Source organism: Achromobacter sp. HNDS-1 (genome assembly GCF_040084795.1).
Lineage (GTDB): Bacteria > Pseudomonadota > Gammaproteobacteria > Burkholderiales > Burkholderiaceae_B > Achromobacter > Achromobacter ruhlandii.
In genome coordinates, this window is the sequence record NZ_CP157584.1 from 3,893,876 (window position 1) to 4,003,526 (window position 109,651).

Sequence of the window (109,651 nt, forward strand, 5' to 3'; positions counted from 1 at the left end):
GGCGAGCGCGGCCTGGCGGTGGCGGGCGGGCTGGTGCTGGGCGTGGCCTTCCTGTCGTACCTGCTGGGGCCGGTGTGGTTGTGGAGCCTGGTTGCCAGCGTGCTGGCGGGCTTCGGCTACTACCTGCTGCACGCGACCTTGCAGACCAACGCCACCCAGATGGTGCCGTCGGCGCGCGGCACGGCGGTGGCCTGGTTCGCCTCCTGCCTGTTCATGGGCCAGGCGGCGGGCGTGGCGCTGGCCGGCTCGGTGGTGGACGAGGCCGGCGCGGCGGTGCTGTTCGGCGGTTCGGCCGTGTTGCTGCCGCTGCTGGGCGCGTTCTTCTCGTGGGCCTTGAAGGCGCGGCCCAAGGCCGCCTAGGGATGCCTGCCGCCGCGCGGCGCCGGAACGGTAACCGGCCCGTGAGGCGAAAAAAAGCCCCGAACGGCCAGGCCGGTCGGGGCTTTTTCGTGGACGGAAGTCCGATCAGATGGCGGCCAGGCGCTTGATCACGACGTCCTTGCCCAGCAGGGCCAGCACCGCGTCCACCGCGGGCGTCTGGGTCTGGCCGGTGACGGCCACGCGCAGCGGGATCGCCAGTTGCGGCATCTTCAGGCCGCGGTCGGCCAGCACGGCCTTGATCAGCGCCGAGATGGCCTCGCGGGTCCAGTCGGCGCCCTGGGCGCGCTGGGCGAAGTCGGCCAGCGCCTCGCGGGCGGCGGCGGTCAGGTGCTGCTCGACCAGCTCCGGCGCGGCCGGCTTGAACTCGCCGCAGAACAGCATGGCGCCGTCGGCCAGTTGTTCCAGGGTCTCGGCGCGGTCCTTGAGCAGGCCCATCACGCCCGGCAGGTCGATCTTTTCCGGATAGCCGCCGCGATGGGCGACGCGCGGCGCCACGCGTTCGGCCAGTTCGGCGTTGTCCATCTGCTTGATGTAGTGGGCGTTGACCCAGTTCAGCTTCTTCGGGTCCCACTGCGAGGCCGACTTGGACAGGTGGCGGGTGTCGAACCATTCCACCAGCTGGTCGCGGCTGAAGAGTTCGTCGTCGCCGTGGCTCCAGCCCAGGCGCGCCAGGTAGTTGATCATGGCCTCGGGCAGGTAGCCCTCGTTGTCGTACTCCATGACGTTGACCGCGCCGTGGCGCTTGGACAGCTTTTCGCCGTCCGGGCCGAGGATCATGGGCACGTGGCCGTATTCGGGCAGGGTGGCGCCCAGCGCGCGCAGGATGTTGATCTGGCGCGGAGTGTTGTTGACGTGGTCATCGCCGCGCAGCACGTGGGTAATGCCCATGTCCCAGTCGTCCACCACCACGCAGAAGTTGTAGGTGGGGGTGCCGTCCGGGCGCGCGATGATCAGGTCGTCCAGCTCGGTGTTGTCGAAGCTGATGGGGCCCTTGACCATGTCGTTCCAGGCGGTGGCGCCGTCCTGGGGATTCTTGAAGCGCACCACCGGCTTGCGGCCTGCGGGCACCGGCGGCAGGGTCTTGCCGGGCTCGGGGCGCCAGGTACCGTCGTAGCGCGGCTTGTCGCCGCGGGCGCGGGCGGCCTCGCGCATGGCCTCGACTTCCTCGGGCGAGCTGTAGCAGTGGTAGGCGGTGCCGGCGGCCAGCATCTGCGCGACCACTTCACGGTAGCGGTCCATGCGCTGCATCTGGTAGAACGGGCCTTCGTCTGGCTGCATGCCGAGCCAGTCCATGCTGTCCAGGATGGCCTGCACTGCTTCCGGCGTGGAGCGTTCGACGTCCGTGTCTTCGATGCGCAGCACGAAGGTGCCCTTGTGGTGGCGCGCGAAGGCCCAGGAGAACAGCGCGGTGCGGGCGCCGCCCAGATGCAGGAAGCCGGTGGGCGAAGGCGCGAAGCGGGTGCGGATAGGGGAGGAGGCGTTGGAGGTCATAGGTGGCAATGATAGCGGCTGCGGCGCCACGAAGCGGCGGCGGACCGGGCCTGGATCAAGCGGACGTGGGGGTTGTCTTGTTACGATGAACGCTATTTTAGATTAGTGCCTGTTCCCGCCATGCTGCGACACGCTCTTGCCCCGATGTTCGAACCCGGTTCGCTGGTGATCGTCGCCGATCGGCCGCTGCCGGCGGCGACGTCGCTGCCACCCGCGCTCAAGGCGAAAACCACGGTGGTGGCCTGCGACCCTGGCGCCGCGCCCGACCTGCCGGAGACGCTTCTGGGGCTGGCCGCTGGCGAGCGGCCCGATCTGGCCCTGGTTTGCGTTTCGCCGGCCGTGCTGCCCGAGACCCTGCGCCGGCTGTCCCCGCTGGCCCCGCGCTCGGTCATCCTGTTGCCGCACGAGCTGCCCGACCCGTACCCGCGCGGCACGCTGGCGCTGTGCCGCGCCTGGGCCGAGGAAAACCGCTGCGAATTGCTGGGGCCGCGCTCGTTCGGCGCGCAGCGCCCGCATGCGGGCCTGAACCTGAGCCAGCACCCGGTGCTGGCGCGCGCCGGCCGCGTGGCGCTGCTGGCGCAGTCGCGCTCCATCATGGCGGCCGTCATGGACTGGGCCGAGGACGTGCATATCGGTTTTTCCACCGCCGTGTCGCTGGGCGACGAGGCGGTGGTGGGCCTGTCCAAGGTGCTGGACTACCTGGCCAGCGACCCGCGCACCGACAGCATCGTGCTGTACCTGGAAGACGTCGGCCCGGCGCGCGAATTCATGAGCACGCTGCGGGCCGCGGCCAGCGTCAAGCCGGTCATCGTGCTCAAGGCCGGCCGCGCCGACACCGACAGCGCCGACGCCATCTTCGACGCCGCCCTGCGGCGCGCCGGCGCGGTGCGGGTGCGCTACTTCGTGCAGCTGTTTTCGGCGGTCAAGGTGCTGGGCTACACGCGCCGTCCCAAGGGCCGGCGCGTGGCGCTGATCTCCAACGGCAGCGGGCCTCCCCAACTGGCCATGGACCTGATCGGCCCGGACGCCGCGGTGCTGCGGGCCGACCTGGCGCCGGCCACGCAGCGCGCGCTGGCGGCGATGCTGGAGCCGGACGCGGCCAGCGCCAATCCGGTCATCACCTACGTGCCGCTGACGCCGGAACGTATCCGCGCCATTCTCGACGTGGTGCTGGACGACACTGGCGTGGACGGCGTGCTGGTGCTGCTGGCGCCCGACGCGCTGGCCGACATGCCGGCGGTGGCGCGCGAGCTGGCGCAGATCGCGCCCAAGGCCAAGAAACCGGTGGTCACCTGCTTCATGGGCGATGCCGGCATGCGGCCGCTGCGGCGCATGCTGGACGACGCCGGCACCTCGGCGTTCCGCACGCCCGAGTCCGCCGCCGACGCGTTCGGCGTGCTGGCCACGCATCATTACAACCAGCAACTGCTGCTGCAGACCCAGCCGCCCGAGCCGGCCACCCATGTGCCCGACCTGGCCGCCGCGCGCGAAATCCTGGCGCGGGTGCGGGCCGATTGCCGGCGCGAGTTGAATACCGCGGAGATCCGCGCGCTGCTCGCGCTGTTCTACGTGCCGCTGCGCGACATGCCGCTGGACGTGGCGGCGGCCGAGCCCGAGTCGCGCCCCATGGCGATCCGGGTGCGGCGCGATCCGCAGTTCGGGCCGGTCATCCGCTTCGGCGCCGGCGGCCCGGACGCGGTGTTGTCGCAATCGGATCGCGGCATCGACCTGCCGCCGCTCAACGGCTTCCTGGCGCGCCAGATGATCGAGCGCAGCCGGCTGTGGCGCCGGGTGCTGGCGCCGCGCGTCGGCCACCTGGCCGCCGAGGCCTTGCAGCAGGCGCTGGTGCTGGTCTCGGAGATGGTGTCGGAGCTGCCGGACATCGAAACGCTCGACATCGATCCGCTGTATGCCGGCGAGACCCATCTGCGGGCCGGCGGCCTGCGCATGACCCTGGCTGAGAAGCCGGGCTGCGAGACGCCCCAGACCGCCGGCTATCCGCACATGGCGATCCACCCGTACCCGGCGCGCCTGGTGCAGGTGCGCCGTTTCGCCGACGGCATCCCGTGGGTGCTGCGGCCCATCCGCCCCGAGGACGGCCAGCCGCTGCAGGATTTCATCCGTGGCCTGTCGGAACGCTCGCGCTACATGCGATTCGTGTCGATGATGCGCGAGCTGACCCCGCGCATGGTGTCGCGCTACACCCAGGTGGACTACCACCGCGAGCTGGCGCTGGTGGCCGCCACCCAGGTGCCCAACCCGGCCAACCGCGGCCATCCGCACGAAGTGCTGGTGGGGTTTGCGCACTACCTGCGCAACCCTGACGGGCGCGGCGCGGAATACGCGCTGGTGATCGGCGACGACTGGCAGCGGCGCGGCCTGGGCCGCCAGCTGATGACCGCGCTGATCGACGCGGCGCGCGAGCAGGGGCTGGAATACATCGACGGCCTGGTGCTGTCGACCAACCGGCCGATGCTGTCGCTGATGACCAGCCTGGGCTTCACCAACGATCCGGATCCGGAAGACCCGACCATGCGGCGGGTCTGGCTCAACCTGCGCTGAGCGCCGCGGTCGGCGCGTGCCCGCGCCCGGCCGCGGCCATGCCGGCTTCAGGCCGTCTTGCGCGCGGCCTGCGCCGGCCGCAGCCGCGTCGCCACCTCGTCCACCGACAGCACGTCGCCGAAGAACAGCAGCCAGCCGTGCAGGGCGTTTTCGTGTTCGGCCGGCGTCACCGCGGCCAGCGCGTCGTCCACCATGATGGTGCGGAAGTCGCGCATCATGGCGTCGCGCGCCGTCGATTCGCAACAGACGTTGGTGACCGTGCCGGCGATCAGCAGCGTGTCCACGCCGCGTCCGCGCAGCAGCGGCTCCAGTTCCGACGAGCCCGTGGCCATGGCGCTGTAGAAGCGCTTGGTCACGCGCAGGTCGCTGTCGGCCGGCCGCAGGTCCGGATGCAGGGCGAAACCCGGCGCATCGCGGCGCAGGGTTTCCAGGCGCCGCGCGCTGCGCTCGGGCGTCAGCATCACGCCATGGTGGTGCGACCAGAAGGCGTCGGCGTTGTCGGAGGCGGTCTGCACCCAGACCACCGTGCCGCCGGCCGCGCGCACCGCGTCGCACAGGCGGTTGACCGGCGCGATGATGTCGCGCGCCGCCGCGCATTCGCCCTGGTAGCCGGGCAGCGTGAAGTACTGCTGCATGTCGATCACCACCACCGCGGTGCGGGCGCCGGGCAGGCTGTCGTAGGGATGCAGGCAGCCCTGGCGGGCGATGACGCGGTCCTGCACCCATTGCGGAATCTGCATGGCGGCTCCTTATCCGTAACGCCGCGCCACGGCGGCTTCGATGCGGTACACCACCAGGTACATGACGCTGGAGATCAGCGCCAGCATGGCGATGGCGGTCATGACGATGTTCAGCTTGAAGACCTGGCTGCCGTTCATGATGAGAAAGCCCAGGCCCGAGTCGGCCGACTGGAATTCGCCGACGATGACGCCCACCAGCGCCAGGCCGATGTTCATCTTCACCGCGGCGATCAGGGTCGGCACGCTGCCGGGCAGCACCACCTTGGTCAGCACCTGCCAGCGGCTGGCGCCGAAGGTGCGGGCCAGCTTGACCTTGTTCAGGTCGATGGCGCGAAAGCCGGCGTACACCACCATGATGGTCACGAACACCGCGATCGCCACGGCCATGCCGTAGACGGCGTAGTCCGACCCCAGCCACAGGTAGAAGATCGGCACGAAGGCGATCTTGGGCATGGCGTTGGCCACCACCAGGAACGGATCGAGCACCTTGTAGAGGAAGTCCGACCACCACAGCGCGGCGGCGACGATGATGCCGATCACCATGCTGAGCGTGAAGCCGACCAGCGTGGCCGACAGCGTGGTGGCGATGTGGTGGGCCAGGTTGCCCTGGTTCCACAGCTCCAGGAAGGTCGGCCACAGCGCGCTCGGATAGCTGGTCAGCAGCGGGTTCAGGATGTGCATGCGCGGCAGGATCTCCCAGGCGCACAGGAACACCACCAGCAGCAGCGCCTGGGCGATGCGGATGTTGCGGCGGCGGGCGCGGTCGCGCCGCAGGTAGTCCAGGTACTTCTGGCTGGGCGCGGGCACGGCGCGCAGCGGCACGGTGTTGGCAATCGGTGCGTTCACGGCTCAACCCTCCACATGGACGTCCAGCTCGTCCCAGAGCTGCTTGAAGTAGGCATTGAATTCCGGCCGCGAGCGGGCCTGGAACGGCGTGGGGCGCGCGCCGTCGCCATAATGGATGCGGTACTGGCTCTTGAGCCGGCCGGGCCGGCGCGACAGCACGATGACGCGATCGGTCATGGCGATGGCCTCGCCGATATCGTGGGTCACCAGCACCACCGTCTTGCCTTCGCGCCGCAGGATGTCGACGACCTCGTCGGAGATCGCCAGCCGGGTCTGCGAATCCAGCGCCGAGAACGGTTCATCCAGCAGGATCACGTCGGGCTCGGTGACCAGCGTGCGCGCCAGCGCCGCGCGCTGGCGCATGCCGCCCGACAACTGGCGCGGGGTGTGCGACAGGAACGCGCCCAGTCCGCACTTTTCCAGCAGGTGCACGGCCCGCGCCTCGCTGCGCGCATCGCGCCGGCCCTGGATCTCGGCGCCCAGCATGACATTGTCGAGAATGGTGCGCCACTCGAAAAGATAGTCCTGCTGCAGCATGTAGCCGATGCGCGGGTTGGGTTCGGTGACCGCCTGGCCGTCGATCATCACCGTGCCCGAGGTTGGCGCGTGCAGGCCGGCGATCAGCGACAGCAGCGTGCTCTTGCCGCAGCCGCTCTGGCCGATCAGGCTGACGAATTCGCCCGGCGCCAGCGCGAACGACACCTGGGACAGCGCTTCGGTCTCGCCCTCCGGCGTGAAATAGCTCAGGCAGACATCGCGCAGTTCGATCTTGGCGGTGGCCGGGTCCGGCTTGAGGTTGTGGACGACGGCGCTCATCACGGCACCTTCCTGGCGAAGTCCGCCACCACCACGTCTTCGTATTTGACGCGGGCGCTATCCTTCATGACCGCGCTGGCGATCAGCATGTCCTGCAGCTGGCTCATGGCCTCGGCCGTCACCAGCGGCGTGGTCTTCCAGATCTGGTACTGCTTGTAGCGCTCGATGGCGTCGGTCACCGCGGCCGCGTCCATGCCGGGGAAATAGGTCATGATCTGCGGCGCCAGCGTGGCCGCCGGCGTGTCCTTGACGTATTTCTCGGCGCGCGCCACCACGTTGGTCCAGGCCTGGATCACCTTGGGGTTGTCGCGGATGTACTTGTCGGTGGCGGTGAAGACCGTGTAGTCCACCTGGCCGACCTCATGGCCGACCGAGGCCACGATGTAGCCCTTGCCGTTGCGCACCAGTTCGCCGGCCTCGGGTTCCAGGAAGATGCCGTACTCGCCCTGGCCGGCCATCCAGGCGCCGGCGCGCGCGGGGATGCCGATGTTGTTGAGCAGCTTGACGTCCTTCTGCGGGTCCAGGCCGTGCTTGCGCAGCGCGGTCTCCAGGAACACGATGGGGTTCGACCCGGGCCGGAAGCCGATCACCTCCTTGCCCTTGAGCATGCTCCAGTCGAATTTCTCGACCGGCTTGCGCGCCAGCAGGAAGAAGCCGTCGGTGGCGGTCAGGCCGGCGAAGATCTTCGGCTTGACCGGCGATTCGCTGTTCTGCACGTAGATCGAGGCTTCGGGACCGATCAGCACGATGTCGGCGCTGCCCGAGAGCAGGGCGGTCATGCCCTTGTCGGTGCCCTGCGAGGTCTTCATGGACACGTCCAGCCCGGCGTCCTTGAAATAGCCCTGCGACAGGGCGACGTACTTGGGCACGTAGAGGATGGAGCGGACCACCTCTTCGTAGCGTACCTTTACCGGGGGATTGAGGGCTTCGCCGTGGCTGGCGAAAGGGGCGAGGACGGCGGCAAGCAGCGCCGCCGCCGCCAGGCGAGGCAATGGCAAGGGCTTCACGGGACTTTCTCCTGCGTCTATATGCCTCGCCGAAACCCGGCGCGGCACGGCCAATGGGATGGATCGACTGCAACAACAGGGAAGCCCGAGGCGATTGCGATCGGGCCAATACGGCTTGGATTGAATACTATATTCAACAATCGCGAGCGACAAGCGTTTTGGTATTGGCGTTTTTCTCTATGGACGAGCGAAGTGGTGCCCCGGAAAATTCGGGGCTGGAATACCACTTGGTATACAAAGCAGGGAATCCCCGTGCGAACGGCCCGGCGAATCCGGGCCTCGGGGGAAGGCGGCGGCGCGGCGCGCGCCGCCCGCGTTACACCAGCACCTGGTTCAGAAAGCGCGAGATGTCCGCCACTTCCTCGGCGCAGACCGAGTGCGGCATGGGGTAGGTGTGCCAGCGCACGTCGTAGCCCAGGCGCTCCAGCTCGGCCCGCGAGGCCTCGGCGCGCGGCAGCGATACCACCGGGTCATACAGGCCGTGGGCCAGGAAGATCGGGGTGCGCTGGTTGGCCGGGGCGCGCTCGGCCTCGGCGCTGTCCAGCAGCGGCAGGTAGCCCGACAGGCCCATCATGCCGGCCAGCTTGTCCTGCAGCCGCAGGCCCGTGTGCAGCGTCATGGCGCAGCCCTGCGAGAAGCCCGCCAGCACGATGTTCGAGGTCGGGACGCCGCGGGCGTTCTCGCGCGCGATCAGCTTGTGGATCGCGGCTTCCGAGGCGCGGATGCCCTTGGCGTCTTCCACCCGCACCAGGTCCATCACCAGGATGTCGTACCAGGAGCGCATCGCCATGCCATTGTTGATGGTGACGCGCTGCACCGGCGCATTGGGGAAGACGAAGCGCACGCCCAGGCCGGCCGGCAGGTCCAGCTCCGGCACGAGGGGCGCGAAGTCGTTGCCGTCGGCGCCCAGGCCGTGCAGCCAGATCACGGCGTGCGTGGGATTGGAGGCGGTTTCGATCTCGATGCAATCGAGCAGGTCGGTGGGGGCGTTCATGGACGGCGGGCGCAATCAGTGGGTGAGGGTCTTGAGGGCCTGGAACAGGGCGCGATAGTGCTTCTTCTGCGGTTCCTGGCCTTGCAGCAGCACGGCGTTGGCTGCCTTTTCCTTGCGGGCGGCGCGGATCACCGCGCGTAGCTGCTGCACATCCGCCTGCGGATTGTCGTTCAGCAGCTTGGTCAGGGCGTCGTCGTCGTCGAGCAGCCGGTCGCGCAGGGTTTCCAGGCGGTGCATGGCCGCGGTTTCCTCGCGCGAGCCGTTTTCCCACACGTCGAGCTGGGCGCGGATCTCGTCGGCGGGGGCGTCGCGCATCAGCTTGCCCACGAAGTGGGTCTGGCGGCGCCGGCCTTCGCGGCTGGTGGTGCGCTGCGCCTCGCGGATCGCTTCGTAGAGGCGTTCGGCCAGGGGCAACTGCTTGAGGCGTTCGGGGGACAGTTCGATCAGCTGCTTGCCCAGATCCAGCAGCGCGTGCATGTCGCGCTTGACCTGGGACTTGCTGGGACGATCGTAGCCGTTCTCGTCGTAGCCGTCGGTGGATTCTTCTTCGATGTGGGAATTCATGGAAAACTGCGCAATGACAGACTTGGCTATGATAACCGTCTCTGCAAATTGGACAGCAATGGTCAAATCCTCCTCCTCCTTGCCGCTGGCGGCCAATCACGCGCGTTTTTCCGAACTCGTCGAGCAAACCCTGGCCTACGCGCGCCAGATCGGCGCCTCGGACGCCGCGGCCGAAGTCTCCGAAAGCCTGGGCCTGTCGGTGTCGGTGCGCAAGAACGACATCGAGACCGTCGAACAGACCCGTGACCGCTCGCTCGACCTGACGGTCTACGCCGGCCAGAGCCGCGGCTCCGCCTCGACTTCCGACTTCTCCGAAGCCGCGCTGCGCCAGACGGTCGAAGCCGCCTGGCACATCGCCCGCCACACCGCCGCCGATCCGGCCGCCGGCCTGCCCGACGCCGACCAGCTGGCCACCGAATTCCCCGACCTCGACCTGCATCGCGCCTGGACGGTTTCCACCGAGGAGGCCGCCGAGCTGGCCCTGCGCGCCGAGCGCGCCGCGCGCGAGGTCGATGCCCGCATCACCAACACCGATGGCGCCACGGTCGGCACTTACGAAGGCCAGTTCGTCATGGGCAACACCCGTGGCTTCCTGGGCGGCTACCCGTATTCGCGCCACAGCCTGTCGGTGGCGCCCATCGCCGGGCGCGGCAACGGCATGCAGCGCGATTACTGGTACACCTCCGAGCGCGATCCGGCCAAGCTGGCCACGCCCGAGGCCGTCGGCCGCTATGCCGCCGAGCGCACGCTGTCGCGCCTGTCGGCGCGCCGCATCCGCACCGGCAAGTTCCCGGTCCTGTTCGAGGCGCCGCTGGCGCTCGGCCTGGTCGGCGCCCTGACGCAGGCGGCCAATGGCGGCGCGCTGTACCGCAAGGCCAGCTTCCTGCTCGACGCCCTGGGCAAGCCGATCTTCCCGGAACACATCAACCTGACCGAAGACCCGCACATCCGCGGCGCCATGGGCAGCTCGCCGTTCGACGACGAAGGCGTGCGCACCCGCAAGCGCAACGTGGTGTCGGCCGGCGTGCTGGAAGGCTACTTCCTGTCCTCCTACACCGCGCGCAAGCTCGGCATGCAGACCACCGGCAACGCGGGCGGCTCGCACAACTTGGTCTTCAGCTCCACGCTGACGCGCCGCGGCGACGATTTCGAGGCGATGCTCAAGAAGATGGGCACGGGCTTCCTGGTCACCGAGCTGATCGGCCAGGGCGTGAACTACGTCACCGGCGACTACTCGCGCGGCGCGTTCGGCTATTGGGTCGAGAACGGCCAGATCCAGCACGCGGTGCAGGAAGTCACCATCGCCGGCAACCTGTCGGACATGTTCCGCCAGATCGTCGCGGTGGGCGCGGACACCATCTCGCGCGGCACCAAGACCACCGGCTCGATCCTGATCGAGCAGATGGCGATCGCGGGCACCTGATCCCGGGTGCGAGCGCGACCTGCGCCCGCCTGCGCGGGGCCTGCGGGCCTCGACAGGCGGGCGTTGTCGTTTTCGCCTCGCGGCCACGCCGCCGCCGTGGTGCGGACATGGCCGGGCCGCCCTTTGCAATCCTTGACCGCTCGGGAATTCCTCTAGCCGTCAGCGGCGATGGCAACGTGTAATATCCGGCGGGTATTGCTCAAACTGGTATCGCTGTAGAGGAGCAAAGAGATGCAACGACGTTCATTCTTGAAGCAGGCCGGCCTGGGCGCCATGGCGGCGGGGGCGGCGGTCAGCGCTCCCGCCCTGGCGCAGGATTCCCCTTCGATCAGTTGGCGCCTGGCGTCGGGCTTCCCGGCCGCGCTGGACCTGCGTGTCGGCGCTGGCGAGATTTTCCGCAAGTTCGTCTCCGAGGCCACTGGCGGCAAGTTCAGCATCAAGCAGGTGGACGGCGGCGAGGTCGCGCCCGCGCTGGAACTGATGGACGCGGTCGGCGCCGCCAAGGTCGAATGCGCCCACGTGTCATCGGCCATCTACTTCGCCAGGAATCCCGCCTTCTGCTTCGACGCGGCCGTGCCGTTCGGCCTGGACGCCGCGCTGATGGACGCCTGGATGCTCGAGGGTGATGGCCTGCGCCTGACCCGCGAACTGTTCAAGGCGCAGAAGATCGTCAATTTCCCGCTGGGCAATACCGGCCCGCAGATGGGGCTGTGGTCCAACCGCGAAATCAAGCGCGCCACTGACTTGAAAGACCTGAAGATGCGCGTCGACGGCCTCGCGGCGCAGGTGCTGGCGCGTCTTGGCGTCGTGCCGCAGGATGTCGCGGCGGCCAAGGACGCCAAGAATGCCGGGGCTGCCAAGGATGCCGGGGCCGCCAAGGACGCCGGAACCTCCAAGGATGCCGCGGCCGCGAATGATGCCAAACCCGGCGAGGGCGCGGCAAAGTCCGGTCCGGACGCGGTGGCCGGCGCGGGCGCCTACGACGACGGCAAGCTGGGCCTGAACAAGACCGCGAAGTTCTATTACGGTCCGAGCTGGTGGGCCGCCAGTGAGCAGTTGTCCCTCTATATCAATGAGGAAGCCTGGGCCAAGCTGCCCAAGCATTACCAGGCTGTGCTCGAGGCCGCCGCCCTGGCCGCGCATACGCGCACCACGGCGGCCTATGCGGCCCGCAATCCGGCCGCGCTGGCCCAGTTGGTCGCGGCCGGCGCCCAGGTGCGCGCCTTGCCGCGCTCGGTCATGGACGCCGCCTTCGAAGCCACCCAGCAGGTCTATAAGGAATTGGGCGAGAAGGACCCGAAATTCAAGGCGATCCACGACAACTACATGGGTTTTCGCGACAACGCGATGCCCTGGTTCCGCTTGACCGAGGGTGCCTACGACCAGTACCTGGGCGTGGCGCTGTCCGCCCGCAGTTGAGCAGGCTCCGGATGCCGAATGGCATTCGGCAGGAGGTGGGGTTTTCGCTGATAACCCCGTGTTTTTTACAAAAAAATGGGCGGTTTTGCTCCTTTTGTTGAACGGCATTCGAGTTTCGGCCTGATACAAAGGAGTAATATCCCGGGTCTTGACGCGCAAACGTGACGCCTTCAGGCGCCATTGGACGTCAATCCGGCGGGAACATCCCGGCCTGGATAACCAACATTCCGAGACAGACTTTAAGGTGGTATCAACCATGCAATCCAAGACCAAGAAGCTGCTGGCCGCGCTGATCGCCGCCGGCATCGTCCCGGCTGCCCATGCGGCCGACCTCAAGCTGGGCGTGGCTGAAGCCCTGTCCGGCGGCGCCGCCCAGTACGGCGCGTCGATCCGCAACGGCTTCCAGCTGGCGGCCGACGAGATCAACGCCGCGGGCGGGATCAATGGCAACAAGATCGTGCTGGTGGTCGAGGACGAGCAAGGCAAGAAAGAAGAAGCCATCAACGTCTTCAAGAAGCTGATCTTCAAGGACAACGTCCTGATGGTGTTCGGCCCGACGCTGTCGAACTCGGCCCAGGCCGCCGACCCGATCGCCCAGGCCGCCAAGACGGTCGCCTTCGGCACCTCCAACACCGCCGACGGCATCACCTCCATCGGCAACTACGTGTTCCGCAACTCGGTCACCGAAGCCGACGTGCTGCCCGCCACCATCTCCACCGTCAAGGCCAAGACCGGCCTGAAGAACGTGGCCGTGCTGTACGGCAACGACGACGTCTTCACCAAGAGCGGCTACGACAACTTCAAGAAGGCCCTGGAAGACCAGAAGATCCCGGTCACCACGACCGAAACGTTCGCCAAGGGCGACGTCGACTTCAAGGCCCAGCTGACCAAGATCAAGGGCACCAACCCCGACGCCATCGTGCTGTCGGCGCTGCTGGCCGAAGGCGCCCCGATCATGGTGCAGGCCCGCCAGCTGGGCATCAACGTGCCCGTCATCGGCGGCAACGGCATGAACTCGGTCAAGATCTTCGACCTGGCCCCCGGCGGCGCGTCGAACAACCTGTGGATCGGCAGCCCGTGGTCGATCGAGAACAAGGCCCCCGAGAACGTCAAGTTCATCGACGCCTACAAGGCCAAGTTCAACGGCGCGCCCGACCAGTTCGCCGCGCAGTCGTACGACGCCATGTACATCGTCGCCCAGGCCCTGAAGAACACCAAGATCACCGGCGAACTGGCCAAGGATCGCGCCGCCCTGCGTGACGCGCTGCCCTCGGTGCAATGGACCGGCGCCACCGGCGCCTTCAAGTTCCGCCAGGCCACCGACCGCGCCGGCAAGCCCGCCGGCTACGACGCCGACCAGGCGCCGATCGTCAGCGTGACCAAGGACGGCAAGTACGTCATCGAGAAGTAAGCAATCCGCATCCCCGCGCGGGGGGATGCGCCTTGCGGACCGCGGCTGGCCGCGGTCCGCAAGGCGCTTTTTATCGTAGGACTCCCCAGGAATAGAACGGCTCTCTCAGGGCGGCAGGTCCACGCAATGCGCGGCGTGGAAGGCCTTACACAGGCCTGCCCCGGGTCCCGAAGCCGAGCCTGGCGAGCGGCAAGTCCACGCAGGGGGCGCGGCGTGGGGGCTCTTTTTTGATTTGGAATATGTCCCATCATGTTGGAACAACAATTCGTTAACGCCTTGTCGCTGGGCTGTGTGTACGCACTGTTCGCGCTGGGCTTCACGCTGGTATTCGGCGTGCTCGGGGTGATCAACCTCGCGCATGGCGCCGTCTTCATGGTGGGGGCCTACGCGGCGCTCTCCGTGGTGCAGCATTTCGGGCTGCCCCTGTGGGCGGCGCTGATGGTGGCATTTTTCGTCGCCGGGTTCACCGGGGTCATCATCGACTACCTGGTGCTCAAGCCGCTGCGCAAGCGCAATGCGCCCCACCTGATCCCCATGATCGCCACGATCGGCGTGGGCATCATCCTGAACAACGGCGCGCAAGGCATCTTCGGCGCCAGCAACCTGCGCTTCCCGCACGGCACCGTGCCCGAGGAAGTCATCGAGATCGCCGGCCTGCACCTGACCGTGATCGAACTGGGCATCATCTTCCTGTCGTTCGCGCTGATGGCCCTGCTGATGTTCGTGATGCGTCGCACGCAGTTCGGCCGCGCCCTGCGCGCCATTGCCGAATCGCCCAAGGCCGCCTGGCTGCTGGGCATCAACGTCGAAAAGCTCTTCATCACCACCTCGTTCGCCGCCGCCGCTTTGGGCGGTGTCGCGGGCGTGCTGATCGGCCTGTACTCGAACGCGCTGTTCCCGCTGATGGGCCAGCCGATGCTGCACAAGGGCATCGCGGTCATCATCCTGGGCGGCATGGGCGACATTCGTGGCGCCATGCTGGGCGGGCTGTTCCTGGGCTTCGCGGAAGTGCTGTCGGTGGCCTACATCGGCTCCACCATGCGCGACGCGGTGGCATTCGGCCTGCTGTTCCTGATCCTGCTGGTGCGCCCGCAAGGTCTGTTCGGCAAAGTGGTTCAACGCAAGGCTTGAGTATGAGCGGATTCGAAAACTTCTGGGCCATCTATGGCAACCTGGTGCTGACGCTCGGCACCAACGCCCTGCTGGCCCTCTCCATTTGGCTGACGCTTGCCTGCGGCATGCTGGCCATGGCCAATGCGGCCTTCATGGGCATCGGCGCCTACGCGGCGGCGTTGCTCACCATGAACTACGACGTCTCGTTCCCGGTCGCGCTGGCCGGCGGCATGGCGGCGCCGGCCCTGGTGGCGGCGCTGATCGGCTTGCCGACCTTGCGGCTGTCAGGGGTCTACCTCGCCATGGCCACGCTGGGCTTTGGCGAAGTGGTGCGGGTGACGGTGCTGAACACCGAGTCGATCACCGGCGGCGCGCTGGGCCTTAACGGCATTCCGCAGCTGACGCAGTGGTGGCACGTCATCCTGGCGGTCGTCATCGTGCTGTTCGTGCTGTGGCGCGTGCGCGCCTCCAAGATCGGACGCGCCTTCGAGGCCATCCGCGGCGACGAGACCGCGGCCGGCCTGATGGGCATCGACGTGCGCGCCAACAAGATGCTGGCCTTCGTGGCGGGCGCCATGATCGCCGGCCTGGCCGGCGCGCTGAATGCGCACCTGACCTTCTTCATCGGCCCCAACGAATACGGCTTCGACCGTGGCGTGGAAATCCTGACGATGGCCATCCTGGGCGGTATCGGCGGCCTGGCCGGCCCCGTGCTGGGCAGCTTCATCATCACCGTGCTGCCCGAGCTGCTGCGCGGGTTCGCGGATTTCCGCCTGGTCATCAACGGAGTGATCCTGGTGGTGATTGTGCTGTTCCTGCCGCAAGGCATCTGGGATCCGGCGCGCTTCAAGCGCTGGATGCGTCAAGGAGGCAAGCGCCATGCTTGAGCTGACCTCCGTTTCCAAGAGCTTCGGCGGCCTGCACGTGCTGCATGACGTCAGCCTGTCGGTGCCCGAAGGCGCGATCTTTGGCCTGATCGGTCCCAACGGCGCCGGCAAGACCACGGTGTTCAACCTGATCACCGGCCTGCTGCCGCCCAGCGGCGGCGGCATCGCCTTCAATGGCGAGAGCCTGCTGCGTCGCAAGCCGCACGCCATCACCCGCATGGGCATCGCCCGCACCTTCCAGAACATCCGTCTCTTCAAGGAGATGACGCTGCTGGAAAACGTGGTGGTGGGCGCCTACCGCCACATGAACTACGGCTTTCCCAGCCTCTTGCTGGGCCTGCCGGGCTACCGCGAGCACGAAAAGCGCGCCCGCGAGCGCGCCCACGAGCTGCTGACGTGGATGCGCCTGGATCACAAGGCCAACGACCTGGCCGACAACCTGTCGTACGGCGAGCAGCGCCGCCTGGAGCTGGCGCGCGCGCTGGCCACCGAGCCCAAGCTGCTGCTGCTGGACGAGCCGGTCGCCGGCATGAACACCGGCGAGCGCGCCGAGCTGATGCGCGAGATCCTGGCGATCCGCGACCGCGGCTACACCATCCTCATGATCGAGCACGACATGCGCTTCGTGATGGGGCTGTGCGAACGCATCGCGGTGCTGAACTTCGGCAAGATCATCGCTTGCGGCGGGCCTGAAGAGATCCGCAACAACGAGCAGGTCATCGAGGCCTACCTGGGCCGCGAGGACGACGACGACACCGACAACGCGGAGGCCGCACAATGAGCAGCGCAATGCTGGAAGTCCGCGGACTCGAGGTCAACTACGGCCACATCGAAGCCGTCCGCGGCATCGACCTGGACCTGGAAGCCAAGGAAATCACCGCCCTGGTCGGCGCCAACGGCGCCGGCAAGTCGACCACGCTGCTGGCGCTGTCGGGCCTGCTGCCCAAGGCGCGCGGCAAGATCCTGTTCGAAGGCGAGGACGTCACCAACCTGGCGCCGCACCAGCTGGTGGCGCGCGGCATCGTCCAGGTGCCCGAAGGCCGGGCCATCCTCACCACCATGACCGTGCTGGAGAACCTCGAGCTGGGCGCCTACCGCCGCGGCCTGAAGAACATCGACTCGGACCTGGAATACGTCTTCAACCTGTTCCCGCGCCTGAAAGAGCGGATCACCGGCATCGCCGGCAACCTCTCCGGCGGCGAACAGCAGATGCTGGCGATCGGCCGCGCCCTGATGGCCAAGCCGCGCTTGCTGCTGCTGGACGAGCCGTCGATGGGCCTGGCGCCGATCGTGGTGCAGGAGATCTTCCGCTCGCTGCGCGCGATCAACGCCGACGGCCTGACCCTGTTCCTGGTGGAGCAGAACGTGCGCCAGGCGCTCAAGATCGCCCAGCACGGCTACGTGCTGGAGAACGGCGCCATGGCGCTGTCGGGCACCGGCCGCGGCCTGCTCGGCCATCCGCGGGTGCTGGAAGCCTACCTGGGCGCCTGATCCGCGCCGCGCGGCACGGACGGGAGCAGGAGCGCGCGGGCAGGGTCACTGGCAGCGCGCAATTGCGTCCCTTTTAAAAATGCGACAGTCGTTCCCCCGGGAACGCCTGTCCATCCACCTGGATTCGACCGCGGCTGCCCATTTTTTGAGCATCCGTGGTAGAATTTCAGGCTTTCCCTCATTTTGACCATTGCACGGGCGGGTAATAACGCTTAGGCGGGACGTCGATAGGGACAACGGATGGGCTAAAACCCGATCGGCTGAAACCCGGCACTGAACCCCAGTTGCTGGAAAGATGCCGGCTCCATTGTCTAGTTGAGGGGAAAAGCCTGGCTGGATCGTCCAGTCAGAGACCATTTTTCATATCTAGGAACCATCATGAAGACCTTTGTGGCCAAGCCGCATGAAGTCCAACGTGACTGGTTTGTGATCGACGCCAAGGGCAAAGTCCTCGGTCGTGTGGCCAGCGAAGTCGCACGTCGTCTGCGTGGCAAGCACAAACCTGAATTCACGCCGCACGTTGATACCGGCGATTACATCGTCATCATCAACGCTTCCGATATCGTCGTTACCGGTACCAAGGCGAAGGACAAGAAGTACTTCCGCCACACCACGTACCCGGGCGGTATCCGCGAAACGAACTTCGAGAAGATGCAAGAGCGTTTTCCCGGTCGCGCCATTCAGAAGGCCGTCAAGGGCATGCTGCCCAAGGGTCCTCTGGGCTACGCCATGATCAAGAAGCTGAAGGTCTATGCCGGTGCCGAGCACCCGCACACCGCCCAGCAGCCCAAGACGCTGGATATCTAAGGAAACGCCATGATCGGTAACTGGAACTACGGAACCGGCCGTCGCAAAACTTCGGTGGCTCGCGTTTTCATCAAGAAGGGCACCGGCAAGATCGTCGTCAACGGCAAGCCCGTCGACGAGTTCTTCGCTCGTGAAACCGGCCGCATGGTCGTGCGCCAGCCGCTGGAACTGACCGGCCACCTGGAATCGTTCGACATCAAGGTCAACGTGCACGGCGGCGGTGAAACCGGCCAGGCCGGCGCAGTCCGTCACGGCATCACGCGTGCCCTGATCGACTACGACGCGACCCTGAAGCCCGCGCTGTCGCAAGCTGGTTTCGTGACCCGCGATGCCCGCGAAGTCGAACGCAAGAAGGTCGGCTTCCGCAAGGCGCGCCGTCGCAAGCAGTTCAGCAAGCGTTAATCGCTGCGAAAAAAGCCCGCCTCGTGCGGGCTTTTTTTTACATCCCGGGGCCCAGGCCCCCATGCCGGCCCGCGGAACTCCGCGGGCTTCGTCCGGTCGGACACCGGCCGCCACGCGGATTGCGCAGGGCGGCAAGGCCGGTTGTCCGAGCGATACAATCGAGCCTCGTTCTACGAAGAGCACACATCATGGCCCAAGCATCGAACTCCCGTATCAAGGTTGGTATCGTCGGCGGCACCGGTTACACCGGCGTCGAACTGCTGCGCTTGCTGTCGCAGCATCCCCATGTGGAATTGACCTCCATCACGTCCCGCAAGGAAGACGGGCTGCCGGTGGCCGACATGTACCCGAACCTGCGCGGCCGCGTGCGGATCGCCTTTTCCTCGCCGGAAAAGGCCACGCTGACCGACTGCGACGTGGTGTTCTTCGCCACGCCCCACGGCGTGGCCATGGCCCAGGCCCAGGAACTGATCGCCGCCGGCACCAAGGTCATCGACCTGGCCGCCGACTTCCGCCTGCAGGACGTGCCCACCTTCGAACGCTGGTACAAGATTCCCCACACCTGCCCGGACATCCTGGCCGAATCGCAGTACGGCCTGGTCGAGCTGAACCGCGAAGCCATCGCCAAGGCGCGCGTCATCGGCAACCCGGGTTGCTACCCGACCACCGTGCTGCTGGGCCTGGCCCCGCTGCTCGAAGGCGGCAAGCAGCTGGTCGATGCGCAGACCCTGATCGCCGACTGCAAGTCGGGCGTGTCCGGCGCCGGCCGCAAGGCCGAGGTCGGCTCGCTGTTCTCCGAAGCCTCGGACAACTTCAAGGCCTACGGCGTGGCCGGCCACCGCCACCATCCCGAAATCGTCGCCCAGCTCGAGAAGATCGCCGGCGGCAAGGTCGGCCTGACCTTCGTGCCGCACCTGGTGCCGATGATCCGGGGCATGTACTCGACCCTCTACGCCCGCATCAAGCCCGAGGCGCGCGACACCGACTTCCAGGCCCTGTTCGAGCAGCGCTACGCCGACGAGCCGTTCGTCGACGTCATGCCGGCCGGCAGCCTGCCCGAGACGCGCTCGGTGCGCGCTTCCAACAACCTGCGCATCGCGCTGTCGCGTCCGGGTGGCGGCGACCAGCTCATCATCATGGTGGTGCAGGACAATCTGGTGAAGGGCGCGGCCGGCCAGGCCGTGCAGAACATGAACCTGATGTTCGGCTTGCCCGAGACCATCGGTCTGGACCAGGTCGCGATCCTGCCCTGACGTCGCGCCGGGCCGACGGCAAGCCCGCCGGCCCGCTTTTCATGTCCAACGATTCCTCCGCCACCCCTCGAACCTCCCGCCCCGGCCCCGGCCTGCGGGTCGCCGCCGGCGTGCTGGTGGGGCTCCTGGCGGGCGGGGCGGCAGGGTATTACTACGCGCGCGGCGTCTACCAGCCGGTCGATGCGGTCGTGCTCAGCGCGGCGCAGGTCGAGACGCGTGACGAAGCCATGCGCCAGCAGGCGGTCCAGTTGCGCTACCTGCGCGGCCAGCTCGATACCGCCGACGGCGAACTGGTGATCGAGCGCTCGGCGCGCCAGGAACTCGAAACGCAGTTGCATGCCGCGCAGGCCGAAGTCGGCCGGGTGCGCGACCAGTTGGCGTTTTACGAGCAATTGCTGCCGCCGGGGCCGGAAGGCACCGTGGACATCCGTGGCGCCCAGATCGACCGCGAAGGCGGCGGGCTGCGCTACAAGGTGCTGCTGATGCGCAGCGGCCGCAACGGTGGCGCCCAGTTCACCGGTACGCTGCGGTTCCAGGCCACCGGCACGCTCAAGGGCGAAACCGTCACCGTCGACCTTGCGCCGATGCAGGTCAAGGCGGAAAGCGGGCCGGTGCCCGCCACTGGTGAAACCACGACAGCGGCGTCGCTGGCCTTGCAGTTCGACCAGTACCAGCGCAGCCAGGGCGTCCTGGCCCTGCCCGAGGGATTTGTCCCCGAAAGCGTCACCATCAGCATCCTGGAGGGCGATGTGGTCCGTGCCTCCCGCAGTGTCAAGCTCGAACTTTGAGTCCGGGCGGCGCCTGCGCTATAGTGACTACATGCGAGTGGCGCAGCCGCTCATCGGAATACGGCCCCAGCGGCCAGGAGTGAATCATGAATGCAGTGACCGAAACCGTCGACCTGCAGGCCGCCCCGCCTGCTCCCCTGGTGTTCACCGACTCGGCGGCCGCCAAGGTCAAGGACCTGCTGGCCGAGGAAGGCAATCCCGAGCTGAAGCTGCGCGTGTTCGTGCAGGGCGGCGGCTGTTCGGGTTTCCAGTACGGTTTCACCTTCGATGAAGTCGTCAACGAAGACGACACCGTGCTCGACAAGGCCGGCGTGCAACTGCTGGTCGACCCCATGAGCTTCCAGTACCTGGTCGGCGCCGAGATCGACTACAAGGAAGACCTCGAAGGCGCCCAGTTCGTCATCCGCAATCCCAACGCCAGCACCACCTGCGGCTGCGGTTCGTCGTTCTCGGTGTAAGCCGCGCTCGGCTTGATGCCGAGATGACGGCGCGGACCAAGCGTCCGGCCGATAAAAAAGCCCTTCGGTTTTCCGAAGGGCTTTTTGCTGGGCGCGGGCCGCGTGTCAGGCGGGATATAGCGCGCCCAGGATACGCGGGCCGCGGGCGCCGGTGACGCTGGGCAGGCCGGCGGGTTGGCGCGCCAGGAAGGCCTGCGCCAGCCAGGCGAAGGCCAGCGCCTCGACCTGCTGCGCCGGGACGCCCAGGGCGTCGGTGGCATGCACCGGGCGCTGCAGGCAGTAAGCCAATTCGCGCATCAGACCCGGGTTGCAGGCGCCGCCGCCGCACACGTAGAGTTCGCGCACGTCCGCGCCGGCGGCGTCGATGGCGTTGGCGACGGTGCGCGCCGTCAGGCGCTGCAATGTCGCCTGCACATCCTGCGGCGTCGGCTTGGGGCCGTCATAGGCCGCCAGCCGGTCGTCCAGCCAGCGCATGTTGAAGAGGTCGCGGCCGGTCGATTTGGGTGGCGGCAGCGCGAACCAGGGTTCGCTCGCGATCAGTTGTTCCAGCAGCGGCGCCAGCACCTGACCGCTCGCGGCCCAGCGGCCGTCGGCATCGTAGGGCAGGCCCAGGTGCCGCTGGCACCAGCCGTCCAGGAACACGTTGGCCGGACCGGTGTCGAAGCCGCGCGGCGCCTGGCCGGGCGCCAGCAGCGTGACGTTGGCGATGCCGCCCAGGTTGAGCACCGCGCGGCCTTGCGGCGCGCCGAACACGGCCGCGTGAAAGGGCGGCACCAGCGGCGCGCCCTGGCCGCCAGCGGCCACATCTCGGCTGCGGAAGTCGGCCACCACATCGATGCCGGTCAGCTCGGCCAGCAGGGCGGGCGCGTTCAATTGCAAGGTATAGCCGCTATCGGGGCGGTGGCGCACCGTCTGGCCATGGGCGCCGATGGCGGCAATGTCCTGTGCCCGCAGGCCGGCGGCGGCCAGCAGGTCGGCGCTCACCTGCGCATACAGGCGGGCCAGTTCGTTGGCGGCGAGCGCGGCGCGGGCCAGCTCGTCGTCGCCGGCCTGGTTCAGCGCCAGGAATTCGGTGCGCAGCGCCGCTGGCATCGGCAGGCTGGCGCTGGCCAGCACCTGCGGCGGCTGGCCGTCGCGCAGGCGCGCCAGGACGCCGTCGACGCCGTCCACGCTGGTGCCGGACATCAGGCCGATGAAGTGCTGGGGTACGGTCATGTCGGGGCTGCCTGGAAAAAAAAGCGGCCCGGCATCGAGATGCGCGGGCCGCCTTGCGGGTGCGTCATGCAGGTCCGCCTCAGCGGCTGGCCACGTTGGTCAGCGCGTCGGGCAGGGTCTGCTGGAATTCGGTGAGCAGCTGGATCTGCTGCTTGTACGGCGCCACAGCCTGGTTGAAAGCGCGGATCTCGGCGGGTTCCAGGGCGCGGGCGACGGGCAGGTCGACCGACAGCGGGTCGATCGGCTGGTTGTCGACGCGGAACTCGTAGTGCAGGTGCGGACCGGTGGCCCAGCCGGTGGCGCCGACGTAGCCGATCAGTTGGCCCTGCGAGATCTTGCTGCCCTTGGTGATGCCTTCGGCGATGCGGCTCTGGTGCGCGTACAGCGTCGAGTACTTGCCGTGGTGCTTGATGATGACCACGTTGCCGTAGCCGTTTTGCCAGCCCGAGAACTCCACCGTGCCGTCGGCCGTGGAGTGGATCGGCGTGCCCGAGGGCGCGGCGTAGTCCACGCCCTTGTGGCCGGTCCAGGTCTTGTGGATCGGATGCATGCGCATGCCGAACGTCGAGCTGATGCGGCTGAACTTCAGGGCGGTGCGCAGGAAGGCGCCGCGCAGGCTGGTGCCGTCGAAGTCGTAGTACGAGCCGGTCTTGTTGTTGTCGGCGCTGAACCAGACGGCGGAGTAGGTCTTGCCGCCGTTGATGAACTCCAGGGCCAGCACGCGGCCGGCGCCGGCGTAGCGGCCGTCGTGCGAGCGCACTTCGTAGACCACGCGGAACTGGTCGCCCTGGCGCAGGTCGCGCAGGAAGTCGATCTTGGCGCTGAGGATGTCGGCCATCTGCATGGTGACCGAATCCGGGATGCCGGCGGCATCGGTGGCGCCGAACAGCGAGGAGCGGATGGTGCCCACGGCGACGCGGGTCTGGCGATCGGTGCTCTCGGTGATTTCCTCGGCCTTGTAGCCGTTGTCGGTGCGCGCCACGTGCAGCATGCGGGTGACGACCTGGCCGTCAGCCTCGTTGCCGGGGGTGTGGATGTAGCGCAGCCAGATCAGGTTGCCTTCCGCGTCGGTCGCGGCCTGCACCGAACGACCCGGGTACAGCTTGTAGATGCTGCGCGCGCTGGCGTCGTGGGTGAGGAAGGTCTGCAGATCCGGGGAATCCAGTTCCAGGCGCTGCAGCACGGCGGCCAGCGTGTCGCCCGCGCGGATGCGGGTTTCGCTGATGTAGGGCGCGGCGCTGGGCGTGCTGACTTCGACCTGTTCGGTGGTCAGCGGCAGGATGCTCTGGATGACGCGGGTGGGGGGGATTTCGCTGCGGTCGGGTTGCTGCACCATGCCCAAGGCGGCGGCGCCGGCAAACAGACCCATGGCGGTGACGAGGAGAGTGCGACGGAGAAGTCCCGAGCGATGGGGCTTGGGTTCGACGGGCGCAAACACGGCAGCAACTTTGCGCTTGATGCTACTCGCCAGGTCGTGGAGGCCACGATTCATCGTGAAGATACCCTCTCAGGTGGCATGAGCTCGCAGGGTGCGTGACACGAACGGCCCCCGCGCGCCACGTTTTCCGGGGCAAGGGCTGGCGCGGGGCGCATCTTGTGAACAACGGGTGGTAACCGGACGCGCAACTGCGTATATATGACAGTTGCGTATGATTAGGGCGGTATCCTAGCTGATTCGGCTAGAATTTTCGATAGTTTTCGTCACTTTTTACACCTTTTTATCGGCTGAAGCCGTCGCGGCCCCCCTAAAAATGTCACCTTCAGAAGCCCCCATCACCCCCGAAGTCGAAGCCGATCTGCGTATTGCCAAGCGCGGATGCGATGAGCTGCTGGTCGAGTCCGAATTCGCCCGCAAGCTGGCCCGCAGCCGCGCCACCGGCGTGCCGCTGCGGATCAAGCTGGGGCTGGACCCGACCGCGCCGGACATCCATCTGGGGCACACCGTGGTGCTCAACAAGATGCGCCAGTTGCAGGACCTGGGCCACGAGGTCATCTTCCTGATCGGCGACTTCACCTCGACCATCGGCGACCCCAGCGGCCGCAACAGCACCCGCCCGCCGCTGACGCGCGAGCAGATCGAGGCCAACGCCAAGACCTACTATGCGCAGGCCAGCCTGGTGCTGGATCCGGCCCGCACCGAGATCCGTTACAACTCCGAGTGGTGCGACCCGCTGGGCGCGCGCGGCATGATCCAGCTGGCGTCGCGCTATACCGTGGCGCGCATGATGGAGCGCGAGGATTTCACCAAGCGCTTCAAGGGCGGCATCCCGATTTCGGTGCATGAATTCCTGTACCCGCTGATGCAGGGGTACGACTCGGTGGCGCTGAAGTCCGATCTGGAGCTGGGGGGCACCGATCAGAAGTTCAACCTGCTGGTTGGCCGCGAACTGCAGAAGGAGTATGGACAGGAGCCGCAGTGCATCCTGACGATGCCGCTGCTGGTCGGCACCGATGGCGTCGAGAAGATGTCCAAGTCCAAGGGCAACTACATCGGCATTTCGGAGTCGCCCGATTCGATGTTCGGCAAGCTGATGTCGATTTCCGACACGCTGATGTGGCGCTACTTCGAGCTGCTGTCGTTCCGCTCGCTGGAAGACATCGCCGCGCTGCGCCAGGAGATCGACGGCGGCCGCAATCCGCGCGACGCCAAGGTCATGCTGGCCCAGGAAATCATCGCCCGTTTCCACTCGGCCAAGGCGGCCGACGACGCGCTGGCCGCGTTCGAGGCGCGTTTCCGCGACGGCGCGATTCCGGAGGACATGCCCGAGGTCAGCATCGGCGGCGCGCCGGTCGGCATCCTCAAGCTGCTGCGCGAGGCCGGGCTGGTGGCATCGGGTTCCGAGGCCCAGCGCAACGTCGAGCAGGGCGGGGTGCGCGTCAATGGCGACCGGGTCGAAGACAAATCGTTGCAACTGCCTGCCGGGACTTACGTCGTCCAGGTGGGCAAGCGCAAGTTCGCGCGTGTTAAGTTGAACCCATAATCGCGAAGATTTTGATACGCTGGAGGGACGTTCAAGGCTGGAATGCCTTCGCAGCACTTCAAGGAGCACGACATGAAACTTTCGAGTTTGTCTTTTTCCGATCACGAGTCGATTCCGGAGCGCTACGCCTTCGGCAAGATCGATGCGCAATCGCACGTCGCGCTGGCTGACAACTACAACCCGCAGTTTTCCTGGGACGACGTCCCGGCGGGCACGCAGTCGTTCGCCTTGATCTGCCACGATCCGGACGTTCCCTCCAAGCCCGACGACGTCAACCAGGAGGGACGCGAAGTCCCCGCCGACCTGCCGCGCGTGGATTTCTTCCACTGGGTGCTGGTCGACCTGGCGGCCGACATGCGCGAAATCGACGAAGGCGCCTTTTCCAGCGGCATCACGCCGCGCGGCAAGGGCGGCCCGCTGGCGCCGCTGGATGCCCGCCAGGGCATCAACTCGTACTCGTCCTGGTTCGCCAACGACCACGACATGAGCGGCGACTATTTCGGCTATGACGGCCCGTGCCCGCCCTGGAACGACGCGCTGGTGCACCGTTACGTGTTCACCTTGTACGCGCTGGACGTGCGCACGTTGAACTTGCAAGGGGCATTCACGGGCGAGGACGCGTTGCGGGCCATCCAGAAGCACGTGCTGGCGCAGGCGTCGCTGACGGGCACCTATACGCTCAACCCGAAGCTGGCGCCCAAGCAGATCGGGGCGACCTCGGCGTCCTGATTGCCGCGATCAGCAAAAAGGGCCGCATTCGATGCGGCCCTTTTTTATTTCCGACATATCCGTCGGACGCGCCGCGCCCTCAGGCGCCTGCGCGCTTCAGGCGCAACAGCGCCACGCCGAAGGCCACGAATACCGAACCCACGGCCCGGTTGATCCAGCGCACCGCGCGCGGCTGCTGGAACAGTCGGCGGGCGCGGCGCGCCAGCAGGCCGTAGGCCAGCAGTGACGGCAGCGACAGGCCCATGAAGATGCCGGTCAGGATGAAGAACTGCGGCAGCAGCGGTTCGGCCGCGTTCAGGAACTGCGGGAACAGCGCGGTGAAGAACAGGATGGGCTTGGGATTCAGGCCGGCCACGAAGGTCGCTTCGAGATACAGCGCCAGCGCGCCGCGCGGCGGGCGGCCGGCGCTGTCGGGCGGCGGCGCGGCCACGCTGCTGCGGCCCAGCAGATGGCGCAGGCCCAGGTAAATCAGGTAGGCGGCGCCGGCGATCTTGAGCGCGGCGAACAGCAGGGCGGACGATTGCAGCACCACGCCCAGGCCCAGCATGGCGGCGGCGGACAGCAGGAACAGGCCGGTGACATTGCCCAGCGACGAGGGCAGCACCGCGCGCAGGCCGCCGGCGGCGCCATTGCGCATGGCCAGGATGCTGGCGGGGCCGGGGGTGACGACGCTGACGGCGGCGACCAGGGTGTACGCGATCAAAGTCTGGGTTTGCATGAAAGTTTCTCAAGTCGGGTTGAGCGCGTTTTCCAGCCATGGACGGATGCCCGAATTTTCGCGCCCTTGGCGGGAATTTTGCCGCCATTCGGGGCATTTTGGCGACAGGGGAAGCGGCGCGACGCGGTAAACTATCCGTCATTATCCGGGTTTACCCACCCGGGCGCAGTTTCCTCCTCTCTTACCGCCTCAGGAACCCCCCGTCATGTTTGACCGCAACCTCACCCTCTCCAAGGCTGACCCGGATGTCTGGGCCGCCATCCAGAAGGAAGACGTTCGCCAGGAACAGCACATCGAGCTGATCGCTTCGGAGAACTACGCCAGCCCGGCCGTCATGGAAGCCCAGGGCACGCAGCTCACGAACAAGTACGCCGAAGGCTACCCGGGCAAGCGCTACTACGGCGGTTGCGAATACGTCGACGTGGTCGAGCAGTTGGCCATCGACCGCCTGAAGCAGATCTTCGGCGCCGAAGCCGCCAACGTGCAGCCCAACTCGGGTTCGCAGGCCAACCAGGGCGTGTACATGGCCGTCCTGAAGCCGGGCGACACCGTGCTGGGCATGAGCCTGGCCGAAGGCGGCCACCTGACGCACGGCGCCTCGGTCAACGCCTCGGGCAAGCTGTACAACTTCATCTCGTACGGCCTGGACGAAAACGAAGTCCTGAACTACGCCCAGGTCGAGCAGCTGGCCAAGGAACACAAGCCCAAGCTGATCGTCGCCGGCGCCTCGGCCTACGCCCTGCACATCGACTTCGAGCGCATGGCCCGCATCGCCCACGACAACGGCGCGCTGTTCATGGTCGACATCGCCCACTACGCCGGCCTGGTGGCCGGTGGCGCCTACCCCAACCCGGTGCCGCACGCCGACTTCGTCACCTCGACCACGCACAAGTCGCTGCGCGGCCCGCGCGGCGGCGTCATCATGATGAAGGCCGAGTTCGAAAAGGCCGTCAATTCGGCCATCTTCCCCGGCATCCAGGGCGGTCCGCTGATGCACGTCATCGCCGGCAAGGCGGTGGCTTTCAAGGAAGCGCTGGAACCCGAATTCAAGACCTACGCGCAGCAAGTGGTCAAGAACGCCAAGGTGCTGGCCGATACGCTGGTCAAGCGTGGCCTGCGCATCGTTTCGGGCCGCACCGAAAGCCACGTCATGCTGGTGGACCTGCGCTCCAAGGGCATCACGGGCAAGGAAGCCGAAGCCGTGCTGGGCCAGGCCCACATCACGGTCAACAAGAACGCCATCCCGAACGATCCGGAAAAGCCTTTCGTGACCAGCGGCATCCGCCTGGGCACCCCGGCCATGACGACCCGCGGCTTCACCGAAGCCGAGGCCGAGCTGACCGCCAACCTGATCGCCGACGTGCTGGACAACCCGCGCGACGAAGCCAACATCGCCGCCGTGCGCGCCAAGGTCAACGAACTGACCTCGCGCCTGCCGGTGTACGGCAAGAAGTAATGCGACGGCGGATTTTTTCCGCCCGTGGCTGACAAGGACGGCTCCGCAAGGGGCCGTCCTTTTGTTTTCAGGCCAATGGCGCTTGCGCGCCGGCGGTCATCGTGGCAAAAATAATAGGGACGAATTTGTCATAGTCGACGCGGACAGACTGTCGCATCGTTACAATATCGGCGAATTATTGCTTTCCGTGTTTTCAGGGATCACACATGCGGTGTCCATTTTGCGGCAACTCCGAAACGCAGGTCGTCGACAGCCGTGTCTCGGAAGAGGGCGACGCGATCCGCCGCCGGCGCCGTTGCCAGTCCTGTGACAAGCGCTTCACCACCTACGAGCGGGTGGAGCTGGCGCTGCCCTCCGTGGTCAAGCGCAATGGCAGCCGCAGCGACTACGATCCCGCCAAGCTGCGCGCCAGCCTTAGCCTGGCGCTGCGCAAGCGCCCGGTCAGCACCGAGGACGTGGACGCGGCCGTGGCCCGCATCGAGGAACAACTGCTGGCCAGCGGCCTGCGCGAAGTGGCTTCCGGGCACATCGGCGAGCTGGTCATGAACGAGCTGCGCAAGCTCGACAAGGTGGCCTACGTGCGCTTCGCCTCGGTCTACAAGAGCTTCGAGGACATCGGCGAGTTCGTCGAGGCGATCCGCGAGATGCAGGGGCCGGTGTTGCCCGGCAAGCTGCGCAAGGAGTGATGCCGTCGCGCGGGTCGGCCTATCGCAGCCCGGCTTGTCGTGGCCCGGCTTGCCGCAGCCCGGCTTGTCGCGGCCCGACGCGGCCCGGCCCGGCCTGACGCGGCCGGCCCTGGCGCGGCCTGATCCGCAGGCGGCCGCGGTGGCGCTACCGGCGGTTTGCCGCCCGGCGCGCTACGGCGCCACCGTTCGCGCCATGCTGGGCGTCTGCGGCTGGAACCGGCGCCACACGCGGCGCAGGTGCTGGGCCGAGCCGAAGCCCGATTTCTCCGCCACCAACTCCAGGTTCAAGCGCGTTTCGCGCAGCATGTCGCGCGCCAGCGCCACGCGTATCTGATACAGGTAGTCCATCGGCGTGCAGCCGGCGTGCTCGCGGAACAGCCGCGTCAGGTGGCGCGGGCTGGTGTGGGCCTGTTCGGCCAGCGACTGGGCCGACCACGGCGCCGCCGGGTTGCGCACCACCGCGTCCTGCACGCGGTGCACGCCCGGATGCATGTGGTTGCGGTGTTCCAGCCAGGGCGACAGCGCCGAGTCGGTGCCGGCGCGGCGCTGGTACACCACCATGTCGCGCGCCACTTCGCTGGCCACGCGCGGGCCGCAATGGCGCGACACCATGTGCAGCGCCAGGTCGATGCCGGCGGTGATGCCGGCGCTGCTGACCAGATTGCCGTCTTCCACGAAGATGCGGTTGTCGTGCAGCCGGGCGCTGGGATCCAGGTCGGCCAGTTGCGCCAGGCAGCTATGGTGGGTGGTGCATTCGCGTTGGCGCGTCAGGCCTGCCGCCGCGGCGAACAGGGCGCCGGCGCAGACCGTCATCAGCGTGAAGCCGTCGGCCGGATGGCGGGCCGCCAGCCAGTCGATGATGAGGCGGGCCTCGGGCTCATCCAGGCGGATGTGCTTGCCGACCACGCCGGACACGATCACCAGCGCCTCGGGCGGCAGTTTCTCGGGCAGCGGCTGGATCCGGGCCAGGTGCAGCCCGGGAATGCCGCTTTCGATTTCGGTGGACGGACCGCAGAAATGCTGGGCGAAGGCGTCCGGGCACAGCTTGTTGGCGACCCGGAACGCCTCGGCCGGCCCGGCCACGTCGAGCAGCACGATTCCCCGGGGCAGGACGAAGTGCACGGGAATCATGGCCATGCCGTCCTATTGCGCGTCGGCGAAGACGTCGGCGGCGCGGGCGATGCGGGCGAAGCGGCCCTGCAGCACCAGTTCGGTGGCGTCGCGGATCTCGGCCGGCGTGTAGTGCTTGCCGGAGGGGCTCTGCATCGCGAAGGTCAGCGTGGCGTCGGTCGGGAACACCACCTTGAAGCCGTCGTCGCTGGCGTGGCGGGTGGTGGTCTCGCAGCACTGCTCGGTGCGGATGCCGCTGACGATGACGCCTTCGATGCCGTGCTCGCGCAGCCAGTCCCGCAGCGTGGCGCCGTCGGCGTCCTTGGCGTAGAGCGAGGAATGCACGGTCTTGTGGAACACGGCGTCGGGGGCGATGCGCAGTTCCTTGAGCGTCTTGACGTGGCCGGAGGCCAGCGAGAACGGGTTGGCCGGATCGTTGGCGGCGCTGATGTGGAACACCTGCAGCACCGGGATGTCGCGGGCGCGGGCGGCGTCGATCAGGCCCTGCAGTTGCGAGACGAATGCCGGGTATTCCGATTCGTCCCAAAACGGACGCTGGCGGAAGGAATCCTGGACGTCGATGACGATCAATGCTTGTTTCATGGCGGCGGGCTCCGTGCCTTGAGATTTCAGGGGTGTGTGGCGTATTGTGGTCCCGCTCCGGCACCCGGGCGAGACCGTCCCGAGACCAGCATCGGCCCAAAACGGACATGGCTTCAGCGCCGCTGGCATGATCATAGCGCGCCGGCTTGTGAGGGCAAGCGCGGCGTGCCGGCGATCCGCCGCGGACATACAATCCCTGCATGATGAAGAACCCCAGCGAATCCGACGACCTGTCCTGGATGCGGCGCGCCCTGGCCCTGGCGCAGACCGTCATGTACTCGACCGCGCCCAACCCCCGGGTGGGCTGCGTCATCGTGCGCGACGGCCGGGTGCTGGGCGAAGGCGCGACCCAGCCGCCCGGCGGCCCGCACGCGGAAGTCTGCGCCCTGCGCGATGCCCAGGCGCGCGGCGAATCGGTGGCGGGGGCCACCGTCTATGTCACGCTGGAGCCGTGCAGCCATTTCGGCCGCACGCCGCCGTGCGTGGATGCGCTGCTGGCGGCCGCGCCGGCGCGCGTGGTGGTGGCGATCGGCGATCCCAATCCGCTGGTCAACGGCAAGGGGCTGGCGCGGCTGCGCGAGGCCGGCATCGCTGTCACCACCGGCATTTGCCGCGAAGAGGCGCTGGCCCTGAATGCCGGTTTCATCTCGCGCATGAGTCGCGGGTTGCCCTGGACCTGGCTCAAGATGGCGACGTCGCTGGACGGCCGCAGCGCGTTGCGCAACGGCCTGTCGCAATGGATCACCGGGCCCGAGGCGCGCGCCGACGGCCATCACTGGCGCGCCCGCAGCTGCGTGGTGCTGACTGGCATCGGCACTGTGCTCAAGGATGATCCGCAACTGACCGTACGCAGCGTCCAGACGCCGCGCCAGCCGCGCCGGGCGGTGGTCGACGGCCGCTTCGAGATTCCCGAGGACGCGCGGCTGTTCGACGGCGGCGAGGTCATCGTGTTCACGGCCCGCGCCGACGCCGCCAAGCAGGCGCGTCTGGAGGCCAGGAACGTGCGGGTGGTGGCGCTGCCCGCCGAGACGCCCGACCGGGTCGACCTGCCGGCCATGATGCGCTGGCTGGCCGCGCAGCAGTTCAACGAAGTCCACGTCGAAGCCGGCGCCGGCCTGAGCGGCGCGCTGGTCGCGGCCGGCTGCATCGACGAGCTGCTTATCTATATGGCGCCGATGCTGCTGGGCGACGCCGCGGGCCTGGTCAAGCTGCCTTTGCTGGAACGGCTGGACGCGGCTCCGCGCTACGAGTTCATCGAAGCCGAGCGGGTGGCGGCCGACCTGCGTGTGCGGGCGCGGGTGCCCGAGCATTGGCGCGGGCTGCTGCGCAGGGTCGAACTGCCCGCCGCCGGGTAGCCGCGGGGGCGTCGATATTCAAAGACCGTCCTGGCGCCGCTTGCCGCCGCCCGTCGGCGTGCCATTGCGCCAGGCCCACAGCCCGGCGCCGAGCGCCGCCAGCGCCAGCAGGCCGCCGGCGAGCAGGATGCCCGGATGCTGCTGGCGCGCGCGCTCCCAGGCCTTCCACGCCTGGATGTAGTGAAAGCGCGCGGCCGACTGGAAGTCCGGCTCCGGACATTCGCGGCCGAAGGTGGCGCTGAAGGGCACCTGGGCGCCCTGGTCGACATAGCGCAGGTACAGGGCGGTGGCCCTTTCCGGCGTGTCGTCGATGACGTAACGGGCGCCTCGGCACAGCACCGCCGCGAACGCCTGCGAGCGGGTCGGCAGTTCGTCGGCGGCTTTCATCGCGTAGTCGGCCGCGATCTGGCGGTAGTGGTAGCGCACGTTGGGCCGGGCCTCGCTGGCCGCATAGCGCGCGCGTTCCTCCTGGGTGACGAAGGGGCCGGGCAGGTCGGCCTCGGCCCGCTGTTGCGGCGTTTCCATCGGCATGCCGGCATCGGCGCGGGGCTCGCGCCACCAGGGGTTGGCATCGCGGCCGGCGCCGGCGGAATAGTTGCCTTCATAGACGGCGTAGTCCGGTCCCTGCTCATAGCCCATGATGCGCATGCCGTCGCGGCGTGCCAGCGTGGCGGCGTTGTACCAGGCTTCGGCGCGAGCGGTGCGGCCCCAGGCGTTGCCGGCGGCCTGCAGCGCGTCGCCGTATTGCGCGGCGCGCTGGCGGACATTGGATTCCTGGATCTTCCAGTTGCCGTTGTCGTAGTCGAGCGAGGCGAAGCGCGGGTCGGAATCCGCGGGGAAGTAGGGCAGGGCCTCGGCCACCCGGTTCTCCCGCACCAGCCGCCGCGCCAGCAGCTGGCGCAGGCGGTCATGCACGGGCGGCTGGTTCAGCCGGCTCCATTCGTAGAACTGGTCGGTCGTGTAGCGGCTGAAACCCGGCGGCCGCGATGGCGCGGGCGGGGGCGCCGGCAGCCGGTCGACATAGGCCTTGAGCTCATCGGTCGTCAGCACGCGTTCGGCCACGTAGGCCGCGTCGTTCCAATAGGGCGAGAGCGGCCAGCCTTCTTCCGGCGGCGGGGCGCCATCGCCGGCCGCCGCGGCCCGGTACAACTGGTCCAGGGCTTCGACGTATTGGCCGCGCGACAGCGACAGCACGCCCTGTTCGCCTTTGAGCAGGGCGCCCGCTTCCGCCTCGACGCTGCCGTCGCCGCGCGGGAACGCGGCCACCGCGCGGGCGTAGGCTTGGGCGGCGAGCGCGTTGTCACCGCGACGGATCGCCAGCTTGGCGCGTACCCACCAGGCCAGCGCCGTGTCGAGCCGGTCGGCCAGACCTTGCGCCAGGTCGTAGCGACCGACACGGTAGGCCAGCGCCGCGACCCGGTCGGCGTCGGCGATGCGTTGCGGATCCCGGGCCTGCAGCGCGGCCACCAGCGATTGCAGCGCGGGGTTGGGCGTGACATTGGGCGTGCCGTCGGCGGCATCGGCCAGGCTCAGGCGGCCGGTGGCCTCGAAGTTGGCGAAGGGATCGCGCGCGCTGTCGGGCTTGCCGTCGACGATGTCGCCGATGCGGGCCAGGCCGTACGCCACCAGCAGGCGCTGGCTGACCGGATCGTCGATCAGGCGGAGGGCGCGCGCCGGCGCGGCCAGCGCCCAGTCGGCCATCAGGCGCAACGATTCGCGGCCGCTGACCGACTCGCGCGCGGCCTGGGCGGCGTACAGGCGCACGGCCCGCTGCAGGTCGGCCGGCGCGATCGCATCCATGCAGGGCGAGGCGTTGAACAGGTCTTCGTAGGCGCATTGGCCCAGGCTGCCGGACAACGACAGGCGCGCTTCCTGGCCGTAGCTGGCGACGGCCAGGCCCAGGGGGTCGGGCGCGCCTTGCCGCGCCAGTTCGCGCACCCGGGCATAGGCCTGCGCCGGGTGATCCGTCGCCGGCGTGGTTCCGATGTCCCCGATTTCGGCCAGCAGATAGGCCGCCCAGACGCTGCGGGTCGCGGCCTGCTCCGCCGGCAGCGCCAGGATGGCCAGCAGGCGCTGGCGCGCGCGTTCCAGGCGCGGTTCGTCCGGCGCCTGGGCGGCGCTGCGGTAGTCCACCGCGGCGGCGGCATAGAGGCGCGCGGCTTCCGGCAGGCCGTCGCCGGCGGCATAGGCCTGGTCGCCGTCGGGACGGGCGCGCATCGCCCGCGCCTGTTCCCGTTGCGCCGGCGTCAACGCCGTGTCGAACGCTTCAGGAATGGCGTTGGAGCGGTAGCTGCCGTCGGGCAGCAAGGGTGATTCGTTGGCCCGCAGTGTGTCCGTGGCCGGCAGCAGCCGCGCCGCCTCGTACGCAAACGAGTTGGCGGGCGTGCCCTGCAGCGTGCCGGCGCGGTCGTCCAGCAACTGCGGCGGGAAGTCCGGGCCGCAGGCGATGACGATGCCGGCGCCGGCGGCGCAGGCCAGCACCAGCGCGGCGACAAGCGATTTACGGTTGTACATGGAAGCTCGGGGTTGTGGCGTCACAGCGGATCCATCCAATGGCGCGTTCGGCGCCGGCGCGCAGCAGGCCGTCCCGCGCGCGGCGAAGATACCTGCCGTCGCGGTCGTATTCAAGGGTGTAGCCGTTGATGCCGTCGGCGGCGTCGCAGGCGGCGTCCAGCCTGACGATGAAGGGCAGCGGCGTGTCGGCGTTGCCACGATTGGCCAGCATCACGTTGCGCGCGCCGTCCGCCCCGGCCGGATCGGCCGCGACCGCCAGCGCCGGCGCCAGGGGCTGGCGCGCCAGCACCGCGCGCCAGGTCGACAGGCTCCAGGCGCGGGCGTCGGTCTGGGTTGGCAGGCGGAACCAGACAATGCCCGCCAGCCCCGCGGGCGGTTCGCGGTCCAGCGCGCGGACGAAGGCCGCGAGGGTTTCGGGCGCGGCGAGCAGCTCGGCTGAACGGCCGCCGGGCAGCAAGGCGGGCCGTTCGCTTTCAACCGCGGCGATCCGGCCGTTTTCGTCCCAGGAGACGCGGCTGCCGTATGCCGGCAGCGCTACCCGCCACGGTTTGCCGGTGCGGCGGGCATAGGCATCGATCCAGGCGCGAGCGCGCGTGGCGTCGAACAACAACCCTTGCGCGGGGTTCAGCACGGCGTGGACCTGCAGCACGGTTTCGTCCGGCACCGCCAGCAGGTCGGCCAGCGCGGGGCTGTCTAGCCAGGTGGGCAGCGCGGTGATCGACAGCGGCAGGTCCGCGGGCAGCCATGTCTTCAGTTTGGCAAGCAGCGCGGCATAGGCCGGTAATCGCGCGGTGGCGCAGTCGTAGTCGATTTCCAGGCCGGCCACGTGGATGCCGGCGCCGCGCCACGCGGCAAGCGTGGCGGCGATACGCGCGGCGATGTCGGCCTCGCGCAGATCGTCGACGCGACCGTCCAGCCGCAGCACCGGCACGACCGGGCGCGCGGTCGCGGCCAGCGCGGCCAGATCGGGCGCCGCGTCGACCCAGGCGCCGTCGGCGCGCAGTTCCGCCGCCAGCACCCGCCACGAGCGCAGCACGTCCGCGCTGTCGCGCAGCGCATGCGCCAAGGCCGGCGTCCAGCGTCGTTGCCAGACATAGGCATCGTTGGGCAAAGGAGGCGTGGCGCGTTCGCAGGCCGCCAGCAGCAGGGCGCAGAGCGGCAGCGCGCAAAGTGCCGCGAGGCGCCGGCCGCGCCTGGCCACGCGAGTGATGCGCGACCCCTGCATGATCAGGCGCGGGCGTGGCGACATGGGTAGGCGGGACAGCGTTTGAATAAAGGCGTGGGACGCGGGTTCGACGAATGCGTGATTCTATCCTTGACGGCGCAATGGGTATTAGCACTCGACCTGCCCGGCTGCCAATTGATCGCGCGATAGCGCATGGCGATCGCGGGGATAGCGTTTGCCGGCGCGGCTTGCGGCGGGATCGCAGCAAGTTTGGGAACGATTTTCGCGACACGGGCTGAGGGTTGTCGATGGTGTTTTTTTACCCTGTAGCCCCAAATGAATTGCCACAAAACCGTCAATTGGGCTTAAGCTAGGCCATGACTTGGCGCTACGCGCGCATGGCTTGCACCACGACCCGCCACGCGCCCTCGTCACCACGGATTCCAGTATCGCGTACCGGCGCTTTCACACACCGGATCGATACTTGCTGAACGCAGTCGCTGTCGCGCCGTTCAGACCGTTCGCTGCCATCGCATAGCGAACGCACCGGACTTGCGTCCGGATCATAAGAATCCACCGGGATATCGCTCATCCCTTCAAATAATTGCTGACCATTTCATGCATGGACGCATCCCGTGCGCGTTCTACAGCAATATGCTGAAGGCGAACGAGTGAACTTATTCACGTTGGTTGCAATCCCTGACGGAACTTGTGTCCGAAGGGCGCAGCCTAAACGGAAAGGGCCCGATCGTGCTCATGGTTGATGTGTGGCGAAAGCAACATACGACCGTGCCGAAATTGCTAATAGCGAGATTGACTAGTCACGCTGAAGCACTGAGGCACACAATGGGGACACGTAGGGACGTCATGGCTTTTTCGCGTGTTGTAGGAGGTTTCCGTGCAAAACATCGTCGAAGGCTTCAAGTCGCAGTATGCAAGAGAACAGGAGTCAGAGCTCTCTCTCGAGGAGTATCTGGATCTCGCCCGACGCGACCCGATGGCATACGCCAGCCCCGCTGAGCGCATGCTGGCGGCGATTGGCGAACCTGAAATCGTGGATACGCGCAACGACCCACGTCTTTCCCGTTTGTTTTCCAACCGGACCATCCGGCGCTATCCAGCGTTTCAGGAGTTCTACGGCATGGAGGACGTCATCGGGCAGATCGTGGCGTTCTTCAAGCACGCCGCGCAGGGACTGGAAGAGCGCAAGCAAATCCTCTATCTGCTGGGGCCCGTCGGCGGCGGCAAGTCGTCCATCGCCGAACGCCTCAAGGTGCTGATGGAGCGCTTCCCCATCTACGCGCTCAAGGGCTCGCCGGTGAACGAGTCGCCGCTGGGCCTGTTCCACCCAGAACGCTTCGGCGACACGCTCGAAAAGGAATACGGCATTCCGCGCCGCTACCTCACGGGCATCATGTCGCCGTGGGCGGTCAAGCGGCTGAAGGAGTTCGACGGCGACATCTCGCAGTTCCGCGTGGTGCGCCTGAACCCGTCGGTGCTGCGCCAGGTGGCGATCGCCAAGACCGAACCGGGCGACGAGAACAACCAGGACATCTCGTCGCTGGTCGGCAAGGTCGACATCCGCAAGCTCGATCGCCATTCGCAGGACGACCCGGACGCCTACAGCTATTCCGGCGGCCTGTGCCTGGCCAACCAGGGGCTGCTCGAGTTCGTGGAAATGTTCAAGGCGCCGATCAAGATGCTGCATCCGCTCTTGACGGCGACCCAGGAAGGCAACTTCAAGGGCACCGAGGGTTTCTCGGCGATCCCGTTCAACGGTTGCATCCTGGCGCACTCGAACGAGTCGGAATGGCAGACCTTCCGCAACAACAAGCACAACGAGGCGTTCCTCGACCGTATCTATATCGTCAAGGTGCCTTACTGCCTGCAGGTCTCGGAAGAAGTCCGCATCTACGAGAAGCTGCTGCATCACAGCTCGCTGTCGACGGCGCCGTGCGCGCCGGGAACGCTGGACATGATGGCGCAGTTCTCGGTGCTGACCCGGCTGAAGGAGCCGGAGAATTCCAGCATCTACTCGAAGCTGCGCGTCTATGACGGCGAAAGCCTGAAGGACGTCGATCCGAAGGCCAAGGCGTTGCAGGAGTACAAGGACTACGCCGGCACCGACGAGGGCATGAACGGGGTCTCGACGCGCTTCGCGTACAAGATCCTGTCCAGCGTCTTCAACTACGACCAGACCGAGGTGGCGGCCAATCCGGTGCACCTGATGTACGTGCTGGAGCAGCGCATCGGGCGCGAGGACTATCCGGAGGAAATCCGCCGGCGCTACCTGGAGTTCATCAAGGGCTTCCTGGCGCCGCGCTACGCCGAATTCATCGGCAAGGAGATCCAGACCGCGTATCTGGAATCGTATTCGGAGTATGGCCAGAACATTTTCGACCGCTACGTCACGTTCGCCGACTGCTGGATCCAGGACGAGGAATTCCGCGACCCGGAAACCGGCGAGAGCTTCGACCGCAGCGCCCTGAACGACGAACTGGAGAAGATCGAGAAGCCGGCCGGCATCGCCAATCCGAAGGACTTCCGCAACGAGATCGTGAACTTCGTGCTGCGGGCGCGCGCCAACAACAACGGCCGCAACCCGACCTGGACCAGCTATGAAAAGCTGCGCGAAGTGATCGAGAAGAAGATGTTCTCGAACACGGAAGACCTGCTGCCGGTGATCTCGTTCAACGCCAAGGCGTCGGCCGAGGACAAGTCCAAGCACCAGAGCTTCGTGGATCGGATGGTGGAGAAGGGCTACACGGAAAAGCAGGTCAGGCTGCTGTGCGAGTGGTATCTCCGTGTGAGGAAGTCTTCCTGAGCGAGGTGAATCATGAATTCACTGATCGATCGCCGTCTTAACGGGCGCAACAAGAGCGCCGTTAACCGGGAGCGCTTTCTGCGGCGTTACAAGGACCAGATCCGCAAGGCGGTCCACGGGATGATCCGCGACCGCTCGATCCAGGACATGGATCAGGGCGGCGAGATCAACCTGCCCGCCCGCGATATTTCCGAGCCGACCTTCCGGCACGGCGCGGGCGGCGACCGGGAAATGGTGCATCCGGGCAATCGCGAGTTCGCCAAGGGCGACACGTTCGACCGGCCTCAGGGGGGAGAAGGCCAGGGCGGCTCCGAGCCCGGCGAGGGCGAGGCGGTCGATCAGTTCACCTTCAGCCTGTCGCGGGCCGAATTCCTCAACCTGTTCTTCGAAGACCTGGAACTGCCTCACCTGGCGCGCACCCAGCTGGGCGAGGTCAGCCAGAAGAAATGGCAACGCGCCGGCTATACCACTACCGGCTCGCCCAGCATGCTCAGCATCAGCCGCACGCTGAAGTCGTCGCTGGCGCGGCGGGTGGCGCTGAGCGTGAAGGCGCGCGCCGACCTGGAAGACGCGGAAGAACGCCTGGCCAAGGCCAAGGCGGCGGGCGCGCCCGCCGACCAGATCAAGGCCCTGGAGCAGGACGTCGAGGACTGCCGCGAGCGCCTGGCGCGCGTGCCGTTCCTGGACGATCTGGACCTGCGCTACCGCAACCGCGTGTCGGTCGCGATCCCGATGGCGCGCGCGGTCATGTTCTGCCTGATGGACGTGTCCGGCTCGATGGACGAGGGCAAGAAGGACCTGGCCAAGCGCTTCTTCACGCTGCTGTACCTGTTCCTGTCGCGCAAGTACGAGCACGTCGACCTGGTCTTCATCCGCCATACCGACAATGCCGAGGAAGTGGACGAGCAGACCTTCTTCTACGATCCCAAGAGCGGCGGCACCATCGTGCTGTCGGCGCTGGAGCTGATGCGCGAGATCGTCGAGAAGCGCTATCCGCCCACGGCCTGGAACGTGTATGCGGCGCAGGCCAGCGACGGCGACTCGTTCGGCGCCGACGCGGGCAAGAGCGCGCGCTTTTTGGCCGAGCACCTGCTGCCGGCCACGCGCTACTTCGCCTATATCGAGGTGCCCGACTCGCAGGAGGCGCGCAAGAGCAGCCTGTGGGCGGAATATGAACAGAAGCTGGCGCCGCATTTCGTGATGCGGCGGATTTGCGATCGCGGGGAAATCTATCCCGTGTTCCATGACCTGTTCAAGAAGGAAACCGCATGAATGCCATCCTGGGCGCACTGGTGGAGCCGGAATCGGCCGACAGCCCCCGGCCGTTGTCGCAAGGTTCCGAATGGACGTTCGAACTGATCCAGTCCTATGACGACGCGATCTCGCAGGTCGCGCGCGAGTACGGGCTGGACACCTATCCGAACCAGATCGAGGTCATCACCTCGGAGCAGATGCTGGACGCGTACGCGTCGGCGGGCCTGCCCATCGGCTATCCGCACTGGTCGTACGGCAAGGAGTTCATCCGCAACGAGCAGTACTACCGGCGCGGCATGCAGGGCCTGGCCTACGAGATCGTGATCAACTCCAACCCCTGCATCGCATATCTCATGGAAGAGAACTCCATGACGATGCAGGCGCTGGTGATCGCGCACGCCTGCTACGGCCATAACTCGTTCTTCAAGGGCAACTACCTGTTCCGCCAGTGGACCGACGCCGACGGCGTGCTGGACTACCTGGTGTTCGCCCGCAAGTACGTGATGGACTGCGAGGACCGCTACGGCATCGACGCGGTGGAGGCGCTGCTGGATTCCTGCCACGCGCTGTCGCACCATGGCGTGGACCGCTACAAGCGGCCGACGCCGATCTCGTACAAGGAAGAGGCCGCGCGCCAGGCGGAGCGCCAGGAGCACGCGCGGCTGCAATACAACGACCTGTGGCGCACGCTGCCGCGGCTGGAGGCCGACAAGGACGAGCGGGTCGCCGCGTCGGTGTTCCCGCCCGAGCCGGAAGAGAACCTGCTGTACTTCATCGAGAAGTATTCGCCCAAGCTGGCGCCGTGGCAGAAAGAACTGGTGCGCATTGTGCGCAAGGTGGCCCAGTACTTCTATCCGCAGACGCAGACCAAGGTGATGAACGAAGGCTGGGCCACGTTCTGGCACTACACCATCCTGAACCGGCTGCACGAGAAGGGACTGGTCAACGACGGCTTCATGATGGAGTTCCTGCAGAGCCACACCAACGTCGTCAGCCAGCGCGGCTTCGACGAACGCGGCTACGGTGGCATCAACCCGTACGCGCTGGGCTTCGCGATGATGTCGGATATCCGCCGCATCTGCGAAAAGCCCACCGACGAGGATCGCCGCTGGTTCCCGGACATCGCGGGAGGCGATTGGCTGAAGACGCTGGACTTCGCCATGCGCAACTTCAAGGACGAGTCCTTCATCTCGCAGTACCTGTCGCCGCGCCTGATCCGCGAGTTCCGCTTCTTCGCGATCTCGGACCACCAGGCCAATCCCAAGCTGGAGGTCGCCGCGATCCACGACGACGAGGGTTACCGCGACATCCGCCGCCTGCTGGCCGCGCAGCACAACCGCGACAATCTGGTGCCGGACATCCAGGTGGTCCGCTTCAACCGCGACACCGACCGTTCGCTGGTGCTGCGGCACCTGAAGAGCCGCGGCCGGCCGCTCGCGGCCGAGGACGCGGAGCAGGTGATGAAGCATCTGGCGCGGCTGTGGGGCTTCCGGGTGCGGCTGGAGGAGACCGAACCCGACGGCACCGTCAGTTCGTACCGCGAGCAGGATCCGCCCAACGCTTGAGCGGCCAAGGGCTGCCCCGGGCAACTGCGTCCGGGGCGGTCGCCACCGGGTGCGCACGGGCGCCCGTGGCAAAAAGGGGACGCAATCGCGTCCCCTTTTTTCTGGGGCCGCCGCGCCGCTGCAGCTTTCTTGCCGATCTGCTAGAATCGCGGATTCGCATTTTCAGCAATGCGTACCGGATCAGGACAGGTGGCCGAGTGGTTGAAGGCGCACGCCTGGAAAGCGTGTATACGTCAAAAGCGTATCGGGGGTTCGAATCCCCCTCTGTCCGCCAAGAATCTAGCAAGAGCCGTCCCGGCGCAGCCCGTTGGCGCTTTGCCCCGAAAACCCGCATGAACATTGGTTCTGCGGGTTTTTTGTTGTCCGGAGGATCGCCGGCGGCGACGTTCTCCTTTGTCGGGGGCCCGAAGGGGGGCGTGGCATCGCTTGCAGATCCTAGCTTCGCGCCACGCCGCGAAAGGCTGCCGAGAGCGCGGCCAGCGCATCCCGCGCGCGGCTGTCCCGGACCCGGGTGTGCAGAAGGATGGGCAGCCGCGGCAGGTCCGGCAGCCCCAGCCTGGGGCCGACGTCGACCGCGCCGAACGGCACCATGCGCGGGGCGAGCGCGGCAACCCCCAGCCCGGCCATGACGGCGGCGGCGACCGTCATCACGCCGCCGCCGACGAAAACCTCGGTCCAGGGCATGCCGGCCTCGTCGAGCAGTTGTCCGGCCAGGGCGCGCACGCCGCAGGGTTCCGCCATCGTGGCCAGCGGCAGCGGCTCGCCCGCGCGATGCTGCCAACCCGGCATCGCGAACCAACCGAATTTTTCTTCGGCCAGGATTTCCCCATCGCCGCGCCCCGCCTGGAAGCGCACGATCACTGTATCGAGTTCGCGGCGGTCGAAACGTTGAAGCAGTTCCGCCGACGATCCGATCCGGATCTCGATCAGCAGGTGAGGATCCTGGGCATTCATGCGCGCGATCAGCGCGGGCAGTTCCGGACCCGCGACGTGGTCGCTGATGCCGATGGCAAGGCGCTGCCGCGTTCCTCCAACGACCGAGATCGCCCGGTCATGGGCTTCGATCAGCTTGCGCGCATGTTCAAGAAAGGTCGCGCCCTGGGCCGAAAGCTCCACGTAGCGCGGCGTTCGCTCGACCAGTCTGAAGCCCAGCCTTTCTTCCAGCCGTTTCAGCTTCAAGCTGACCGCGGCCTGCGTGGTCCGTGACGCTTCGGCGGCGCGGGTGAAGCTGCCCAGCTCGGCGATGCGGATGAAGGCTCTGACGGCTTCCAGGTCAAGGGCACGCTTTGTCATTTCAAAATTTTATCGTTGAAATAAAAATGGATAAGTTATCAGAATAGATAATAGGCCACGGGACCACAAAGGAGGAATTTCCCATGCCATTCGCTCAAATCTCGTTGCGTTCCGGAAAGACGGAGGCCTACCGGCAGGCCATCTTCGACGGCGTTTACCGCGCGCTGCATGAAACGTTCGACGTGCCCGAAGATGACCAGTTCATGGTCATGACCGAGCACGAGGCCGCCAACTTCCGCTACGGCGCGACCTATTTTGATATCGCTCGCAGCGACGATCTCGTGTTCATCCAGATCACCGCGAACAATACGCGCACGCTGGAACAGAAGAAGGCGCTGTTCCGGCGGATTGCGCAGCTGCTCGGTGAAAATCCCGGCCTGCGGTCGGAGGACGTGTTCGTGAATCTCGTCGAGGTCTTGAAGGAAAACTGGTCGCTGGGAGGCGGCCTCGCGCAGTACGCCTGATCCGGCCGACGACAGGATTCTCGTGTAGGCGGCCAGGCCGGCCGCCGCGAGCAGGTTGGCCTTGGACGGGTCGCGCTTGCCGCGACCCGCGGCGCGAGCGGCATTCGAGAAAGCCGGTTGAAAGTTCTGTTGGGCCTGGAAAGGCGCTTCAGAGGGAAGCCGCGCGAAGAATGTTTCAGCGTGACGATTTGGATTTCGACTGATTGCAATAGCATCGACGCTTATCGCGTCGATCCATAAACTCCGCCTGCGCTTCGACCCCGTGCCCGTCTCGCCCGCCCTCTGTGCGTCGCATGACGGCGGGAGGAGCGTTGTGCGAGCCTGCCGCCGCGCTGTCGCCATGACGTTGCCGGTACGCCCGCTTTACCTGATCTCGAAAAGCGTGGCGCATCATGTTCGATTGGTTTCGACGCAAGTGGTTCGGCTGGTCCGCGGAGCAGACGCGGGTGGTTCCGAGCTTTCCGGGGCCCGACAAGGCGGCGCCGGCCGGGCGGGGAGGCAGCGCGACGGGCATGGTGGTGGCATTCTTCACCCGCGACAGTATTTACGAGACGGAAAAGAACCGCCTGCTGCGCTCGGCGCAACGGCTGGGGCTTGCCGTCGATGCCGAACCGATCGAGTCCACCGGGTCCTGGGTGCGCAACGCGTCCATGAAGCCGTCGGTGCTGGTCGCCATGCGCAGGAAACACACGGGGCCGTTGTTGTATGTCGACGTGGACGCGGTGTTCCACCGCGATCCGTGGCCGACGCTGGCGGCGCTGGACTGTGACATCGCCGCCTACCATGAGCCCGAAGGCCATTTGCTGAGCAGCACGCTGTTCATCAACCATACGCCGGCCGCCGCCGAGCTGTTGCAGGCCTGGGCCCAGGCCTGCGCGGAGAATCCCGAGGAGTGGGATCAGCGGGTGCTGGAGCGCCTGCTTGCCAGCGATGCCGCATCGGCCGCGCCGCGCTATCGGCAGGCGCGTCTGCCCGTCGCCTACTGCTGGATCTTCGACAAGACTGACAACGCGCCGTGCGCCGAGGTGTTCATCGAGCACCTGCAGGCCAGCCGGGAAGCCACGCAGCGCAAGCGTTTTTTCGGCAGGCCGGTGCGCGCGGTCAGGCGCCGCCGGGATAGGGTGCGCGCGATCGAGCGGATCCTGTTCGATCGGGACGCGGCGCGATAGCGGGCGCTGCCGCCCCGGCATGTCAGCGCCGCCAGGCGGCCGTTCGATCTACGGTCGGGCAACTTCAAAGACAGGCGGATTCGTGCGTGTCCAGCGCTGTAATGCGGTGGAGCTGAAAAGTCTGCCGCGTCCGGAAGCCCAGGCGCTGGTAGAGCGCGATGGCCGCCGCGTTGTTGTCGCGGACATGCAGGAACGGTGTGTCGCCGCGCAGACGGATATCGCGCCGTAGTCGATCCATCAGACGGCCGGCAAGGCCCTGGCCACGGCAACTGGCGTCCACGCACACCGCGCTGATCTCCACGTAGCCGTCCAGCCGCATGCGTTCACCGGCCATGGCGACCAGGCGGCCCCGGCGCCGCATGCCGACGTATTGGCCGGTCTCGATGGTGCGCGGACCGAACGGGCCCGGCCGCGTGGCGGCGGCCAGCGCCATCATGTCGGCGACGTCGCTCGCGCCCAGCGTCAGTAAATCCTGCTCGTCGTCGGCGGCGGGGGCGGGGCCTTGGTCGATCATCTGGAAGAAGGAGAACAGCGGCTCCGAGTGCAGGCCGTCGAGCGGGGGCGGCAGATACAAGGCCTGCAGCATGGCGGGCGTGTCCGGGGCAATGAGTCGCCGCAGCGCGTCGAAGGCGTCACGCGTGGTGTTGCGCACGGCGGCGAAGGGCGCGACGTCGGGCATGTAACGCGCGGCCAGGCCATCGCCTTGGCGCAGGTGCGCCTGGCGGCCGGCCAGGGCGAACCAGGCCGGATTGTCGAGCTGGGTCTGATCGGGGTGTTCCATGATGGGGGTCTCGTTTGTGGGACTCCGTGGGACCGGACGGATGCCGGGACCGTTGAATCCGAGAGAATTCTAGACAGCGCGAGAGGCGCCGATCTATAGTCGTAAATGACAATATTCGGGTTATTTACGACATGCGCATCTGCCTGCTCGCGCTGGATGGGGTGTTCGACACCGGCCTGACGGCGCTGCTGGACACCTTCGACACCGCCAACGAACTGGCATCCATGCAGTCGGATGCGCCGGCGCCGTTCGAGGTGACCGTGGCAGGCGTGGGCCGGCGCATCCGCACCGCGCTGGGACTGTCCATGGCGGTGCGGCCGGCCGGCGAGGTGGCGCGGCCGGATTGGGTCGTGGTGCCAGCGCTGAACGCCAAGACGCCGCCCAAGCTGCTGGCCGCGCTGGCGCGGCCCGACGTGGTGCGCGCCAAGGCGCAGTTGCGCGCATGGCGCGGGCAGGGCATCGGGGTGGCGGCGGCGTGCATTGGCACTTTCGTGGTGGCCGACAGTGGTCTTCTGGATGGACGCGAGGCCACCACCACCTGGTCGCTGGCGCCGCTTTTCCGCGAGCGCTACCCGACGGTGCGCCTGGATGACACGCGCATGATTGTTGCCGGTGACGGCTTGGTGACAGCGGGCGCGGCCATGGGGCACCTGGATCTGGCGCTGTGGTTGATGCGGCAGGCCAGCCCCGGGCTGGCGGAGGTGGTGGCGCGATTCCTGTTGATCGACAACCGTTCGTCGCAGGCGCAATACATCATCCCCGACTTCCTGGCGCATGCCGATCCGCTGGTGGCGCGCTTCGAGCGCTGGGCGCGCGAGAATCTGTCCAGGGGCTTTGCCTTGCAGGAGGCGGCCGCGGCCCTGCGCGTGCATGCCAGAACGCTGCAGCGGCGCACCGAGCTGGTCCTGGGCAAGTCGCCGCTGGCGTTTGTGCAGGACCTGCGGGTGCAGCGCGCGCGGCAGCTGGTGGCCAATGGTTGCGACCTGGACACCGTTGCGGCGCAGGTCGGCTATGCCGACACCTCGACGCTGCGCAGCCTGTTGCGCAGGAAGCTCGGGCGCGGGGTGCGGGAATTGCGGCGCGACGCCGGGGCCTGAGGCGGCCCGGCATGGGCTGCGCGCGGGACGCGCGGCGGGGCATGAGGATACGGCGCGAACATAGCGGCGCCCTGGCCCTGGCGCATCCAGGGTTTCTTGATCGACGCGCGCCGGTTTGGTCTACGCTTGAGGACTGTTCCCGGAGATTGCCATGTCCAAGATCACTATCGATTTCGTGTCCGATGTTGCCTGCCCGTGGTGCGCGGTCGGCCTGGGAGGCCTGCTGGCCGCCATTGAGCGTGTGCGGGATGAGGCCGAGGTCGAATTGCATTTCCGGCCGTTCGAACTCAACCCCGACATGCCCAAGGGCGGGCAGAACACCATCGAACGACTCATGGCGAAGTACGGCTACAGCCGCGAACAGGTGCAGGCCAATCGCAAGGTCATCAGCGAACGCGCGGCGGCCGTCGGCATGCGCATGCGCATGGCCGATGACAACCGCTCGTTCAATACCTTCGATGCCCATCGCCTGCTGTACTGGGCGGGCCTGGAAGGGCAGGGCAGCCAGACGGCGCTGAAGAAGCGCCTGCTGGAGACCTATCACTACGACAACCAGGACACCAGCGACGTCGAGGTGCTGGTGCAGGCGGCGGCCGACGCCGGCCTGGACGCGGCCGAGGCGCGCGCGGTGCTGGCCTCGGGCCGCTACACCGAAGAGGTGCGCAAGGAAGAGGCCGAGTGGCGCGATCGCGGCATCACGTCGGTGCCGTCGGTGATCCTGAACGGCAAGTACCTGGTGTCCGGCGGACAGCCGCCGGACGTGTTCGAGCAGGCGCTGCGCCAGGTGGCGCGCGAAGGTTGAGGGGCCGGCGCCACCGCCGGGTTCAAGTCCGCACGATCGGCGCGACGTCCAGCACGTACATCTGCCGCTCGCCTTCGTGCACCGAGTCGATGCAGACCTGGGTGCCATCACGGCTCCAGCGGGGATGCAGGTCGCAGCGGTTTTCCTTGGACAGCTTGGGGTCGGCGTAGAAGCTGCCGAGGTCATGGCGCTGCCCGGTTTCCATGTCGTACAGGAACAGGACGCGTTCGTGAGTGACGGGATCGGGATAGGTGTCGCTCAGCAGCCAGCGAGTGTCCACGGGCGAGAAGGTCATGTGGCCGTTTTCGGTGAGGATGCCGTCGCCCACCACCTGCACCGGGCCGCCGTCGGCGTCTTCGTATAAGTGGTAGTGGATGCTGCCGGCGTGCGGGCCCCAGACGATGATCGAACGGTCGTCGCGCCACAGCGGATGCGAGATCTGGTATTCCGACTTCTCGTAGTCGAAGGTGCCGACCGCGGCCGGGTCGAAGTCGGCGGCCAGTTGCGGCAGGGGGTGGTCGGAACATTCCAGCAGGCGCATGTCGCTGCCGTCCGGGTTCATGGTGATGAGGCGGTGCAGGAAGCAGGTCTCGTCCTCGACCCGCTCGGTCCAGCGGTGCAGGAACAGGATGCGCGTGGACGAGGGGTTGACCTCGATGTGGCTGACCCAGTGGATGGCGCGTTCCATCGACGCGCGCGGATGGAAATTGCGCAGGTCGGCGTAGCTGACCAGCAGGCGGTGGTCGCCGCTGTCCAGGTCGAGCGCATGGATGCCGTCGTCGGCCGGGGCGTTGGCCACGGGGCCGGGCGCGTGCTCGCTGTAGCCGATGGTCTGGTGCGTGATGTAGAGCCTGCGGTAATCCACGCACAGCGCGTAGCGGCTGTTGGGCGCGGCGACATAGATGGGCAATGGCAGGTAGCGGGTTTCGCCGCTGGCGAGGTTGTGCACGGCCGAGCGAAAGCCGGGATAGAAGCCGCTGCCGTCATCGCGGCGGCAGTTGTAGATCAGCTGCGGTTCGGCCTTGCCGTCCAGCCATTGCAGCTGGCAGCCCATCTGCCAGTTCCATGCCGTGGTGGCGCCGACGGCGTGGTAGCGGCCGCCTTCATGCAGGTCGAAGTAGCCGACCTCGGCATGCAGGCCGGGCGTGAGCACCGCATCCTTGAAGGCGGTCCGATTGGCAAGCAGATAGCGGCCGCTCTGGTGCCAGACGGTCTTGTTGTAGTAGCCGAAGAAGTGGTGGCCCGGCGGGCCACCCAGGCGCCGGCAGGCGATGGCGGGAGTGGTCATGCGATTCATCAATGAAGGAAGGGGAAGGGCGTTCAGCCGGCGCTGATGTGTTCGGTTTCGATGACCTTGTTCCAGCGGGCGCGCTCGCGCTCGACGAAGGCGCGCGCCTCGGCCGGGCTGTTGCCCACCGGCGTCATGCCCAGGTGCTCGAGGCCGGCGCGGAATTCCGGATCGGCGTAGACGCGGCGCAGGTCGGCGCTGAGCTTGTCGATCAGCGCGTCGGGCACGTCCTTGCCGGCGGCCAGGGTGGTCCAGGAGGTCACGGTCAGGCCAGGCAGGCCGGCCTCGGCGGCGGTGGGCACGTCGGGCAGTGCGGCCGAGCGCGTGGCGCCGGTGATGGCCAGCGCCTTGAGCTTGCCGGTCTGGATGTAGCCGATGGTGGTGGGCACGTTTTCGAACAGCAGCTGGATCTGGCCGCCGATCAGGTCGTTGATGGCGGCCGAGCTGCCGCGATAGGGAATGTGCGCGATCGGGGCCTGCGCGGCCATTTTGTAGAGTTCGCCTACCATATGCACCGAGGAGCCGACGCCGGCCGAGCCGAAATGCAGGCTGTCGGGGCTGGCCTTGGCCTGGGCGGTGAGTTCGGCCAGGGTGTTGGCCTGGAGCGTCGGACTGGCCACGACCACGTGCGGCATCTCGGCGACGATGGTGATGACCTTGAGGGCGTCGGCAGGGCGGTAGTTCAGGTGCTTGTAGACGCCGTAGGTGGCATGCAGGCCGATGGAGCCGAGCAGCAGGGTGTAGCCGTCGGGGTCGGATTCGGCGACGAATTTGCCGCCGATGTGGCCGCCGGCGCCGGGCCGGTTCTCGACCACGACTGGCTGGTTGTAGAGCTTGCCCAGGTACTTGGCCAGCAGCCGGCCCTGGATGTCGGAGCTACCGCCGGCGGTGAACGGCACGATGATTCGTAACGGGCGGTCCGGATAATTGGACTGGGCCTGGGCGGCGAACGGCAGGGCCGCGCTCGCCAGGGTCAGGCAGAAGGCTTGCAGGACGCGGCGGCGCCAGGGACGGCTTGAACGCATGGTATTTCCCCTACAGCGGTTGGTTTTCGTTGGGGTGCGGGAGCAAGAGCACCTGAGGAGCCACGAGTGTAGGAGTCGATAAGTATTTGAAAAAATTCTTTTTTCGGCATAGTCTATGCAAGTTTGCTATACCCTGTGACCCCATGAGCCGACCGCTGAATTTCCGTCAGATCGAAGCCTTCCACGCGGTAATGCTGGCCGGCACCACCACCGGCGCGGCGCAAATGCTGCGCACCACGCAACCCTCGATCAGCCGCCTGCTGGCGCAGGCGCAGCAGGCCAGCGGCCTCAAGCTGTTCGACATGGAGCGTGGCCGCCTGCGGCCGACGCGCGAGGCCAAGGACCTGTTCGATACGGTCAAACGCCACTTCGTCGGCCTGGAGCGCATCGAGGACCGCGTGGCCGCCATGCGCCGCAGCGGCAGCGGCGTGCTGCGGCTGGCCTGCACGCCGGCGCTGGGCCTGGGCATGTTGCCCGGCGCGGTCGAGGAATTCGCGCAGCGCTATCCCGATGTGCACATCAACATGCAGACGGTGGGCAGCCAGTACCTGCGCGAAGGCCTGCTGCATGGCACCTATGACGTGGTGGTGACGACGGTGCCGCTGGACGGCGCGCACCTGGCGCTGCAAACCCTGCACGAGAGCGCCGCGGTCTGCGTGATGCGGCCGGATCATCCGCTGGCCGCGCTGCCGGCCATCGGCATCGCGGACCTGAACGAGCGCCGGCTGCTGGTGCTGAACGCGGACGACGACGTGTACCTGCAGTTGCGCGGCGCGATGCTGGCGCACCAGGTGCAGCCGGTGTCCGAAATCGAGACCACTTATTCTTCGACGATCTGCGCGCTGGCCGCGGCCGGCACCGGGCTGGGCATCGTCAATCCCTACATTGCCGACGTGTTCGCGCAACAGCTGTCGATACGGCCGTTCACGCCCAAGCTGCCCGTGCGGGTCTGCATGGCGTATCCCGCGCAGACGGCGCCGTCGGTGGTGACCGAGGCCTTCGTCGATATTCTGACGCGGCGCTTCCAGGACATGGCCGAGCCCGCCTGAGGCGATCGCGCCGGCCGCCGGGGAACGCCGGCGCCATCGGTGTTACTCAGCTTGCGGCGCGCCCCGCGCCAGAAGAACAAGGAGACAGTCTTGATGCACGCCGCCACCGCTTCCGTTCCGCCTGTGCGGACCCGTCCGCGCGCCGCCGGAGCGGCGCGATGACGGCGCGCGCGGGACGCACGCTGGGACTGGAGATGGAAATGGCGGTGGCGCGGCGCGATACCGGCGCCAGCCATCCGGTGGACGGCTACTTCGAGGCCCTGGCCGCGATCAAGGCGGCGCGCGGCGAGGCGCCGGACCTGGCGCGCATCGACGGGCGCATTGTGGGTGTGTCGGTGGCGGCCGGCGAGAGCGGCCTGGACAATGGCTTCAATCTGCTCGAGACCGCGTTCGCCCCGGTGTCCGAAGACGAGGGCGGACTGGATGAACTGGCGCGGCGCGCCACGCGTGAATTGCACGACGCCTGCCGCGCGCTGGAAGCGGAAGGCGCGGTGCTGCTGAACGCGTCGGAACACCCGGATTGCACGCTGGACGCGTCGTGGTACGCGGCGGTGCACGTGCCGCGTCCGATCTACCGCGAGCTGGTGGACCATCGCGAATGGCTGCATCGCGTGGGGATCGACGCCAAGGCCCAGAACAGTCCGTGCACCTCGGTGGACGTGACGCAGGCGGCGCGCGCGCTCAATGTGGTGCTGGCACTGGCGCCCGCCAGTATTGCGCTGTTTGCCAACAGTCCGCTGGAGAGCGGTCGCGTCACCGGCCTGAAGGAGAACCGGCTGACGGTGTGGGACCGCATGTTCCGCCATTCGCGCTATGCCGGCGACCACCACCTGCAACGCCTGCCCGAGCGGCCGTTCGTGGATCTGGGCGATTACTTCCGCTGGATGTTCGCGCCCGGCACCGCCAGCCGCTGCCTGCCGCTGGCGACGGACGATGGCTATAAGTCGGCCACCGGGGTGTACCTGCGCGGATCGCCCTGCCTGTCGGCGTTCCTGGCGTCGGATGGATGGCCGGGCCGCCGTTCGGACACCGGCGAAAACCTTTGCATCGCGCCGCGGGGCGCGCACTTCGAGTACTCGCAGTTTGCGCACTTCCTCGATGCGCGCTGGCGCTACCGGCTGGCGACGCCGCCGTCGCTGGAGGCGTTGCGCGAGGCCTGGCGGCGGCCGGGCGGCATCGAGGAGCTGTATGCGCAGCTTGGCGCCGACGGCTATATCGAAGGCCGTGCGCCCGGGGCCGGTTTTGCCGACGCGCAACTGCTGCGGGAGGCGGGGCGCGAGATCGCGGCCACGCTGGTGATGGCGCCGTCGGCGCTGCAATTGGGCCTGATGCGCAATCTGTCGCAAGCCGAAGACCTGCTGCGCGCATGGGGCTGGCTGCGGCTGCGGGCCATGCGCGCCGACGCCATGCGCAACGCGCTGCACGATCCCGCGGTGCACGCGCTGGCCGGCGAGGTGCTGGCAGTGGCCGAAGGCGGGCTGGCGCCGGGAGAACGCCATTGGCTCGGCTACGCGCGCTACGCGCTGGCCGCGCGCAGCAGCGGCGCGGACCGCCTGCTGCGCCTGTGGCACGAACTGGACGGCGATCCGAGGCGCCTGGCCAAGGTGTGCGAGGCCCGGGCGGTGGTGCCGCTCTGAATCGCGCGGCCGGTCCCGGGAGGGGGGCGGCCGTCGCTCAGGCCAGTTGCGGCATCAGTCCCGGTCCGGGCGCGACGTTGCCGTCCACCAGCGCCAGTAGCTGGCGTTGCGGGCCATCCAGCGCGGCATGAGCGCGCAGCGCCTGCTTTTCGCCGTCGGTCAGCAAGCCCGCCAGGTCGGCCAGGTTGTCGCATTCCATCGAATAGGCCTGATTGATGCGCACCGCGATCTGCTCCAGCGACTTCCAAGCCGACAGCATGTGCGCCTGGTGCTGGACTTCGTCGCTGATGCCCGAGGTCAGCGTGCTGATGCCGCCGTGGAACACCGGCAAGGCGTTCGGGCCGGACGCGTGGAGCTTGACCTTGTCGGCGAAGTCGGCGCCGGCCTGATCGGGATGGCTGGTGATCAGGTTGACGAAGAACGACTTGATCTTGCCCAGCACGCCCGGCGTCGGGGCCTGAGGCGGGCCGCCATGCATGATCTGGTAGGCCTTGCCGTTTTCGTCGAAGGTCAGCAGCAGGGTGCGGGCCTGCGTCTGGCCGAGCGCGTCGCCCGTCAATGCGGTGGGCACGCCTTGCGCGTCCTTCGGGTGGGTGAAGACCTCGGACGGCATGTTGCTGCCGATGCCGCCGTCGGCGTAGACCTTCTTGCCGCCGTCGGCCGTCTCCACCGACACCGCCTTGAACGCGATCGGGAACGACATCGACATGCGCGCGGCATAGGCGATGGGCATGTCCGGCGCGCTGTCGGCGTCGAAGTATTCCTCGACCTGGTCGGTCTTGTTCCAGCCGGTGAGCGTCAGCTGCTTGAACTTGTCGGGCGCCAGCGTGTTCAGCAGCTTCAGGTCGCCGAACGTGATCATGCTGTCCTTGTGTTCCTTGTCGAAATCCGGCAACTGCTGCAATCGGCTCAGGCGTTCGAGTTGGCGGTCGCTCAGCTGGCCCTGGCCGGCGAGCGCGACCAGCTTGTCCTGGAACGCATGCGTGTTCCAGTGCGTCGTGAGGTAGTCGTGCACGCTGCGCGCGGTGGTCTGGTCGACCACCTTCAAGGAAGCGACGGCGGGCGCCAGGCCGCCTTCCATTTTCAGGTCGGGATAGATGCGCGCCAGGTCGCCGCCGCCCTTGAGCGCATCGAGCATGCCCGGGCGGAACAACGCGTCGGCCGGCCCCTGCTCGAATTGCGCGGCGCTCAGGCCCGCCGCCAGGCAGGTGGCGGTGAGGGCGCCGGCGGACGAGCCCGACAGGTGCTTGAGTCCGGCCAGCATGCCGCTCTTTTCCATCTGGTCCAGGTGGGCGCTGTAACCAATGCCCTTGGCGCCGCCGCCGCGCAGCGCCATGTTTTCGAGCTGCGGCGCAGGGCGGATGACGATGTACTTGTCGCCACGCGGAATGATCTGCGGCCGGATGTCGGCCTGTGGCTGGTTGGCCATCAGCTCGGATCGCGCCGCGTCCACTTTCAACCGGTCCAGGGCCATGGAGGCGGCCTTGCCGGCCGACTTCATGGCGCTGGCGAAGTCCTTGCCATCGACCGAGCCGTCCTGCTTGCGCGGCAGCGCGTCGAAGGCGCGCTGGACGATGGCGTCGAAACGCGCCTGCACGTCGCCGGCGAAGTTCTCGATGCCCTTGGGGCCCATCATGTCAGCGAGCGCGCTGGTCTCGCGCATGAAGTACTGTTCGAACGAGCGCTTGGCCGCGTCAACGTGGGCGGCGTCGCGGTCGGGCGTGACGAATAGGCCTTTGAGCTGGCCGAGCAGCGAGGTGGGCGTCTGCGCTGGCGGTTGCCAGACGGAGGTGGCGGCGCTGTTCTGGATGGCGCTGGAGATGCCGTTCATACCAGCGCTCCCGGCGCGGCGGCGTTCGTGGCGCCAGCCGACATGCCAAAGGAAATCTGCGCGCCTTCGAGCGCCAGGTCGCGCACCAGCGCGCGCGTGTCCCGCGCCTGCGCCAGCTGGTATTGCAGCCAGCGCGGCCAGGTGTCGTCGTCCAGCCTGTCGAGCGCGATGCGGCCGGTGCCAGTCATGAACTGGCGGCTGTCCAGACCCACCACATAGGCGTGGCCGCGCAGCGCGTTCTGGTTGACCAGCAGCGCGCTCTTGATGACGGCGCGGCGCAGGCTGCCATGCAGCACGGCGGCGTCGTGCAGGAAGAAATCGGTCAGCAGCCGGCGGTTGTCGGGATGCAGCGTGACGCGGCCGGGCAGGTCGTCGAACAGCAGGTCGAACTGCCGCGCGCCGGCGGGCAGCGCATCTCGTCCGCAGGCCCGCGCCAGCCGCGCCAGGTCGCGTTCGGCCTGCCGCGCATCGCCTTGCGGACCGCGCGGCAGCGGCGCGGGCGGCGCGTCGTCGGGGGCGGGGCCGGCCAGGCGGTCGAGTTCGCGCAACAGAGCCTCGGCGATGTCGTGCAGCGCCTGCGCGTCGCAGGCCGCGTACAGCGGCAGGCTGAGGCTCGGACCCAGCTCGGGCGAGATGCCGCCGATCAGGCCGGCGCCCAGGCGCGTATCGAAGCTGCGGCGCAGCAACGCTTCGCCCTGCGGGTCGTCGAAGCCGGGCGCGTCGTTGAAGGCGAGGCGCCAGGCGGTCAGCACCACGCTGCCGTCGTGCGCGTTGCGCGCCATGCCCAGTTGATGATGGTCGTCCAGCGGGACGGCCCATTGCGCGGGCTGTTCGGTGTCGCCGGCCTGGAAATGCGCCTGTGCGTATTCGGCGGCGGCCCGCGCGATGTCGGTGAGGGAGTTGTGCGCCATGGATAACTCGCGGAGTGGAAATCACCCCATGAGTAACGGCAGCATGCCTTCCGGTTCCGTGGGACTTGGGATTCGCGCGGCGCGAGTGCCATAATGTCGCCTCGTCCATCTCGCGCTCCGGCGCGGCCGCGCCAGTCCGCGCCCGCCTCGCCACTCGTCACCGTGTCAGACCCTCATTTCGCCCAGGTGCTTTCCGAACTCGGCCAGGCGCTGGGCATTCCCGCGCTGGCGCCCGCCGACGGCGGCCTGTGCCAGCTGGCCTTCGATGGCCGCCACCTGGTGCAACTGATGGCGCACGGCGCGCGCGGCCAGATCCTGCTGTCGTGCGTGGTGGGCGGGGGCAAGATGGATGGCGCGCTGGCCCTGCTGGCCGCGCAGGGCAATTTCCTGCAGGCGGGCGGCGGCGTGGTGGCGTGCGCGGCCCCCGACGGCCGCATGCATCTGCAGCTGGCCGTGGCGCGCGAACAATGCGGCGCGGACGCGCTGCTGGCCGCGATCGACGCGTTGCTCAACCAGGTCGAGGCCTGGGAAAAACGCGCCGCGCGCGCGGAGCCGGGCGCGGATGCGCCGTGGCGCAATCCCGCCTTCATGATGCAGTCGGTCTGAACCCGCGCGGCCGAAGCCGGGCAGGGCTTAGCTGGCCTTCTGGATCACGCCCTTGAGCGAGTCCGCGATCTGCTTGGTGATGGTGCTCTGGATTTCGATCAGCATGGTCCATTGCTGCACCTGCTGCTGCATCTTCAGCATGTCGGCCTGCGATACGCTGCCGTCGGCGTTGGTGCGCATGTTCGACAGCGTTGTCTGCAGATTGCTTTCCTGCGAGCGGATGCTGTCGTAGATGGTGTTGTTCACGCTGTTGAAATTCAGGCCGGACGAGCCGGTCAATCCGTTCAGGGCCATGGTGCGTCTCCTAGCGGTTCAGGGGAGAAAAGGGCGTGCGCGGCGCGGGGGCGCCGGTGTCGGAATCGAGGGCGAGCCCGGCCAGCACTTCGCGCGCGGCGGCGGCGGCCTGCGCCACCGCCTGGCATTGCTGGAACGCGACGGGCACCAGGCCGGAGTCCAGGCGCTGGCGGGCCTGCTGCTCGAGCGTGGCAAGGCGTTGCGCCAGCGCGGCGCGCAGCGTGGCGCCGTCGGGGCCGGCGAGGCGTTGTTCCAGTTCAGTGAGGGCGGTCGGGTCGTTCATGTGTGCGGGCGGGCGGTTGACATGTCAGCGCGTCACGATGGCGGTGCGCGGGCCTTCGAAAATGATGCGGGTGTTTTCCACGGCGACCAGGCGGTACTTGCGATAGACCCCGCCCACGAGCAGCTTACTGCCGTCTTCGAGCACCACAAAGGGCTGCGGGCCGCCGACGACGCTGCGGATCACGAAAGGCACGCTGTCGGCGGCGGGCGCGGCACTGGCGGCCGCCAATCTGGCCACGCCCAGGTGGCGTTTGTTGAAGTCGTCCAGCACGTCCGCCAGGCGCGCCTGCTGGTCGTCGTCCAGCGCGCCGGCGGCGATTTCGAGATGGTCGGGTTTCCAGGTCAGCGTGACGCCGGAGAGGCCGGCGTCCACCAGTTGGCTCGACAGCGTGTCGCTGAGCTGCTGGGTCAGCGCGATGTCGTTGCCCAGCACCGTCATGCCCGGCAGTTGCGCCCGCAGCGCGTCCAGCGCCGAGGCCCGTTCGCGCGCGCTGCTGGCGACGCCAGCCACCGCCAGCCGGCCGTCGCCTTCGTAGCGCGGTTCGTAGCGCACGTTGAAGGCGCGCAGCGCGCCACGGGCCGTGCGCACCACCTCGTCTTCGTTGCTGATGCGCATCGCCGGCATCGGCCAGATCTGCGATAGCGCCGCCGCCACCGCGTCCTGTTCGGCGGCATTGCGCACCCAGCCCGACACCGTGACCATGCCGTCGCGCGCCATGGAGACATGCAGCCGCGAGGTCAGGCCCATGCGTTCGAACACGGCGGAGATCTGGCCCACCGACTGCTCGGCGGCGGCCAGGCGCGGGTCGATCCGCGGCGCGCGGCTGGCGGTCGAGGGCGGCATCAAGGCCAGGAAGATGGCGACGCAGATGGTCAGCACCACCGCGCCCAGGCCCAGCAGCACCGGCCAGGAGTCGCGTTTTCGGCGCCTGCCGGGCGCCGGTGGCAGGGGCAGCCGCCGTTCCAGCTGGCGTTCCTCGTCAGCGTTGTCGGCAGTGGCCGTGGGCGTGGGCGGCGCCGCGGGCTCGGACACGGGCGCCTCGGCATCGTTGGCGGCATCCGGCGCGTGGGTCCAGGGATCGCCGCGCCGCGCCACCGTGATCCAGACCGGGCCCAGCGGCACCGGGCGGTTGAACGGCGTGCCAGGCTGCCGGGCGGGCGTGGCATCGTCCAGCGTCAGGTCCCAGCCGGCTTCGCCGATGCGGATGCGCGCGGCGCGCGGGCCCATGCCATCGTCGGCCAGCACAATGTCGCAGGCCGGATCGGCGCCCAGCACCGAGCCATCCGCGACCTGGCAGCGGGCATCGCGGTGCAGCCCGGACAGCACGCGCAATTCCAGCGCTTCGCTCATGAGGGGGCTCCGGTTGCGGGGGCGTTCACAGGTCCACCCTGGCCAGCGGCTGTACGTTGATCTCCTGCGTCAGCTCCTGGTAGGACAGCACCGGCAATTCGTACAGGTCCTGCTCGATCATCTTGCGCAGGTAGCGGCGGATATCCATCGAGGTCAGCAGCACGGGCTTTTGCGCGGCGGCGGCCAGGTCGCCGGTGGCGCGCTTGATGTTGTCCACCAGCTTGCGCGAGGCATTGGGATCGAGCGCCAGGTAGCTGCCGGCCGAGGTCTGGCGAATGGCGCCGCGCACGGTCTCTTCGACGTTGGGCGCCAGCAGGTAGGCGGGCAGGATGTTCTGGCCGCTCGAATATTTGTAGCTGATATGGCGCTTGAGCGAGACGCGCACGTATTCGGTCAGCAGCACCGAGTCCTTCTCTTTCTGGCCCCATTCGATCAGCGCTTCCAGCACCGCGCGCAGGTTGCGCACCGAGATATCCTCGGACACCAGCCGCTGCAGGATCTCGGCGATTTTCTGCACCGGCATCACGCGCAGCGCTTCCTTGACCAGATCGGGGAAGCGGTCTTCCATCGCCGTCAGCAGGAAGCGCGTCTCCTGGATGCCGATGAAGTCCGACGAGTATTTCTTCAGCACGAAGGCCAGATGCCAGGTCAGTACCTGGTGCGGGTCCAGGAACGGAATGCCGGCGGCCGACAGCGTCGGCGCCAGGCCGGCGTCGACCCACAGCGTGGGGATGTTGGGCAGGAAGCGCTTGTCGGTTTCGTAGGGCACCTGCAGCGCCTGCAGGTTCTGTTCCGTGTCGCGCACCAGCACCGCGCCCGGCCGCAGCTTGCCTTGCGATACCGGCACTTCGGACAGCAGGATGTTGTAGGTGTCGGCGGGCAGCGCATCGTTGAAGCGCAGCTGGATGCCGGGGAACGGCACGCCCAGGTCGAAGTAGAGCGCGCGGCGGATCTTCAGCAGTTCCTCGTTCAGTTCATCGGCGTCGAAGCTGCGCTGCAGCGCGGCGGCCACGTCGATCATCAGCGGCAGCGTGGGCGCGAATTCGGCGCTGCCGTCGGCGCGCGGCTTGGCCTGCGGCTTCTGGCCGTCGGCCGCCAGCGCCGGGATCTCGGTGATTTCGCCGGTCTTTTCGTCCACCACCTTGCGCGTGCCGCGCAGCAGCACGAAGCCGATGGTGCCGACCACCGCGGCGAGCGCCAGGAAGGTCAGGGTGGGCATGCCGGGGATCAGGCCCATGCCGACGGCGATGGCGGCGGCAATCAACAGCGCGCGCGGTTGCGCCAGCACCTGGGCGCCGATGTCCTTGCCGACGTTGGAAGGGCCGTCGCCGGTCTGCACCCGGGTCACGATGATGCCGGCGCAGATGGCAATGAAGAGCGCGGGGATCTGCGCGATCAGGCCGTCGCCGATGGTCAGGATGGAATACACCTGCACCGCTTCGCCGGCGGACAGGCCGCGCTGCATGGTGCCGATGAGAATGCCGCCGAGCAGGTTGACCGCGACGATGATGAGACCGGCGATGGCGTCGCCCTTGACGAACTTCATGGCGCCGTCCATGGCGCCGTACAGCTGGCTTTCCTTTTCCACCACCGAGCGGCGCTTGCGCGCCTCGTCCATGTCGATGGTGCCGGCGCGCAGGTCGGCGTCGATCGACATCTGCTTGCCGGGCATGGCGTCCAGCGAGAAGCGCGCCGCCACTTCGGCCACCCGCTCGGCGCCCTTGGTGATCACGACGAACTGCACGATGGTGAGGATCAGGAACACCACCAGGCCGACGATCAGGTTGCCGCCGACCACGAAGTTGCCGAAGGTCTCGATGATGTGGCCGGCGTCGCCCTGCAGCAGGATCAGGCGGGTGGTGGCGATCGAGATGCCCAGGCGGAACAGCGTGGTGACCAGCAGCACCGACGGGAATGACGAGAACGCCAGCGGCGACGGCAGGTACATGGCCACCATCAGCAGGATGGCCGATAGCGTCATGTTGGCGCCGATCAGCACGTCGACCAGCGTCGTCGGCAGCGGCAGGATCATCATGAAGATGATCGAGACGATCAGGACCGCCAGGACGATATCGTTGCGGCTGGTGGCGGCGGCGACGACGCGGTTCAGGGCTTGCATGGGGCGGCTCACGGCGTTTCCGCTTCGGTGGGCGCGGCCGCGGGGGCGGGGCGCAGGGCAACGTAGGCGCGCATGGCCGCGGCGGCCTCGTCGCGCCGCTCCAGGGCCAGCAGGGCCTGCGAGCGGATCAGGTGGAAGGGCGCGTCGACGCCGCCCTGCATGGCCAGCTGGTCCAGGGTCGACAGGGCGGCGTCGGGCTTGCCGGCGCGCAATTGCGCCAGCGCCAGCGTGGCGAGCTGGCGGGGGTCCGCCAGCCCCAGCGTGCGCAGCGCGTTCAGCACCACGGCGGTCTTTTCGGGCCGGTTGTTTTCCAGGTAGACATAGGCCAGCAGGCTGAGCAGCTCGCGGGCGTCGGGCGTCAAGGGCATGGCGGCGGTCATCCCTGGTACAGCGCGCTGCGGTACATGGCGACCAGGTCGCGCAGGCCGGCCTCGTCCTTGAGCAGCCGCACGGCGCGGTTGAGCGCGCGGGCGTCCTCGGGGTTGCGGTCCTGGCTCTGCTCGGCCGCGGCGGACAGGCCATCCAGCGTCGCCTGCAGGGCCTGGGCGAACTTGCCGGGCAGCAGCAGGTCGCGGTTGGCCAGCGTGGGACGCAACTGGTTGTCCAGGTAGCGGTCGGTGTTGGGCGTGTCCAGCAATTGGGCCAGTTGCGCCTTGACCCCGTCGGCGGGCGGGGTCAGTTCCTGGCGCTCCGGCAAATGCTGGCCCGCCGCTTCGCGGCCGGCATAGGAAATGCCGTCCAGGCCGCGGTCGAAGGCGAAACCGCTGATGCGCATATCGGACATGGTGTGAGGGTCTCCGTCGCGGGGTCAATCGGCGCGGGTGTCGTCGAGCCAGCGCGCCAGCCGCTCCACCGCCTGGCGCAAGGCGGGGGCGTCGCTGTGGGCTGCCGGCAGCCGCGTCAGCGCCAGCAGGCGCGGGATGCCGTCCTGTTCGCGCAGGGCGGCCTGCACCGGCGAGCCGTCCAGGTGGGCATGGTGGGCCCGCCGCCAGGCCCGCAGCAGGCGCTGCGCGGCGTCGTAGGGCACCGGTTCGGACACGTAGACCAGCACCTCGTCGCCGGCCGCCTCGATGGCAACCCGGCGGCCCGAGTCCAGTTGCAGCGCCACATTGCCGCGGGGGCCCAGGGCCAGCCGCTCCAGGCCGATGGTTTCGCCGAAGGCGCCCAGGGCGCGATCCAGGCCGTTCATTCGTATTCCTCGTCGATGGCCGCGTCCAGGGCCAGTTGCGCCGCGCTCAGGGCCGACTGGCGCGCGTCCACGTCGGGAAACATCGGCAGCGGCAGGTCCTTGAGCACCGCCCGTACGCCGCCCAGGAATGTGATGCGCGCCGCCACCGAGTCCGCGCCATGCGAGGCCGCGAGCGCGGCGAAGCGCGATTCCGACAGCCATTTCTCGTTGCTGATGTTGACCAGGTCCTGCATCAGCCGGTCGGCCGCCAGCGGCTTGCCGTGGTCACGGGCCATCTTTTCGCCGAGTTCACCGCAGCCGTCGAGCACCGTGACCGCCACGCCCAGCTGATACAGATCCTGCATCAGCGCCTGCAGCCGGTCCGGGCTGGTGGACGGGCGCGCCGCCGCCAGGTCCTGGCCGAGCGCCTGGATCAGCTGCTGCAGGCCGCGGCCGACGTCCTTGCCGCCGAAGCGTTCCAGCGCCAGCGTCAGGGTCTTGGCCAGCGACGCTTCGCCCAGCACCACGTCCTGATAGGTGCGCTGGAAGTCGGCCACGCCGCGCGCGTCGCCGGCATAGCCGGCGGCCGCGCCGATAGTGTTCAGGCTGGCGCGGATCTGCGGGCCGCTTTCCAGTTCCAGGTCGGCCAGCGCCTCGCGCAGGCCGTCGAGCACGTCCTCGGGCGCGCCGTCGCGTTCGCCCTGGCGCAGCGCGTATTGCAGCCCAAGGTACTGGCGGGCGGCATCGCCGAAGGCCCGGGCGGCGGCCTGGCGCGGGTCGGCGCCGCCGGCCAGCAGGTGGCGCGCCAGTTCGATCAGTTTTTCCTGGGCGTCGGCATCGTGCGACTCGGCCAGGTAGGCCACGATGGCCTCGGCGCTGAGCAGCTGCAGCGGGGCGTCGCGGCCGATCTTGCGTTCGGCGTGGTGCTTGTCCTCGGTCTTCTCGGCCATGTGCAGGCTGAGTTCCTCGGCGGAATCGGCCAGCGAGACCTCGCCGTCGACCGCCACGGCGGCCTGGCCCAGCATCGTGCCAACCTGCTGCTGGCCGTGCTGGATGTCGGCGTGCGAGGTCGTGGACGAGAAAGCGGAAGGAGGCAGGCCGGCGTCGATACGGTTCATGAAGGCGCGAGGAACGGCGGACGAATGCCGCGCACAGTCAGGGGTAGTAACGGATGGGCGGGGAAAGTTCCATCTTCTTTGCATGGAACCCTGGCACGGCGGCGGTTACGTACACGGGCAGGCCGCGGATTCCACGGAGTTCGGACAGGCCGCAAGGCGTTTCAGGGTTAACCCGTGCCGTCCGGCTGTCGTGTGTCGACGAGGACGGTCGATCAAGGAGAAAGGAATGGCTACGGTTTCCGGAGTGGGAGTGGGGGGCGTTGCGGGCATGGACCTGTCCAGCATGGATCTGGAGACCGCATTGATGGCGGTGCAGACCCAGCGCTCGCAGATGCTGGAGGACGCCTTGCGCCAACAGCTGGATTCGGTCAATGGCCGCAATGCGCAGATGGCCGGCCTGAACGAGGCCATGAACGCCAAGAACGCCGATAGCCTGAAGCTGGAGTCGTCCAACGTGGCGCTGCAGGGGCAGATTGACCAGCTCAAGGACCTGCAGGGCCGCCTGTCGGCGAGCAAGTGTCCCAACCCCGAGGGCTGGTATGGGCTGTCCTGGGGGCAAGGCGATGATAAGGCGCTTTCGCACGCCACGCTGGACCAGATCAAGGCGGCCGGGCTGACGATTCCCAGCGGCGACGATGCGCCCCGCGACGTCGATCGCAACGGCACCATGGATGCAAAGGGGCGCGTGGTGCAGGGGTTCGTCGACCAGCTCGGCGCCAAGATCTCGGCGCTCGAGGCCCAGGTGGCCAGCAACGGCAAGGCCATCGATGCCAACAAGCAGGCGGTCAACGAGATCAAGAGCTCGCTCGATAACCTGAGCAATACCCAGCAGATGGAAATGCTGCGGCTGCAAGGGCTGACGGGCAAGCGCAATGAGGCCTTCGATGTCATGACCAACTTCATCAAGAAGATGCAGGAGAGCCGTTCTTCGATTCTCGGCAACATGCGGTGATGAAATAAAAGGGGGCGGATTATGGTCGGAGCAGCCAATGCCAGTCAGCCCAGCCTGGGAGGCGTAGGCCTGGAGAGTTCCAGCGGCGTGCGCGGCGCTGACCTGGTGGGCGCCGACCAGGAGACCGCGATGCTCAGCGTGCAGGGCGAGCGCGCCCGTCTGCTGGACAAGCAGGTCGAGACGCAGATCCAGGAATTACGCGCGCTGAACCGGCGCCTGGAGTTGCTCAACATCGTGCAGGCCGGCCTGAAAGCGGTGCAGGCGCAGTTCAATGCGGGCGCCAAGTACGACAAGGAATGGGATGACGCCAGCGGCGGCTGGAGCTATCGCCAGGCCGACCGCATAAACCGGGCGGCGGCGGAGGCCGGCATCAACCTGGGATTCGCCTCCGACAGCAATACCTGGCGCCTGTTCGGCCACATGGGCGACATGAAAGACTTTGCCCGCGCCTATTTGCCTTCGGAGCAGGCCCACCTGCTGGAGCAATGGCGCGACAAGGCAGACCTGCGCGGCCACTTGCTGGCCGCGCAACTTGTCGACCGGATGGCGGGCCACGACGGTTTCATGACGCCCGACTACCCCGGGCAAACCCTTAATCGTTGCCCGGGCGGCATCCGCTACGACTCGGAATATGGCGAATTGCGCAAAGCGGTGACCCGGGTCCAGGGCGCCATCGACGAGGCTTCGAATCTGCAACAGGACCAGCTGCTGCGGCTGCAGGCGCTGATGAACCGCCGCAATGAGTCCGCCGACATGCTGACCAACTACATCAGGAAGATGCAGGACAGCCGGATGGCGATTTCCGAAAAGATTCGTGGAACCTGACGCCCGGTTCCGTTACTTACGCAGCATAGTCGGCCAACCGCAACATCGAAACCAGGCGATTCGCCCGGACCAGGAGCCTCTCCCATGAGCGTGAACATGAACCCCGCCGGCGTCGGCGCCATCAACATGACCGATATCTCCGGCATGGATATCGAGACCGCCCTGATGATGGTGCAGACCGAGCGTACCAAGCTGCTGGACAGCCAGCTCAAGAGCCAGATCGAGGAAGTGCAGAAGCGCAACGAGCTTACCGGCGCGCTGAACGATATGCAGGCCAAGCTGAACGGCATGAAGGGCACGCTGGACTCCAAGGACGCCAAGCCGGGCGACAAGGTCAGCGAAGGCGCGGGCACGCCCACCAACAAGACGCTGGCCACCGAATATGCCACCCAGGCGTTCAAGCTGGGCATGGACCCGGCGCCGGTGACGGCCACGCCGATCAAGGACGCCGCCGGCAATGTCGTCGGCGCGAACGTGACCGGCATGCCGACCCGCGAAGGCCTGGAGAAGGCGATCCCGGACCTCAAGAGCAAGCTCGACTCGGCCAGCAACAGCCAGCAGATGGACATGCTGCGCCTGCAGAGCCTGTCGAACAAGCGCAATGAAGCCTTCGACACCATGACCAACTTCATCAAGAAGATGCAGGACAGCCGTTCGTCGATCATCGGCAATATGCGCTGACTCTCCTTTCCACCCGCTCGCAATCCGGAGAACGGCAATGGCCGACACCCAAGACCAGAACATCCAGGACCTCATCGAACGCGCAGAAGCCGCCGTGCGCGAGGCCCAGCGGTCAATCGAAGCATCGGACGACAACCTGCGCAAGCTCGGGCTGGATCCCGACAAGGTGCGCGCCACGCTGCAGGCGCAACCGATGGACGAGCGCCAGCGCCAGGAGGCCGAGGCGTTGTTCCGCCAGGACATGGAGGCTGTCGACCGCGAAGTCGAGCAGGAAGCCGCCTACGCCCGCCAGCGCAGCACGCCGCGCGCGCCAGGCGCGCCGGTCAAGCGTCCGCGCACGATGGTCTGACGCCTGACGTCTCCGGGAGCCCGTGATGAATACCGCCGCCCAGGCGCCGATGACCGGCGAGGAATATGCAGCGCTGCAAGACCAGATCGTCGACCAGATGGCCCGCGGGGGCAGCCTGCGCCAGCTCAAGGGCATGACCGCCGATGAATGCGAGGCGCTCTATGCGCTGGGCTACGGCCTGTATGAGAAGGGGCGCTATGCCGATGCCCTCAAGGTGCTGGCCTACCTGGTGACTCTGGACCACACCGAGCATCGCTATCTCGTGGCCCTGGGGGCCGCGGCCCAGGCCATGGGCAAGCATGCCGACGCGTTGCAGCAATACATGGCCGCGACACTGCTCGATCCGCTGGAGCCGGCGCCCGTGTTCCATGCCGCGCAATGCCTGCTGGAAATGGGCCAGCCCGCGGCCGCCCTGCAATCCTGCGATCTGGCGCTGGCCATGTGCAAACCGGATCGCCATGCCGCGCTGGCCGAGCGTGCGCGAGGCTTGCGCGATCTGTTGGCGGCGCGCGGCGCCAAGGAGAATTGAGATGATCAACGTCAATAATTCGGCCGGCATCAATCCGGCGTTGCTCGACCCGCTGGCCGGCGCGGAAGCCGCCAAGGCGACGGCTCCCGGTTACACCGCGCTGGACCCCGCGCAGTTCATTGGCAAGGGGGGCGCGGCCGACAAGCTGGCCGCGCTGGGTCTGCCGCCGCCGGCGAGCGGCGCCTTTGCCGGCGCCGCCGACGCGCTGAACAAACTGATGGCCAATGCCGACACCGATATGTATGCGGTGATGGCGTTGCTGCAGAAGATATCGCAGGAACAGCGCAACGCGGCCCGGGCCGATCGCGCCGCATCGCTGGATGCGCAGACACAGTCGCTGCTGGCCGCGGCCGACAAGATCAAGGAAGCGGCGGAGGAGCGCTTCAAGGGCGCGCTGGCGCAAGGCATCAGTCAGATCGTGGGAGGCGCGTTGCAGGCGGGCGTCGGCGCCGCTGGCGTGGCGGCCATGGGCGCCTCGGCCCGCATGACCACCACCTCCAGTCCGTTGACCGCGCAGCAGACCGTCACGCAGGCCAGGCTGGATGGCTTTGCCAGCAATTCCTCCGGCATTGGCCAAGGCTTGAGCGGCATGGCCGGAGGTGTCGGCGGCATTGTCCAGGCTGCCTATGACCGCAAGGCGGGCGAGGCCGATGCCGCCAGGGCCCAGCTGGAGGCCCAGGCCAAGGTGGCCGAGTCCGGCGCGCAGCATGCCAACGACATGATGCAGCAGATGATGGACGTCATCCGCGACATCCGCGACAAGCTCGGCGCGATCGAGCAGAGCCGTGGCGAGACCAATCGCGGCATCGCCCGCAATCTCTGAGTCCGTCAGAAGAGGAACCGACACCATGGACATCCGCCCATCGACCGTCAATGCCGGATTGACACCGACGCTGGAGCCGTCCGGCGCTGGAGCCGCCGCCGGCGCGGCGGCCGAGGCCGCCCTGCGCGCCGCCAGCGGCCTTGACCTGGCCGCGTTGGCATCGCAGTGGGCCTCCAGCGTGGCGCAGGCCCGCAGCGGCGGCGGAGATGGCGTGACCAACGCCAACGGCAAGCCGGCCATCGCGCCGCCGGCCCGTGAATTCTCTGCCGCCGAAATGGTCGATCTGCTGCGGGCCCTGCAAGGCAAGACGCAGGATGCGCAGTTGCGCAGCGCCAAGGAAAACATCGAAAACAACCGCATCGAGCAGGCCAAGAACAACGAGGAGCAGGCGCGCAAGGTCGACGAATGGATCCAGAAGAGCAAGGAGGCAGAGAAGGGCGGCATCCTGGGAAAGATCTTCGGCTGGATTGGCGCCATCGTGGCCGCTATCGCGGCGGCGCTGATGGTGGTGGCGGCGGTGGCGGCCACGGCCGTCACGGGCGGCGCGGCCGGCCCGGTCATGGTGACGCTCGCGGCCATCGCGGTGGCGGGGGCGGTCAGTCTGCTGGCCAATCAGATATCGGCCGAGTGCGGCGGCCCTGAAATCAGCATCAGCAATCTGGTCACCCAGGTGGTGAGCAAGCTGTTGCAGGCGTTTGGCGTGGAGCCGGAGCTGGCCGAGAAGATTGGCAACATCGTTGCCGGCGCCGCGATGCTGATGACCGGCGCCATCCTGATCGAGCCGGGTGCCTTGGGCAAGATGGCTGGCGCCATCGCGGTCGTCGCGGGAGCCGATCCGCAGACCGCGGGCTATATCGCGATGGCGGTCGGCCTGGCCGCGACGATTACGGTCGGGGTGGTGATGGCGGTGGCTTCGTTCGGCGCGGGGGCGGTGTCCGCTGGCGCCAACGCGGCCGCCAATGTCGGTTCGCAGACGGCGCGCACCGTGGCCGACAGCGTCAAGACCGCGGGCCAGGTGGCGTCGGGCGCGGCGGCGGTGGCAAAGGGGGCGGGGCAGGTCATCACGGGCGCCGAGACCATCAAGTCGGCGCAGGCGCAGGAGGCTGCCGACAAGGTGCTGGCCGACAAGAAAGCGCTCGAGGCGCTGCTGGTCAAGCTGCAGGCTTCGATGGAGGAGGACCGCGAGAAGATCAAGAGCGTGATGCAGGCCATGGACGAATCGATGCAGATGGTCAGCAAGATGATCAATGCGGCGGCCGACAGCATGAGCCAGGTCACCGCCAATATCGGCAAGCGCGCCATGGTCTGACTGGCGTCAATATCGGAGCAAACCACGTGTCCCAAACCTCATCCGCGACTTCGCGCAGCGCCTTCGGGCAGCAGCTGTATGACGGCCTGGCGGCCTTGCCGGCCAGCCAGCGGCTCACGGCCGACCAGCTCGAGGTGATCTACGCCATGGCCTATGCGCATGTGGCGCAGGCCCAATACGCCCAGGCGCTGCCGTTGTTCGCCTTTCTGTCGCAGTACGGTCCCACCCGCAAGCACTACCTGGCGGGACTGGCCCTGTGCCTGCAGATGCAGGCACGCTACGAAGAAGCGATCCGGATCCATTCATTGGTCGGCGTGCTGTTTCCGCTGGCGCCCGAAGCGACGCTGCGCGTGGCGGAATGCCAACTGGCATTGGGGCAGGCCGAGGCCGCGCGCGAATCGTTGCAATTGGTGGCGGCCGCCGCCCAGGACGACGACGCCTACGCCCAATTGGGCGCGCGCGCGGCGAGTCTGCTGGTTTTGACGGGAAAAGGAGCCTCCTCGTGAGACGGGAATGCAATGATCGATAGGGCGGGCGCAGGCGCGGCAACAGCCGTCTCGGGTGAGACGGCTTTTGTGCTTGATGCGGATGACGCGCGCATCCTGGCCGAAGTGGGATTCCTGGCCGCCGGTCGCGGCGACGTGCCTCATGCCGACGCCATCTTCCAGGCGTTGCGCGCCCTTCGGCCGGGGCGTGCCTATCCGTGGCTGGGGCTGGCAGTGGCGCGCCTGAACGCGGGTAGCGCGGACGAGGCGGTGCGACTGCTGGAACAGGGAGAGGCCAGCGCGGCGGGCGAGCGCGCGCTGTTGGCGGCCTGGCGCGGCCTGGCCCTGCAACTGGCTGGCCGCAAGGCCGAGAGCACGCGCGTGCTGCAGGCTTGCGCGCAGGGCGCGGCCGGTGACGAAGGCGCCGCGCTGGCGCGTTCGTTGCTGGGGTTGCGGAACGAGATGAACAACGACACGTTTTAGCTAGGAAAATCATGGAGATCACCGCGCTTTCCGCCGCAATGGCGCCCGTGCTGGACACGATAAAGACCGCGCCGTCCGAGCTGGTCACGCAACGCTTCGCGCAATTGATGGCCGCGCCCGAAGCCGGCGCGCCCGCGCTGACCGGCCTGCAGGCCGCGCTGCAGACTGCCTTCACGCCCGCGGTCGACGCCGCGCCGGCCACGCTCGGCAACCAGATCCTGGCCAGCCTGCGCAGCACCACCACCGAGTATTCGGAAAAGTGGCAGAACATCGCGGGCCGCCTGGACGCCATGTCGTCGGCGCCGGCCATCGCCGACATGCTGCGGTTGCAGGCCGACCTGGTGCAGGTGTCGGTGCAGTACGAGCTGGTCGGCAAGGCCGTCTCGCGCACCACGCAGAACATCGATTCGCTCGTCAGGATGTCCTAATGCACGCCGCTACAACCCTGCCTCTCGCGGCGCCGCGCGGCCCTGGCCCGGCCGGGGCGCTGCCGCGCCTGCGCTGGCTGCTGCTGTGCCTGGCGCTGCTGCTGGCCGCCTGCGGCTCGCGCGTGGAATTGTTCTCGGCCGCCAACGAAAGCGAGGCCAACGAGGTGCTGTCGGTGCTGCTGGACGCGGGCATCGCCGCGCAGAAGGCCACCACCAAGACCGGCGTGGCGGTGTCGGTGGATGGCCAGCAGGTGGCGCGCGCGCTCGATATCCTGCGGGCCCGCGGCCTGCCGCGCGAGCGTTTCGACGGCATGGGACAGATCTTCCGCAAGGAAGGGCTGGTGTCGTCGCCCCTGGAAGAGCGCGCCCGCTATATCTATGCCCTGTCGCAGGAACTGACCAACACGCTGTCGCAGATGGATGGCGTGCTGGCCGCGCGGGTGCACGTGGTGCTGCCCGAGCGCGGCGGCGTGGGCGAGAACACCACGCCGTCGACCGCCGCCGTGTTCATCAAGCACCAGACGGGCTACAACCTCGACGCCTTGCAACCGCAGATCCGCAAGCTGGTGACGCACGCGATTCCGGGGCTGACGGAAGACCGGGTTTCGATCGCGCTGGTGTCGGCGCAACCGGCCGCTTCGGCGTCGGCCGCCGGCGCCGCCACGCGCCAGGTGCTGGGCCTGGAGGTCGGGGAAGGATCGTCCGCCACGCTGCTGGCGTGGCTGGCGCTGCTGGTTCTGCTGGTGCTGGCGCTGGCCGGCGCCCTGGGCTATGTGCTGTGGCGCTATGGCGTGCCCGGCCGCGGCCGGCCCGAACGCCGCGAACCCGTGGCCGAGGCGCGCTAGCGATGGCGTCCGCATCGGCGCTGCTGGAGCGGGGACTGGTGGCTTTCAACCAGCTGCCCAGCCGTACCCTGCATCCGAGCCGCCACGCGACCTATGCGCCGCCCGCGGCGCTTGCGGTGATCGCCGCGGCGCCGGCGTTGGCGCCGGCCTGGCATCGGCATTGGTCGCGCGAGATCCTCGACGCGCTCGGGCTGCGCCAGCGCCCGGTGGTCGATGCGGCGCGGCCCGAGCTGGCGCTGGCGTTGCTGGCGCCGGATGCGCTGGCGCAGTGCGCCCGACGCCTGGGCGCGGTGCTGTGCGGTCCGCGCTTGCGCCGCGCCATTGCCGGTGACGAGGTGCGGACGCTGATCGCGCATTTCGGCGCGGAGCTGCTCGACTTCACGCGCCGCGCCGCCGCCGGCCTGCACGGCGGCCTGCCCGATAGCGCCGGCTGGACCCTGGCCGAAACCACCGCCGCGGTGGACACGCTGGGCCTGGGCGCCTTGCGCGCCGCCCTGAGCGGCGCCGGCCCCGAACTGGCGTTGCGGGCCGAATTGAAGCTGCCCGACCAGCCCACGCCGCCGGCGCCGCTGCCCGCGCCGCAGGCGCTGGCGCTGGGCCTGTCCCTGCTCAAGCAAACGGATTCCTCATGGCTTTCCTCATTCCCCGCGATCCGCTGACCCCGCGCCAGGCGGACGAGGGCGGCGCGGGCCGCGTCGATCCCGCCGCGCGCGTGCTGCGCGCCGCCGAACATCTGGCCTGGGCCGACGCCGGGCAGTTGCTGGCGCAGGCGCGGGCGCGCGCCGATGAGATCATCGGCGGCGCCCAGGCGGCATTCGAGGCCGAGCGCCAGCGCGGCTATGACGAGGGCCACGAAACGGCGCTGCTGGACCAGGCCGAGAAGATGATCGAAACCGTCGGCCGCACGGTCGAGTATTTCGCCGGCGTCGAGAACGAGATGGTGGAACTGGTGATGTCGGCCGTGCGCAAGGTGGTCGATGGCTTCGACGATCGTGAGAAGGTCATGGTGGTGGTGCGCAACGCCCTGGCGGTGGTGCGCAACCAGAAGCAGATGACCCTGCGCCTGAATCCGGCCGAGGTCGATACGGTGCGCGAGCAGATCAACGACCTGCTGGCCGCTTATCCGGGTGTCGGCTACCTTGACATCCTGGCCGACGGCCGGCTGGCGCGCGGCGCCTGCATCCTGGAAAGCGAGATCGGCATGGTCGAGGCCAGCCTGGAAGGGCAGATCCAGGCGCTGCGCCAGGCCTTCCAGCGCACCTTGGGAAGCCGGGTCTAGCGATGCGCCAGTTCGACTACATCTCCGAAATGATGGAGCTGGCGCTGCAGGACACGCCGACGCTGCGCATCAAGGGCCGCGTGACCCAGGTGATCGGCACCATCATCAAGGCGGTGGTGCCGTCGGTGAAGGTGGGCGAGGTCTGCATCCTGCGCAATCCCGGCGAGAACTTCGAGATGAAGGGCGAGGTGGTGGGATTCGCCCGCGACGCCGCGCTGCTGACGCCGATCGGCGACATGTACGGCATTTCCACCGCCACCGAGGTCATCCCCACCGGCCGCGCCCACATGGTGCCCGTGGGGCCGGGCCTGCTGGGCCGCGTGCTGGATGGACTGGGCCGGCCGCTGGACGAGGCCGAGCTGGGGCCGCTGGAGGCCAGCAAGTTCTACCCCGTGTTCGCCGAAGCGCCCGATCCGCTCAAGCGCCGCATCATTTCGCAACCGCTGGAACTGGGCGTGCGTGCGCTGGACAGCGTGCTGACCTGCGGCGAAGGCCAGCGCATGGGCATCTTCGCCGCCGCCGGCGGCGGCAAATCGACGCTGATGGGCATGCTGGTCAAGGGCGCGGCGGTGGATGTGACCGTGGTGGCGCTGATCGGCGAACGTGGCCGCGAAGTGCGTGAATTCCTGGAGCACGAGCTGGGCCGCGAAGGCCGGCGCAAGAGCGTGATCGTCTGCGCCACCAGCGACAAGTCGTCGATGGAGCGGGCCAAGGCCGCCTACGTGGCCACGGCCATCGCCGAATACTTCCGCGACCAGGGCAAGCGCGTGCTGTTCCTGATGGACTCGGTGACGCGTTTTGCGCGCGCCCAGCGCGAGATCGGCCTGGCCGCCGGTGAACCGCCGACCCGCCGCGGTTATCCGCCATCGGTATTCGCCACGCTGCCCAAGCTGATGGAGCGCGCCGGCATGAACGAACACGGCTCGATCACCGCGCTGTACACCGTGCTGGTGGAGGGCGACGACATGACCGAGCCCATCGCCGACGAGACCCGCTCCATCCTCGACGGCCACATCGTGCTGTCGCGCAAGCTGGGCGCGGCCAACCACTATCCGGCGATCGACGTGCTGGCCTCCGCCAGTCGCGTCATGAACGCGGTCATCACGCCCGAGCACAAACGCGCCGCCGGCCGGCTGCGCGAGTTGATGGCCAAGTACCAGGAAGTCGAGCTGCTGGTGAAGATTGGCGAATACAAGCGCGGCGGCGACGCCGTGACGGACGAGGCCATCGACAAGATCGGCGCGATCAACCAGTTCCTGCGGCAGCGCACCGATGAACGCGCCACGCTGCCCGAGGCGCTGGCGCAGATGTCCGGCATCGTGGGGACGGCATGAGCGTGTTCGACGAATTGCTCGCCATCAAGCGCTTTCGCGAAGGCCAGGCCGAGATCGCGGTGTCGCGCCAGCGCCTGCGGCACGCCGAGGCCGAGGCCGCGCGCCAGGCGTCCGAGCAAGCGCTGGCGGATTTCCGCGATGAGTCGGAGCGGCGTGAGCGCGCCATGTACCGCGACCTGTGCAGCCGGGTGGTGCGGGTGCGCGAGATCGAGAGCGTGCTGCAGGGCGTGGCTGGCCTGCGTGAAGGCGAGCGCCAGCGCGAGCAGGCGCTGGACCAGGCCGCGCAACGCCTGCGCGACGAAGCCCAGGCGCTGGCCGAGCGCCGCGACCAGCATCAGCAGGCGGTGCGCCTGACGGGCAAGTTCGTGGAACTGGCCAGCATTCACCTGGCCGAGCACCTGAAGGCACTGGAGCACAAGGAAGACATGGAGATGGAAGAGGCCGCATCGCTATCGCGCGACCGCGAGGACTGGGAGCAGCACGAGGAGTTCGAGCCGGTATGAGCATCGACCGACGCATCGGCCTGGACACCGCGATTGCCCAGGGTTCGGGGTTGACCCAGTCGGACGGGCAGGCGGCTGGCCGCCAGGCCAGCGATGCCGATCGCCGCGCATTCGAGCAGGCCTTGGCGCGAGACGGCGACGACCCGCGTCCGGCCCCGCCCGCGGCGCCCACGCCGTTTTCGCTGTTCGGCGCTGTGCGCGGCGATGCCGTCCCGCCCGCCGACGGGCCGTCCCGGGCGCTGGCCGAGGCCCTGCTGGGCAGCGCCGAGCAGCTGCTGGTGGCCGATGGCAGCCAGGGCCGGCGCCAGGTGCGGGTGGAATTGAAGGAAGAGGTGTTGCCGGGGGTGAGCGTGTCGGTCTACCAGGCCGAAGGACGCGTGATCGCCGATTTCATCTGCGCCCTCGAAACCTCGCGCGAGCGCCTCACCGCCCTGGCCCGGCCGCTGGCCGAACAACTGGCCGAGAGCCTGGGCCGGCCGACACGCGTGCGCGTCGCCACCGACGACCCGGAAGACCCCTGCCTGGCGGAGACCGACGCCGACGCGCCGCTCCGTTGATTGCTGGAACCCATGACCGAAAGCACGCTTCTCTCTCCGTCCCCGCTGCCCTTGCCGCGCCTGTCCGGCAACGAGGCCCGCGCGCGTTCGCTGGTGGCCCGCCACGGCGCCGATCTGGCGGTCACCCTGGCGCCGCTGGCCGGCGGCGATGCCGAGCCCACACGCTGGCGCCTGGGCTTTACGCCCGGGGTGCCCGACGCCTTGCGGCAGTCGGCCACGCTGTCGGCGGACCTGGAATGGGCCGGCGCGCGGTTGCGCCTGGGCCTGCCAGCGGGGGCCGCCGCGGCCTGGCTGGCGGCGCGGTTGCCGGACCTGGACGCGGGCGAACTGCCGCCGGCCCTGGCATCGGCCGCCATTGAGACGCTGTTGGCCGAAGTGGTCGCGGGGCTGGGCGAGGCATCGCCCGGCGGTCCGCTGCGGGTGGTGGGCCGCGATACCCCCGCGCCGGCGCTGGCGCATGACTGGACGCTGGCCGCGCGCCATCCCGCCAGCGGCGAGACGATCTACGCCACGCTGGCGGCGGATGGGCTGGGTCTGATGCTGCTGGCCGGCCTGGTCGGCCGCGCCGCGCCGACGGCCAATGAGATCGATACCGATGCCGTGCCGGTGCGCATCGCCGCCTGCCTGGGCTGGACCGACCTGGGCGCCGCTGAACTGCGCGGGCTGGCGCCGCGCGACACCCTTTTTCTCGACCACTATCTGGTGTCGCCCGACGGCGAACTGTGGCTGGGCGCCGGCGGCCAGGGGCTGCGCGTGCGCCGCCAGGATTCCTCATACCTCGTTACCCAAGGCTGGACTTCCCTCATGACCGAGACGCCGCAACCGCCGCAGGACGCCGAAGCGGGCGCCCAGACACCGCTCGATATCGACGCCATCCCCGTCCGACTGACGTTCGAGCTGGGCGAACGCCAGATTACGTTGGGCGAGCTGCGGCAACTGCAACCCGGCGAGACCTTCGACCTGGCGCGGCCGCTGGCCGATGGCCCGGTGCTGGTGCGCGCCAACGGCGCGCTGGTGGGCAGCGGCGAGCTGGTCGAGATCGACGGCCGCATCGGCGTCACGCTGCATCGGCTGGGCAAGGCGGGCGCATGAGCGGCGCGGATCCGATCAGCCTGGCGGTCGTCCTGGCGCTGCTGGCGCTGGTGCCGCTGGCCGCGGTCATGACCACCTCGTTCCTGAAGATCGCGGTGGTGCTGACGCTGGTGCGCAATGCCCTGGGCGTGCAGCAGGTGCCGCCCAACATGGCGCTGTACGGGCTGGCGCTGATCCTGTCCGCCTACGTCATGGGGCCGGTGGTGATGCAGATCGGCGACGAACTGCGCGCCCCGCCGGCGGCGGTGGCGCCGGGCACGCCGGAGCCGGACCGGCTCGAAGGCATCCTGGACGCGGTGGCGCGCGGCGCCGAGCCCATGCGCGCCTTCATGCTCAAGAACAGCCGCGCGGAGCAGCGCGATTTCTTCCTGCGCACCGCGCGCGGCCTGTGGGGCGAGCAGCAGGCCCGTAACCTCAAGGAAGACGACCTGCTGGTGCTGATCCCGTCGTTCCTGCTGTCGGAGCTGACCGCCGCGTTCCAGATCGGCTTCCTGCTGTATCTGCCGTTCGTCATCATCGACCTGATCGTCTCCAACATCCTGCTGGCGATGGGCATGATGATGGTGTCGCCGGTCACGATTTCCATGCCCCTGAAGCTGTTCCTGTTCGTCATGGTCGACGGTTGGACGCGGCTGATCCAGGGCCTGGTGCTGTCCTATACCTGAGGCCGCCATGGGCACCGTCGACCTCGTCTCTTACATGACCCAGGCGCTCTACCTGGTGCTGTGGCTGTCGCTGCCGCCGATCGCCGTGGCGGCGATCGTGGGCACGCTGTTTTCGCTGTTCCAGGCGTTGACGCAGATCCAGGAACAGACGCTGTCGTTCGCCATCAAGCTGATCGCGGTGTTCGCCACGATCCTGCTGACGGCGCGCTGGCTCAGCGCCGAGCTTTACAACTTCACGATCTCCGTGTTCGACCTCTTCTACAAGATCCACTAGGAGCGGCGCGCCACCATGATCTCGGGCATCACCTACGCCGAAGCGAAAGTCTTCCTGGGTACGCTGGCGCTGACGCAGCCGCGCATCCTGGCGCTGTGCGCGATGCTGCCGCTGTTCAACCGCCAGCTGCTGCCCGGCATGCTGCGCTACGCCTTGTGCGCCGCCATCGGCCTCGTGCTGGTTCCCGCGCTGGCGCCGCGCTATGCCGTGATCGAGCTGGGCGCGGTGGAATTGGTGCTGCTGGTGGCCAAGGAAGTCTTCATCGGCCTGGTGATGGGTTTCCTGGTGGCGATTCCGTTCTGGATTTTCGAGGCGGTGGGCTTCGTGGTCGACAATCAGCGCGGCGCCAGCCTGGGCGCCACCATCAACCCGGCCACCGGCAACGATTCCTCGCCGCTGGGCATCCTGTTCAACCAGGCCTTCATGGTGTTCTTCCTGGTGGGCGGCGGCTTCATGCTGATGCTGACCATGCTGTACGACAGTTTTCGCCTGTGGGACCTGTGGGACTGGGCGCCGACCCTGCGGCGCGAGAGCGTGCCCCTGATGCTGGACCAGCTGGGTCGCTTCCTGCGGCTGACGCTGCTGTTCGCCGCGCCCGCCATCATCTCGATGTTCCTGGCCGAAGTCGGGCTCGCGTTGGTCAGCCGCTTCGCGCCGCAGTTGCAGGTGTTCTTTCTGGCGATGCCGATCAAGAGCGCGCTGGCGCTGCTGGTGATGGTGCTCTACATGAGCACACTGTTCGAGTATGCCGCCGAGGCCACGGGGCAGATCGGTTCGGCGTTGCCGTTCCTGGACAACCAATGGCGGGCTCCATGAGCGGCGAAAAGACCGAACAGCCCACCCACAAGAAGCTGCGCGAAGCGCGCCAGAAGGGCGACGTCGCGCACAGCAAGGACTTCACGCAGACGTTGCTGGTGCTGGCGCTGTTCGGCTACCTGCTGGGCAATGCCCACGGCATCGTCGAGGCGCTGGGCCGGCTGATCCTGATCCCGTCCACGCTGGTGGGGCAGCCGTTCGAACAGGCGCTGCCCGTGGCGCTGGAGGCCGCCCTGCGCGAAGCCGTCTACCTGGTGCTGCCGTTCGTGCTGATCGTGCTGATCGTGGGCATGTTCGCCGAGTTCCTGCAGGTGGGCGTGGTGCTGGCGTTCGAGAAGCTCAAGCCCTCGGCCAAGAAGCTCAACGTGATGAGCAACCTGAAGAACATCTTTTCCAAGAAGAACCTGGTCGAGCTGCTCAAATCCGTCATCAAGATCGCCTTCCTGTCGGTGCTGGTGACGCTGGTGGTGCGCGACGCGCTGCCGGAACTGATGGCCGTGCCGCACAGCGGCCTGGCGGGCCTGGAGGCGGGCGTGGGCGGCATGATGCGCACGCTGATCGTGAACATCGCGGTGGCCTATGTGGTGATTTCCCTGGCCGATTTCGTCTGGCAACGCATGCAGTACCGCAAGGGGCTGATGATGAGCAAGGAAGACATCAAGCAGGAGTTCAAGGAGATGGAGGGCGACCCCCACATCAAGCACAAGCGCAAGCACCTGCACCAGGAGATGGTGATGCACGGCGCGGTCGCCAGCACGCGCAAGGCGTCGGTGCTGGTGACCAACCCGACCCACCTGGCGGTGGCCATTTACTACGAGCCCGACGAGACGCCGCTGCCGGTGGTGCTGGCCAAGGGCGAAGGCGCGCTGGCCGAGCAGATGATGGCCGCGGCGCGCGAGGCCGGCGTGCCGGTGATGCAGAACATTCCCCTGGCGCGCGCGCTGATGGCGTCCGCGCAGCCCGACCAATACATCCCCAGCGAACTGATCGAGCCGGTCGCCGAAGTCCTGCGGCTCGTCAGGAAGCTGGCCGGCAATCCGGACGACCCGACATGAATGCACCCCAACATCCCCTGATATCCGCCTACGCGGCGCGGCACGGCCTGCCGCCTTCGACCCGTGCCGATGGCCGCCTCACCGTGGTGGTCGACCAGACCTACCGCGTGCATCTGCAGCCGGCGCGCGACGGTTGGCTGGCGATGAGCGCGCGCCTGTGCGCGCTGCCGGCCGGCGATCTCGACCGCGACCGGCTGGTGACCGAAATCGGCAAGCTGGCCGCGGGCATGCTGGCGCGGCACGCGGCCACCTGCGTGGTCGACCCGCAGGGCCGCGCGCTGTGGCTGCAGCAGTCGCTGCAGCCCGGCAGCGGCGAACTGGCGCTGGACGAAGCCCTGGGCGCGTTCACCAATGCGCTTTCCTTTTGGGCCGGCGCCGTGCGGCGGCTGGCATGAACAAGCGTGACGGGCGTGGCGCCCGAGGAGAGAGAGTGTTGAAGCGGATGATTCTGGCGACCGCGTTGTCGCTGGGCCTGGCGGCGAGCGCGCAGGCCGCGCCGAACTGGCCGAACGTGCCCTACAGCTACTATGCCCGCGACGAGAACCTGCAGACGCTGCTGCGCGAGTTCGCCGGCGGCTTCAGCCTGTCGTTGCAGTTGGGCCCGAATGTCACCGGCACGGTCAACGGCAAGTTCAATGCCAACACGCCAACCGAGTTCATGGACCGCCTGGGCGGCGTGTATGGGTTTAACTGGTTCGTCTATGCCGGCACGTTGTTCGTCAGCCGCACCAACGACATGAAGACGCGTTCGGTCAGCGCCATGGGCAGTTCCATCAGCGCCCTGCGCCAGGCGCTGCAGCAGCTGGGCGTGCTGGACCCGCGCTTTGGCTGGGGCGAGTTGCCCGACCAGGGCATCGCGCTGGTGTCGGGCCCGCCGGGCTATGTCGATCTGGTGGAACGCACCGTGGCCGCGCTGCCGATGGGCGCCGGCGGCCAGCAGGTGGCGGTGTTCCGGCTCAAGCACGCCTCGGTCAACGACCGCACCATCAGCTACCGCGACCAGAAGGTGGTGACGCCGGGCCTGTCGACGGTGCTGCGCAACCTGATCACGGGCGGCGGCGGCGGCGCCAACAACGAGACCCTGGCCGCGATCGCGGCGCCGCTGCGCGACAATCCGCCGGCGTTCCCGCAGGTCGGCGGCGATGGCGGCGCGGCGCCCGCCGGGCAGGCGGGCGGCCAGCCAGCCGCGCCCGCCAGCACCGGCAAGTCGGGCCTGCGCCTGCGCGAGCCCACCGTGCAGGCCGATGCGCGCCTGAACGCCATCATCGTGCAGGACATCCCGGACCGCATTCCCATCTACCGCAGCCTGATCGAGCAACTCGACCTGCCCAGCACGCTGGTCGAGATCGAGGCCATGATCGTCGACGTCAATTCGGACCTGGTCAGCGAGCTGGGCGTGACATGGGGCGCGCGCGCCGGTTCGACCACGTTCGGCTACGGCAACCTGGCCCTGGGCACCAGCGGCGGCCTGCCGTTGGAAAGCGGCGCGGCGCTGTCGCCCGGCACCATCGGCGTCAGCGTCGGCAACACGCTGGCGGCGCGCCTGCGCGCGCTGCAGACCAAGGGCCAGGCCAACATCCTGTCGCAGCCGTCGATCCTGACGGCCGACAACCTGGGCGCCATGATCGACCTGTCGGATACCTTCTATATCCAGACCCGTGGCGAGCGCGTGGCCACCGTGACGCCGGTGACCGTGGGCACGTCGTTGCGCGTGACGCCGCGCCATATCGAATCGAAGAATGGCGCGCGCGTCGAGCTGACGGTCGACATCGAGGACGGCCGCATCCAGGAAGAGCGCCAGATCGACAACCTGCCCACGGTGCGCAAGAGCAACATCAGCACCCTGGCCATCGTCGGCAATGACCAGACGCTGCTGATCGGCGGCTACAACAGCAGCCAGAATTCCGAGCAGGTCGACAAGGTGCCGATCCTGGGCGACATCCCGGGCCTGGGGCTGTTGTTCTCGAACAAGTCCAAGACCGTGCAGCGGCGCGAGCGCCTGTTCCTGATCCGCCCCAAAGTGGTCGCGATCAACGGCGAAGTGGTGGCCACGCCGGGCGGGGCCGGCACCGGTCCCATGCTTAACGCCACCTGGGGGGGCGACCGCATGACGGCGGGCCAATACCTCGACCTGGCGCAGAGCCAGCGCACGCGCATCGTGTTCGGACCGAATGTGGAACTGCGCCGCAGCAGCGGCCCGGTGCGGGCCTCCGAGTGGCTGGATGGCACGCCCACGGCCGCGCCGGTGCTGGAAGGCAAGTCCAACGCACAGCAGGGGCCGGTGATCCAGGTCGAGCCGGTGGCGGCGCCCGGGACGGGCAGGGCGCCGTAGCGCTGACGGCGGCGCGCGGGGCGGGCGGCTCAGTCGTCGAGCCGCAGCCCCTTCTGGGCCAGCTTGTCGCGCAGCGCCGCGCGCGCGCGCGACAGGCGGCTGCGCACGGTGCCGACGGGCACCGTCAGCATCGCGGCGGCATCTTCGTACGAGATCTCGTCGACGCCGACCATGAGCAGGATGTCGCGCATGTTGTCGGGCAGTTCGTCCAGCGATTCCTGCAGCAGCGCCATGGTCTGGTTCTGTTCCAGCACGCGCTCGGGCGACAGGTCGCTGGCGGCATGCTCGGCCAGCACGCTGTCGCTGACGAAGTCATGGCGCCGTTCCGGCGCGCGCGACAGGTAGTTGCGCACCAGGTTCAGCGCGATGCCGTAGAGCCAGGAGGAAAGTTGCGATTCGCCGCGGAAGCTGCGGTACGAGCGGGCCGCTTCGACAAAGGCCTGCTGCGCCAGGTCTTCGGCCTCGGTGGTATTGCCGATGTGCTTGATGATGAAGCGTTGCAGCCGGGTGGCGTGTTCCCGCACCAGGTCGCGCAGCAGGTATTCCTCGCCCGAATCCCATCCCTGCCCCTCGCCGTCGGCGCGAACGGGCGGCAAATCCGCTTCCTGGGAAGCGGCTGTGCAGTCGCTGGGATGGGTCATGGATTGGGAAAAGAAACGTGTATTAAGCTACAAGTTACTACCGGCGTGCCGCGAATTATCGCAGCTTACCGGTGTCACAATATTTCGAAAATGGAAATATTGAGGCAAAAGTAGCTTTTTTTAAGTCAGATATGTAAAAACAAGTAAGCCAATCCGGGTGATATTTCGAGGGACGGAATCCGACGCCGCAAGGGCGCGCGGGCCCTCAGCCGGTCTTGAGCAGGTCGCGCAGCCAGGCGGCGGCGGTGGCCAGGGAGACCGGGCTCTGACCGGATTGGGCGGCCTGGTCGAAGCGGGCCTGCATGGCCAGGTCCAGGGCGCCGCGGCGGGCGGCGTCCAGGCTGGCGGGCGCCACGCCGACGTCGCTACAGGCTTGCTGGAAGGCAGGCGCCCCGTTGCTGGCCGACAGGGCCAGGCGCGTCAGGAAGTCGACGCCGGAAAGGGCGTCGCGAGAGGTTTGCGCCATATCCAGCGCCAGCGTGACGGTGCGCGCGGACAGCGGCTTGCCGGGATTCGGTTCCAGGCCCAGTTCACGCGACACCGCGCTGGCGATGCCCTGGCCGTAGCTGTGCGCCAGGGCCTGCGCGAACATCGCGGTGGTGTCGACATTGGGCGCGACCCACGCCACGCTGCGGCCGCCGGGCGTGGTGCCCATGCCCAACACCCGCAGTGTTTCGCCCGCGATGTCGACGTAGATGTCCTGGCCGCTCTGCGCCGCCTGGGCGAAGGCGTCGAGAGAGACGAACGGCGAGGAAGGGGTAACCGATGAGATTGTCATGCAGCCAATAAATCCGGCGTGTCCGATATCGGGCCCATAGGAGATTCAACAGCCCCTGTGATTGAGTAACCCGAGTAGCGCTTTGGTTCCATCGCCACGACACGTAGGCGGATTTTATGCCATTGTGAGATTTCCGGCCGCCGGCGGGAAACAGGGCGCCACCACCACGGCATCGCCGTCAGGCCGTCACTGCGCTTCGTAGACCTCGTCGGCCGCCAGCAGGATGTCCACCGGCGGGTCGAAGCCGATGACCCGCGCGGTCTGCAGATTCAAGGCGATCTTGGCGGGATCGATCCAGACCTGGCTCAGTTCGCGCGCCTTGGCGCCGTTGAAGATGCGCGCCATGGTTTCCGCGTAGAACAGACCCACGTACGAGTAGTCGGCCTGGGCCAGGCTCAGCAGCAGCCCGTGCTTGACCTCCTCGGAGCCCAGCATCGAGAAGCTCGGCACGCGGGCCTGGCGCAGGATCTCGGCGACCGTGTCGATCGACGCGGGCGTCACGCCGCGATGCACGGTGACATAGGCGGCGTCGATCTGCGGCGCCAGCCTGGCATAGCACTCGAGCGCGTTGCGGGTGGCGGCCTCCTGCGCAATGCCGTTGGACGGCGCATTGCAGGTGAGCACCTTGAAACCCTGTTCGCGCGCCACCTGTTCGACGGCGTCGACCGCGCTGTAGGTGCGGCCTTCCGGGCTGTCCTCGTACACCAGCCCGAGGCGCTTGAACGGCACGATCTCGTGGAACAGCCGCACCTGGCGCTGATAGCGCTCGGGCTGGACGCGGGCATGCAGGTTGTCCAGGCCGCTATCCTGCGCCGAACGGGTGATGCGGGCGCCGACCGCGTCGCTGGTCGAGGCGACGATGGTGGGCACCGGCGCGCCCATCGCCGCCATGTCCTGGCCGGCCCAGGTGCCCATGGCGATGATCAGGTCGATGTCTTTCTTGCCTTCCAGCCGCTGCTTGATCGCCGCGCGCACCGCCGGCCGCTGGGCGGCGTCGAAGTTGCCGGGCTGCCACCAGGCGTCGCGCACGAATTCCAGCGTGTCGCTGCGGGCGTTGTCCGCCAGGTACTCCCACATCTGCCTGCCGTTCAGGCCGTCCGGAATGGCAGGCACGGTGATCCAGCCCAGCTTCTGCAGGCCGTCGACCGTGACGCGCAGCGTGCGCGGATATTCGCTGTAGTCGCCGCTTTCGAAATAGCCGATGCGCCATTTCCCGCCATCGGGGCGCGCCACGGGCTTGGTGGGGAATACCTGCGGCGCGGCGGCCGCGGACGTGGCGGCCGTGGGGGACGGCGCCGCCCCGGCCTGGGCGTGGCTGGCGGCGGGCGCCAGCAGGGCCAGGCTCATCAAGAGGGTGGACAGCGATGTCTTCATGGGCGGCGGATCACGATCAAGGTGATGTCATCGGATTGTTCCGCGCCGTCGGCGAAGGCCTGCACGTCTTCCAGCAGACGCTTGGCCAGGCTGGCCGCCGGCACGGGAGGGTTGGACAGCACGGCCAGCAGGCGCGGGTCGCCGTACTGCGCATTCTGCGGATTGACGGCCTCGGTGATGCCGTCGGTATAGCCCACCAGCATTTCGCCGGGCGCCAGCACCGTCGACAGGCAGCGGTATTCCAGGTTTTCCTGCACGCCACAGGCCGGACCGCTGCGGCCTTCCAGCAGCCGCACCACGCCGTCGGCGCCGACCACCGCCGGCGGCAGGTGGCCGGCATTGGCCCACTTGAGTTCGCCCGTGGTCATGTCGAGCACGCCCACCAGCAGCGTGACGAACATCATGTTCGGGTTGTTCTCGGACAGGCGGTTGTTGATCTTCTGCATCATCAGCGCCGGGTCGGTCTCGTCCTCGGCGGTGGCGCGGATCAGGGTGCGCGTGACCGCCATGAACAACGCCGCCGGCACGCCCTTGTCCGACACGTCGCCGATGGCCAGGCACAGCCGGCCGTCGGGCAGCGTGAAGTAGTCGTACAGGTCGCCGCCCACTTCCTTGGCCGGCAGCATTACCGCGTTCAGGTCGATCTGTTCGCGCGTGATGGGCGACAACGGCACCGGCAGCAGCCCGAGCTGGATCGCGCGGGCAATGTTCAGTTCGCTTTCGAAGCGTTCGCGCGCGGTGGTCTCGCGCATCAGGCGGGCAATGTTCTCGCGCAGCTTGTGGTCCATGAACAGGAACGACGCCGCCAGCCGGCCGACTTCGTCCTTGTGTTTGTCGGGCAAGGCGGCGATGTGGGCCGGCACGCTCGACTGCGCGGTCAGGTCCTGTTCGGGCAGCTGGCGGGCATAGTGGGTCAGGGTTTCCAGCGGCCGCACGATGCGTGCCGCCACCAGCCAGGCGCACACCAGCGCCACCAGCATCATGCCCACGAAGATCAGCGCCTGCCGGTTCAGCAGCTCTTGCGCCGGCGCGGTGAGGTCGCTTTCGGGCACCACTGCCACCACGGTCCAGCCCAGCGGCGCGAAGCGCGCGCTGTCGATCTGCCAGGGGCCGTCGCCGCCCTCGAAGCGCAGGCTTTGCAGCTTGCCGCCAGCGTCCTGCCGCGCCAGCAGCGCGCGCAGGGTTGCACCGGCTTGGTCGGTGGCGTCCAGCAGGCCGGCGCGGGCCTCGGGCGGCGGCACAATCATGCGCCCGTCATCGGCCGCGATGAAGATGAAGCCCGACTGCGCCAGGGTCAGTTTCGACAGGGTGTCGCGCACCGAGTTTTCCAGCTGCGCGCGGCGCGTGTCGATCTGCTCGATCACGTCCTGGGCGCTGTCGGAAATGGCGAACACCCAGTTCCACGGCCGGAAATAGCCGAAATAGGCGTAGCGCGTTTCGCCATCGCCGCGCTGCGCGGACGGCGGCCAGCGGTAGATGGCGAAGCCGTAGCCCGAGGTGCGGCTTTCTTCCAGCAGCGCCTGCGCCAGCGGCCGGTTCTTGAAATCGGACAGCGTGGACAGGTCGCGGTCGATCATGTCGGGGTTGCCGCTGGCCAGCACCTGGAAGTCGGCGTCGTAGACGAAGGCGTAGCGGCGGTCGTCCAGCCGGAGGCGGTTGATCCAGGCGCGCGCCATGCCCTTGGCCGCGCCGGGCGTCACCAGGCCGCGCTCGGCCAGGTCGGCGTAGGCATTGAGCGCCGCCGCGACCACCGTGCCGCTTTGCATCAGCTGGCGCCGGCCGCTGCGCACGGTCGAGATCTTGTCGGCCAGCAGCGCGCCCCAGCGCGCCTCGGCGTCGCGCAACACCAGCTCCATCACGTTGCTGACGGCGTGGCGTTCGCTGTTCACCACCGTGCGCGTGACGTTGCGTTGCGACGTCAGCATCACGAATGCCGCCACCGCCAGAAGCAGCGCTACGACCAGTAGAAAAATCTTGCTACGGAGCGAGCGCAACGACATGGGGGCGATAGAGGGCGGGTGAGGTAAGGGCGTGAAATAAGATGCAATTTGCATTAATTGTAAATACCATTAGTGCCCGTGTGTAAATACTTTGCGGCGGCGTGGCCCCATGCGTAGCGAACCAATACAAATAGTGCTCGATGGGTTGCGTCGCCGCCCGGTACTGGAAGTCACTCTGGCCTGTCTGGCCGTGCTGCTGCTCGCACAGGCGCTGATCGGCGCGCTCAGCCTGTCCGCCTTGAACCGGCTGGTGGTCGACACCACCGCCGATCGCGTCGAAGTGGTGGCGCGGCGCGTGGCCGGCAACATCGAAAACGGCCTGCGCCTGGGCAAGCCGCTGGAACAATTCTTCGGCCTGCGCGATACCTTGCGTGACGGCGTCGCGGGCTCGCGCGGCCTGCAGGGCGCGGCGGTGCTGCTGGCCGACGGCCAGGCCCTGGCGACGCAGGGTGAGCTGCCTGACGACGCGGCGCAGTTGGCGCGCACGCTGGACAGCGGCGGCGCCACGGCGGCCGGCTTGTCGCGGCGCGGCTCCGGCGCGCTGGTCGCGGTGGCCGACGATCGCGTTACCGTGGCCGTGCCACTGACCGCCGCGGGCGGCAAGGCGCTGGGCGCCGTGGTGCTGTCGGCGGCCAAGGACGGCGAGGCCAGCCGCCAGCTGATCATCGACAACCTGCAGGTGCTGCTGGTGGTGACGGTGCTGGTGGGGCTGGGCCTGGCCGCGGTCTTCAAGTACATCGTGCCGCTGACCTCGCTGGCCGCGGGCGGCCGGGCCCGTTTCGTGGTGCCGTTGCTGGCGCTGGTGCTGGCGCAGGGCGTCTACGCCGCCTACACCATTTCCACCTTCCGCAGCGGCTGGCTCGACGTGACGCGCAACAACGTCGGGCTGCTGGCCGAAGGCCTGCAACGCGACCTGAACCGGGTGCTCGGGTATGGCCTGGAGGTGGACCGGCTGCGCGGCGTGGACGCGCCATTCACGCGCCTGGCCGCCACCTTTCCGGCGGTGGCGCAGATCGAGCTGGCCGATCGCGATGGCCGCATCCTCTACGGGGCCGATGCGCGCGGTCCGCTTGATGTGTCGGGCCTGCCGCGGGCCCGTCCGCGGGCCGACGATCTGACGCTGGTGCTGCCGCTGGGCGCGGCGCTGGCCGACCCCCGCGCCCATGGCGACCTGGTGTTGCGCCTGTCGGGCGACGTGATTGCCGCCGGGGTGCGCAGCCGCGCGCTCGACGCGGTCACGGTGGTCGCGGTGGCCCTGGTGGCCGCGATCGAAATGCTGTTGCTGCTGGCGCTGTTGATGAACCGCGCCTTCGCCGCGCGCGCCACGCTGCCCGACGGCAGTCGTGTCGGCCCGGATGACGAGTCCGAGGTGGGCCGCATCGCGCGGCCCGTGATGTTCGGCTTCCTGTTCGCCTGGGCCTTGCCGCTGGGCTTTCTGCCGCTGTATGCGCGCAGCCTGCCGACGGGCGGTCTCGAATTGCCTGCCAACCTGCTGCTGGCCTTGCCGATCTCGGTGGAAATGGGCTGCGGCCTGTTGACCTCGCTGCTGGCCGGCCGCCTGACCGACCGCAAGGGCTGGCAGGTGCCGGTGCTGGCGGGCCTGGGCGTGTCCGCCGCCGGCATGCTGGCGTGCGCGGCCGCCGCCAACCTGCTGATGTTCAGCGCCGCGCGCGGCCTGGTGGGCCTGGGTTATGGCCTGACCTGGATGGGCCTGCAGGGCTTCATCGTGACCCGCAGCCCGCCGCAATATCGCGGCCGCAACATGACTGGCGTGATCGCCGGCCTGTTCGCGGGGCACCTGTCCGGCGCGGCGGTCGGCGCAATGCTGATGGAGCAGGTCGGCTTTCGCGCGGTGTTCGCGGTGGGCGCCGTGATGCTGGCGATGCCGCTGGCCGGCGTGCTGATCCTGATGCGCCCCTACATGGATCGCGGCCGCAAGCTGGCCGCACAGGCCGCTGGGCGCGCCCGCGCCCATCTTTCGGATACCTTGAAACTGCTGTTCACGCGCGACTTCGGCCTGCTGCTGGTGGGCAGCGTGATTCCGTTCTCGATCGCGCAGGTGGGCCTGTTGTCGTTCGCGCTGCCGCTGTACCTGGAGGCCGAGGGCGTGGCCGCGTCCAGCATCGGCCGCGTGCTGATGATCTATGGCCTGTGTGTGATTTACGTCGGGCCGCTGATGGGCCGGGTGGTGGATCGCAGCCGCATCAAGAAAAGCTGGATCGTGCTGGGCGGGCTGGTGGGCAGCCTTGGCATGCTGGGGCTGTACTTCAACAGCGGCCTGCTGGCCGCCGCCGCCGCGGTGCTGCTGCTGGCGCTGGCCAGTTGCTTTGCCGGCGCTTCGCAATCGCCCTACATGCTGGCCTTGCCGCAGGTGCAGCGCTACGGCGCGGCGGGCGCCACCAGCGTCATGCGCGCCGCCGACAAGCTCGGGCAGATGGCGGGCCCGCTGGTGGTCGGCGCCATGTTCGGCGCGGCCGGCATGGGCGCGGGCCTGGCCGCGACCGGTGTGATCTATCTGGGCGCGACGCTGTTGTTCCTGCTGTTCGCGCCGGCCAGGCCGCGCCAGGACTCGGCCTGAACGGCCGCGGGCGGTGCGCGCCGCCGCGGTGCGGAGTGTGGCGCCGCGGTGCGGGGGCGCCGTCATTCAGCGCGCCGGACTCGCGCCCGCCAACGCCACCGGCACGCGTGCGCTCAGGCCCGTGAGCAATTGGGCGGCGATGGTGCCCGCGGCCATCGCCACTTCCTCGACCGGCAGGCCGTCCGCGCCCCACAGGGTCACGGGCGCGCCGATTGCGGCGTGTGGCACGGGGCCCAGGTCCACCGCCATCATGTCCATCGAGACGCGCCCCAGCAGACGCGTGCGCACGCCGGCCACCACCACCGGCGTGCCGGTGGGCGCATGGCGCGGATAGCCATCGGCGTAGCCGCAGGTGACGATGCCCACGTCCATGCCGGTGGGCGCCAGGAAGGCGCCGCTGTAGCCCACGCCCGCGCCGGCCTGCACGCGCTGGATGCCCACCACCTGCGAGTGCAGCGACATCGCCGGCAACAGGCCGAGCTGCGCGGCGCCGCGGTCGGCGAACGGGCTGGCGCCATACAGCGCCAGGCCGGGGCGTACCCATTGGGTGGTTGCCGCGCGCGCCGCATGGCCCAACACGGCGGCGGAATTGCTGGTGGAAACGGGGCCCGGCAGGCCGTCGATGAGGGCGCGAAAGCGCGCGTCGGCGTGATCCACGCCATCGGCTTCGTCGGCGCGCGCGTAGTGGTTCAGGTGGCCGACTTCGCCCACCACGCCACGCGCGGCCAGCGCGCGCGCCAGTTCGAACGCGGCGTGATAGTCCTCGGCGCTGAAACCGGTGTGGTGGATATCGCCGGCAAAACGCAGCCAGACCGCCGGCCGCTCGGCCGCCGGCGCTTGCGCCAGCCAGTGCAGTTGCGCGAGATGGGTGATGACCAGGTGCAGTTGCGGCGTGTCCAGCAACAGCGTATCGGCCGGCGAGTACAGGCCGCCATAGACCAGCACGGGGCCTTTCCAGCCCAGCCGGCGGCAGGTGCGCGCTTCGTCCAGGTGCAGCACCGCGAGGCCGTCGGCGCCGCGCAACGCCGGCAGCACCCTTGCCAGGCCATGGCCGTAGGCATCGGCCTTGACCGTGGCCCACAGCCGGGGCGCGCCGGTGGCGGGCAGCGCCGCGCGCAGGCGGGCGAGGTTGTGGGCCACGGCAGCCGCGTCGACGCGGGCATACAAGGGGCGGGCAAGCAATCCTTCTGGACGATAGGGAGCGTTCACGGGCGGCATCTGGGCGAGGGCTGCGCGCAACCGGCGCGCAGTCTATGCATGAGTGACAGATGACCGGGTTTTGTTCGGTACTTTCTGTCTATGCATTGCAAGTTGTCGATAGCGCGTCTTCATTGGACGCGCCGGTGAAGTCACGCGGCGCGCATCACGAGCGTCAGGCGGTTCTCGTTGCCGTCGCGCGTGTAGCGCAGGTCGTGCAGATAGTGCTGCATCAGCCGCACGCCGTGGCCGCCGATTTCGGCGTCATCGAGCGAAGTGGCCAATGGGGGAGGCGGGGTCAGGGTGGGATCGTACGGCCGGCCATTGTCGATTATCTCCAGCGAGATCCACGCGTCGTCCTGGCGGCAGGCCAGGCGGACATGGGCGGGACCGGGGGTGAGCAGGGGATCGTCGAAGGCATAGGAAACGATGTTCGTCAGCGCTTCGTCCAGGCTCAAGGACAGACCAAAACTCAGCTTCGGCGACCAGCCCTCGCGCTCGGCAATGGCCTCGAGCCATTCGATGGCGGAAGCGACGGCGCGGGCGTCGGGGACGAGATCAAGCGTATCGGACTGAGAGGGCATGGTTGCCTTGCGTTCAGGGGTACACGTGCAGGTGGAAGTATGCACGATTGCGGCCGGCAGGCGTATCGGCAGACGTATCGGCAGACGTATTGGCAGGCTATGGCGCGCGCGTTTTGAAGTTTGCGTTTGGCCGCGCCGGCGCCTCGCGTATCATCTCGGCATCGCGCCGCCGCCCGCAAGCGCCGGGATCCGGGGCGCCGGTCAATTTCCGGGAACCACTATGAATCTCGCAATCGAGAAAGTCGGGGAAGTGCTGGTTGTCTCGCCCGAAGGCCAGATCAACAGCGGCAACGCCGCGGGTATCGAGGCGGACCTGTTGTCGCATGTGGAAAAGGGCGAGCGCCGCTTTGTGCTCGATATGTCGAACCTGAACTACATCTCCAGCGCCGGGCTGCGCGTGGTGCTGGTGCTGGCCAAGCGGCTCAAGCAGGGGGCGGGCGCGCTGGCGTTGTGCGCGATGCAGCCGCACGTGCGCGAAGTGTTCGACATCAGCGGTTTCCTGGCCATCCTGACGGTGGTCGACACGCGCCAGGAAGCGGTCGCCAAGGTCGCCTGAAGCGGCGCGCGCCCTGGGTGGGCGCGCAGGCCGTCTCACGGCTTGCGGTTGTCGTGCGAGGTGTCGAGCAGATCGTCCTCGGGGGTGATGACGCCGGGATCGCCCGGCGCCTCGATGGCGCGGCCCTGCCGCGGCATGCCTGCCACCGTGGGACTCTGGTCGGGCATCGGCAGGATACCGGTGCCCTTGCGGGGATCGACGGCGGGGGCCGACTCCGGCTTGCTCGTGGCGGAGGAATCGATGACGGTTTTCAGCATGATGACGTCTCCGGTTGCGGGCGTCCCAGGATGGCGACGCGCCGGGTATTCCTCCCCATCTTAGGGCCGCTGGCGGCGCGCGGCGCCGTTTGCGTTGTCACGTTTGCAAGGGGCTGTTGCAGGGCCCGGCCCTTATAATGCCGAGCGCGTCGCGGTGTCGCCAAACAGGGCGCGCCCGGTGGCTCGCGACCTTGCCTCACGGCGCCCGGTTCCCCTCATTTCCAGCCATCTACCTTGACCGAATCCGTCGAACGCTCTGTCCATGCCGAACTCGTTGCCGTCCTGGTCGCCGTCACCAACGGCGAACCGCGCGTCCTGACGACCGAAGACGCGCGGGCCTTGCCGGCGGGGCCGTTCGAACTGTCGCACCGATCGCTGCAGGCCGGCCTGCGTGCGTGGGTCGAGGCGCAGACGCACCATCCGCTCGGCTACGTCGAGCAGCTCTACACGTTCGCCGACGGCGATCGCTCCGATGAGTCGGGCGCGCGCGTCATGTCGGTCAGCTACCTGGGCTTGACGCGCGAAGCCGGCGAGACCGGCGTGGCGCAGGTCGGCTGGCAGGATTGGTATCGCTATTTCCCCTGGGAAGACCGGCGCGCGGACACGCCGGCGCTGGTGGACGAACTGATCGTGCCGCGCCTGCGGGCCTGGTGCGACGCCGCCGCCGATGCCGCCACGCGCAGCCGCCGTGGCCAGCGCGTCGCCATCACCTTCGGGCTCGATGGCGCGGCCTGGAACGAAGACATGGTGCTGCAACGCTACGAACTGCTGTTCGAGGCCGGCCTGGTGCCCGAGGCCGCGCGGCGCCAGCCGGACGCGCGCGCCGCGCCGTTGCCGGGCGAGCCGATGCGCCACGACCACCGCCGCATCCTGGCCACCGGCATCGCGCGCCTGCGCGCCAAGATCAAGTACCGGCCGGTGGTGTTCGAACTGATGCCGGCGCAATTCACCCTGCTGCAGCTGCAGCAGGCGGTCGAAGCCTTGGCGGGGCGCGGCCTGCACAAGCAGAACTTCCGCCGCCTGATCGAGCAGCAGGCGCTGGTCGAAGAGACCGGCGAAATGGCGACGGGCACGGCGGGCCGGCCCGCCAAATTGTTCCGCTTCCGCCGCGACGTGCTGCTGGAGCGCGCCATCGCGGGCAGCAAGCTGCCGCTGTCGCGCAGCCTGTGACGCTTGACAAGGCCATATACTCATCTTTAGCATAAGTGCATGCGCAATTGGTGCGCGCCTTTTTTTAATCACAAAATACTCAAAATGAGCATTAATGCTGAAGCGCCTGCCGCCCGTTTGGCCGTTCCCTCCCTGCCGGATGTCATGCTGGAGCCGCTGGTGCGCGCGGCCCTGCTCGAAGACCTGGGACGGGCTGGAGACTTGACCACCGACGCCATCGTGCCCGCCGACGCGGTGGCGCAGACCCGCCTGGTGGCGCGCCAGGAAGGCGTGCTGGCCGGCCTGGACCTGGCGCGCCTGGCGTTCCGCGCGCTCGACCCCGCCATCGAGTTCCGCGCGGCGCGGCGCGATGGCGCCGAGCTCGCGCCCGGCACCGAAATCGCGACCGTGCGCGGCAATGCCCGCGCCATGCTCAGCGCCGAACGGGTGGCCCTGAACTTTCTCTGCCACCTCAGCGGCGTGGCCACGGCCACGGCCTCGATCGCCCGCGCCATCGCCGGCTACGGCGCCCGTGTCACCTGCACCCGCAAGACCCTGCCGGGCCTGCGCGCGGTGCAGAAGTACGCGGTGCGCGTGGGCGGCGGCAGCAACCACCGCTACGGTCTGGACGATGCCGTGCTGATCAAGGACAACCACATCGCCCTGGCCGGCGACGTGGAGACCGCGGTGCGGCGGGCCCGCGCCGGCGTCGGCCACATGGTCAGGATCGAACTGGAAGTGGACACCCTGGTGCAACTGGAAACCGCGTTGGCCCTGGGCGTGGACGTCGTGCTGCTGGACAACATGAGCCTGGACGAATTGCGCCAGGCGGTTGCCATGGCGCGAGGCCGCGCCGTCACCGAAGCCTCCGGCCGCATCACGCCCGAAACCGCCGCCGAAGTGGCCGCCACCGGCGTCGACCAGATCGCGGTGGGTTGGCTGACCCATAGCGCCAAGGTGCTGGATATCGGCCTGGACGCCTGAGACCGGCCGTCTGTCACGGACACGCATCATGAAACGCGCGCTTCGATTTTCCCTGCTACTGCTGGCCCTGGCGCTGGGCGCCTGCGGCAACCCGCCTTCGGGCGACACGCCGGCGGACGCGACCTATCCGACCCGCCCGGTCACCATCGTGGTGACATTTCCGCCCGGCGGCGGCACCGACCTGTTGGCGCGGCGCCTGGGCGCCAGCCTGCAGGAACAGTTCGGCCAGCCAGTGGTGGTCGAGAACCGGCCGGGCGCCAGCGGCAACATCGGCGCCCGCATCGTCGCCGAATCGCCGCCCGACGGCTATACGCTGCTGATGGTCAACAGTTCGTTCGCCATCAATCCCGGGGTCTACCGCAATCTGGGCTTTGCGCCCAGGCGCGATTTCGCGGCGGTGATCAATGTGGCCTTCGTGCCGTCCGTATTCGTGGTGCCGGCGGCGTCGCCGCTGCGCACGCTGGATGACGCGCTCAACGCCGCGCGGCCCGAGCGGCCGCTGGCGTTCGCCTCGTGCGGCAATGGCACGCCGCAGCACCTGGCCGGTGAAATGCTGGCGCGAGCCAGCGGCGCATCGTTGCAGCACGTGCCCTACAAGGGTTGCGGACCGGCCCTGACCGACGTCGCGTCCGGTCAGGTCGGCGTGGGCGTGGTCACCGCTTCCAGTGCCGCGCCGCTGATCGCCGCGGGCAGATTGCGCGCGCTGGCGGTCACGTCGCCGCAGCGCTCGCCCCTGTTGCCGGCGGTGCCGACGGTGGCCGAGCAGGGCGTGAGCGGCTACGCGCTGGACCAGTGGCACGGTCTGCTGGCGCCGGCCGCCACGCCGCCGGCGGTGGTGGCCAAGCTGAATGCCACGCTGACGCGCATCATGTCGCGGCCCGACGTGCAGGCGGCGTTGCGCGAACAGGGTTTCACGCCCGCGACCAGTTCGCCGCGCGCGTTCCAGGACATGATCAATGCCGACATCGACCGCTATACGGCGCTGACCAATGCGATCGGATTGCGCGCCGACTGACGGGCAAGAAAAAACCGCGGGGCAGGCGGCCTGGCCGCTTGCCCCGTCCCGCGTCGAGGCGAGGCGGCGCCGTCAGGCGGCCGCGCGCGCGTGTTGTTCCAACTGTTCCTTCAGGCCCGGCTGCAGCTTGAGCTGGCGCGCCAGTTCGTCCAGGTAGGCGCGTTCCATGTAGCTCTCCTCGTCCACCACCAGCAGGCTGGCCAGGTACATCTCGGCCGCCATCTCCGGCGTCCTGGCCGATTGCGCGATCTGGGCGGGATCGAGCGGACGCGCCAGTTCGGCCTCGAGCCAGCGCTGGTCCTGCGCGTCGCCGGACAGCTTGGCCATCTCGGTTTCCAGCAGCGAACGTTCTTCCGGCCCGATATGGCCGTCGGCCTTGGCTGCGCCGATCATCGCGGTCAGCACCGCGCTGCTGTGCTGCTCGGCCTCGGGGGGCGGCAGGCGATCCAGCGTCTGCGGCGGCGCGGCGGGCGCGCCGGCCTGATTGCGCTGCCAGTCGCCGTAGGCGCGGTAGGCCAGGGCGCCAAGCGCGGCCATCCCGCCGTACATGGCGACCTTGCCGCCGATCTTGCGGGCCTTCTTGCTGCCCAGCAGCAGCCCCAGCGCGCCGGCGCCCAGGGCGCCGCCGCCCAGGCCGGTCAGGAACGAGCCCCCCTTGCCGCCGGTGGCGGTCTGCACTTTCGAACCGGCGTCGGCCAACAGGCCCTGGCCGGATTGCAGCAATTGGTCTAGAAGTTGTCTGGCGCTCATGCGGGTTTCCTGGTGAATGCAATCCTCTTGCGGACAGGAATATGCGACCGCCATCTCTGCAGGAAGTTCAGCTTACAGTCAGAAATTGATGTTGCGCCGGACCGGGGGCGGCTGCGTCGGATGCTACAACCTGGGGTGGGGCGGCCATGCGCGCCGCCCGCAACGCGAGGAATTCCGCCCATGACTATCCACGTGCGCCAGAACGCGCCCAAGACCCTGCAATTCACCGCCACCGCCGAAGGCCACGACTTGCCGCTGGACATGCCGCAGCCGCAAGGCGCCGGCCCCGATCCGCACGATTACTTCGACACGGCGCTGGGCGGCTGCAAGGCCATGACGTTGATGGTCTACGCGCAGCGCAAGGGACTGCCGCTGGAATCGGTGGGGGTGGACGTGGTGCGCGATGCCAGTGAGGAACGCAAGGGCGTCTATCGTCTGACCGCCAAGCTGACGCTGCATGGCGAACTGTCGGACGCGCAGATCGACGAATTGCTGGCCGTGGCCGAAAAATGCCCGATCCACAAGCTGATGACGGCGGTGGACGTGCAGGTATCCACGCTGATCGTGCGGCCGGCCTGAGGGATCGGCCGCCGGGCGGATGAACCGCCTGGCGCGGGAAGGCGGCCGGGCAGGGCGCCCGGCCGGTCGGTCGAATTACTCTTCCATGCCCGGGACGATGGTCGAGAAACCGGCGTCCACGTGGGTGATTTCACCCGTGACGCCGGCGGCCAGGTCCGACAGCATGAACGAGGCGACGTTGCCGACGTCATCGATGGTGACGTTGCGGCGCAGCGGCGCCTGGGCCTCGACGAACTTCAGGATGGCCGAGAAGTCCTTGATGCCGCTGGCGGCCAGCGTCTTGATCGGGCCGGCCGAGATGCCGTTGGCGCGGATGCCGCGCGGGCCCAGCGCGGTGGCCAGGTAGCGCACGCTGGCTTCGAGCGAGGCCTTGGCCAGGCCCATGGTGTTGTAGTTGGGCACCACGCGTTCGGCGCCCAGGTAGGTCAGCGTCAGCACCGAGCCGTTGCGGCCTTCCATCAGCGGCAGCGCGGCCTTGGCCATGGCGGCGAAACTGTAGGCCGAGATGTCGTGGGCGATGCGGAAGCCTTCGCGCGACAGGCCGTCCAGGAAGTTGCCGGCGATGGCTTCGCGCGGGGCGAAACCGATCGAGTGCACCAGGCCGTCCAGGCCGTCCCAGCGCTTGGCCAGGTCGGTGAAGGTGGCTTCGATCTGGCTGTCTTCGGCGACGTCGCAGGGCAGCACGATGTCGCTGCCGAATTCGGCGGCGAATTCGGCCACGCGGTCCTTGAAGCGGTCACCCACGTAGGTGAAGGCCAGTTCGGCGCCCTGTTGGTGGCAGGCGCGCGCGATGCCGTAGGCGATGGAGCGGTTGGAAAGCACCCCGGTGACCAGGATGCGTTTGCCGGCGAGAAAGCCCATGTGTGATTCCTTTGATCTTTTACCTGCTGGAGACCGCCTATTTTAAGGAGTTTGGCGGTCTCGCGGACAAAACAGCGCGGCGCCCGGGTGGGCGCCGCTGCGAAAGACGGATCGGCGGAGAAATCAGCCGCGGGCGTTGGTGCCCGGCACGCGCAGCTGGGCGCCGATCTTGAGGGCGTTGCCCTTGAGGTTGTTCAGGGCGCGCAGCGCATCCACCGAGGTGCCGTACTGCTTGGCCAGCGAAAACAGCGTATCGCCCTGGCGCACTTTGTGCGTGCGCACATTGGGGCGGGCGGCCGCGCCGCGCGCGGCGGGGGCCGCGGCCTTGCCGCGCGGCGCCGGCGCCTTGCCGGTATTGACGGGGGCCGAATCCAGCGCGCCCACCGGCGCGGCCAGCGAGGCCAGTTGCACGCCGCCGGCGCCGGGGTCGCCCGGCACCAGCAATGATTGGCCGGAGGCCACCTTCTGGCGCGAGCCGATGTCGTTGGTCTCGCGCAGCTTGGCTTCGGTCACGCCGAAACGCTTGGCGATCGAGGCGTACGACTCGCCGCGGCGCGAGTGGTAGACCTTCCAGGCGCTCAGGTCGCCCTTGTAGTTGGTCAGGTTGGCGTTGAAGATCTCGACGCGGTCGGCCGGCAGCAGCAGCGTGGGGGCGTGGTCGCCGCGGATCACGGGCCGGTTGAACGACGGGTTCAGGGCCTTGAATTCGTCCAGCGGCATCTCGGCCAGCTTGGCGGCGATTTCCAGGTCGATGTCGCTGTTCTTCTGCACCGTCACGAAGTACGGCGTGTTGCCGACCGGCGGCAGCGCCACCGCGTAGCGCTGCGGGTCGGCGATGATGTTCTTGATGGCCTGCAGCTTGGGCACGTAGTTGCGGGTCTCGTCCGGCATGTTCAGGGACAGGTAGTCCGTGGGCTGGCCGGCGGCCTCGTTCTTGGCCATGGCGCGCTGCACCGAGCCCTCGCCCCAGTTGTACGAGGCCAGCGCCAGGTACCAGTCGCCCTGCATCTCGAACAGCTTTTCCAGGTAGTCCAGCGCCGCGTTGGTCGAGGCGATGGGGTCGCGGCGCTCATCGCGCCACCAGTCCTGCTTCAGGTTGAAGTGCTGGCCGGTGGCCGGCACGAACTGCCACAGGCCCGAGGCCTGGGCGCGCGAGAGCGCGGTGGGGTTGTAGGCGCTTTCGACGAACGGCAGCAGCGCCAGCTCGGTCGGCAGGCCGCGGCGGTTGATCTCGTCGACGATGAAATACAGGTACTTGCCGGCACGCTCGGCCATGCGCTGCACCGCCTCGGGGTGGGACGCGTAGTAGTCGGTCCACTGCTGCGAGAGGTCGGTGTTCAGGTTGGGGATGGCGAAGCCGCGGCGGATGCGGTCCCAGGCGTCGACCGGCGGATTGGTCAGGTCGACCGTGCGGGACGTGTCGCGGGCGATGTAGCGCCCTTGGGAGTTGGTGGTGAGGTTCTTGCTGTCGTGGGATTTGGTTCCTGCGCAACCGGCGAGGACTGCCAGCAGAAGCGGCAGAAGGAGTCGGGAGAAATTCATCGGGCGGTCACTTGAAATCGTTCTTCCATTCACGAAGGGAGGCAAAAACCTCTACCGGCGTCGGGTGGTCGTGGCCGGCCCAGTTGCCTGCGGCGCGGACGACGTCAACTTGCTGCGTACGCAAAAACGGATTGGTCGCGCATTCCTGGCCGATGGTCGACGGAAGCGTGGGGAGACCTTCTGCGCGTAATTGCCGGGCCCGCTGATACCACTGTTGCAGGGTGCGGTTGGCGGGTTCGACCGCCGTGGCCCAGCGCAAGTTCGCTAGAGTGTACTCGTGTGCGCAAAAAACCTGTGTATCTGGCGGTAAAACGGAAAATTTTTCCAAGGAATCATACATTTGCGCGGGAGTGCCCTCGAAAAGCCGGCCACAGCCCCCGGCAAACAGGGTGTCGCCACAGAACAGCACAGGCTGTTTTCCCGCCGCCCGGCCGGTGTAGGCGATGTGGCCGGCGGTATGCCCCGGCACGTCCAGCACGGTCAGGTCCAGGTCCAGCTCCGGCAGCACCACGCGGTCGCCCTCGGCCAGCGGCACGTCGCAGCGCGGCAGCTTCTCGCGCGCCGGGCCATATACCGTGATGTCGCCGATGCGGGACAATTCAAGCACGCCGCCCACATGGTCGCCATGGTGGTGCGTGAGTAGAATGGCGCGCAGCTTCAGGTCTTCACGGGCCAGCCATTGCAGTACCGGCCCGGCTTCTCCCGGGTCGACCACGGCGGCCTGGCCGTCGCGGACGATGGCCCAGATATAGTTGTCGGTGAAGGCGGGCAGAGGCAAGACCGCGGCGTTGCGCTCGCGGCCGCCTGCGGGGGCGGTCAAGGCTTGCATGGGATTCGAAGGGATGAAAACGTGGCAGAAGAAACTCCGCCGATTGTAGAACTGGCCGAATGGTTCCAGACTCCGCCAGGGCAATACGCCCTGGCCTGGGAGCGCGCGCAGTTCGACGCGGCCGTGGCGGACGTCTTTGGATATTACGCCTGGCAGGTCGGCCTGGCCGACCTGAATCTGCTGCGCGCCAACCGCATGCCCTTCAAGGGCTATGTTGGCACTGAAACCCCCACGCCCGAGAACATCGCCGGTTGGCAGTCGCGCGTGGTGCTGGCCCAGCCCGAAGCGCTGCCGTTCGAATCGCAGAGCGTCGACCTGCTGATCCTGCCGCACGCTTTCGAATGCACCAGCGAGCCGCACAACGTGCTGCGAGAGGTCGAGCGGGTGCTGGTGCCGGAAGGGCGGGTGGTGATCTCCGGTTTCAATCCCTGGAGCATGTGGGGCGCGCGCACCCGCATGCCCGGCATGGAGCCCTGGCTGCCGCAGCCGCCGTCGTCGCAGGTCTCGCTGCCGCGCCTGAAGGACTGGTTCAAGCTGCTGTCGCTGGAAGTGGAGCAAAGCCATTTCGGCTGCTACGCGCCGGCCTGCCGCAGCGAGAAATGGCTGCAGCGCTGGGGCTTCCTGGAATCGGCCGGCGCGCGCTGGTGGAGCCTGGGGGGCGCGGTCTACCTGGTGTCGGCGGTCAAGCGCGTGGCCGGCATGCGTATCATCGGCCCTGCCTGGAAAACCAAGCCCAAACGCGCCCGCGCCGCGTCGGTGGTGGTCAACCGTCAGGCCGGCGACGGCTTCGACCGCTCCTGAGCGGCGGGCCGGATTCATATCGAAAGAACAAGGACATACAAGCAGCACCATGCAGGACAACAACGCGAACGACCAGAAAGTGGAAATGTGGACCGACGGCGCCTGCAAGGGCAATCCCGGTCCGGGCGGCTGGGGCGTGTTGATGCGCGCCGGCGCGCACGAAAAGACCATGCACGGCGGCGAGGCCCAGACCACCAACAACCGCATGGAACTGCTGGCCGTGATCGAGGGCCTGCGCGCGCTCAAGCGTCCGTGCACGGTCACCATCCACACCGACTCCCAGTACGTCATGAAAGGCATGACCGAATGGCTGGCCAACTGGAAGCGGCGCGGCTGGATGACGGCCGACAAGAAGCCGGTCAAGAATGCCGAGCTGTGGCAGTCCCTGGACGAGCAGGTGCGGCGTCACACCGTGTCGTGGCGCTGGGTCCGCGGCCACGCCGGCGACCCCGGCAACGAGCGCGCCGACCAATTGGCCAACCAGGGCGTCGAGTCGGTCCGGCGCGCTTGAACCTCCCGCCGGGCGGCGCGGCGTGCCGCCTGGTGTCCGTCAATTGCTCCGTGTTTTCACCGATGCGGACGCGCGGGCGTGGCCGCCCGCATCGGGAAATACCCTGGGTCGGCTGGTTTAGTGCTTTCAGCGCGCTTCAGGATTGTTCCAGGTTGTAAATCCGGTGCTAAAGTGCCAACCCTTGATCCTGTTCCTGCGGCGCCGTCCCAGCGGGGGATGCCTGGCACGCGCCGCGATACCGCCACATTCGCATGAAAAAAGCTGCATTGCTGGCCGCCATCGCGGCAGGAGTGGCCGCGGGGGCCGCTCTGGGCGTATTCGTGCCGCGCTGGCTCGCGCCGGCCGCCACGCCGGCGCCCACCGCCGCCGCGCCCGCCAAGCCCGTTTCCAAGGCGGCGCCGGTACGGGTCGAAATCTCCGCCGTCACGGAAATTCCGTTTGCGCGCGGCCTGTCTGCCGTGGGCAGCCTGCGCTCGGATGAGGCCGTGATGCTGCGGCCCGAAGTGGCCGGTCGCATCCAATCGATCGAATTCAAGGAAGGGCAGCCGGTCCAGCGCGGCCAGGCGCTGATCCGCCTGGACGATTCCGTGCCGCGCGCCGAACTGGCACAGGCGCGCGCCAACCTGGCGCTGGCGCAGAGCCACTATCGCCGCGCCGTGGCGCTGCAGGCCAAGGGCTTCGTCAGCCAGCAGGCGCGCGACGAATCGGCCAGCACGCTCAAGGTGCAGGAAGCCGCGGTGGCGCTGGCGCAGGCGCGCCTGGACAAGATGACCATCAGCGCGCCGTTCGCCGGTTTTGCCGGATTGCGCAGCGTGTCGGTGGGCGACTACGTCAACCAGGGCCAGGACCTGGCGCCGCTGGAGGCGATCGACCCGCTCAAGGTGGATTTCCGCGTGCCCGAGATGTATCTGAGCAAGGTCGGCGTGGGCCAGCAGCTCACGCTGCGGCTGGACGCCTTGCCCGGCCAGGAACGTCCCGGCCTGGTGTATGCCGTCAGTCCGCTGGTCGACGCGGGCGGGCGCTCCATCCTGCTGCGCGCCACCGTGGCCAACGCCGATTCGCTGCTGCGCCCGGGCATGTTCGCGCGGGTGCAACTGCTGTTCAACCAGGACAAGGCGCTGGTCGCGCCCGAGGCGGCGTTGTCGCCGTCGGGCGAGACGCAGTACGTGTACCGGGTTAAGGACGGCGTGGCCGAGCGCCGCGAAGTCACCATCGGCGAGCGCCGCGAAGGCAAGGTCGAGATCCTGACGGGCGTGGCGGCCGGCGACCAGTTGGTGGTGTCGGGGCTGCAGCGCGTCACCGATGGCGGCGCCGTGCAGGTCGTGAACAACGGCGCCTGACGCCATCATTCCAGCGGACGGCGGCCCTTCATGCGTATCTCGGAAACCTGTATCAACCGGCCGGTGTTCGCGTCGGTGCTGTCGCTGGTCATCGTGCTGATCGGTCTGATCTCGTATTCGCGCCTGACGGTGCGCGAATATCCGAAGATCGACGAGCCCATCGTGTCGGTCGACACCACCTACAAGGGCGCCTCGCCCGAGGTGATCGAGTCGCAGGTGACCAAGCCGCTGGAGGACCAGCTGGCGGGCATCGAGGGCGTGGACGTGATGACCTCGCGCAGCCGCTCCGAGCGCAGCCTGATCAACATCAAGTTCAACCTGTCGCGCAATCCGGACGCGGCGGCGGCCGAGGTGCGCGACAAGGTCTCGCGCGCGCGCCGCTTCCTGCCCGACGAAATCGACGAGCCCATCATCGGCAAGGTCGAGGCCGATTCGCAGCCCATCATCTACATCGCGGTCGAGTCCGGCGCGTATTCGGCGATCCAGACTTCCGACTACATCAACCGCTATATCAAGACCCGCTTGTCGGTGCTGCCCGGCGCGGCCGAGGTGCGCGTGTTCGGCGAACGCCTGCCGTCCATGCGCATCTACGTGGACCGCGACAAGCTGGCCGCCTACGGCCTGACGGTGCAGGACGTGGAATCGGCGCTGCGCAGCCAGAACGTGGAGATCCCGGCCGGCCGCATCGAGTCGCGGGCGCGCGAGTTCTCGGTGGTGTCGTCCACCGACCTGCAGACGCCGGCGCAGTTCGAGAACGTCATCGTCGCCAACGTCAAGGGCTATCCGGTGCGGCTGCGCGACGTCTCCAAGGTCGAGATCGGTGCGGCCAACGACCGCATCCTGTCGCGCTTCAACGGCAAGCCGGCCATCAACATCGGCGTGACGCGCCAGTCCACCGCCAACCCGCTGGAGCTGTCCAAGGCCGCGCGCGAGGAAGTGGCGCGGCTGAACGAGAACCTGCCCGCGGGCATGAAGCTGACCATCGCCTACGACTCGTCGGTGTTCATCGAGCGCTCCATCGACTCGGTGTTCCACACCATCGGCGAAGCCATCATCCTGGTGGTGCTGGTGATCTTCTTCTTCCTGCGCAACCTGCGCGCCAGCATCATTCCCATCGTCACCATCCCGGTGTCGCTGGTGGGCGCCTGCGCGCTGATGTACCTGTTCGGCTTCTCGATCAATACGCTGACGCTGCTGGCCATGGTGCTGGCCATCGGCCTGGTGGTGGACGACGCCATCGTGGTGCTGGAGAACATCTACCGCCACATCGAGGACGGCATGCCGCGCAAGGAAGCGGCGCTGCGCGGCTCGCGCGAGATCGGCTTCGCCGTGGTGGCCATGACCATGACGCTGGTGACGGTGTACGCGCCGCTGGCGTTCGCCACCGGCCGCACCGGGCGGCTGTTCATCGAGTTCGCGCTGGCGCTGGCCGGCGCGGTGCTGGTGTCCGGCTTCGTGGCGCTGACGCTGACGCCCATGATGTGCTCGGTGCTGCTGCGCCACCAGAGCAGCCACAGCCGCTGGTACAACCTGATCGAAGGCTGGCTCAACGCCATGAGCAACGGCTACCGGCGGGCGCTGGCGCTGTCGCTGCGCCATCGCTGGGTGGTGGTGGCGATCGGCCTGGCGGTCGCGGCCGGCAGCGGCGTGTTGTTCAAGGTGGTCAAGAGCGAGCTGGCCCCGGTCGAGGACCGCGGCGTGGTGTTCGGCATCGTCAGCTCGCCGGAAGGCGCGACGCTGAACTACACCCTCGACAGCATGCTCGGCATCGAGCAGTTCTACGCCGCCATTCCCGAGGCCAGCGGCAGCCAGGTCACGGTGGGCTTTCCCACGGTGACCGACGGCACCGCCATCCTGCGCCTCAAACCCTGGGAAGAGCGCGGCCGCCGCCAGCAGGCCATCACCCAGGAGCTGCAGCCGCTGTTCTCGTCGCTGCCGGGCGTGCGGGCGTTCCCCACCAATCCGCCGTCGCTGGGCCAGTCGGCGCGTTCCAAGCCGGTCGAGTTCATCATCATGAGCCAGGCCTCGTACGCGGAGCTGTCGCGCCTGACCGAAGTGTTCCTGGCGGAGCTGCGCAAGTATCCCGGCCTGCTCAACCTGGACACCGACCTGCGCCTGAACACGCCCGAGCTGCGGGTGCGGGTGGACCGCGACAAGATGGCCGACGTCGGCGCCAACGTCGACACCGTGGGCCGCACCCTCGAATCGATGCTGGGCGGGCGCCAGGTGACCCGCTACAAGGACCAGGGCGAGCAATACGACGTGATCGTGCAGGTCACGCCGCGCGACCGCGCCACGCCCACGGATATTTCCGGCATCCACGTGCGGGCGCGCGACGGCAGCATGGTGCAGCTGGACAACCTGGTGGCCGTGCACGAAGGCGTGTCGCCGCAGTCGCTGAACCACTTCAACCGCCTGCGCGCGGTCAAGATCGACGCCGCCGTGGCCCCCGGCTACGCGCTGGGCGAGGTGCTGGCCCACATGCACCAGGTGGCGCGCGAAGTGCTGCCCAACACGGTCGTGACCGATCTGGACGGCCAGTCGCGCGAATTCCGCGATTCGTCGGGCAGCATCTACCTGGTGTTCGCCATGGCGCTGGCCTTCATCTACCTGGTGCTGGCCGCGCAGTTCGAGAGCTGGCGCAACCCGTTCATCATCATGCTGTCGGTGCCGCTGTCCATGACCGGCGCGCTGCTGGCGTTGTGGCTGACCGGCGGCACGCTGTCGATCTACAGCCAGATCGGCCTGATCACGCTGGTGGGCCTGATCACCAAGCACGGCATCCTGATCGTCGAATTCACCAACCAGCTGCGCGACGAGGGCAAGGCGCTGTTCGAGGCCGTGACCGAGGCCAGCGTGCTGCGCCTGCGGCCGATTCTGATGACCACCGGCGCCATGGTGCTGGGCACCGTGCCGCTGGCGCTGTCCTCGGGCGCGGGCGCCGAATCGCGCCAGCAGATCGGCTGGGTCCTGGTGGGCGGCCTGATGCTGGGTACACTATTGACCTTGTTCGTCGTGCCGGTGGCCTACACCCTGATCGCCACCGCACGCAGGAAACCCGGCCCGGCCGGCAGCGCAGCGCATCCCCCGGCCGGCCCGGCGGATGGCCAGGCGCCGTCGGCGCCCGCGGCCCAAGCGTCGGAATAGCTTTATGCGCCAGATCATCTTTGACACTGAAACCACCGGGCTGGATCCCGCCCAGGGACACCGCATCGTCGAAATCGGCTGCGTCGAACTGGTCAACCGGATGGCCACCGGCAACAACCTGCACATCTACCTGAACCCGGACCGCGACAGCGACCCCGAGGCGCTGGCGGTGCACGGCCTGACCACCGAATTCCTGTCCGACAAGCCGCGCTTCGGCGACGTCGCCGACGAGTTCGTCAAGTTCATCCAGGGCGCCGAGCTGATCGCGCACAACGCCGCGTTCGACGTGAAGTTCTTCAACGCCGAGCTGGCCAAGACCGGCCGCGGCCCGATCACCGAGTACTGCGAAACGGTCACCGACTCGCTGCTGCACGCGCGCTCGCTGTTCCCGGGCAAGCGCAACTCGCTGGACGCGCTGTGCGACCGCTTCGGCATCTCCAATGCGCACCGGACGCTGCACGGCGCCTTGCTCGACTCGCAGTTGCTGGCGGAAGTCTGGCTGGCCATGACCCGCGGCCAGGACGCGCTGCTGATCGACGTCGACGACAACGACACGGGCGCGGGCGGCGGCGTGGTGCTGGCCAGGTTCGATGCCTCCGGCCTGCCGGTGGTCAAGGCCAGCGAGGCCGAACTGGCCGAGCACGAAACCTACCTGGCGGCGCTGGACAAGTCGGTGGGCGGCGAATGCGTCTGGCGCAAGCTCGACGCGCCGGTGGCGGCCGCCTGAAAGTTTTTGCGCGGCGACTTGCACACTTTCAAAAAAGCGTGCTAATATTTCGCCTCTTTCGGGGTGGTTAGCTCAGTGGTAGAGCACTGCCTTCACACGGCAGGGGTCACTGGTTCGAACCCAGTACTACCCACCAAAGACCCTCGAAGCGCATCGCCAGGCTGAAAAGCCGGCAATCGTGATTCGAGATCGGTGTAAGCGTTTTGCGCCAAGCAAAAACGCCAAAAACCCGAACGACAATGAAGCCAACCTTAGCCGGTTGGCTTTTTTGTTTTTCGCGCGCCCTTGATATGCCGCAAGCGTCGCTTGCGGATTTGCGCGCCATCGTGCCCCGGGTTGTCTATGATGAAACCTGAAGTCGCAATTTCGGCAGAATTTTCGGCCAAAAAGCGCGGCCGGGTCGCTTACCGGGAGACCTTCATGCACCCCAGCACCAACACCATGTTGATCATCATCGTCACGGGCGTGGCGCTCATGCTGCTCGGGTTTGGACTGCGCGACCGCAATATCGGCATGGGGCTGATGGGCATCGGCCTTATCACGGCCATCGGCACCATCATCTACAAGGCGTACATCACGTTCTATTGACGCGGCCGGGCGCGCGGTCCCGCGCCATTCAGGCCTTGGGCGCGGCCAGTCGCGCCGCGCGCGCCAGCAGCGTGTCGAGCTGGTTGGCGAAGGCCTTGCGGTCCGCCTGGCTGAACGAAGCCGGTCCGCCCGTGTCCACGCCGCTCGCGCGCAATTCCTCCATCATGTCCCGCAGGGCCAGCCGTTCGCGGATGGTCTCCGGTGAATAGCGTTCACCGCGCGGGTTCAGCGCCATGGCGCCTTTTTCAAGTACCTGCGCCGCCAGCGGGATGTCGCCCGTGATCACCAGGTCGCCGGCCGCCGCGCGTTCGGCGATGTGAGCGTCGGCCACGTCGAAGCCGCGCGGCACCTGCACCGCGCGGATCAGCGGGGAGGGCGGCGTATGCAGCGCCTGATTCGCCACCAGGGTCAGGGGCACCTGCCAGCGCTGCGCGGCGCGGAACAGGATGTCCTTGATGACCCCGGGGCAGGCATCTGCGTCGACCCAGATATGCATCAGCCCAGGGCCTTCTGCAAGGCTTCGGCGATGATGTCGTTGGTGCTCAGGCCGCGCTCGGCGGCCGCCGCGCGCAACTGGTCCGCCTGGGCCTGCGACAGCTTCAGCGGAAACGGCACCAGGCCGGCGGCCTGGTCGAGCTTGCGCTGTTCACGGCGGTCGGGCACCTGCGAGGCGGCGCCGAAACGGTCGGGCGTGCCGGCTTGCTTGAGTTGGCCGGCCAGTTTCAGCGCCTGGTTCTTTTGCAGATCGAATTTGTTCATGGATATTCCTGATTGGGAGCGCCATCATAAGCGCAAGCGCCGTCAGCGGGGTTTGGCATTCTCCAGCGCGGCCAAGCCTTCTTCCGCGCCGTCGTGCAGCGGCACGGTCAGGCCGCGCCGGGCGTTGGCAACGTTTACCTGGGCACCCTGGGTCGAGCCGGCGGCCAGCAGATCCAGCCCGGTCTGGTAGACCGCCCGCACCACCTGCAGGGCTTCGTCGCGGGTCAGCTCCGAGGTGGTCAGCAACAGCGCCGCGGTGCCGATGGTGGCGACCGGCTCGGGCTGGTTCGGATAGGTGCCCGCCGAGATCTCCAGCGGCATCAGCCCGTTGTCCTGCGCGGCCAGTGTCTTGACCGCGGCCGGATCGAGCGGCAGCAGCTTCAGGTGCGCCTGGGTCAACGCGTCGCGCAGGGGCGTGGCGGGAATGCCGATCACCTGCGCCGCCGCATCGATCGTGCCGGCCTTGAGCGCCGGCAGCGAGGCGGTGAAAGGCGTGGGAATCGCCTCGTAGTCGCGTCCGGCCTGCAGGCCATGCGCCGCCAGCACCGCCTCCAGTGTGGCCCGCACCGCCGAACCCTCCGCGCCGAGCGCGATCTTCTTGCCTTTCAGGTCGCGCACGCCGCGCAGTTTGGCGTCGTCGCGCACGACGATATGCACCATTTCGGGATAGAGGCTGCCCAGCGCGCGCAGGCCGGCGAACGGCCCCTGCGACGCGAACGGGCCGCGGCCCTCGTACGCCAGTTTGGCGGTGTCGGCCTGGGCCAGCCCGACCACGGCGTCGCCGCTGCGCAGCAGGGCGATGTTTTCGGCGCCGCCGCCGGTGATCAGCGGCGTGACGCGGATCTGGCGCGCCTGGCCCACCGCGCCCAGCGCCCGGGCGAAGGTGAGGTACTCACCGCGGTCTGGGCCGCCGGCCAGCGGATAGCCTTGTTGCATGCGCGCCAGCCGGCCGTTGATGCGTGCGACGGAGCGCTCCAGTTCCTGCTGCACCACGTGCTGCGCCGTGCTGGAGGCGCTGTAGGCGACCGAATGAGTGATCTGGTCCAGCGTTTCGAGCAGCCGCTGCGTCACGGGCGGCGGCGCGCCGGTATCGAGTGAGGGCGCTTCGGCGGCCTTGAAGCCGGCGGGCGTCACCAGCTCCCAGCCCTCGCCCGCTTTGCGGTAGATGGCGCTGGCATGCGCAACGATTTGGTCCCCGGCCTGGTTGCCGCTGGATTTCACGCCGCTGATACTGCGCGGGCCCGCGCCCAGCAGCGTCACCAGCGCGGCGGCGCCAGGCTGGTCCCAGGCGCCCAGCGCGATGTCGCGCGTCACTTCCAGCCGCAGGTCGTAATAGACCACGCGGCGGGTCTCGCCTGCCGGCGCGTTGCTGTCGGCGGCGGACCCCATGCGCTTGATTTCATCGATGCGGAACAGGTCCGCGCCATAGGTGGCGGCCAGGCCGCGTTCAACGTCGGCGCGCAGCGTATCGGTGTCGGGGGCGCGGCCGCAGGCGGCCAGAAGCAGGCACAGGGCCAGCAGGAAGAAGCGCTTGAACATGATCACATCCCTCCCACGAACGGCAGGGAAATCAACGAGGTCAAGACGATCACGTTGAGAATGTCCACCAGGAACGCGCCCGTCACCGGCACCACGATGAAGGCCTGCGGCGCGGGCCCGTGGCGCCGCGTCAGCGCCTGCATGTTGGCGATGGCGGTGGCGGTGGCGCCCAGCGAAAAGCCGCAGAACGCGGCCGACATGATGGCGGCCTCGTAGTCGCTCCTGAGCAGGCGGAACACCACCCAGGCCGAATACAGCGCGCAGAACAGCGTCTGCACCGCCAGGATCAGCGCGAGCGGCCCGGCCAGCCGCGCCACGCTGCCCAGGTCCAGCGTCATCATCGTCATGGCCAGGAACAGCGACAGCGTGATGGTGCCGATGATTTCGGTGGCGCGGTCATCCAGCTTCAGGCCCAGGCGCTCGCCGCCGTTGCGGATCAGCACGCCGGTCGCCAGGCACCAGAGGAAATTGGGCAGGCTGACCGGCGCGCCTTCCACCAGCGTGGCCAGGTAGCCGCCCGCCACCAGGCAGACGAAGGCGGCGGTCATCGAGGTGATGAACGAGGCCGACGTCGATGGCGGTTGCGCCCCGGTCAGGTCGGGCGCCTCGTGGCCCGCCGTCGAGCGGCGATCCAGGCTGCCGGCCAGCTTGTGGCGGCGCATCAGCCATTCCGCCACGGGGCCGCCCACCGCGCCGCCCAGCACCAGGCCCATCGTCGCCGCGGTCATGGCCAGCGCCATCACGTCCTGGATGTTGTTGACGTCGGCAAAGCGGGTGGCGTAGGCCGCGCCCGTGCCGTGTCCGCCGACCAGCGTGATGGTGCCGCCCAGCAGGCCCATCAGCGGGTGCATGTCCAGCAGCCAGGCCATGCCCAGCCCGACCGCGTTCTGCAGTACCAGGAAGGGGATCAGCGCCAGGAGGAAGGCGATCAGCCGCGGGCCGCCCTTGGCCAGCAGCTTCAGGTTGGCAGTCAGGCCGATGCAGCCGAAGAACAGCAGCAACAGGGTCGGCTTGATGCTGGTTTCCAGCGAGATGGCATGGCCGCCCCAGGTCGACAGCGCATAGGCGCCGATCGCGAACAGCAGGCCGCCGACGATCGGGTCCGGGATGCTGTAGCGCGCCAGCACGCCGATGCGGGTGGTCAGGACGCGGCCGATGGCCAGCACCAGGCAGCAGGCCAGCAGGGATTGGACGGGCGAGAGTGAAATCATGGAAACCTTCGCGTCCCGGCGCGGGACGCAGCGAAGTCAGGCTGTCGGGATCGTTGCCGCCATGTCTTTCAGGGATTGCGTCCCCCATCTTACCGGGGCGCGGGCGGCGCGACATGCGCGGCAACGGACGGAAAAGGGCGGGGCGCTCGGCCGCCGCGGGTCAGAGCGGAAAGGCGCGCGCCATGTAACTGGCCTGCGGCCCGTAGCCTTCGAGCTTGTCGGCCAGCTCGCGGCCGCCCGCGGCGACCGGCGCATAGCCGTGGCGTATCCAGTAGCCCACGGCCGAACCCAGCGAGACCAGGCTGGCGCGCCGCAGTCCCGCCTGCGCGGCGTGCCCGGCGGCGGTGCGCAGCAGGGCCTGGCCCACGCCCAGGCCCTGGGCCGTGGGCGCCACCGCGCAATCATGCAGGAACCAGTGGTCGGCCGCCTCGGGCAAGGCGGCCAGGGGCGCGTCCAGGGTCGGCGGCAGGCCCGCGTCCCAGGGATACGACACCAGATAGCCGAGCAAGTCGTCCGTGGCGGCCTGCGCCACCCAGCAGTGCGCGGGGGCCAGCGCCAGCCGGTTCAGGAAGAAGTCGGCGCTTTCCAGCAGGAAACCCGGGTAGGCGCGGGCCTGGACGGCCAGGATGCCGTCCACGTCGCCGGCCAGCATGGGGCGGACTCGGTATTGCATAACCACCTGTGAAAACAAGAACTTCGCGCATTTTACCGAGGCGCGCGGGCGGCCGCTTTACGTCCCTTCACAAACTAGGGACAGAGCTTAACCTCGTCTTCACGGCACTTCATAAATTGGCCCGCCATGCTTCCTAGAATCGTGCTGATTGCCCTCCGTCCGATAGCCGCCGCATTTGATGAAAATTCGACGACGGCCTGCGCATACTGCCCGTCATAGTGTCCCGCATTCCACTTCCAGAGCATCATGCATATCCAATTCCGGTCCGAGCCCATGGGGCAGCAAGTCTTGACCAAAGCGTTGCCCGTGGACGCGGTCTGGCGCACGGCGACCGTCAACGTGCCTTACGACGCCTGCGTGACCTGCGTCATTCCCTGCCTGAATGAATGCGAGAACCTGCGCGTGCTGCTGCCGCTGCTGCGCAGCCGGCTGGCGGCGCTGGCCACCGGCTGGGAAATCATCGTCGCCGATGATGGCAGCACCGACGGCACCGAAGCGCTGATGGCCGAATGGTCGCAGTACGACGGCTTTCGCTACGTGCAGCTGTCGCGCAACTTCGGCAAGGAGGCGGCGCTGAGCGCGGGGCTGGAAAGCGCCACCGGCGACGTCGTCATCTGCCTGGACGCCGACATGCAGCACCCGCCGGCCCTGATCGAACAGATGCTGGCGCGCTGGGCCGCGGGCGCCGAGATGGTCTACGCCGTGCGTGAGACCCGCAACGACGAATCCTGGGTCAAGCGCACCGGCGCCCGCTGGTTCTACAAGCTGCTCAGCGGCGCCCGCGGCGTTGATGTGCCGGCTCACGCCGGCGACTTCCGCCTGATGAGCCGCAACGTGGTGGACGCGCTGAACGCGTTGCCCGAGCGCACCCGTTTCATGAAGGGCCTGTACGCCTGGGTCGGCTTCAAGGCCGAGGCCTTGCCGTACACGCCCGACGAACGCATGCATGGCGACAGCCGCTTCGGCGGCATGCGCCTGGCGCGCCTCGCGCTGGACGGCCTGACCGCATTCACCACCTGGCCGCTGCGGCTGGTGAGCCTGGTCGGCGTGCTGTTCGCCGTGCTGGCGATGGCCTACGCGATCTTCCTGGTGATCGATTACCTGGTGTCCGGCAACCCGGTTTCCGGCTGGACCACGATCGTCACCGCGGTGCTGTTCTTTGCGGGCGTCAACCTGATATCGCTGGGCGTGGTGGGCGAGTATGTCGCCCGTATCTTCGACGAGGTCAAAGGGCGCCCGCTGTTCGTGGTGCGCCGTCGCCAGGGGCAGGCCGCCCGCTCCGACAAGGTCGCACACTGATGGGCGCCGCGATGCAAGATCCGGCGCGTTCCTACAGGATCCCGCCGGCGGGATGGTTCCTGCTCGCCATCGGCTTCTGGCTGGCCTTCCTGGCCTGGGTGCGGCCGCTGACGCTGCCCGACGAGGGCCGTTATGCCGGCGTCGCCTGGGACATGCTGCGCAGCGGGTCGCACATGGTGCCGCTGCTCGATGGCATGCCGTATTTCCACAAGCCGCCGCTGTACTACTGGCTGACCGAACTGTCGTTCAGCGTGTTCGGCGTGCATCCCTGGGCGGCGCGCCTGCCGTCGTTGCTGGCGGCCTGGGCCGCGATTGCCGCGCTGTACGGCTTCGTGCGGCGCTATCGCGACGCCGCCACCGCCACGCTGACCGCGCTGGTGCTGGCCACGGTGCCGTTCTTCTATGGCGGCTCGCAGTTCGCCAACCTCGACATGCTGGTGGCCGGCATGATCA

Annotated in this window: 110 protein-coding genes and 2 tRNA genes (2 of these 112 cut by a window edge); 68 read left to right on the forward strand and 44 right to left on the reverse strand. The window is 68.0% G+C overall.

Translation table 11 applies throughout. From position 1 onward, the window contains the following. Positions 1-360 carry the 3' end of an MFS transporter gene (locus ABFG95_RS18005; RefSeq protein WP_278993074.1) on the forward strand. The gene continues 834 nt to the left of window position 1, outside the view, so 360 of the gene's 1,194 nt are visible here — the last part of the coding sequence; its start codon lies beyond the left edge, outside the window; its stop codon occupies positions 358-360. A gap of 105 nt (positions 361-465) precedes the next feature. Here ABFG95_RS18005 and gltX read toward each other — a convergent pair whose 3' ends face one another. After that, positions 466-1,872, reverse strand: coding sequence for a glutamate--tRNA ligase (gltX, locus tag ABFG95_RS18010; protein ID WP_054416265.1), 1,407 nt, complete (start codon positions 1,870-1,872; stop codon positions 466-468). A 120-nt stretch (positions 1,873-1,992) separates the two neighbouring features. Here gltX and ABFG95_RS18015 point away from each other — a divergent pair, with 120 nt between their 5' ends. Further along, a complete protein-coding gene (locus tag ABFG95_RS18015; RefSeq protein WP_278993071.1) occupies positions 1,993-4,434 on the forward strand; it encodes a GNAT family N-acetyltransferase in 2,442 nt (813 codons plus the stop codon). Positions 4,435-4,481: 47 nt separating this feature from the next. On the opposite strand, the gene ABFG95_RS18020 is transcribed toward ABFG95_RS18015, so the two are convergent. The 6 genes from ABFG95_RS18020 to yjgA all read right to left on the reverse strand — a co-directional run bounded on the left by ABFG95_RS18020 (position 4,482) and on the right by yjgA (position 9,401). Then, positions 4,482-5,174 carry an isochorismatase family cysteine hydrolase gene (locus tag ABFG95_RS18020; RefSeq protein ID WP_049071161.1) on the reverse strand — a complete coding sequence of 231 codons (693 nt, stop codon included), beginning with the start codon at positions 5,172-5,174 and terminating at the stop codon, positions 4,482-4,484. Between the two features lie 9 nt (positions 5,175-5,183). After that, a complete protein-coding gene (locus ABFG95_RS18025; RefSeq protein WP_049071162.1) occupies positions 5,184-6,020 on the reverse strand; it encodes an ABC transporter permease in 837 nt (278 codons plus the stop codon). Between the two features lie 3 nt (positions 6,021-6,023). Continuing rightward, a complete protein-coding gene (locus ABFG95_RS18030; RefSeq protein WP_006388630.1) occupies positions 6,024-6,836 on the reverse strand; it encodes an ABC transporter ATP-binding protein in 813 nt (270 codons plus the stop codon). Beyond that, positions 6,836-7,843 carry an ABC transporter substrate-binding protein gene (locus ABFG95_RS18035; protein ID WP_049071164.1) on the reverse strand — a complete coding sequence of 336 codons (1,008 nt, stop codon included), beginning with the start codon at positions 7,841-7,843 and terminating at the stop codon, positions 6,836-6,838. Before ABFG95_RS18035 ends, ABFG95_RS18030 begins: the two co-directional genes overlap by 1 nt. 316 nt (positions 7,844-8,159) lie before the next feature. After that, the gene (locus tag ABFG95_RS18040) at positions 8,160-8,837 is read right to left on the reverse strand and encodes an alpha/beta hydrolase (RefSeq protein WP_348994824.1); all 678 of its coding nucleotides are present in this window, start codon (positions 8,835-8,837) and stop codon (positions 8,160-8,162) included. A 15-nt stretch (positions 8,838-8,852) separates the two neighbouring features. Then, positions 8,853-9,401, reverse strand: a complete 549-nt coding sequence (yjgA, locus tag ABFG95_RS18045; RefSeq protein WP_049071168.1) for a ribosome biogenesis factor YjgA — start codon at positions 9,399-9,401, stop codon at positions 8,853-8,855. A 58-nt stretch (positions 9,402-9,459) separates the two neighbouring features. Between yjgA and pmbA the strand changes: the two genes are divergently transcribed. From pmbA to erpA, 12 genes are all read left to right on the forward strand, one after another. After that, positions 9,460-10,824 (forward strand): metalloprotease PmbA, encoded by a 1,365-nt coding sequence (gene pmbA / locus ABFG95_RS18050; RefSeq protein ID WP_006388634.1) that lies wholly within the window; start codon positions 9,460-9,462, stop codon positions 10,822-10,824. 231 nt (positions 10,825-11,055) lie between these two features. Next, entirely contained in the window at positions 11,056-12,243 is a 1,188-nt protein-coding gene (locus tag ABFG95_RS18055) for an ABC transporter substrate-binding protein (protein WP_278993066.1), read from the forward strand. Positions 12,244-12,499: 256 nt separating this feature from the next. Then, on the forward strand, positions 12,500-13,654 hold the full coding sequence (locus ABFG95_RS18060; RefSeq protein ID WP_049071171.1) for an ABC transporter substrate-binding protein: 1,155 nt from the start codon (positions 12,500-12,502) through the stop codon (positions 13,652-13,654). Between the two features lie 249 nt (positions 13,655-13,903). Next, positions 13,904-14,785, forward strand: a complete 882-nt coding sequence (locus ABFG95_RS18065) for a branched-chain amino acid ABC transporter permease (RefSeq protein ID WP_006388637.1) — start codon at positions 13,904-13,906, stop codon at positions 14,783-14,785. Positions 14,786-14,787: 2 nt separating this feature from the next. Then, complete coding sequence (locus ABFG95_RS18070; RefSeq protein ID WP_006388638.1) at positions 14,788-15,654, forward strand: branched-chain amino acid ABC transporter permease; 867 nt, start codon at positions 14,788-14,790, stop codon at positions 15,652-15,654. Next, a complete protein-coding gene (locus ABFG95_RS18075) occupies positions 15,647-16,435 on the forward strand; it encodes an ABC transporter ATP-binding protein (protein ID WP_049071173.1) in 789 nt (262 codons plus the stop codon). The genes ABFG95_RS18070 and ABFG95_RS18075 overlap by 8 nt, the downstream gene beginning before the upstream one ends. Then, complete coding sequence (locus ABFG95_RS18080; protein ID WP_006388640.1) at positions 16,432-17,145, forward strand: ABC transporter ATP-binding protein; 714 nt, start codon at positions 16,432-16,434, stop codon at positions 17,143-17,145. The genes ABFG95_RS18075 and ABFG95_RS18080 overlap by 4 nt, the downstream gene beginning before the upstream one ends. Positions 17,146-17,523: 378 nt before the next feature. Continuing rightward, positions 17,524-17,952, forward strand: a complete 429-nt coding sequence (gene rplM, locus ABFG95_RS18085) for a 50S ribosomal protein L13 (RefSeq protein ID WP_006217309.1) — start codon at positions 17,524-17,526, stop codon at positions 17,950-17,952. 9 nt (positions 17,953-17,961) lie between these two features. Then, positions 17,962-18,354, forward strand: a complete 393-nt coding sequence (gene rpsI, locus ABFG95_RS18090; protein ID WP_006388641.1) for a 30S ribosomal protein S9 — start codon at positions 17,962-17,964, stop codon at positions 18,352-18,354. A gap of 188 nt (positions 18,355-18,542) precedes the next feature. Next, a complete protein-coding gene (gene argC / locus ABFG95_RS18095; RefSeq protein WP_348994825.1) occupies positions 18,543-19,607 on the forward strand; it encodes an N-acetyl-gamma-glutamyl-phosphate reductase in 1,065 nt (354 codons plus the stop codon). Positions 19,608-19,648: 41 nt separating this feature from the next. Then, positions 19,649-20,395, forward strand: coding sequence for a DUF6776 family protein (locus ABFG95_RS18100; RefSeq protein ID WP_238909479.1), 747 nt, complete (start codon positions 19,649-19,651; stop codon positions 20,393-20,395). Between the two features lie 86 nt (positions 20,396-20,481). After that, a complete protein-coding gene (erpA, locus tag ABFG95_RS18105; RefSeq protein WP_006388644.1) occupies positions 20,482-20,853 on the forward strand; it encodes an iron-sulfur cluster insertion protein ErpA in 372 nt (123 codons plus the stop codon). A 105-nt stretch (positions 20,854-20,958) separates the two neighbouring features. On the opposite strand, the gene ABFG95_RS18110 is transcribed toward erpA, so the two are convergent. Together ABFG95_RS18110 and ABFG95_RS18115 are read right to left on the reverse strand one after the other, a co-directional pair. Further along, positions 20,959-22,068, reverse strand: coding sequence for an anhydro-N-acetylmuramic acid kinase (locus tag ABFG95_RS18110; RefSeq protein WP_068958320.1), 1,110 nt, complete (start codon positions 22,066-22,068; stop codon positions 20,959-20,961). Between the two features lie 79 nt (positions 22,069-22,147). Beyond that, entirely contained in the window at positions 22,148-23,560 is a 1,413-nt protein-coding gene (locus ABFG95_RS18115) for a peptidoglycan DD-metalloendopeptidase family protein (RefSeq protein WP_049071177.1), read from the reverse strand. 259 nt (positions 23,561-23,819) lie between these two features. On the opposite strand from ABFG95_RS18115, the gene tyrS reads away from it, so the two are divergent. Both tyrS and ABFG95_RS18125 read left to right on the forward strand, forming a co-directional pair. Continuing rightward, positions 23,820-25,049 (forward strand): tyrosine--tRNA ligase, encoded by a 1,230-nt coding sequence (gene tyrS, locus ABFG95_RS18120; protein WP_049071178.1) that lies wholly within the window; start codon positions 23,820-23,822, stop codon positions 25,047-25,049. Positions 25,050-25,121: 72 nt separating this feature from the next. Then, entirely contained in the window at positions 25,122-25,778 is a 657-nt protein-coding gene (locus ABFG95_RS18125) for a YbhB/YbcL family Raf kinase inhibitor-like protein (protein WP_049077430.1), read from the forward strand. Positions 25,779-25,857: 79 nt separating this feature from the next. Here the strand turns inward: ABFG95_RS18125 and ABFG95_RS18130 are convergent, their stop codons facing one another. Further along, on the reverse strand, positions 25,858-26,496 hold the full coding sequence (locus tag ABFG95_RS18130; RefSeq protein WP_059269272.1) for a LysE family translocator: 639 nt from the start codon (positions 26,494-26,496) through the stop codon (positions 25,858-25,860). 205 nt (positions 26,497-26,701) lie between these two features. Between ABFG95_RS18130 and glyA the strand changes: the two genes are divergently transcribed. Together glyA and nrdR are read left to right on the forward strand one after the other, a co-directional pair. Then, positions 26,702-27,952, forward strand: a complete 1,251-nt coding sequence (gene glyA / locus ABFG95_RS18135) for a serine hydroxymethyltransferase (protein WP_049071180.1) — start codon at positions 26,702-26,704, stop codon at positions 27,950-27,952. Between the two features lie 206 nt (positions 27,953-28,158). Further along, positions 28,159-28,638 carry a transcriptional regulator NrdR gene (gene nrdR, locus ABFG95_RS18140; RefSeq protein ID WP_006392798.1) on the forward strand — a complete coding sequence of 160 codons (480 nt, stop codon included), beginning with the start codon at positions 28,159-28,161 and terminating at the stop codon, positions 28,636-28,638. Between the two features lie 171 nt (positions 28,639-28,809). On the opposite strand, the gene ABFG95_RS18145 is transcribed toward nrdR, so the two are convergent. After that, positions 28,810-29,769, reverse strand: coding sequence for a helix-turn-helix domain-containing protein (locus tag ABFG95_RS18145; RefSeq protein WP_100504548.1), 960 nt, complete (start codon positions 29,767-29,769; stop codon positions 28,810-28,812). Positions 29,770-29,781: 12 nt separating this feature from the next. Beyond that, positions 29,782-30,351: an isochorismatase family protein gene (locus tag ABFG95_RS18150; RefSeq protein ID WP_049071182.1), complete on the reverse strand. Its 570-nt coding sequence runs from the start codon at positions 30,349-30,351 to the stop codon at positions 29,782-29,784. Positions 30,352-30,554: 203 nt separating this feature from the next. Between ABFG95_RS18150 and ribD the strand changes: the two genes are divergently transcribed. Continuing rightward, entirely contained in the window at positions 30,555-31,706 is a 1,152-nt protein-coding gene (ribD, locus tag ABFG95_RS18155; RefSeq protein ID WP_263899624.1) for a bifunctional diaminohydroxyphosphoribosylaminopyrimidine deaminase/5-amino-6-(5-phosphoribosylamino)uracil reductase RibD, read from the forward strand. 18 nt (positions 31,707-31,724) lie between these two features. On the opposite strand, the gene ABFG95_RS18160 is transcribed toward ribD, so the two are convergent. Next, positions 31,725-34,220, reverse strand: coding sequence for a hypothetical protein (locus ABFG95_RS18160; RefSeq protein WP_348994826.1), 2,496 nt, complete (start codon positions 34,218-34,220; stop codon positions 31,725-31,727). Then, positions 34,207-35,469: a DUF3142 domain-containing protein gene (locus ABFG95_RS18165; RefSeq protein ID WP_348994827.1), complete on the reverse strand. Its 1,263-nt coding sequence runs from the start codon at positions 35,467-35,469 to the stop codon at positions 34,207-34,209. Before ABFG95_RS18165 ends, ABFG95_RS18160 begins: the two co-directional genes overlap by 14 nt. Before the next feature lie 814 nt (positions 35,470-36,283). Between ABFG95_RS18165 and ABFG95_RS18170 the strand changes: the two genes are divergently transcribed. From ABFG95_RS18170 to ABFG95_RS18185, 4 genes are all read left to right on the forward strand, one after another. Then, a complete protein-coding gene (locus ABFG95_RS18170) occupies positions 36,284-38,209 on the forward strand; it encodes a PrkA family serine protein kinase (RefSeq protein ID WP_054416279.1) in 1,926 nt (641 codons plus the stop codon). A gap of 12 nt (positions 38,210-38,221) precedes the next feature. Next, on the forward strand, positions 38,222-39,481 hold the full coding sequence (locus ABFG95_RS18175) for a YeaH/YhbH family protein (protein ID WP_054495498.1): 1,260 nt from the start codon (positions 38,222-38,224) through the stop codon (positions 39,479-39,481). After that, positions 39,478-41,028 carry a SpoVR family protein gene (locus ABFG95_RS18180; protein WP_049071186.1) on the forward strand — a complete coding sequence of 517 codons (1,551 nt, stop codon included), beginning with the start codon at positions 39,478-39,480 and terminating at the stop codon, positions 41,026-41,028. Before ABFG95_RS18175 ends, ABFG95_RS18180 begins: the two co-directional genes overlap by 4 nt. 183 nt (positions 41,029-41,211) lie before the next feature. After that, a tRNA-Ser gene (locus tag ABFG95_RS18185) sits at positions 41,212-41,302 on the forward strand. 161 nt (positions 41,303-41,463) lie between these two features. On the opposite strand, the gene ABFG95_RS18190 is transcribed toward ABFG95_RS18185, so the two are convergent. Then, positions 41,464-42,321, reverse strand: a complete 858-nt coding sequence (locus ABFG95_RS18190) for a LysR substrate-binding domain-containing protein (protein ID WP_059269275.1) — start codon at positions 42,319-42,321, stop codon at positions 41,464-41,466. 83 nt (positions 42,322-42,404) lie between these two features. On the opposite strand from ABFG95_RS18190, the gene ABFG95_RS18195 reads away from it, so the two are divergent. Both ABFG95_RS18195 and ABFG95_RS18200 read left to right on the forward strand, forming a co-directional pair. Further along, positions 42,405-42,785 carry a tautomerase family protein gene (locus tag ABFG95_RS18195; protein ID WP_049071188.1) on the forward strand — a complete coding sequence of 127 codons (381 nt, stop codon included), beginning with the start codon at positions 42,405-42,407 and terminating at the stop codon, positions 42,783-42,785. 392 nt (positions 42,786-43,177) lie between these two features. After that, positions 43,178-43,954, forward strand: a complete 777-nt coding sequence (locus ABFG95_RS18200) for a putative nucleotide-diphospho-sugar transferase (RefSeq protein WP_278990420.1) — start codon at positions 43,178-43,180, stop codon at positions 43,952-43,954. Positions 43,955-44,018: 64 nt separating this feature from the next. On the opposite strand, the gene ABFG95_RS18205 is transcribed toward ABFG95_RS18200, so the two are convergent. Beyond that, on the reverse strand, positions 44,019-44,735 hold the full coding sequence (locus tag ABFG95_RS18205) for a GNAT family N-acetyltransferase (RefSeq protein ID WP_278990418.1): 717 nt from the start codon (positions 44,733-44,735) through the stop codon (positions 44,019-44,021). 131 nt (positions 44,736-44,866) lie between these two features. Here ABFG95_RS18205 and ABFG95_RS18210 point away from each other — a divergent pair, with 131 nt between their 5' ends. Both ABFG95_RS18210 and ABFG95_RS18215 read left to right on the forward strand, forming a co-directional pair. Then, complete coding sequence (locus tag ABFG95_RS18210; RefSeq protein WP_049071190.1) at positions 44,867-45,832, forward strand: helix-turn-helix domain-containing protein; 966 nt, start codon at positions 44,867-44,869, stop codon at positions 45,830-45,832. Positions 45,833-45,983: 151 nt separating this feature from the next. Next, the gene (locus ABFG95_RS18215) at positions 45,984-46,634 is read left to right on the forward strand and encodes a DsbA family oxidoreductase (protein ID WP_068953077.1); all 651 of its coding nucleotides are present in this window, start codon (positions 45,984-45,986) and stop codon (positions 46,632-46,634) included. 22 nt (positions 46,635-46,656) lie between these two features. Here ABFG95_RS18215 and ABFG95_RS18220 read toward each other — a convergent pair whose 3' ends face one another. Both ABFG95_RS18220 and ABFG95_RS18225 read right to left on the reverse strand, forming a co-directional pair. Continuing rightward, entirely contained in the window at positions 46,657-47,931 is a 1,275-nt protein-coding gene (locus tag ABFG95_RS18220) for a hypothetical protein (RefSeq protein WP_059269278.1), read from the reverse strand. Positions 47,932-47,954: 23 nt separating this feature from the next. Further along, positions 47,955-48,947 carry a tripartite tricarboxylate transporter substrate binding protein gene (locus ABFG95_RS18225; RefSeq protein WP_054416286.1) on the reverse strand — a complete coding sequence of 331 codons (993 nt, stop codon included), beginning with the start codon at positions 48,945-48,947 and terminating at the stop codon, positions 47,955-47,957. 143 nt (positions 48,948-49,090) lie between these two features. On the opposite strand from ABFG95_RS18225, the gene ABFG95_RS18230 reads away from it, so the two are divergent. Together ABFG95_RS18230 and ABFG95_RS18235 are read left to right on the forward strand one after the other, a co-directional pair. Continuing rightward, positions 49,091-49,996, forward strand: a complete 906-nt coding sequence (locus ABFG95_RS18230) for a LysR substrate-binding domain-containing protein (RefSeq protein ID WP_049071196.1) — start codon at positions 49,091-49,093, stop codon at positions 49,994-49,996. 158 nt (positions 49,997-50,154) lie between these two features. Continuing rightward, positions 50,155-51,633, forward strand: a complete 1,479-nt coding sequence (locus ABFG95_RS18235) for a glutamate-cysteine ligase family protein (protein WP_278990413.1) — start codon at positions 50,155-50,157, stop codon at positions 51,631-51,633. 37 nt (positions 51,634-51,670) lie between these two features. Here ABFG95_RS18235 and ABFG95_RS18240 read toward each other — a convergent pair whose 3' ends face one another. Together ABFG95_RS18240 and ABFG95_RS18245 are read right to left on the reverse strand one after the other, a co-directional pair. After that, entirely contained in the window at positions 51,671-53,464 is a 1,794-nt protein-coding gene (locus ABFG95_RS18240) for a patatin-like phospholipase family protein (protein WP_278990411.1), read from the reverse strand. Continuing rightward, positions 53,461-54,375, reverse strand: a complete 915-nt coding sequence (locus tag ABFG95_RS18245) for a hypothetical protein (RefSeq protein ID WP_278990410.1) — start codon at positions 54,373-54,375, stop codon at positions 53,461-53,463. Before ABFG95_RS18245 ends, ABFG95_RS18240 begins: the two co-directional genes overlap by 4 nt. A gap of 162 nt (positions 54,376-54,537) precedes the next feature. Here ABFG95_RS18245 and ABFG95_RS18250 point away from each other — a divergent pair, with 162 nt between their 5' ends. Next, positions 54,538-54,981 (forward strand): CesT family type III secretion system chaperone, encoded by a 444-nt coding sequence (locus ABFG95_RS18250; RefSeq protein WP_278990408.1) that lies wholly within the window; start codon positions 54,538-54,540, stop codon positions 54,979-54,981. Positions 54,982-55,008: 27 nt separating this feature from the next. On the opposite strand, the gene ABFG95_RS18255 is transcribed toward ABFG95_RS18250, so the two are convergent. The 8 genes from ABFG95_RS18255 to sctW are packed head-to-tail and all read right to left on the reverse strand — an operon-like array spanning position 55,009 to position 61,313. Beyond that, complete coding sequence (locus tag ABFG95_RS18255; protein ID WP_025137564.1) at positions 55,009-55,275, reverse strand: EscF/YscF/HrpA family type III secretion system needle major subunit; 267 nt, start codon at positions 55,273-55,275, stop codon at positions 55,009-55,011. Between the two features lie 10 nt (positions 55,276-55,285). Continuing rightward, a complete protein-coding gene (locus ABFG95_RS18260; RefSeq protein ID WP_278990405.1) occupies positions 55,286-55,558 on the reverse strand; it encodes an EscE/YscE/SsaE family type III secretion system needle protein co-chaperone in 273 nt (90 codons plus the stop codon). A 24-nt stretch (positions 55,559-55,582) separates the two neighbouring features. Then, the gene (gene sctD, locus ABFG95_RS18265; protein ID WP_054416290.1) at positions 55,583-56,908 is read right to left on the reverse strand and encodes a type III secretion system inner membrane ring subunit SctD; all 1,326 of its coding nucleotides are present in this window, start codon (positions 56,906-56,908) and stop codon (positions 55,583-55,585) included. 25 nt (positions 56,909-56,933) lie between these two features. Further along, positions 56,934-59,027, reverse strand: coding sequence for a type III secretion system export apparatus subunit SctV (gene sctV, locus ABFG95_RS18270; protein ID WP_049071206.1), 2,094 nt, complete (start codon positions 59,025-59,027; stop codon positions 56,934-56,936). Between the two features lie 8 nt (positions 59,028-59,035). Then, the gene (locus ABFG95_RS18275; RefSeq protein ID WP_278990403.1) at positions 59,036-59,395 is read right to left on the reverse strand and encodes a hypothetical protein; all 360 of its coding nucleotides are present in this window, start codon (positions 59,393-59,395) and stop codon (positions 59,036-59,038) included. A gap of 8 nt (positions 59,396-59,403) precedes the next feature. Then, positions 59,404-59,811, reverse strand: a complete 408-nt coding sequence (locus ABFG95_RS18280) for a hypothetical protein (RefSeq protein WP_059269283.1) — start codon at positions 59,809-59,811, stop codon at positions 59,404-59,406. A gap of 24 nt (positions 59,812-59,835) precedes the next feature. After that, positions 59,836-60,216: a hypothetical protein gene (locus ABFG95_RS18285; RefSeq protein ID WP_054416292.1), complete on the reverse strand. Its 381-nt coding sequence runs from the start codon at positions 60,214-60,216 to the stop codon at positions 59,836-59,838. Then, positions 60,213-61,313, reverse strand: a complete 1,101-nt coding sequence (gene sctW / locus ABFG95_RS18290; RefSeq protein WP_049071211.1) for a type III secretion system gatekeeper subunit SctW — start codon at positions 61,311-61,313, stop codon at positions 60,213-60,215. The genes ABFG95_RS18285 and sctW overlap by 4 nt, the downstream gene beginning before the upstream one ends. Positions 61,314-61,539: 226 nt before the next feature. On the opposite strand from sctW, the gene ABFG95_RS18295 reads away from it, so the two are divergent. The 23 genes from ABFG95_RS18295 (at position 61,540) to sctC (ending at position 78,929) form a co-directional block, all read left to right on the forward strand. Continuing rightward, positions 61,540-62,265 (forward strand): hypothetical protein, encoded by a 726-nt coding sequence (locus ABFG95_RS18295; RefSeq protein ID WP_232732940.1) that lies wholly within the window; start codon positions 61,540-61,542, stop codon positions 62,263-62,265. Between the two features lie 21 nt (positions 62,266-62,286). Continuing rightward, positions 62,287-63,090, forward strand: coding sequence for a hypothetical protein (locus ABFG95_RS18300; protein ID WP_139122230.1), 804 nt, complete (start codon positions 62,287-62,289; stop codon positions 63,088-63,090). 84 nt (positions 63,091-63,174) lie between these two features. After that, positions 63,175-63,771 carry a hypothetical protein gene (locus ABFG95_RS18305; RefSeq protein WP_053085988.1) on the forward strand — a complete coding sequence of 199 codons (597 nt, stop codon included), beginning with the start codon at positions 63,175-63,177 and terminating at the stop codon, positions 63,769-63,771. A gap of 37 nt (positions 63,772-63,808) precedes the next feature. Beyond that, positions 63,809-64,120, forward strand: a complete 312-nt coding sequence (locus ABFG95_RS18310; RefSeq protein ID WP_054416294.1) for a hypothetical protein — start codon at positions 63,809-63,811, stop codon at positions 64,118-64,120. A gap of 25 nt (positions 64,121-64,145) precedes the next feature. Continuing rightward, positions 64,146-64,649, forward strand: coding sequence for a SycD/LcrH family type III secretion system chaperone (locus ABFG95_RS18315; RefSeq protein ID WP_049071219.1), 504 nt, complete (start codon positions 64,146-64,148; stop codon positions 64,647-64,649). Between the two features lies 1 nt (position 64,650). After that, entirely contained in the window at positions 64,651-65,472 is an 822-nt protein-coding gene (sctB, locus tag ABFG95_RS18320; protein ID WP_049071221.1) for a type III secretion system translocon subunit SctB, read from the forward strand. A 25-nt stretch (positions 65,473-65,497) separates the two neighbouring features. Next, positions 65,498-66,781, forward strand: a complete 1,284-nt coding sequence (gene sctE / locus ABFG95_RS18325; protein WP_049071223.1) for a type III secretion system translocon subunit SctE — start codon at positions 65,498-65,500, stop codon at positions 66,779-66,781. 26 nt (positions 66,782-66,807) lie between these two features. Further along, positions 66,808-67,287, forward strand: coding sequence for a SycD/LcrH family type III secretion system chaperone (locus ABFG95_RS18330; RefSeq protein ID WP_269449578.1), 480 nt, complete (start codon positions 66,808-66,810; stop codon positions 67,285-67,287). A gap of 69 nt (positions 67,288-67,356) precedes the next feature. Beyond that, positions 67,357-67,749 carry a hypothetical protein gene (locus tag ABFG95_RS18335; protein WP_231891649.1) on the forward strand — a complete coding sequence of 131 codons (393 nt, stop codon included), beginning with the start codon at positions 67,357-67,359 and terminating at the stop codon, positions 67,747-67,749. A gap of 11 nt (positions 67,750-67,760) precedes the next feature. Then, complete coding sequence (gene sctI / locus ABFG95_RS18340; protein ID WP_100504507.1) at positions 67,761-68,177, forward strand: type III secretion system inner rod subunit SctI; 417 nt, start codon at positions 67,761-67,763, stop codon at positions 68,175-68,177. Continuing rightward, positions 68,177-69,022, forward strand: a complete 846-nt coding sequence (sctJ, locus tag ABFG95_RS18345) for a type III secretion inner membrane ring lipoprotein SctJ (RefSeq protein WP_059269289.1) — start codon at positions 68,177-68,179, stop codon at positions 69,020-69,022. Before sctI ends, sctJ begins: the two co-directional genes overlap by 1 nt. A gap of 2 nt (positions 69,023-69,024) precedes the next feature. Then, the gene (locus ABFG95_RS18350; RefSeq protein WP_049071231.1) at positions 69,025-69,681 is read left to right on the forward strand and encodes a SctK family type III secretion system sorting platform protein; all 657 of its coding nucleotides are present in this window, start codon (positions 69,025-69,027) and stop codon (positions 69,679-69,681) included. Continuing rightward, entirely contained in the window at positions 69,651-70,301 is a 651-nt protein-coding gene (locus ABFG95_RS18355) for an HrpE/YscL family type III secretion apparatus protein (RefSeq protein ID WP_080977311.1), read from the forward strand. The genes ABFG95_RS18350 and ABFG95_RS18355 overlap by 31 nt, the downstream gene beginning before the upstream one ends. A gap of 2 nt (positions 70,302-70,303) precedes the next feature. Beyond that, the gene (sctN, locus tag ABFG95_RS18360; RefSeq protein WP_054416299.1) at positions 70,304-71,635 is read left to right on the forward strand and encodes a type III secretion system ATPase SctN; all 1,332 of its coding nucleotides are present in this window, start codon (positions 70,304-70,306) and stop codon (positions 71,633-71,635) included. Continuing rightward, positions 71,632-72,138, forward strand: a complete 507-nt coding sequence (locus tag ABFG95_RS18365; protein WP_054416300.1) for a type III secretion protein — start codon at positions 71,632-71,634, stop codon at positions 72,136-72,138. Before sctN ends, ABFG95_RS18365 begins: the two co-directional genes overlap by 4 nt. Further along, positions 72,135-72,695, forward strand: a complete 561-nt coding sequence (locus ABFG95_RS18370) for a hypothetical protein (protein ID WP_348994828.1) — start codon at positions 72,135-72,137, stop codon at positions 72,693-72,695. The genes ABFG95_RS18365 and ABFG95_RS18370 overlap by 4 nt, the downstream gene beginning before the upstream one ends. A 12-nt stretch (positions 72,696-72,707) precedes the next feature. After that, positions 72,708-73,787: a type III secretion system cytoplasmic ring protein SctQ gene (gene sctQ, locus ABFG95_RS18375; protein ID WP_059272901.1), complete on the forward strand. Its 1,080-nt coding sequence runs from the start codon at positions 72,708-72,710 to the stop codon at positions 73,785-73,787. Next, on the forward strand, positions 73,784-74,452 hold the full coding sequence (gene sctR / locus ABFG95_RS18380) for a type III secretion system export apparatus subunit SctR (RefSeq protein WP_049071239.1): 669 nt from the start codon (positions 73,784-73,786) through the stop codon (positions 74,450-74,452). The genes sctQ and sctR overlap by 4 nt, the downstream gene beginning before the upstream one ends. A gap of 7 nt (positions 74,453-74,459) precedes the next feature. Next, the gene (gene sctS / locus ABFG95_RS18385; RefSeq protein ID WP_049071240.1) at positions 74,460-74,726 is read left to right on the forward strand and encodes a type III secretion system export apparatus subunit SctS; all 267 of its coding nucleotides are present in this window, start codon (positions 74,460-74,462) and stop codon (positions 74,724-74,726) included. 15 nt (positions 74,727-74,741) lie between these two features. After that, positions 74,742-75,542 carry a type III secretion system export apparatus subunit SctT gene (gene sctT / locus ABFG95_RS18390; protein ID WP_049071242.1) on the forward strand — a complete coding sequence of 267 codons (801 nt, stop codon included), beginning with the start codon at positions 74,742-74,744 and terminating at the stop codon, positions 75,540-75,542. Further along, positions 75,539-76,597: a type III secretion system export apparatus subunit SctU gene (gene sctU / locus ABFG95_RS18395; RefSeq protein WP_054416415.1), complete on the forward strand. Its 1,059-nt coding sequence runs from the start codon at positions 75,539-75,541 to the stop codon at positions 76,595-76,597. The genes sctT and sctU overlap by 4 nt, the downstream gene beginning before the upstream one ends. Next, a complete protein-coding gene (locus ABFG95_RS18400; RefSeq protein WP_054416302.1) occupies positions 76,594-76,992 on the forward strand; it encodes a CesT family type III secretion system chaperone in 399 nt (132 codons plus the stop codon). Before sctU ends, ABFG95_RS18400 begins: the two co-directional genes overlap by 4 nt. A 47-nt stretch (positions 76,993-77,039) precedes the next feature. Next, positions 77,040-78,929 (forward strand): type III secretion system outer membrane ring subunit SctC, encoded by a 1,890-nt coding sequence (gene sctC, locus ABFG95_RS18405; protein ID WP_054416303.1) that lies wholly within the window; start codon positions 77,040-77,042, stop codon positions 78,927-78,929. 29 nt (positions 78,930-78,958) lie between these two features. Here the strand turns inward: sctC and ABFG95_RS18410 are convergent, their stop codons facing one another. The 4 genes from ABFG95_RS18410 to ABFG95_RS18425 all read right to left on the reverse strand — a co-directional run bounded on the left by ABFG95_RS18410 (position 78,959) and on the right by ABFG95_RS18425 (position 83,722). Next, complete coding sequence (locus ABFG95_RS18410) at positions 78,959-79,525, reverse strand: RNA polymerase sigma factor (RefSeq protein WP_049071248.1); 567 nt, start codon at positions 79,523-79,525, stop codon at positions 78,959-78,961. A 250-nt stretch (positions 79,526-79,775) separates the two neighbouring features. After that, entirely contained in the window at positions 79,776-80,348 is a 573-nt protein-coding gene (locus ABFG95_RS18415) for a hypothetical protein (RefSeq protein WP_063581933.1), read from the reverse strand. 186 nt (positions 80,349-80,534) lie between these two features. Continuing rightward, positions 80,535-81,722, reverse strand: a complete 1,188-nt coding sequence (locus tag ABFG95_RS18420) for an ABC transporter substrate binding protein (protein ID WP_049071251.1) — start codon at positions 81,720-81,722, stop codon at positions 80,535-80,537. After that, complete coding sequence (locus tag ABFG95_RS18425) at positions 81,719-83,722, reverse strand: SpoIIE family protein phosphatase (protein WP_348994829.1); 2,004 nt, start codon at positions 83,720-83,722, stop codon at positions 81,719-81,721. Before ABFG95_RS18425 ends, ABFG95_RS18420 begins: the two co-directional genes overlap by 4 nt. A 109-nt stretch (positions 83,723-83,831) precedes the next feature. Between ABFG95_RS18425 and ABFG95_RS18430 the strand changes: the two genes are divergently transcribed. Beyond that, the gene (locus ABFG95_RS18430; RefSeq protein WP_175203493.1) at positions 83,832-86,300 is read left to right on the forward strand and encodes an MFS transporter; all 2,469 of its coding nucleotides are present in this window, start codon (positions 83,832-83,834) and stop codon (positions 86,298-86,300) included. Positions 86,301-86,366: 66 nt separating this feature from the next. Here the strand turns inward: ABFG95_RS18430 and alr are convergent, their stop codons facing one another. After that, positions 86,367-87,518: an alanine racemase gene (gene alr, locus ABFG95_RS18435; RefSeq protein WP_278990382.1), complete on the reverse strand. Its 1,152-nt coding sequence runs from the start codon at positions 87,516-87,518 to the stop codon at positions 86,367-86,369. A gap of 131 nt (positions 87,519-87,649) precedes the next feature. Beyond that, a complete protein-coding gene (locus ABFG95_RS18440) occupies positions 87,650-88,081 on the reverse strand; it encodes an ATP-binding protein (protein ID WP_049071258.1) in 432 nt (143 codons plus the stop codon). Between the two features lie 220 nt (positions 88,082-88,301). Here ABFG95_RS18440 and ABFG95_RS18445 point away from each other — a divergent pair, with 220 nt between their 5' ends. Further along, on the forward strand, positions 88,302-88,637 hold the full coding sequence (locus ABFG95_RS18445; protein ID WP_049071260.1) for an STAS domain-containing protein: 336 nt from the start codon (positions 88,302-88,304) through the stop codon (positions 88,635-88,637). A gap of 35 nt (positions 88,638-88,672) precedes the next feature. Here the strand turns inward: ABFG95_RS18445 and ABFG95_RS18450 are convergent, their stop codons facing one another. Then, complete coding sequence (locus tag ABFG95_RS18450; RefSeq protein ID WP_278990377.1) at positions 88,673-88,894, reverse strand: hypothetical protein; 222 nt, start codon at positions 88,892-88,894, stop codon at positions 88,673-88,675. 234 nt (positions 88,895-89,128) lie between these two features. Between ABFG95_RS18450 and ABFG95_RS18455 the strand changes: the two genes are divergently transcribed. The 3 genes from ABFG95_RS18455 (at position 89,129) to ABFG95_RS18465 (ending at position 92,042) form a co-directional block, all read left to right on the forward strand. Then, a complete protein-coding gene (locus ABFG95_RS18455; RefSeq protein ID WP_054416311.1) occupies positions 89,129-90,064 on the forward strand; it encodes a hypothetical protein in 936 nt (311 codons plus the stop codon). An 84-nt stretch (positions 90,065-90,148) separates the two neighbouring features. Then, a complete protein-coding gene (nadC, locus tag ABFG95_RS18460; protein ID WP_278990375.1) occupies positions 90,149-91,027 on the forward strand; it encodes a carboxylating nicotinate-nucleotide diphosphorylase in 879 nt (292 codons plus the stop codon). Between the two features lie 28 nt (positions 91,028-91,055). Further along, positions 91,056-92,042 (forward strand): tripartite tricarboxylate transporter substrate binding protein, encoded by a 987-nt coding sequence (locus ABFG95_RS18465; protein ID WP_278990373.1) that lies wholly within the window; start codon positions 91,056-91,058, stop codon positions 92,040-92,042. Positions 92,043-92,114: 72 nt separating this feature from the next. Here the strand turns inward: ABFG95_RS18465 and ABFG95_RS18470 are convergent, their stop codons facing one another. Continuing rightward, positions 92,115-92,792: a tellurite resistance TerB family protein gene (locus ABFG95_RS18470; protein WP_049071270.1), complete on the reverse strand. Its 678-nt coding sequence runs from the start codon at positions 92,790-92,792 to the stop codon at positions 92,115-92,117. 180 nt (positions 92,793-92,972) lie between these two features. Between ABFG95_RS18470 and ABFG95_RS18475 the strand changes: the two genes are divergently transcribed. Next, the gene (locus ABFG95_RS18475; protein ID WP_049071273.1) at positions 92,973-93,371 is read left to right on the forward strand and encodes an OsmC family protein; all 399 of its coding nucleotides are present in this window, start codon (positions 92,973-92,975) and stop codon (positions 93,369-93,371) included. Between the two features lie 75 nt (positions 93,372-93,446). On the opposite strand, the gene fabI is transcribed toward ABFG95_RS18475, so the two are convergent. From fabI to gloB, 3 genes are all read right to left on the reverse strand, one after another. After that, positions 93,447-94,232, reverse strand: a complete 786-nt coding sequence (gene fabI, locus ABFG95_RS18480; RefSeq protein WP_348994830.1) for an enoyl-ACP reductase FabI — start codon at positions 94,230-94,232, stop codon at positions 93,447-93,449. Between the two features lie 123 nt (positions 94,233-94,355). Then, a complete protein-coding gene (locus ABFG95_RS18485; RefSeq protein ID WP_063581938.1) occupies positions 94,356-95,774 on the reverse strand; it encodes a transglycosylase SLT domain-containing protein in 1,419 nt (472 codons plus the stop codon). A gap of 7 nt (positions 95,775-95,781) precedes the next feature. Further along, entirely contained in the window at positions 95,782-96,603 is an 822-nt protein-coding gene (gloB, locus tag ABFG95_RS18490) for a hydroxyacylglutathione hydrolase (RefSeq protein WP_049071277.1), read from the reverse strand. Positions 96,604-96,624: 21 nt separating this feature from the next. Between gloB and ABFG95_RS18495 the strand changes: the two genes are divergently transcribed. The 7 genes from ABFG95_RS18495 (at position 96,625) to ABFG95_RS18525 (ending at position 103,717) form a co-directional block, all read left to right on the forward strand. Further along, positions 96,625-97,404: a methyltransferase domain-containing protein gene (locus ABFG95_RS18495; protein WP_049071278.1), complete on the forward strand. Its 780-nt coding sequence runs from the start codon at positions 96,625-96,627 to the stop codon at positions 97,402-97,404. Between the two features lie 49 nt (positions 97,405-97,453). Then, entirely contained in the window at positions 97,454-97,915 is a 462-nt protein-coding gene (gene rnhA / locus ABFG95_RS18500) for a ribonuclease HI (RefSeq protein ID WP_049071280.1), read from the forward strand. Between the two features lie 251 nt (positions 97,916-98,166). Further along, a complete protein-coding gene (locus ABFG95_RS18505; protein ID WP_059269300.1) occupies positions 98,167-99,255 on the forward strand; it encodes an efflux RND transporter periplasmic adaptor subunit in 1,089 nt (362 codons plus the stop codon). Between the two features lie 30 nt (positions 99,256-99,285). Further along, positions 99,286-102,402 (forward strand): efflux RND transporter permease subunit, encoded by a 3,117-nt coding sequence (locus ABFG95_RS18510; protein WP_063588441.1) that lies wholly within the window; start codon positions 99,286-99,288, stop codon positions 102,400-102,402. A gap of 4 nt (positions 102,403-102,406) precedes the next feature. Beyond that, a complete protein-coding gene (gene dnaQ / locus ABFG95_RS18515) occupies positions 102,407-103,129 on the forward strand; it encodes a DNA polymerase III subunit epsilon (protein ID WP_049071285.1) in 723 nt (240 codons plus the stop codon). A gap of 61 nt (positions 103,130-103,190) precedes the next feature. Then, positions 103,191-103,265: transfer RNA gene (locus tag ABFG95_RS18520), tRNA-Val, on the forward strand. A gap of 284 nt (positions 103,266-103,549) precedes the next feature. Continuing rightward, on the forward strand, positions 103,550-103,717 hold the full coding sequence (locus tag ABFG95_RS18525; RefSeq protein WP_006388695.1) for a hypothetical protein: 168 nt from the start codon (positions 103,550-103,552) through the stop codon (positions 103,715-103,717). Positions 103,718-103,745: 28 nt separating this feature from the next. Here ABFG95_RS18525 and ABFG95_RS18530 read toward each other — a convergent pair whose 3' ends face one another. The 5 genes from ABFG95_RS18530 to ABFG95_RS18550 all read right to left on the reverse strand — a co-directional run bounded on the left by ABFG95_RS18530 (position 103,746) and on the right by ABFG95_RS18550 (position 107,878). Further along, positions 103,746-104,213, reverse strand: a complete 468-nt coding sequence (locus ABFG95_RS18530) for a YaiI/YqxD family protein (protein WP_049071287.1) — start codon at positions 104,211-104,213, stop codon at positions 103,746-103,748. Next, positions 104,213-104,476, reverse strand: coding sequence for a hypothetical protein (locus tag ABFG95_RS18535; RefSeq protein ID WP_006388697.1), 264 nt, complete (start codon positions 104,474-104,476; stop codon positions 104,213-104,215). The genes ABFG95_RS18530 and ABFG95_RS18535 overlap by 1 nt, the downstream gene beginning before the upstream one ends. A gap of 42 nt (positions 104,477-104,518) precedes the next feature. Then, positions 104,519-106,021 (reverse strand): TAXI family TRAP transporter solute-binding subunit, encoded by a 1,503-nt coding sequence (locus ABFG95_RS18540; RefSeq protein ID WP_278990364.1) that lies wholly within the window; start codon positions 106,019-106,021, stop codon positions 104,519-104,521. Further along, positions 106,018-107,226, reverse strand: coding sequence for a sodium/glutamate symporter (gene gltS, locus ABFG95_RS18545; protein ID WP_278990362.1), 1,209 nt, complete (start codon positions 107,224-107,226; stop codon positions 106,018-106,020). The genes ABFG95_RS18540 and gltS overlap by 4 nt, the downstream gene beginning before the upstream one ends. Before the next feature lie 160 nt (positions 107,227-107,386). Continuing rightward, positions 107,387-107,878 carry a GNAT family N-acetyltransferase gene (locus ABFG95_RS18550; RefSeq protein ID WP_238909529.1) on the reverse strand — a complete coding sequence of 164 codons (492 nt, stop codon included), beginning with the start codon at positions 107,876-107,878 and terminating at the stop codon, positions 107,387-107,389. A gap of 267 nt (positions 107,879-108,145) precedes the next feature. On the opposite strand from ABFG95_RS18550, the gene ABFG95_RS18555 reads away from it, so the two are divergent. Continuing rightward, the gene (locus ABFG95_RS18555) at positions 108,146-109,198 is read left to right on the forward strand and encodes a glycosyltransferase family 2 protein (RefSeq protein ID WP_068981286.1); all 1,053 of its coding nucleotides are present in this window, start codon (positions 108,146-108,148) and stop codon (positions 109,196-109,198) included. After that, positions 109,198-109,651, forward strand: partial view of a glycosyltransferase family 39 protein gene (locus ABFG95_RS18560; protein WP_049071294.1) — the 5' portion only. It continues 1,136 nt past the right edge of the window; only the first 454 of its 1,590 coding nucleotides appear in the window; the start codon lies at positions 109,198-109,200; the stop codon falls past the right edge of the window. The genes ABFG95_RS18555 and ABFG95_RS18560 overlap by 1 nt, the downstream gene beginning before the upstream one ends.

Bases quoted from the DNA above. Each gene is read 5' to 3' on its own strand.
- gltX (WP_054416265.1), bottom strand. From the start codon at position 1,872: ATGACCTCCAACGCCTCCTCCCCTATCCGCACCCGCTTCGCGCCTTCG.
- ABFG95_RS18015 (WP_278993071.1), top strand. From the start codon at position 1,993: ATGCTGCGACACGCTCTTGCCCCGATGTTCGAACCCGGTTCGCTGGTG.
- ABFG95_RS18020 (WP_049071161.1), bottom strand. From the start codon at position 5,174: ATGCAGATTCCGCAATGGGTGCAGGACCGCGTCATCGCCCGCCAGGGC.
- ABFG95_RS18030 (WP_006388630.1), bottom strand. From the start codon at position 6,836: ATGAGCGCCGTCGTCCACAACCTCAAGCCGGACCCGGCCACCGCCAAG.
- ABFG95_RS18040 (WP_348994824.1), bottom strand. From the start codon at position 8,837: ATGAACGCCCCCACCGACCTGCTCGATTGCATCGAGATCGAAACCGCC.
- yjgA (WP_049071168.1), bottom strand. From the start codon at position 9,401: ATGAATTCCCACATCGAAGAAGAATCCACCGACGGCTACGACGAGAAC.
- pmbA (WP_006388634.1), top strand. From the start codon at position 9,460: ATGGTCAAATCCTCCTCCTCCTTGCCGCTGGCGGCCAATCACGCGCGT.
- ABFG95_RS18055 (WP_278993066.1), top strand. From the start codon at position 11,056: ATGCAACGACGTTCATTCTTGAAGCAGGCCGGCCTGGGCGCCATGGCG.
- ABFG95_RS18060 (WP_049071171.1), top strand. From the start codon at position 12,500: ATGCAATCCAAGACCAAGAAGCTGCTGGCCGCGCTGATCGCCGCCGGC.
- ABFG95_RS18065 (WP_006388637.1), top strand. From the start codon at position 13,904: ATGTTGGAACAACAATTCGTTAACGCCTTGTCGCTGGGCTGTGTGTAC.
- ABFG95_RS18070 (WP_006388638.1), top strand. From the start codon at position 14,788: ATGAGCGGATTCGAAAACTTCTGGGCCATCTATGGCAACCTGGTGCTG.
- ABFG95_RS18075 (WP_049071173.1), top strand. From the start codon at position 15,647: ATGCTTGAGCTGACCTCCGTTTCCAAGAGCTTCGGCGGCCTGCACGTG.
- ABFG95_RS18080 (WP_006388640.1), top strand. From the start codon at position 16,432: ATGAGCAGCGCAATGCTGGAAGTCCGCGGACTCGAGGTCAACTACGGC.
- rplM (WP_006217309.1), top strand. From the start codon at position 17,524: ATGAAGACCTTTGTGGCCAAGCCGCATGAAGTCCAACGTGACTGGTTT.
- rpsI (WP_006388641.1), top strand. From the start codon at position 17,962: ATGATCGGTAACTGGAACTACGGAACCGGCCGTCGCAAAACTTCGGTG.
- argC (WP_348994825.1), top strand. From the start codon at position 18,543: ATGGCCCAAGCATCGAACTCCCGTATCAAGGTTGGTATCGTCGGCGGC.
- ABFG95_RS18100 (WP_238909479.1), top strand. From the start codon at position 19,649: ATGTCCAACGATTCCTCCGCCACCCCTCGAACCTCCCGCCCCGGCCCC.
- erpA (WP_006388644.1), top strand. From the start codon at position 20,482: ATGAATGCAGTGACCGAAACCGTCGACCTGCAGGCCGCCCCGCCTGCT.
- ABFG95_RS18110 (WP_068958320.1), bottom strand. From the start codon at position 22,068: ATGACCGTACCCCAGCACTTCATCGGCCTGATGTCCGGCACCAGCGTG.
- ABFG95_RS18115 (WP_049071177.1), bottom strand. From the start codon at position 23,560: ATGAATCGTGGCCTCCACGACCTGGCGAGTAGCATCAAGCGCAAAGTT.
- tyrS (WP_049071178.1), top strand. From the start codon at position 23,820: ATGTCACCTTCAGAAGCCCCCATCACCCCCGAAGTCGAAGCCGATCTG.
- ABFG95_RS18125 (WP_049077430.1), top strand. From the start codon at position 25,122: ATGAAACTTTCGAGTTTGTCTTTTTCCGATCACGAGTCGATTCCGGAG.
- ABFG95_RS18130 (WP_059269272.1), bottom strand. From the start codon at position 26,496: ATGCAAACCCAGACTTTGATCGCGTACACCCTGGTCGCCGCCGTCAGC.
- glyA (WP_049071180.1), top strand. From the start codon at position 26,702: ATGTTTGACCGCAACCTCACCCTCTCCAAGGCTGACCCGGATGTCTGG.
- nrdR (WP_006392798.1), top strand. From the start codon at position 28,159: ATGCGGTGTCCATTTTGCGGCAACTCCGAAACGCAGGTCGTCGACAGC.
- ABFG95_RS18145 (WP_100504548.1), bottom strand. From the start codon at position 29,769: ATGATTCCCGTGCACTTCGTCCTGCCCCGGGGAATCGTGCTGCTCGAC.
- ABFG95_RS18150 (WP_049071182.1), bottom strand. From the start codon at position 30,351: ATGAAACAAGCATTGATCGTCATCGACGTCCAGGATTCCTTCCGCCAG.
- ribD (WP_263899624.1), top strand. From the start codon at position 30,555: ATGAAGAACCCCAGCGAATCCGACGACCTGTCCTGGATGCGGCGCGCC.
- ABFG95_RS18160 (WP_348994826.1), bottom strand. From the start codon at position 34,220: ATGTACAACCGTAAATCGCTTGTCGCCGCGCTGGTGCTGGCCTGCGCC.
- ABFG95_RS18165 (WP_348994827.1), bottom strand. From the start codon at position 35,469: ATGTCGCCACGCCCGCGCCTGATCATGCAGGGGTCGCGCATCACTCGC.
- ABFG95_RS18175 (WP_054495498.1), top strand. From the start codon at position 38,222: ATGAATTCACTGATCGATCGCCGTCTTAACGGGCGCAACAAGAGCGCC.
- ABFG95_RS18180 (WP_049071186.1), top strand. From the start codon at position 39,478: ATGAATGCCATCCTGGGCGCACTGGTGGAGCCGGAATCGGCCGACAGC.
- ABFG95_RS18190 (WP_059269275.1), bottom strand. From the start codon at position 42,321: ATGACAAAGCGTGCCCTTGACCTGGAAGCCGTCAGAGCCTTCATCCGC.
- ABFG95_RS18195 (WP_049071188.1), top strand. From the start codon at position 42,405: ATGCCATTCGCTCAAATCTCGTTGCGTTCCGGAAAGACGGAGGCCTAC.
- ABFG95_RS18200 (WP_278990420.1), top strand. From the start codon at position 43,178: ATGTTCGATTGGTTTCGACGCAAGTGGTTCGGCTGGTCCGCGGAGCAG.
- ABFG95_RS18205 (WP_278990418.1), bottom strand. From the start codon at position 44,735: ATGGAACACCCCGATCAGACCCAGCTCGACAATCCGGCCTGGTTCGCC.
- ABFG95_RS18210 (WP_049071190.1), top strand. From the start codon at position 44,867: ATGCGCATCTGCCTGCTCGCGCTGGATGGGGTGTTCGACACCGGCCTG.
- ABFG95_RS18215 (WP_068953077.1), top strand. From the start codon at position 45,984: ATGTCCAAGATCACTATCGATTTCGTGTCCGATGTTGCCTGCCCGTGG.
- ABFG95_RS18220 (WP_059269278.1), bottom strand. From the start codon at position 47,931: ATGAATCGCATGACCACTCCCGCCATCGCCTGCCGGCGCCTGGGTGGC.
- ABFG95_RS18225 (WP_054416286.1), bottom strand. From the start codon at position 48,947: ATGCGTTCAAGCCGTCCCTGGCGCCGCCGCGTCCTGCAAGCCTTCTGC.
- ABFG95_RS18230 (WP_049071196.1), top strand. From the start codon at position 49,091: ATGAGCCGACCGCTGAATTTCCGTCAGATCGAAGCCTTCCACGCGGTA.
- ABFG95_RS18235 (WP_278990413.1), top strand. From the start codon at position 50,155: ATGACGGCGCGCGCGGGACGCACGCTGGGACTGGAGATGGAAATGGCG.
- ABFG95_RS18240 (WP_278990411.1), bottom strand. From the start codon at position 53,464: ATGAACGGCATCTCCAGCGCCATCCAGAACAGCGCCGCCACCTCCGTC.
- ABFG95_RS18245 (WP_278990410.1), bottom strand. From the start codon at position 54,375: ATGGCGCACAACTCCCTCACCGACATCGCGCGGGCCGCCGCCGAATAC.
- ABFG95_RS18255 (WP_025137564.1), bottom strand. From the start codon at position 55,275: ATGGCCCTGAACGGATTGACCGGCTCGTCCGGCCTGAATTTCAACAGC.
- ABFG95_RS18260 (WP_278990405.1), bottom strand. From the start codon at position 55,558: ATGAACGACCCGACCGCCCTCACTGAACTGGAACAACGCCTCGCCGGC.
- sctD (WP_054416290.1), bottom strand. From the start codon at position 56,908: ATGAGCGAAGCGCTGGAATTGCGCGTGCTGTCCGGGCTGCACCGCGAT.
- sctV (WP_049071206.1), bottom strand. From the start codon at position 59,027: ATGCAAGCCCTGAACCGCGTCGTCGCCGCCGCCACCAGCCGCAACGAT.
- ABFG95_RS18275 (WP_278990403.1), bottom strand. From the start codon at position 59,395: ATGCCCTTGACGCCCGACGCCCGCGAGCTGCTCAGCCTGCTGGCCTAT.
- ABFG95_RS18280 (WP_059269283.1), bottom strand. From the start codon at position 59,811: ATGTCCGATATGCGCATCAGCGGTTTCGCCTTCGACCGCGGCCTGGAC.
- ABFG95_RS18285 (WP_054416292.1), bottom strand. From the start codon at position 60,216: ATGAACGGCCTGGATCGCGCCCTGGGCGCCTTCGGCGAAACCATCGGC.
- sctW (WP_049071211.1), bottom strand. From the start codon at position 61,313: ATGAACCGTATCGACGCCGGCCTGCCTCCTTCCGCTTTCTCGTCCACG.
- ABFG95_RS18295 (WP_232732940.1), top strand. From the start codon at position 61,540: ATGGCTACGGTTTCCGGAGTGGGAGTGGGGGGCGTTGCGGGCATGGAC.
- ABFG95_RS18300 (WP_139122230.1), top strand. From the start codon at position 62,287: ATGGTCGGAGCAGCCAATGCCAGTCAGCCCAGCCTGGGAGGCGTAGGC.
- ABFG95_RS18305 (WP_053085988.1), top strand. From the start codon at position 63,175: ATGAGCGTGAACATGAACCCCGCCGGCGTCGGCGCCATCAACATGACC.
- ABFG95_RS18310 (WP_054416294.1), top strand. From the start codon at position 63,809: ATGGCCGACACCCAAGACCAGAACATCCAGGACCTCATCGAACGCGCA.
- ABFG95_RS18315 (WP_049071219.1), top strand. From the start codon at position 64,146: ATGAATACCGCCGCCCAGGCGCCGATGACCGGCGAGGAATATGCAGCG.
- sctB (WP_049071221.1), top strand. From the start codon at position 64,651: ATGATCAACGTCAATAATTCGGCCGGCATCAATCCGGCGTTGCTCGAC.
- sctE (WP_049071223.1), top strand. From the start codon at position 65,498: ATGGACATCCGCCCATCGACCGTCAATGCCGGATTGACACCGACGCTG.
- sctI (WP_100504507.1), top strand. From the start codon at position 67,761: ATGGAGATCACCGCGCTTTCCGCCGCAATGGCGCCCGTGCTGGACACG.
- sctJ (WP_059269289.1), top strand. From the start codon at position 68,177: ATGCACGCCGCTACAACCCTGCCTCTCGCGGCGCCGCGCGGCCCTGGC.
- ABFG95_RS18350 (WP_049071231.1), top strand. From the start codon at position 69,025: ATGGCGTCCGCATCGGCGCTGCTGGAGCGGGGACTGGTGGCTTTCAAC.
- ABFG95_RS18355 (WP_080977311.1), top strand. From the start codon at position 69,651: ATGGCTTTCCTCATTCCCCGCGATCCGCTGACCCCGCGCCAGGCGGAC.
- sctN (WP_054416299.1), top strand. From the start codon at position 70,304: ATGCGCCAGTTCGACTACATCTCCGAAATGATGGAGCTGGCGCTGCAG.
- ABFG95_RS18365 (WP_054416300.1), top strand. From the start codon at position 71,632: ATGAGCGTGTTCGACGAATTGCTCGCCATCAAGCGCTTTCGCGAAGGC.
- ABFG95_RS18370 (WP_348994828.1), top strand. From the start codon at position 72,135: ATGAGCATCGACCGACGCATCGGCCTGGACACCGCGATTGCCCAGGGT.
- sctQ (WP_059272901.1), top strand. From the start codon at position 72,708: ATGACCGAAAGCACGCTTCTCTCTCCGTCCCCGCTGCCCTTGCCGCGC.
- sctR (WP_049071239.1), top strand. From the start codon at position 73,784: ATGAGCGGCGCGGATCCGATCAGCCTGGCGGTCGTCCTGGCGCTGCTG.
- sctS (WP_049071240.1), top strand. From the start codon at position 74,460: ATGGGCACCGTCGACCTCGTCTCTTACATGACCCAGGCGCTCTACCTG.
- sctT (WP_049071242.1), top strand. From the start codon at position 74,742: ATGATCTCGGGCATCACCTACGCCGAAGCGAAAGTCTTCCTGGGTACG.
- sctU (WP_054416415.1), top strand. From the start codon at position 75,539: ATGAGCGGCGAAAAGACCGAACAGCCCACCCACAAGAAGCTGCGCGAA.
- ABFG95_RS18400 (WP_054416302.1), top strand. From the start codon at position 76,594: ATGAATGCACCCCAACATCCCCTGATATCCGCCTACGCGGCGCGGCAC.
- sctC (WP_054416303.1), top strand. From the start codon at position 77,040: ATGATTCTGGCGACCGCGTTGTCGCTGGGCCTGGCGGCGAGCGCGCAG.
- ABFG95_RS18415 (WP_063581933.1), bottom strand. From the start codon at position 80,348: ATGACAATCTCATCGGTTACCCCTTCCTCGCCGTTCGTCTCTCTCGAC.
- ABFG95_RS18420 (WP_049071251.1), bottom strand. From the start codon at position 81,722: ATGAAGACATCGCTGTCCACCCTCTTGATGAGCCTGGCCCTGCTGGCG.
- ABFG95_RS18425 (WP_348994829.1), bottom strand. From the start codon at position 83,722: ATGTCGTTGCGCTCGCTCCGTAGCAAGATTTTTCTACTGGTCGTAGCG.
- ABFG95_RS18430 (WP_175203493.1), top strand. From the start codon at position 83,832: ATGCGTAGCGAACCAATACAAATAGTGCTCGATGGGTTGCGTCGCCGC.
- alr (WP_278990382.1), bottom strand. From the start codon at position 87,518: ATGCCGCCCGTGAACGCTCCCTATCGTCCAGAAGGATTGCTTGCCCGC.
- ABFG95_RS18440 (WP_049071258.1), bottom strand. From the start codon at position 88,081: ATGCCCTCTCAGTCCGATACGCTTGATCTCGTCCCCGACGCCCGCGCC.
- ABFG95_RS18445 (WP_049071260.1), top strand. From the start codon at position 88,302: ATGAATCTCGCAATCGAGAAAGTCGGGGAAGTGCTGGTTGTCTCGCCC.
- ABFG95_RS18450 (WP_278990377.1), bottom strand. From the start codon at position 88,894: ATGCTGAAAACCGTCATCGATTCCTCCGCCACGAGCAAGCCGGAGTCG.
- nadC (WP_278990375.1), top strand. From the start codon at position 90,149: ATGAGCATTAATGCTGAAGCGCCTGCCGCCCGTTTGGCCGTTCCCTCC.
- ABFG95_RS18465 (WP_278990373.1), top strand. From the start codon at position 91,056: ATGAAACGCGCGCTTCGATTTTCCCTGCTACTGCTGGCCCTGGCGCTG.
- ABFG95_RS18470 (WP_049071270.1), bottom strand. From the start codon at position 92,792: ATGAGCGCCAGACAACTTCTAGACCAATTGCTGCAATCCGGCCAGGGC.
- ABFG95_RS18475 (WP_049071273.1), top strand. From the start codon at position 92,973: ATGACTATCCACGTGCGCCAGAACGCGCCCAAGACCCTGCAATTCACC.
- fabI (WP_348994830.1), bottom strand. From the start codon at position 94,232: ATGGGCTTTCTCGCCGGCAAACGCATCCTGGTCACCGGGGTGCTTTCC.
- ABFG95_RS18485 (WP_063581938.1), bottom strand. From the start codon at position 95,774: ATGAATTTCTCCCGACTCCTTCTGCCGCTTCTGCTGGCAGTCCTCGCC.
- gloB (WP_049071277.1), bottom strand. From the start codon at position 96,603: ATGCAAGCCTTGACCGCCCCCGCAGGCGGCCGCGAGCGCAACGCCGCG.
- rnhA (WP_049071280.1), top strand. From the start codon at position 97,454: ATGCAGGACAACAACGCGAACGACCAGAAAGTGGAAATGTGGACCGAC.
- ABFG95_RS18505 (WP_059269300.1), top strand. From the start codon at position 98,167: ATGAAAAAAGCTGCATTGCTGGCCGCCATCGCGGCAGGAGTGGCCGCG.
- ABFG95_RS18510 (WP_063588441.1), top strand. From the start codon at position 99,286: ATGCGTATCTCGGAAACCTGTATCAACCGGCCGGTGTTCGCGTCGGTG.
- dnaQ (WP_049071285.1), top strand. From the start codon at position 102,407: ATGCGCCAGATCATCTTTGACACTGAAACCACCGGGCTGGATCCCGCC.
- ABFG95_RS18525 (WP_006388695.1), top strand. From the start codon at position 103,550: ATGCACCCCAGCACCAACACCATGTTGATCATCATCGTCACGGGCGTG.
- ABFG95_RS18530 (WP_049071287.1), bottom strand. From the start codon at position 104,213: ATGCATATCTGGGTCGACGCAGATGCCTGCCCCGGGGTCATCAAGGAC.
- ABFG95_RS18535 (WP_006388697.1), bottom strand. From the start codon at position 104,476: ATGAACAAATTCGATCTGCAAAAGAACCAGGCGCTGAAACTGGCCGGC.
- gltS (WP_278990362.1), bottom strand. From the start codon at position 107,226: ATGATTTCACTCTCGCCCGTCCAATCCCTGCTGGCCTGCTGCCTGGTG.
- ABFG95_RS18550 (WP_238909529.1), bottom strand. From the start codon at position 107,878: ATGCTGGCCGGCGACGTGGACGGCATCCTGGCCGTCCAGGCCCGCGCC.
- ABFG95_RS18555 (WP_068981286.1), top strand. From the start codon at position 108,146: ATGCATATCCAATTCCGGTCCGAGCCCATGGGGCAGCAAGTCTTGACC.